The organism is Leeuwenhoekiella obamensis, assembly GCF_055391795.1.
The window spans coordinates 7501-122843 of record NZ_AP029251.1 but is presented as its reverse complement, the minus strand read 5'-3'; the positions used below and the strand labels follow the sequence as shown (position 1 = coordinate 122843).

The window sequence follows — 115343 nt, the reverse complement described above, 5'->3', positions numbered from 1 at the left end:
CAAAAACTGAAACAGCCGGAGCCGTTGTATAAAGAATCGCGATAAGCAACAAAGCATAACCGGCAGATTTACGCGCGGCTTTTACATTCTTAACCGTAAAAAACCTTACGATCACATGTGGAAGTCCAGCAGTTCCCGCCATAAGCGCAAGAGTTATCGCAAAAATATCTGTAATGCTTTTGGTTCCATCGGTATATTCAGCGAAGCCCAATTCTGTTGAAAGTCCGTTGAGTTTGTCTAACAAATACGTACCTGAGCCATCACTTAACGTAGAGCCCATACCGATCTGCGGAACAGGATTACCCGTCATTTGAATAGAAATGAATATCGCCGGAACCATAAATGCAAAGATCAAAACACAATATTGCGCGACCTGCGTATATGTAATTCCTTTCATACCGCCCAGAACCGCGTAAAACAAAACGATCACCATCCCGATGATCACACCGGTATTAATATCTACTTCAAGAAATCTAGAGAATACCACTCCCACTCCGCGCATTTGTCCCGCAACGTAAGTAAACGAAACTAGCAAAGCACAAAACACAGCAACGATACGCGCGGTCTTAGAATAATAACGTTCACCTATAAAATCTGGCACAGTAAACTTCCCGAATTTCCGCAAATACGGCGCAAGCAACAAAGCTAATAATACATAGCCGCCCGTCCAGCCCATGAGATAAACAGAGCCGTCGTAACCAGCGAAAGCTATAATACCAGCCATACTTATAAAAGAAGCCGCAGACATCCAGTCTGCTGCCGTTGCCATACCGTTGGCAAGCGGTGAAACGCCGCCCCCAGCCACATAAAAATCTTTAGTAGAAGACGCTCTAGACCAGATCGCAATACCTATGTAAAGCGCAAATGTCACACCCACTAAAACGTAAGTCCATATTTGTACACTCATAATGTTTTAGTTTTATTTATCGTAACCGTATTTCTTATCCAACTTGTTCATTAACCGGACGTAGATAAAAATGAGAATCACAAAGACGTAGATCGATCCTTGCTGCGCAAACCAAAATCCTAATTGAAATCCGCCCAACTTGATTTCATTCAAAGCGTCTTTAAATAGAATTCCGCATCCGTAGCTCACCAAAAACCAGATCGAGAGCAGTATGACCAAATATTTTAAATTCTCTTTCCAGTAGGCTTTTGCCTTAGATTTTGGCTTCATAGATGGTTGTTTTTATTTGGCTGCAGCCAAATAATTAAAAAAGAAATCGTTTTCGCTGCAATGAAGATAAATAAAAAATCAACGCAACAAAGTGCTCCTCTACTCTTCTACCGTCAAAAACCTGAAGCTATCCATCTCAAAAACAAGCTTGTCAGGACTATTGTTCTTTTGAGTTTCAAAATGAACTTTGATCAAAGCCGTTTTTCTAGGACTCACCTTTTCTGAAGAATTGTGGGTATGAAGAACATAATAAAGTTGGCCATCTTCTCCTGTAAAAAGATCTCCATGACCAGTGCCATCTTCACCCAGCATATCTCGAACAAGCACCGGATTAAAAGCTACCTTTTCCCATGGCCCGGTTAAACTTTTTGAAGTTGCATAGCCCACAGCGTAGTCTTTATTTCTAAAGTCATTTGCACTGTAAAGCATGTAGTAAAGTCCGTTGCGCTTTACGATCGTTGGCCCTTCTGTAACAGTCCAGCCGCTATTTTCGGTATTTTCCCACTTGTCTGTAGCTTCTATACATTGTGTGAGCGTCTCATCTTTTATCTCCGAAAGATCATCGTTTAACTCAGCTACAAAAATTCGATTTCCACCGTTTGCCACGCGCACATGATAAAGATAAATTTTGCCATCTTCTGCGAAGTAAACAAATGGATCGATCATCCTTTCTTCTGATGGTATTGCGATTTTATTTTTCTGTGTAAACGGTCCTGCAGGACTATCGCTACTCGCGATGGCTATCTGCTCATTCGCAGTGTACGCCATGTAGAATTTACCATTGTACTCAAAAATCTGTGGCGCCCAGAATCCCTTATCGCCATATGCATCGCCCTTTTGCAAAGCCAAACCAGATGCATTTTCTAACTTTTGCCAATGTTCAAGATCTTGAGAGGTATATGCTCTAAAACCATTTGGCGCGCCAGTGCCATATAGATAATACGTGCCGTCGTTTAAAAATATCGTGGGATCTGCAAGTGTTATAGTTTTTGTTTTTTGGCTGTAGCCAAAAAATGAAAAACACAATAAAACAGATAGAGAATAAAAAGTGAAGGTTGATTTCATGAGATTGTTTTTACAACCCACAAAATAATAAAAGCCCTTGATTTCTCAAGGGCTTTTCTTGTAGCGGGAACAGGACTCGAACCTGTGACCTTCGGGTTATGAGCCCGACGAGCTACCTACTGCTCTATCCCGCGATTTATTGGACGGCAAATATACAACCCTTTTAGACTTCTCACAAGAAAAATGAAAATATTTTTTATCGCAGATGCAACATTATGCTTTTAATAACACAAAACGGATTTCTAGTCACTATTTTTAGGTATATGAAAAAAATTCTCATCGCTGGCTTAACCCTTGTCATTGTTGTCGTTGCAGCTGGCATAGGATTTAATATTTATATAAAGAGTAAGATTGAAGATGCTCTTAAAAATAAATTGCCAGATGAGATAAAATTGCAATACTCCTCGCTTGATATTAATTCTTGGCTAGGAAATATTAGCCTAGACGATGTAATTATTGATCATCAAGCACACGACAGTCTTCCAAAAAACAGATATTCTACTCAAAATATCGCTTTAAAAGGCCTAAGCTATTCTGAATTTTTAAAAGAAGATGTCATTCACTTTAGTGAAATAGAGATCTCGCAAAGTGATTTTGTACTGCATAAACCCGCAAAAAAGAGTCAAGATACTTCGAGCAAAAAGAACAACAACAAAGATCAAAAAACCATTCTCATAGACGCGTTTATCATCCAGCCCTCTACAATTTCGGTTTATGATGATCACAAAGATTCTACCTATATCACGGTAAAAGATTTTTCGCTTAAAGCGAAAAACATACACACTGTAAATGACAAGAACAAAGGTTTACCTGTGCGCTATGAGATAGAAAAAATACAGACAGACTCGGTGTTTTTAAGGATGAACGATTTTGATGATCTGAGGATAGGCAATCTTGTTTTTGAAGATCATGATCTATCTCTGAAAGATCTTCAGATCAAAACAAAATATTCACGAGAGACTTTGTCTAAAATCATTTCTAAAGAGCGCGATCACTACAATATCATCATGCCGCAGGTTGATTTTAAAAATCTAGATTGGAATATTGAGAATGACCGAAGCAATATCACAGCAAATGATCTAGAATTACAAAATGTAAGAGCTGCTATTTATAGAGACAAGCGCGTGGCAGACGACTTTTCGCGCAAAGCATTATACAGCGAAGCTTTAAGAAAGTTGCCGTTTAACCTAATGATCAACACTATGAAGATCAAAAATGCGTCTCTCACCTATTTTGAGAAGGTAAAAACAAGCGAAAATGCTGGCGAACTGGCTTTCACAAATATGTATGTCACTGCTACTGATGTGGGAAATATGTATGCTAAAGGCGAAAAAAGAACGGCTTTGACGATCAGTTCTACTTTTATGGGACATGGCAAGGTTGATGCCAAGTGGGCGTTTGACATTAATAACACTGCCGAGGTTTTTAATTTTGACGGAAGCGTCACAAACCTGCCCGCTGATCAATTAAATAGTTTTATCACTCCTAACTCAAACGTTGAGCTAGAAGGTACGCTTAACGAGGCTTATTTTACCATTAGCGGCAACGATAACACCGGGCATATTAACATGAAAATGAAATATGACGATTTTAAGGTGAGCGTACTTAATGAGAAGAAAAAGAAAAAATGGTTGATCTCCACCATTGCAAATCTCTTTATCAAGAAAGATAGTGAAGAAGCTGGCGATATGGGTTATCGCTTAGGCGAAAGCGACGTAAGCAGAAACAAAAGTAAGTCTGTTTTTAACTTCTTATGGCTGTGTTTAAAACAAGGACTATTAAACACAATGACCAGCAGCGGTAAGACTAAAGCTTAAACTAAACTCACCCAAGACAAAGCTGTAGCTCTTTGTTTTCTATCAAAGGTTTTAGTCTTCGCTTTAATTAAAAACCAAGTTTCAATCTTAACAAGCAATTTTAAAACCGAATTATTAGAGACAAATGCGATTCTATCAAAACTATTTTTATGTTTCAACTTCCACTTAAAGTGCTGTATTAAGGTCGAATAAGCTACATCTCCTTGTTCTCCTTCTTCTATGTAAATACTTATTTTTTTAGGTAAATTTAAAACCTCATCTATCTTAAATTCTAGCTCTCCTAAATTTCTAGAATCAATTGAAGAATTTATTATAAAACCAAAAACACTATCAGAGAATTTAAAGGTATCGATTAACATAGCGAGAGATTTTTTATGCCTTACTTAAGGCTCTCTCTAAAGTAGAAAAGTATTTAATCGAGTTTTAAAACGTGATTCTTAAAAAAATGTTAATTGACTGTTTTTCAATAATTTATACAAGTTAATCTTACATTTACTGTTCAATACTGTTTGCCTGAAAAGTTTCAAGTTCGCCATCTGAAAAAGAATATGAAACTTCAATAGGATTACAGCATATCTCACAATCTTCAATGTACGTTGTAGATACTGATGGATCAAGTAACATACTGATCTCTTCCCAGCAATACGGACATTGAAAATAGTGTTCTATCATTAAAATTCTACATTAAGCAGTTGACCAACTAATTGCAACAATTGAAGCTCGGCTAGTTTAGCATCATACTTCGCTAGATTTTTATTCGTCTTTGCGTTAATGAGATTAATTTGAGCTTGTCTGTACTCAATAGAAGTGATCTGGCCTATTTTAAAACGCTCTTCAGAACGCTCAAAATTATTTTGATTCGTGATCACATTTTGCTCTTGGATCTCATAAACCTCAAGCGAGTTCTGATAATTACCCCAAGCATTTGCAATATCTCTTTGAATATTAAGCTTCACCTGCTCCTTTGCAAGAAGACTACTTTCTTTATTGATCTTAGCGTTGCGAACGGAGTTTATCGTTCCACCACCGTCAAAGAGATTCCAACGCAGGTTAACACCTGCAGACAAGCCTGTAACTCGCGATGTACTTCCTGGAGCATTAAAAATAGGGTTAGGCGGACTAATATTCTTATTCCAGCCGTAAGAACCTATCAAGCCCACAGTAGGTAAATAGCCGCTTTTTGAGACTTTAATGTCAAATTCACTAAGTTGGATATTAGATTCGCTTTGCAATATATTCACGTTGTTCTGCAATGACTCGTCGAGGTAAGTTTTTAGCGTAAGCGCAGGAATAAATGAAACCAGCGTATCAACACTAAAACCAGTTTCCATATCTCTACCCATCACAACATTAAGATCACGCTTTGTGTTTTTTAATTGTTGTCTTGCATTAAGCAGCGCAATACTATCATTCGTAACATCTACACGTGCATTAAGCACCTCAAGACCGGTAGCTTGACCAAAGTCAAAAGCATACTCTGAACGCGTAACTCTGTTGCGCGAAGTTTCAATTGTTTCTTCAAGAATTTGTACGTTTTCTGTTAAACGCGCCACTTCAAAATAGACTGAGAATAATTGCAAAACCGTATTCTCAATGGTTTCACGAACCTGCAAACCGGTGAGGTTATACGATTCTTGCAGACGCTTGTAATTATACAATCTGCCCAAACCATCAAACAATGTATATTCTAAATTCAATGAAGCGTTGTAGGCCTTAGACTCGGCATCTTTAAGCTCTGTAGCCTCCTGACCGTTTCTTTGCTGCAATCTATTCTGGATATCATAATTTGCTCCAGCTGATCCATAAACCTGCGGCAAATAACCAGAATTCAAAACACTGGCATTATTCTCTGCAACTTCAAGATCGTTAGTTGCTATCTCAATATCATAATTCTCTTCAAGCGTGATCGCGATCGCTTCTTCTTTAGTAAGCTTTTCTTGCGCTTGCGCGAAAAAGACTACTACAAAACATAAAAAGAAGAACAAGCTATTTTGTTTCATCGTAAGACTATTTTTCATGCTCTTCATTTTTTTGCTCTTTGATCGCACGTTCAACATCTTCTCTTTCTATCTTATTTCCTGTTTTAAGCCAATGCACTTTAGTCTTGATCGTATTACTTACCGAAAGCAATAACGGCAACATCAATAAAGTAAGAATAGTTGCTACAGCTATACCGTAAGAAATAGAGATCGCCATAGGTTTTAAGAATTGTGCTTGTCTACTCTTTTCCATCAATAAAGGAGCAAGACCAGCGATAGTTGTTAACGAAGTCAAGAAAATCGCTCTAAAACGCGCTCTTCCTGCTTCGTAAAGCGCATCCTGAAACTTAACACCTTCCCGCAAATAACTATTGAATTTACCAATAAGCACAAGTCCATCATTTACCATGATCCCTATCAAAGCGATAATACCAAGCGCAGAAAGAACGTTGATCGGGAAGCCATGAATGTAATGACCCCACGCCACACCAATTACACTAAAAGGTATCATCAAGATCAACATTAATGGTTGGCTATAGGATCTAAATGTAAATGCGATCGTTGCATAGATCAAGAATAAAACCACCCAGATCACCTCGTTTGCAGAGCGCTCTAACTTTTCGGCTTCGCGGTTTTGACCTTCATAAGAAACGGTAAGTGTTGGGTATTTTGACAATAGATCTGGCATCACATTTAAGCGAATATCTTCAAGAATTTCAGTAGAACTTCCATTAGGATCTTCCATATCTGCGTTTACCTGTATCTCGCGTTTACCATCAAGGTGACTAATAGATTCGTCGCCACGCTCAATGCTGTAAGAGGCTATTTCGCCGAAAGGCACACGATTACCATCTGGAGTAATAATACGCATCTCATCAAGATCATTTATCGAGCTACGATCCTTCCTGTCATAACGCACCCACACACGAATCTCATCCTGCCCACGCTGAAAACGCTGCGCTTGCAAACCGAAGAATCCTGCGCGAACTTGGCTCATCACCGCATTAAGATTAAGACCCAAAGCGTAAGCATAATCTTTAAGTTCAATACGAATTTCTTTTATCCCAAGCGGATCTGTATCTGTCACATCCTTAAGAACAGGATTTGCCTCAAAAATGGCTTTAAGTTCTTCTTTAGCAGCCTCAAGTTCCTCTGTATTGTTACCTAGCAGAGCTACAGATATTGGGCTTCCGCCAAAATTACCACCAGACCCAAACGTAAGACGCTCAACCCCAAAGACTGGCCCTACCTCGTCACGAATGCTGTTTGTAATATCTGGCGAACTAAAATCTCGCGACTCACCTGGAAGCAGGTTTACTCTAAGCGAAGCTTTGTTATTACCAGGGCCTACACGTTTTATAATATTTTCTACCACCTGAAGATTGCCGGTTTGCTTTGCTGTGTACTCATCATTCACTCGCCATGCAGCATCTTCTACCATGCTGATAATGCTATCAGTAATTTCTGGGTTTGTACCCTCTGGCATTAAAAGATCAATACTCACCTGATCACTGGCAATTGCAGGGAATAATGTAACTCTTACAACATTACCGTTAATAGATGCGATCGTGATCATTAAAAGTCCTAGCAGAACTGAGAATGAAAGAAATCTATTATTCAGCGTAAAACGCAACATAGGGCTGTAAATATTATCACGCAGCCACTGCATGATACGGTCTCCCACCTCGTTAATTCTACGCATGTTGTAGAAAAACTTATTGAGACCTTTTTTCTTTGCGATGTCTTCTTTAGACTCAACCATTAATGCTTTAGAATGCGCAATGTGAGCAGGAAGAATTATCAATGCTTCTACTAGCGAAACTACAAGTGTGAGAATCACCACGACAGAGACTTCACTAAAGAATTTACCTATCCTACTATCCAGAAATAAGAAAGTAGAGAATGCAAGAACCGTTGTAATAATTGCCGAAACAATAGGCGGGATCACCTCTAGTGTCCCATCAATTGCAGCTCGTATGGGACTTTTACCCATCTCGTAATGCTGATAGATATTTTCTGATATTACAATACCGTCATCCACCAGAATACCTATCACAATGATCATCCCGAAGAGTGAAAGTACATTTATCGTAACATCAAATCCGCTTGCAAAAATGAACATTCCTAAAAATGCTACAGGAATACCTGCGGCAACCCAAAATGCTAAACGCGTATTTAAGAATAACGACAGGAAGAACAGTACCAAAAGAATCCCTTGAATACCGTTTACAACAAGCAAATTCGTTCTTTGGTGTAATCGTATTGAAGAATCAAAAACTACATCGAGATGTACTCCTGTGTGTCTTTCATTAAAATCTTCAATATATTCATTTACCTTTTCGGCGGAAGCCAAAAGATCTTCACTATTTGTATTACTTATCTCAACATTTACAGCAAGATTACCATTAAAGTAAGACGCATTGGGATTCTCAGAAAAACGATCTCTGATCTCTGCAACATCTTCTAGACGCACGGTTGTACCATCAGGATTTGCACGAACCACAAGATAATTGAGTTCGTTACCGTAATACGACCTGTTGTTTGCTCGTATTAAATAATCTTCGGCTTCTGTTTTGATGTTTCCACCGGTGGTAAGAATATTTGCTCTCGAGACGGCGTTTGCCACATCGCTGAAGGTAAGCCCGTATGCAAGCAAGTCGTTTTCGCGTACAGCGATCTCGATCTCCTCATCAGGATAACCAGAGATCTCAATTTGAGAAATCCCGTCCATCGCACGAAGATCAAACTCTATCTGACGAGCGATCTGCTTTAAACTTGATAGACTCACGCCTTTACCGCTCACGGCGAAACCAATGGTAGGACGTGTTGCTTCTTGCTTAGCCACAACCAGCGGCTCCATCCCAGAAGGAAAACTAGGAACACGGTCTACCGCATTCTTAATTTCGCTAAGCATTACATCAATATCTTCGTCATCATCAACCTCTACAGTAACACTACCGCCATTTTCACGCGAAGTAGAAGTTACACGCTCAATACCTACAAGGCCTTTAAGGTTATCTTCTATTTTAAGAATAATACCTTCTTCTATCTCTTGAGGAGCAGCACCAGGATAAGTAACACTAATGTTAATGATCTCTGATTCTTGCAGCGGGAAAAATGAAGATTGCATCCTGAAGATCCCCACAACACCAAAACAAAGAAAAGCTAAGATCACGATGTTTACCGCAACCTCATAACGTATAAAATACTCAATAATCTTGCGCATTCGTTATGATTTTTGCTGTGATTGTGACTGCGACTTCTCTTCATAAACCTTTACAGGCATGCCTGCAAAAGATCCAGGAACAGATCTTGAAAGTAGTTGTGTACCATCAGGCACACCTTTTACCACAACATCTTTATCAGAAAAATAAACAGTGTTTACATCAATAAGATCAAGAATACTGTCTTTAACAATGTATACTTTAGAATTATCCACAAGTAGCTTACGCGGAATTCTTATTGCATTTTCTTCGTTTTTAGCTTCAAGCTGTGCTTCAAGATACATGCCTTCTTTAAGGTCGTCATAGCCCTTAACCTCGATAAAAACTTGAATGGTTTGAGTACTTTGATTAACTCTTGCGTTTACACGCGAAACCACTCCTTGGTAATTACGAATACCATCAAGGTCTGAAAGCATTACCTTCTCTCCTACTTTAAGAAGATCACTGAAACTTTTGCTAATCGCCACTTCCAGTTCAAAAACCGAAGTATCGATGAATTCCCCTAGCTTTTGCCCAGAGCGAACTAAAGTTCCTCTAGTAACAAGCGCTTCTGTTAGCACTCCGCTAAAAGGTGCGGTGATGCGATATTTACCTAAACGCTGTTCTAGGTTTTTAATATTGTAATATGAACTATAAATCCCACGACCAGTAATGAAGTATTTCTCCTTCTCTGTAGAAGCTTCTGGAAGTGCAGGTGTTCCTTTATTTATATCAAAATTATTAAGATACGCTTGCCATTTTGGGTAGATCTCAGGATAATCTAATCTAAGATCTGGCATGATAGAAGTCACAAGATTATACAACTCACTTTTAGCAGATTGTACGCTTGCATAATATTCTGAAGCGTCAAGATTTAAAAGCGTCTCGCCTCTATTGTATTGTTGACCTGGTTTAAATGCATGAGCACTGTTTCTAAAAACTCCCTGAACTTCAGCATAAAGTTCTAATCTGTTTTTTGCAACAAGGTTACCGTTTGCAGGAATAATGATAGGAACGCTACCGTTTTGAACATTTTCAACAAAAACAGTTTTAACGACTTTGTTTAATTGTTGAGGTTTTTCTTCAACTCTGTTCCAGATAAAATAAGTAGCTACCGCTGCAGCTAGAATAAACACAACAGCGATAATGTAAAGAATAGTTTTGCGCATTGATATTGATTGGTTAATGCAAAAATTGTAAAAATATCTACAAGATTGCGCGCAACTGATGATTAAAAACTAAAGAATTAAAGAGACTCTAATGATTCTGATATCTCTTCCCATTCATGCATTAATTTCTCCAGGCGCTTTTTCTTAGACTGGTATTTATCAAAGAAGTTTAATTGCGCGACAGTTTCTTCATAATTCACTTGCAGCTGCACATCTATTTCTTTGATCTCTTTTTCAAGCTTTTGTATCTCAGACTCCACTTTACTTAACTTGTTAGAAAGTGATTTTTGCTTGCGCTGATCTTCGTAAGAAGCCTTTGGTTTTTCTTTCTCAACAACCTTCTCGACCTTTTTTTCAACCTTCTCAACATCTCTAAGGTTTGTGATCGCGCGCTGCTCAAGATAAAAATCTATATCGCCCAGATATTCTTTGATCTTATGATCTTTAAACTCATAAACCACATTTGTAAGTCCTTGAAGAAAATCTCTATCGTGAGAAACTAATATTAAAGTTCCCTCAAAACGATTCAGAGCGTCTTTTAAAACGTTCTTAGACTTTATATCAAGGTGGTTTGTAGGCTCATCCATTACAAGCACGTTGAAGGGTTGTAGCATCATTTTGGCTAAAGCCAACCTATTACGCTCACCACCAGAGAGCACTCGCACGTATTTATCTACTTCCTCGCCTCTAAACAAGAATGCACCAAGAATATCACGCACTTTACTGCGGTTTTTCTCATTTGCCGCATCGATCATGGTGTCAAGAACGGTTTTACTACCATCCAGATATTCGGCTTGATTTTGCGCGAAATACCCTATTTGCACATTATGACCAAGCTTAAGTTCACCTTGATATTTTATCTCACCTACGATGATCTTAGCCAGTGTACTTTTTCCTTGACCATTTTGACCTACAAATGCTGTTTTACTATCGCGCTCAATAAGAAGATCAATGTTATTAAGCACTTGCTTATCGCCATAATTCTTTGTGATATCATCTGCTTCAACCACAACTTTACCCGGCACCACAGAAACCGGAAAGTTTAAAGTCATCACACTATTATCATCTTCATCTACCTCAATAAGCTCCATTTTATCAAGCTTCTTGATCAGCGATTGCGCCATACTGGCTTTTGAGGCTTTCGCCCTAAATTTCTCAACCAGCTTTTCTGTGCGCTCTATTTCCTTCTGCTGATTCTTATGAGCAGCAAGTTGTTTTTCTTTAATGTCTTTGCGCAACACAAGATATTCTGAATACGGCTTAGCATAATCGTAAGCTTTACCCAAGGAGATCTCAATAGTGCGATTCGTAACGTTATCTAGAAACATCTTATCGTGAGATACAATCATTACCGCGCCGCGATAATTGCGCAAGAAGCTTTCTAACCAAATGATAGATTCAATATCAAGGTGATTTGTAGGCTCGTCCAGAAGTAGAATATCATTATCCTGAAGTAGCAGTTTTGCAAGTTCAATACGCATACGCCAACCTCCAGAAAAAGTATCTGTCAACTTATCAAAATCTTCACGCTTAAAACCCAGACCTAACAGAATACGCTCTGTGTCTCCTTGATAATTATAACCGCCGTGAATTTCATATTGATGTTGCACATCGTTAAGCGAGATCATCAAGTCATTATAACCCTCACTTTCATAGTCTGTGCGCGTTGCCAGCTGAGTATTAATTTCCTCTAACTGCGCTTCAAGATGCTTGATCTGCTCAAAGGCTTGATAAGATTCTTCAAGAACGGTGCGCCCTTCTACAAAATCAATATCCTGCTTCAAGAAACCTATAGTCGTCTCTTTATCTGTCGCGATCTGGCCTGTATCATATTCTTGCTCTTTAGAAAGAATACGCAACATTGTAGATTTTCCGGCACCATTTTTACCTATAAGTCCTACGCGATCACCATCGCCCAGTCTAAAGGTTACTCCATCAAACAAATATTCTCCCTGAAATGAAACAGAAAGATCATGAACATTAAGCATTGCTACTGATTTTTGGCAAAGGTATTATTCTGGGCAGATATTTTTTGGCTGCAGCCAAATATTAAAAGAAAAAATCCAAATGTGTTACTTAAGTTACCGTCTTACGATTCAAAATATCGATATTTTTGTAGTATGATGAAGTTTATGAAAGGTACTAAATTATATAGCATTCTCACCGGGAAATGCCCGGTTTGCCAAGAGGCTAACATGTATGTTGAAAGTAATCCATACAAAGTTTCAACCACCTTGAAAATGCATGAACATTGCCCGCATTGTCACACAAAATTTAAGATCGAACCTTCATTTTTTTATGGCGCGATGTACGTAAGTTATGCTGTGGGTATCGCATTTGCAGTGGCAGCTTTTGTGATCACACACGTATTTTTAGGTGGAAATTTGTTGGTTTCTTTTCTTGCGATCGTGGGTACTTTGATCTTTTTCTTACCTATCATCAGCAGATTGAGTCGCAACATCTGGATCAACTTCTTTATGAGTTATGACCCAGAAAAAGCCAAAGCCACTAGCTAAACTTAGACGCAAAACGTATCAAATCTACATCAGGATCTAGCTCCTCACCGGCTTCTAGATAGTTATAAAGCATATCTGCCAGATAAACCGACATCATGATGCCACGCGTTCCTAAACCGTTAAGCAGCGCTAGATTTTTATAGTGCGGATGCTTACCTAGCAGCGCCCTGCGGTCGCCTGTTGTGGGTCGCATACCTGCAATTTGATCTACCAAGGTGTATTCGCAATTTATTACAGATTCAAGCTTTTGCTGTAATTCTTCTTTCGCTTCCGCGGAAGGGAGCCAATCTTTATCCTGCCAATTGTAGGTAGCCCCTACTTTGTACAGATCTTCTCCCAGCGGAATAATAAATATGGATGTCTTTACAGCCGCATCAATATCTAATTCTGGAGCTTTAATGATCATGTATTCTCCTTTATTCCCCACTAATGGAAGCTTCCCAAAAAATGGATTCTGCTTAACGCCAAAACCTTCAGCAAACACTATCCTACTTGCTTTTATGTTTTTGTAAATCACATGATTCTCTTCGTGTGTTACTGCGTCATGTTGAAATTCTTCATTGTAAAAACTAGCTTCTGCATGAAGTTTTTTCGCGTAAGCGTTAAGAAGCTCATTGATCTGCAGTCTACCGGTTTCTTTAACATGACCTAGATGATGCGGCGCGTTAAACGAAGTATTTTTATTCTTGACAAGAACTGGATCTAGAAAGCGCTTAAGATCTTTTTTGTCTGTTGCTTCATACCAGTTGTTCTGATCTTCAATTGAAGCAAGCACGCGATGCACAGGAAGCTCAACAAACGATTCAACATCACATTGCTCGCCAATTTCTTTGAAGAAAGGCAAAGCCATATCAAATTGCTCTTCGGCCTTCCATGGTAAGGTATATCTCTTTAAGATCACAGGGTTATATAAACCAGCGGCAACTCGGCTAGCTGACCTTCCTTCTGCATCATAAACAACAAAGGTCTTACCGTTATCCTGAAGTATTTTGGCGAAAGCCATACCCGCAAGACCAAATCCTACAATTATATAATCTACCTGTTTCATCACCTCAAATGTACGGCATAAAAAAGCGCCTTTAAAAAAGGCGCTTTTGATAATTTATATGATCGTGCGGACTAGTAGTTCCACATATCCATCTCAAAGTTTCTGATTTGCTCTTTAAGTCTTTGTGACTCTAGAAGCTGCATCATAGAATTCTGGTTGATGTAATCTTGAACTGCTCTGTCTCCCTGAATATTATCTACTTGATAGATCATCCCGTTAAATCTACGTGAGTTTAACAAGTGATCAAAAGATAATGGTTGTGCAGAGTTCTGCGGATTGAAGACCTTCGCTTCATGCAAAACATCACGCGCTCCCGGGAACCAAACCCAAAATAAAGGAACGAACACCTGCTCAGTTTCGTCATCAATAAAGTTAACGTCTGGAGCAACTGGAGCGATAGCGATCATTCTGTATTTTAACTCGCCTTGACGTTTATCAAAATACCAGTAACCACGAATCCAATATTGCTCAATATCTGCAGCAGATAGATCACGACGATCTATATACTGTGCATCTACACGCCCCTCTGCATTGAACTGACGACGACCTGCATCTGTAGTATCAACTTTAGAAAGTGCTGTCTTGATATCCTCTAGTTCGATCTTCTTATTAAAATAAGAATCTGAATAGATGTCTATCTTTTGTGCTGTAGCAGCAGATTTTAATACATCATAAAGTGATCTACGATCAGAACCGATATTGTTTGTATCTATAGGATAGTATAGCGGAAAATTCACTCTTTCATCAAGATCAACAACTTCCCAAACGTTCTTGCCCCACAAGACATCACGACTATCAACATATCCATACTCCAATGGTCTATCGTTATCTGCCTTTTTTTGCGCTTCGGTTTTATCAAACATCTCACCAGGAGTTTTTGCATTCAAGATATTTTCTTGAGCAACTACTGATGCGCCACACAAAAGCGAAAACAAAGCACCATACACAAACGACTTAGGGCTCATAGCTTTTTAATTTTAATTAGTTAATTCAATCAACACAGGAGAAACCTTAGGAAGCATATAGCCTGAGTTCCCTCTAATTTGTGCATTGATATCAAATATCTGAACTGTAGATCCGCGTGGTGCTCTATTAAGAACATCAGCCGCACGACCATCTAGCTTACTACCATTTACCTGAACAGAAGGCTGACCTGGAACGCTGAATTTAAATCCTGTAACAACAATATCAAGATCAAAATCAAAGTCTGGCAACTCAGCACTTACCGTTGAAATTGCAAGTTGGTTTTTTTGCATTTTTGCCATACCAGTCTCACCACGAATTGCTCCAACAGGACTAGGTATATCTTTAATTCTAAAAGTTTTGCTATCGGTAGCATTTCCGCCATCAGGCAAAACTGCTGATACGTTTATCTTAACTTCATATCCACTTCCTGGACGCATTACATAGCTACTACCATTAACTTTAGAAAGACCTGTTGCATTAGCAGTAACGTTATTATCAGACACACCTGCAAAACCAATTGTCATTGGATTCTCTACACCACGATATACAACGTTCATTTTATCTGCTGAAATCGTAGCAGAGTTAGGACGATTGATAACTGCGTAAGAATCTTTGAATGGAAGTGTAACAACCTCGTCACCTTCTTTAAATTGCAGTTCACCAACGATCTCCTGAGTTCCTACATTTCCTGCTGGGAAATCTAACAAGATCTCACCATTAGTAGCTTGCATTTCCTTACCTCTTACTATGATCTTATCAAAGGATGTTGAGTTGTCATAACGACCTAAAACAACTTTACCTTTAAAATTCTCACCAGAATAGAAAGCTGATTTCTCAGGCAAAACAATAGCTTGGTAGTTATTCATAGATAACTGTGCCGCTTGCTCACCTTGAAGCATTGCAGAAAGCAATTCATTTTGAATCGCCTTGATGTCTGCTTGCATTTGCGTCATCTTAGTACGAGAAGCAATAGAAGGATAACCTTCATAATGGTAGTGCATCCATTCTATTTTAACTCCATCTCTATTCTCCTCAACACCAGTATAGAACTTCTTCTCTAGTTCTTCAGCGATCTGTGGATAAGATTCACCCACGATCTCGATCATACCATCACGATACTTCTCGATATTATCTTTAAAAGCTTGCCCTTCCGGAGAAAGGTTATCACCGTTAAAAAACTTCTGATTAAGATAGTCTCCTTTATCCTGAACCTCATAGTCAGTAGGATCCTCGAATTCTTTGATCATGTCAGCTTTTACACCAGCTATATAATCATCTAATCCACTAGAAAGAGTTTCAACTTCCTGTGCTTCTTTAATTAGATCACCATATTGCTCTGGTTGCTCTGAAGCTTTGCCTTGTAATGAGGCTAAGAAAGCTTCGTTTCTATTATCAGCTGCAATGTTCGCATCTGATATTTTTTCGTTAAGGATACCAAAAGCAGAAAGTACTTCTTTAGACATATTTAATGCAAGCATCGCGATAAACACGAGATACATCAAATTAATCATCCGCTGCCTTGGTCCCATTTTTCCACCTGCCATATTATGTAGTTTGTAGGTTTATATGATAAGTGTAAAATTATTTTCTGTTCATTGCAGATAGCATACCACCATAAACTCCATTTAATGAAGAAAGGTTTGTGGTAAGACTTTCCATTTGCTCTTTAAGTCTACCTGCGTTAGCAGCAACTTCGCTATTGATCTCCGCTTGACGACCTGCAGTTTCAACTTGCACTTTATAAAGACTGTTTAAAGATTCAAGTTGGACAGCCGCAAGAGACATCTCTTCGCTGTATTTCTTAGTAGAGTTCATCGCTTCAGCAGTAGGAGCCATTGAAGATGCAGCACCTTCAAAGCTTTTAATGCTTGTACTAAGACTATTCATTAGTTCTGCATCGATGCGAGCGTCCTTAAGCATTGCATCAAGCTTTTTGCTTAAAAGACCATCTGCTTCAGTAGCTTCTTCTTTAGCGATCGCTCTTTGTTTTGGCGTTCCACCAGCAAGCTCTGGATAAACAAGAGACCAATCTACTTCTTCTTCCACTGGTTCAAATGCCGCTATTGCGAAAATTACCGCCTCAGTAATTAGACCAAGTGCAAGAAGAACTGTACCATTAAGTGGGCCTATCTCCCAGTGCGTAAGTTTAAAGAGGGCTCCAATAATTACTACAGACGCTCCAAGGCCGTAGGCCATATTAAAGATCTTCTTCGTTCTTTTAGACTGTGCCATTTTGTTTTTTAATAGATTAAGTTAGAAATTAGGTTAGATATTTGGGGTTAAAAAAATTCTAGTTAGTCGCCTTTTTAGTGTTCACTTCTCCATCAGTTCCTAAGAAATCCTGCACTGTTCTAAAGCCAATGTAGCTTCTTGCTGAGTCAGCATACTCATAATCACGTGTACTTACCTGTAGGAAGTAAGCAACGTCTTTCCATGAACCACCTCTTACTACCTTACGCATATTCTTATCATCTTTCACGTTAGGGTTCATTGTAGAAATATATTCATATGCATTAGGATCGTAGGCAGTCTCTACCCATTCTGAAACGTTACCTGCCATGTTATAAAGATCATAATCATTAGGCTCATAACTATCTGCCTCTACGGTGTACAGCGCTTGATCTGCTGCATAATCACCTCGCAATGGCTTAAAGTTTGCTAAGAAACAACCTCTGTCATTTTTAGCATAAGGACCACCCCATGGGAAGGTAGCACTCTCTAGACCTCCACGAGCAGCATATTCCCACTCTGCTTCGCTAGGTAATCTAAATTTATTTACAAGCTCTTTATTGCTTCTTCTTCTTACTGCATTTTTATAATCTGTTCGCCACTGGCAAAAAGCTTTTGCTTGATCCCAACTAATTCCTACTACTGGATAATCATCATAAGCACTATGCCAGAAGTAATCATTATGCATAGGCTCATTATAAGAATAAGTAAAGTCTCTTATCCAAACTGTAGTATCTGGATAAATAGGCACTTCTTCAGTCTTGATATATTCTCTACGTTTACCTTTTTGGCGCGCAGCAGCCTCAACATCTAAATATTTATACTTATAGATAAGTTTTTCTACATCTATTGTGCGCTCACCATTATATGCTTCCTCAAGTGGAATATACATTGTATCCATTACCTCAACATAGTACTCATCTGGATAATCCATAGGATCATCAATAAGATCTATATCCCAGTTAAGTTTACGTTGACTATAATCATCCGTAAAGCTGTAGTAATTGTCATACATGTACTGCTCATAAGGAGTAAGCTCTGCTTCTGGATCTGTATCCTTGAAAGCATATTCACCTATACCTCCATTACCAGGAGTTTCACCAACAAGTTCTGCAGTAATAGCCAGCTTTGCACGGGTAACAGAGTCTCTTACCCATTTAACAAATTGTCTGTATTCTGAGTTTGTGATTTCGGTTTCATCCATGTAGAATGAACGAACGGTAACGGTCTTAGTAGGCGCATCTTTAACGGCAGCGATATCATCATCACTTTTACCCATTATAAAAGCTCCCCCAGAAACCAGGGTCATCCCATAAGGTTTCTCAGGGTTCCATTTTTTACCCTCGGCGCCCACAAGTTCACCCCTATCATTGCGACCACAACTTGTCAATAAGCTCACAATCGCAATCACTGCAACAAACTTCTTCATAGGTAGTATTAGGTTAATTCTGAATTTGGAGGCGTAAACCTATTTATAAAATCTTAAAAAAGCAATTTTTTAAGATTAAAAAGAATTTGAAAAAAGCCCTCTAATTCAGCGTGTTTTAGTATATCTTATTAATAATTATTTCTCTCTAAATCTCGTTTTTACGTCTTGCCTTATACCAGCGTTCTGGTATTTCTTGATTACAAGCGTTTAAATAATCCTGATGCGTGCATGGTAATAACGTGTGTCTTTTTAATTTATTATTAACACCTTGCACAAACGGTATTTCTATCCACCAGCGATCTGTATTCTCACTCTTGTAAAAACTAAGCACCTCATCATCAACAGGAACCGAGTAATGTAAGAACTCATTCAGGCGATCTGCAAGTCTTTCATTTACTCTATAATTCACTCCTTCTACAAAATACCACATCATCTGTGCGACTAGTGAAGCGGGTATGATCGGTTTTGGCGTAAGCCTATATTCAAAAATCCCAAATGCACTCACTCTGTCACTTATACCTGCATATCTCGCGATCGCACAAGCCTCTCTACCATTTAATCCATTAGGCGAATCTTCAAACATATGCCCAAGATCTGCCCCTTGTATCGCAGCAAGATCAAAAGTCACAATATCTGCATCGCGCACTACCGGCTCTACAACCTTAACATCCTGCGTTACCGTGCCTAATCTATAAGAATCAAAATAAAGACGCTCCATAAGATCGATCTCATCCTGACTATTTAAAAATGTCTGATAACCCAGACTTGAGTAATTAAACAAATTATATGGTTGATCAACAATAACTTTACCAACAAAGGATTTATTGTTCATCGGCAGACTGCTATCTCCTAGATCAAAACGACTATCCACATTTACCAGATTCACCATCTGATCTAGCTTGTCATACGCTCTATAAATAGGATATGTAAGATCATGCGAACCACCTAAGAACACAGGAATTATATCTTTCTTAAAAAGAAATTCCATGAGTTGCCTTACGGCGAAAAACGTATCCTGAAGACTATCTCCAGCATCAATATCTCCCAGATCTGCGATCACTTTATCCCAGTTACCTGGAAAAAGCTGATAAAAAGCCCTACGAATACTTGAAAAATCTGGTTTTTCATCAAGAAGATCAATACCTCCTCTATTCTCTCTAATACCAACAATTGCAATTCGTACACCATCAAGATCCGGCATTCCATCCTGCGCGCTGTGCAAAAGCATATTCTGCCCTAGACATTGATTATGAAAAAGCTGTGCGTGTGCGATTACCGCATCACTTATAGGTAAAAGAGTTTCTAGAGGCATTAAACCTTACTTTTTTGCTGTACTTTTTTTCTTTCTAGTTGTTTTCTTTTTGGCGCCAGCCTGCTTCTCTATAATATCTTTTACTTCTTCTAGAGTAAGTTTTGCTGCGTCAACGGTTTTAGGAAGTTCGATCTTAGTTTTACCTTTTATGATATTTGATCTTCCCCAACGTGCTTTTTCTACACGTATTCCTTCTTCTTCAAAATTATGAATGATCTTCTCGCGCTCCTTCTTCTTCTTATCCTCGATCAATTCTTCGATATCGTCACCGCTTAAATTATCAAAGTCATATTTCTTATTGACGTTGATAAAAATGCTATTCCATTTTATAAAAGGACCAAAACGACCTACACCTTTTTGAACCGGCATGCCTTCATATTCATAAATAGGTGCATCTGCTTTTTGCTTCTCCTTAATATATTCTACTGCCTCATCAAACTCCACATCTAGCGGATCGCGACCTTTCGGCAAAGAAATATATTTTTTTCCAAATCTCACATACGGTCCATAACGACCATTATTCACCTCTACTTTTTCTCCTTCATACTCTCCTAGATCCTTAGGAAGTTTAAAAAGATCCATCGCTTCTTCAAAGGTGATCGTCTCAAGATTTTGATCAGGACTTAAACTTGCAAATTGTGGTTTTTCTTCATCTTCCACAGTACCTATCTGCACCATTGCACCATAACGGCCCAATCTTACGCTTACAGGTTTTCCTGTTTTTGGGTCGGTGCCCAAAACTCTTTCTCCAACTTCGCGCTCTGCATTTTCAGCAACATCCTTTACATGTGGATGAAAGTCTTTATAGAAATCTTTCATCATATGCGTCCAGTCTTCTTTACCGTCTGCGATATCATCAAAGTTCTCTTCTACCCTTGCTGTGAAGTTATAATCCAGAATGTTTTCAAAATGATTCACAAGGAAGTCATTCACCACCATTCCTGTATCAGTAGGCACGATCTTACCTTTATCACTACCCACTTTTTCAGTAAGCACTTCTGCTTTCACTTTTCCGCTTTTCAGCGTAAGCTTATCATAATTGCGCTCGCTACCTTCCACATTACCCTTCTCAACATATTTTCTGTTTTGAATTGTGGTAATAGTTGGCGCATACGTAGATGGACGACCAATGCCCAACTCTTCTAATTTCTTAACTAAAGAAGCTTCTGTATAACGATATGGTGGTCGTGTAAAACGCTCTGTTGCTGTGATGAAAATATTATCAAGCTGCTCGCCTTCTTTTAATGGAGGCAGGATTCCGCTTTCTTCTAGATCTTCGTCATCTGTACCCTCAAGATACACATGCAAGAAACCATCAAATTTCAACACCTCACCATTTGCAGTAAAATGATCTGAGTGATTTGAAGATTCGATATGCACATTTGTGCGCTCTAGCTCTGCTTCACTCATTTGAGATGCGATCGCACGCTTCCAGATCAACTCATATAATCTAGCCTGATCACGATCTATATTTACAGAATGACGACTAAAGTCTGTAGGGCGAATCGCTTCGTGAGCTTCCTGCGCACCTTTAGTCTTTCCTTTATAATCGCGTGCTTTATGGTACTTTTCACCATAAGCGTGAACGATCTCTGCCTGCGCTGCATTCTTAGCATCACCTGAAAGATTCACACTATCTGTTCTCATATAAGTAATAAGACCGGCTTCATACAAACGTTGCGCCAGTGTCATGGTTTTACTCACTGAGAAATACAACTTTCTTGAAGCTTCCTGTTGCAGCGTAGATGTTGTAAATGGTGGAGCCGGAGATTTTTTTGCCGGCTTTGTTGAAAGCGAAGCAACTCTAAAAGTCGCATTTGCGTTAGCCTGCAAGAAATCTTCTGCAGCTTTCTTATTATCTAAATTCTTAGGAAGTTTTGCCTTAAGCGTTTTGCCATCTTTATTAGCAAACTCAGCATCTACTCTAAAATAATCTTGTGGCTCAAAGGCCAAAATCTCTCTCTCGCGCTCTACAATTAATCGCACGGCAACACTTTGCACGCGACCAGCCGAAAGACCGCCTTTTACCTTTCTCCAAAGAACCGGAGAAATTTCGTAACCCACCAATCTATCAAGAACACGACGCGCTTGCTGAGCATTTACAAGATTGTAATCTATGGTTCTGGGATTTTCTATCGCCTTAAGAATGGCTTTTTTAGTAATCTCAGAGAAAACAATACGTTTTGTTTTGTCTTTATCTAGTTTAAGCTCCTCTGCCAGGTGCCATGCAATCGCCTCTCCTTCACGGTCCTCATCACTTGCTAGCCATACAATCTCTGCTTTACTCGCTAGATCCTTTAGCTTTTTCACAACCGACTTCTTATCGCTTGACACTTTGTATTTCGGAGTAAAATCGCCTTCTACATCTACCCCTAATTCCTTAGTAGGCAAATCTGCAATATGACCAAAACTACTTTCTACCTTATAATCCTTACCCAGATACTTCTCAATAGTTTTTGCCTTTGCCGGCGACTCTACGATGACTAGATTTTTTGCCATAAGTTTTTGTTTTCTGAGAAGAAAACTGCGATTATTCCTGCTAATACAGCTGTAAAATCAGCTTTCCCCTTTCGGCAAAAGTATGGTAAAAAAATTTGTGTCACCTAATAAAGCATAATAGACTGCACATAAATTAGTGGTAAAACATGCACTTAAACCGAAAAAGAACCTATTTCAAAGTATAAGAACTGATATCTTCCAGGCCATCATCTTTGTATGAATATTGACGAAGTGTATTATCTCCTATCATCAATAATTTATCATTAAGCGGGATGACGTCATATATATTAATGTCTATAATTACGTTCTTAGCGCTGCGCACACAGCTATACTTTTTTCGCTTAAAGCGAAAAAACCTCAAAAACAATTTCTGCCACTTTGTCACTATTTGCATTCGTTGTATCTTTGCGCACTCTTTTTAGCACAGACAGGAATTTATGGAGAAGGTAATTGATGAAAAAATCCAAGGGCAAGCACTTGTTCTGGATGGTGACAATGCAAATAGCAAGAAGCTTTTTATAGAAAGTTATGGCTGCCAGATGAATTTTAGCGACAGCGAGATCGTTGCTTCTATACTTGCAAAACAAGGTTATAATACCACACAAAGTCTAGAAGAAGCAGATCTTGTGCTTGTAAACACATGTAGCATTCGCGAGAAAGCTGAGCAAACCGTGCGCAAACGCCTGGAAAAATACAACGCTGTTAAAAAGATAAATCCTTCTATGAAGGTGGGCGTTTTAGGCTGTATGGCAGAGCGTCTTAAAAGTAAATTTCTTGAAGAAGAAAAGATCGTTGATCTTGTTGTAGGCCCTGATGCTTACAAAGATCTACCTAATTTAATAAGTGAAGTTGAAGAAGGTCGCAATGCAGTGAACGTCATCCTTTCTAAAGAAGAAACGTATGGTGATATCTCGCCAGTGCGTTTGCAAAGTAACGGCGTATCTGCTTTTGTGAGTATCACACGTGGTTGCGATAATATGTGTACGTTTTGTGTAGTGCCTTTTACTCGTGGTCGTGAGCGCAGTCGTGATCCTCAAAGTATCATTGAAGAAATTAATGACCTTGCGGCAAAAGGTTTTAAAGAAGTAACACTTCTTGGCCAGAACGTAGATAGCTATTTATGGTATGGCGGCGGACTCAAAAAAGATTTTGAAAAAGCCAGCGAAATGCAAAAAGCCACGTCTGTGAATTTTGCTAAACTACTAGAACTTGTAGCCATTGCACAACCTAAAATACGTATTCGTTTTTCAACGTCAAACCCACAGGATATGACGCTTGATGTGATCGAGAGCATGGCAAAATATCCTAACATTTGTAAATACATTCACCTGCCGGTGCAAAGCGGTAGCGACAGGATTCTTAAGGCGATGAATCGCTTGCATACACGCGAGGAATATTTTGAACTTATTGACAACATTCGCAAGATCATACCAGATTGTGCGATCTCTCAAGATATGATCACAGGTTTCCCTACAGAAACAGAGGAAGATCATCAAGACACCATCAGCTTGATGGAGTATGTAAAATATGATTTCGGTTTTATGTTCGCTTATAGCGAAAGACCAGGCACAATGGCCGCTCGTAAGCTAGAAGATGATGTCCCTGAAGAAACAAAAAAACGTCGCTTGCGCGAAATAATCGCACTTCAGCAAGAGCATTCTCATTACAATACTCAGAAGCAAGTAGGTCAAACTGTAGAGATCCTTATTGAAAAATCTTCTAAAAAAAGTGACGCACACTGGAGCGGAAGAAACTCGCAAAACACCGTTGCGGTTTTCCCAAAAAAGCATTACAAACCAGGAGATTTTGTAATGGTAAAGATCACTGATTGTACAAGCACTACTTTATTAGGAGAAGCGGTAGGATATTCAGAAAACAACTAAACAATGGAATCAGTTCATGCGATAAAACAGCGCTTTGGCATCATAGGAGATGATCCCAAGCTTAACCGTTCCATTGAGAAAGCGATACAAGTTGCACCCACAGATATTTCTGTACTTGTAACTGGCGAAAGTGGTGTGGGAAAAGAAAGTATTCCACGTATTATTCACTCGCTTTCACATAGAAAGCATAATAAATATATTGCCGTAAACTGCGGTGCGATCCCAGAAGGAACGATAGATAGTGAACTTTTTGGTCACGAAAAAGGCGCCTTTACAGGAGCTACGCAAACCCGCAGCGGATATTTTGAAGAAGCAGACGGCGGAACGATCTTTCTTGACGAAGTGGGAGAATTACCGCTTCCCACGCAAGTGCGATTATTGCGCGTTTTAGAGAATGGCGAATTTTTAAAAGTAGGTTCGTCAAAAACTCAAAAAACTGATGTTCGCATTGTGGCAGCTACAAACGTCAACATGTTTGAAGCTATCAAGAATGAAAAATTCAGAGAAGATCTTTATTACCGTCTTAGCACGGTAGAGATCCATTTACCACCGCTTCGCGATCGTAAGAATGACATTCATTTACTGTTCAGGAAGTTTGCCTCAGATTTTGCAAATAAGTATAAAATGCCCACCATTCGTCTTGAGGACGATGCGGTAAATATGCTTTTAAAATACCGCTGGAGCGGAAATATTCGTCAGTTGAGAAATATTGCCGAGCAAGTTTCAGTCTTAGAGCAAAACAGAAACATTTCTGCTGACAAGCTAAGATCATATCTTCCAGATGTGGGAAGCAATTTACCTGCCGTTGTAAAGCCAAAGAACAGCGAAAGCGACTTTAGCAGCGAGCGAGAGATTTTGTACAAAGTGCTTTTTGACATGAAAAGCGACCTCAACGATCTTAAGAAACTCACGCTAGAACTCATGGAAAAAGGCAATAGCGCAGAGACTCAAGAAGAGAATAGATCACTTATCAAGAAGATCTACAGCTCAAGCCCAGAGGAGGAAGCCTTTGACGCAAGCGAAGACATCACAGAGGTTTTGCATATTCCGCAAGAAGCCTCTAACGCAAACATTGAGGATATAGGCGACAAATATCACTTTGCCGAGGATGTTGAGGAAGAAGAAACGCTTTCTTTACAAGAAAAAGAATTAGAGCTTATCCAGAAATCGCTAGATCGTCATAACGGTAAGCGTAAGGCTGCCGCCAAAGAACTTGGCATCAGCGAACGCACACTTTACCGCAAGATCAAGCAATACGACCTCTAGGACACTTTAAAAAATTTACCTACGTTTAGGTTTCAATAGAAGTTACTTTCATGAAAAATAGAATAAAGACAATTCTTTTTGGCGTAAGCCTACTCACCTTAACCAGCTGTGGCTATTATGGCTTTACTGGCGTTTCTATTGAACCTGGCACTGAGACTTTTCAGGTAAATAATTTCACAAATGACGCTCCACTTATTGAACCCGGACTAGATCGCGATTTTAGATTTGCACTCCAGGATCTGATACAGAATCAAACTAGCCTTAGCCTTGTTCCTAGTGGTGGTGACCTTATTTATGAAGGTGAGATCGTAGATTATTATATCGCTCCACAAACCGCAACATCAGATAATCTTGCGGCACAAAACAGACTTACTATAAGTGTAAATATTAGGTTTATCAACACTAAAAAAGAAGACGGTAGTGACGACTTTGAACAGCGTTTTTCTTTCTACGTAGATAGACCAGGAACACAACAACTTGTGGGTGCAGCGCTAGATGACGCTGTTGCAGAGATCTTTGAAAGATTAACTCAAGATATTTTTAACGCCTCACTTGCAAAGTGGTAAATGAATACACAAACCTTTACATATCTTCTAGAACATCCTGAGCGCCTTACTGCAGAGCAAACTAAGCAACTGCAAGACGTTCTGGATAAATTTCCGTTTTTTCAAGCGGCAAGAAGTGTATATCTCAAAGGTTTAAAAAACGCTGATAGCTTTTTGTATAATAACCAACTTAAAGTCACCGCAGCACACACGCAAGACCGCGCGATACTTTTTGATTTCATCACATCAGAGGCTTTTCAGCAAAATGATATTAGCGAGCAGATCAAGGAGCAAGAATCTAAGCTAAGAGACATTTATGTTCACGAGGCGCATGACGTTTCTTTACAAGTTGAACAAGAAGAATTAAAGAAGGCAAACGATGTTCTTGATCCAGATTTCTTTGTAAGAAAAGAACCAGAACAAGAAATTCCTGCACCTGGTAGCCCTATAGATTTTACTCAAGATGACACGCATTCCTTTGGCGAATGGTTAAAACTCACAGCGCTTAAACCTATAGATCGCTCTAGCGAAAAGGAATCTGACACAGAAGAAGAGGTAGATCCTGAAAGAGAAAAGAAATTTCTCATCATTGATAAGTTCATCAAAAACGCGCCGAAAATCAAGGTGAAGCCGCCAGAAGAAACTATAAAAAGAAATCTGGCAAGCGAACAAGAGCTACCACCCGAAACCCTCATGACCGAAACACTGGCAAGGGTTTACACAGAACAGAAGAATTACAAAAAGGCCAAAATGGCTTACAAGATTTTATGTTTGAAATATCCCGAAAAAAGTGGTTTCTTTGCAGACCAAATTCGGGCAATAGAAAGATTGCAGGACAATAAATAATAAAAATTATGTTTTTAATATTCTTAGGGCTTATCGTAGTTGTAGCATTTTTGCTAATCGTTGTGATCATGGTACAAAACCCTAAAGGTGGAGGTTTATCATCTAGCTTTGGCGGTGGTGGAACAAAACAAATGGGTGGTGTAAAGAAAACCACAGACTTTCTTGACAAAAGTACATGGGTACTAGCAACATTGCTACTAGTACTTATCCTTATAAGTAACGTTACCATCTTTGGTGGTGTAGATGCAGAGTCTAAGCTAATACAAGGTGAAGATCAAGAGCAAACTATCTCTCCTGCGCAAGAAGCGCCTGCCACTACTCCTGCCACATCAGCGGATAGCACGTCAAACTAATGACACTTTATACCATATAAAATTATTAAGACCGCAATTATGCGGTCTTTTTTTTGCCTTTTTGTCAGCCATACGTAGCTGGCATAATTTCTGTCCAAAAGCACATGGACATTTAAAAAATTAGTTAAACATAAAATCAATAAAACAATGGGAGTAAATTTTAAACCTCATGGTGACAGGGTTCTTGTTGAGCCTATGGCTGCTGAGACCAAAACCGCTTCTGGAATCTATATACCAGACACTGCAAAAGAAAAACCACAACAAGGTAAAGTTGTAGCTGTAGGAGATGGTAAAGAAGATCAAAAAGTTTCTTTCAAAGAAGGTGACAACGTTCTTTATGGGAAGTATTCTGGTAGCGAAATCAACATTGAGGGCAACACTTATCTCATCATGAGAGAAGATGACATTTTGGGAACCCTATTGTAATCTCATAAATTAACCAATTCATTTTTTCGCTATAGCGAAAACAATAAAATCTTAAACAATGGCAAAAGATATAAAATTTGATATTGAAGCAAGAGACGGCATTAAGCGTGGCGTTGATGCTTTAGCAAATGCTGTGAAAGTAACTTTAGGGCCTAAAGGTCGTAACGTTATTATCAGCAAATCATTTGGCGCACCAGTAGTAACAAAAGATGGTGTGTCTGTAGCAAAAGAAATTGAACTTGAAGACGCTCTTGAAAACATGGGCGCTCAGATGGTAAAAGAAGTTGCTTCTAAAACTAACGATCTTGCAGGTGACGGTACAACTACCGCAACTGTACTTGCTCAAGCTATCGTAGCAGAAGGTCTTAAGAACGTAGCTGCTGGTGCAAACCCAATGGATCTTAAACGTGGTATTGACAAAGCAGTAGAAGCGATCACAAAAAATCTTGCAGAGCAAACTACTGAAGTAGGTGACTCATCTGAAAAGATCAAGCAAGTTGCATCTATCTCTGCAAACAATGATGAAGTTATCGGTGAGCTTATCGCTGAGGCTTTTGGTAAAGTAGGTAAAGAAGGTGTTATCACTGTAGAAGAAGCAAAAGGAACGGATACTTATGTAGACGTTGTAGAAGGTATGCAGTTTGACCGCGGTTACCTTTCTCCATATTTCGTTACAAACAGCGAAAAAATGCAAACTGAGCTAGAGAATCCTTACATCTTGCTTTTTGACAAGAAGATCTCTTCTATGAAAGATCTTCTTCCTGTACTTGAGCCAGTAGCTCAATCTGGTAAGCCTTTGCTTATCATCGCAGAAGATGTAGATGGTGAAGCTCTTGCAACTCTTGTTGTAAATAAACTACGTGGTGCACTTAAGATCGCAGCTGTAAAAGCTCCAGGTTTTGGTGACCGTCGTAAGGCAATGCTAGAAGATATTGCAATTCTTACTGGTGGTACTGTAATTAGCGAAGAGCGTGGTTACACTTTAGAGAACACTACTGTAGATATGCTAGGAACTGCAGAGAATGTAACTATTGATAAAGACAACACTACTATCGTAAACGGTGCTGGTGTAAAAGAAAATATCGAAGCTCGTGTAGGTCAGATCAAATCTCAGATCGAAACTACAACTAGTGAGTATGATAAAGAAAAACTACAGGAGCGTCTAGCTAAATTAGCTGGTGGTGTAGCTGTACTTTATGTAGGTGCTGCTTCTGAAGTTGAAATGAAAGAGAAAAAAGACCGTGTAGATGATGCACTTCACGCAACTCGTGCTGCTGTAGAAGAAGGTATCGTTGCTGGTGGTGGTGTAGCACTTGTGCGCGCTAAGACAACTCTAGAGAGCATCGAGACTGAAAACCTTGACGAAACTACAGGTGTACAGATCGTGAACAAAGCAATCGAAGCGCCGCTTAGAACTATCGTTTCTAACGCTGGTGGAGAAGGTTCTGTTGTGATCGCTAAAGTTATGGAAGGTAAAGATAACTTTGGTTACGACGCAAAATCAGAAACGTATGTAGATATGCTAGAGCAAGGTATTATAGACCCTAAGAAGGTAACTCGTATCGCTCTAGAAAATGCAGCATCTGTATCTGGTATGATCCTTACTACAGAGTGTGCATTGATCGACATCCCAGAAGAAGCTCCAGCTGGTGGCGGTATGCCAGGCGGAATGGGTGGCGGTATGCCAGGAATGATGTAATCATCACCTTATATAAATTTAAAAAGGCCATTTGCAAATCGCAGATGGCCTTTTTTATTTTGTATTTATAGAATCAAACACCACATAGCCACTCTTCTATTTTTTAATTTTCTTTTGATAATAAAACGCCGGCAGAAGAATGATCAAAAGCAAAGGCTGTATTAAAAATCGGCGTACATAAAACAACGCCATATAATTACCATCATGATAATTGCAAACTAAATACGAGAACAGCGCGATAAGAATTACAAATGCGATAACATAAAGCAAAGCAGCAAATTTAATTGTTGCGCTTTCGCGGAAGCAAAACCAGAGGATCAAAAGAGAAATTCCTGTATTCATTAAAAATCTCAGACTCGTAAATAATAAAATCTTCAAAAAGTCAAGATCTGGTAACGCCGCCTCGCTGGTATAATCATGCTTAAAAAAGTCAAGCAATGGATCGTAAAAAAGAACATTCTCAAAAGCTCTGATCGCTGCCAAAACACAAAAAAGCAACAACACTATAATGATGGTTATCGCTCTTTTCATTTTTTAGAAGTTGCGCGATTAACCCAATAGATCCACAGCAAGAATACAAAACCATAGATCACCGCTGGGAATACAATATCATGCAAAACATCTCTATATTCGGGATATTCATAAAGTGCAATGGTTAGTAAAGCGATCCTAAAAATATTCAGAACATAAATAGCTACAAGACCTAGCAAAATGAACAAAATGGTCTTACGCCAACCATTAAAAAAAGCCAGAACGAACGCCACGAACAAGATCATCACACTCACAGCATTACAACCTTCCACAACTCTAGAGAGATAAGCATCATTGATAAGCAACTTCATGCAAGCATCTGTAGGATGTGGCTCTGTGTATGATTCATAACCAAAAATCTCTATCGCCCACGAACTTTGCTCTGCCACAACATGCGTGATATATTCAGGATAATATTGCTGAGACTCGGCATGATTTAAGTAATAATTATAGCAAAAAGAAAGCACAAGATAAGTGCCCAGAAATGTAAGGATAAATCGAAGTACCGACTTATATTTGCGAACTATTTGCAGCATGAGCACGTTTTGCTAATGCGCCAAAAATACAAGAAAAATGAGTTTTGAAGCCCTGAAACCTGAAATTTCAAAGACCTTAAACAGCAAAGAACTTTCTGTAGAACACAGACTTGAAGAAGTGTGTACCATTCTTAAAAAGAACGTTGAATACTATAATTGGGTTGGTTTTTATTTTAAGAACGGTGATAAACCAGAGCTTAAACTCAGTGCTTTTGCTGGCGAGCCCACGGATCACACGATCATTCCCTTTGGTAAGGGGATTTGCGGTCAGGTAGCCGTAAGCAACCAGAATTTTGTTGTTCCAGATGTTTCTGCGCAAGACAACTACATCGCTTGTAGCATCACCGTAAAAAGCGAGATCGTGATTCCACTTTTTGTAAATGGCGAAAACATTGGTCAGATCGACATCGATTCACACACGCCAGATCCTTTTACAAAGGCTGACGAGGATTTCCTAGAATGGGTAAATGCTCAAGTAGCAGAGATTCTTGATGTTTAATTTTTTGGCTGCAGCCAAAAAACCACTCACTACATACCGGTTCTTATAGCTTCTACAGGATCTAATCTTGCAGCCATGAATGCTGGCACAACTCCAGCGCCTAGCCCGATCAAGAGCGAAACTATCAAGCCTATAAAGATATTTGCAAAAGATAGCACAAACTCAAAACTGCCTGTTAAGGTTGATGCGAGCATGCTTATTAACCAGACAAATATTATCCCGATAATTCCACCTAGTACGGCAAGAAACAACGCTTCAAACAAGAACTGAAGTAAGATAAATTTGTTTTGAGCACCTAGCGCTTTTTGAATCCCGATCAAGTTGGTTCTTTCTTTAACGCTCACAAACATGATGTTTGCGATACCAAAACCTCCCACGAGTAAAGAGAAACCGCCTATCGCCCACCCTATGAGCGACATTGTGCTTGTGATACCTTCTATCATATCTGCAAATCCAGATAGCTGATTGATAAAAAAGTTATTATCATCAGTAGGCGCAAGACCTCGATACTGTCTTAATTTTTGAGCAAGGATCGCATTAAACTCCGCATCCTCAACATCGTTAGAAGGTTTTACCACAACCATGGGGAAAGTCGCTTTGTTATTGCTACCATAAATACGACGCACAACATTAACCGGAATAATGATCGAAGTATCTTTTGACTCGCCAAAAGGATTAGAACCTTCTTTCTCCAGAACACCAATTACTGTAAATCGCTGTCCATACATTCTTAATTCTCTACCTACAGGATCTGAAGACCCAAACAATCCCTGCGCGATCTCATCTCCTATTATGGCAACATTTGCCCCGCGCACAGATTCAGATTCATTAAAGAAACGACCATTGGGAATTTTAAGCGCTTCAATATCATAATAACCTTCTGTTACCGCAGCGACATTCACACCGGTCACTACTTTATCTTCAAACTTCACAGATTCTCTATTTACATTAAGAGTATATGATGCAGCCTCAAGATCTGGCACATTGCGCAGCATAAAATTATACTCATCATAAGTAACATCTGGAAACTGCTCTCGCTTCCATTGCGGAATATCTGTAGGGCCAAAGGAAAACCTTGACACAAAAATTGTACTGTTGTCTAGTGTAGAAAGTGATCCTTCTATATTTCGCTTAAGCGAATCAACCGCAGCAAGAACCCCGATTATAGAAAAAATACCAATAGTAACTCCCAGCAGCGAGAGAAACGTTCGCAACTTGTTATTTCGCAGCGCATTAGCTGCAAAAGTCAAGCTCTCTTTTAAAACCCTTAAGTAGATTAGCATACGCCTAAATTATCCAAGCTGCCTGTATGACGCAAGTAGACCTATAACGTTACAAATTTTTCTTTGGAAATTACATATTATACATCCAAAATTTAGGTGTTTAATTCATACTTTTGCAGCCTAATTTACAAATCTTATGAGCACCACTATCCGTGCAAAAAGCGCGCTCGTATCCGTTTTTAGCAAAGAAGGTCTAGAACCTTTAATAAAAAAGTTCAACGAACTAGGCATCACCATTTATTCAACTGGTGGTACTGAAAAATTTATAAAAGACCTGGGCGTACCGGTTGAAAAAGTAGAAGATGTAACAAGTTACCCTTCTATTTTAGGCGGTCGTGTAAAGACACTTCACCCTAAGATCTTTGGAGGTATTCTTAACCGTCAGGATCACGATGGTGATATTAAAGAGATGGCAGAATATGAGATCCCACAACTAGATATCGTTGTTGTAGATCTTTATCCTTTTGAGAAAACGGTTGCTTCTGGTGCATCAGAACAAGATATTGTAGAGAAGATAGATATAGGTGGTATTTCTTTGATTCGCGCTGCCGCGAAAAACTTTAAAGACACTCTTTGCGTTTCTTCAGTTGAAGATTATGCAGAGGTTCTTGACCTTATCACAGAAGGTGAAGGAAGCACTAGCTTAAGCGACAGAAAACGTTTTGCTGCAAAAGCATTTAATGTTTCTTCTCACTACGACACTGCGATCTTCAATTATTTTAATGAAGAAGAAGTAGTTTACAAAAACAGCATTCAGCAAGGTAAATCATTGCGTTACGGTGAAAACCCACATCAAGAAGGAACTTTCTTTGGTGATTTTGACGCAATGTTTGAGCAACTGCACGGTAAAGAGCTTTCTTACAACAACCTTCTGGATATTGATGCTGCTGTAAACTTAATGAATGAGTTTCAAGGTGAAGATCCCACTTTTGCGATCTTAAAGCATAACAACGCTTGTGGTCTTGCTCAACGCAGCACATTGCATCAGGCTTATGTTGATGCGCTTGCGGGAGATCCTGTTTCAGCTTTTGGAGGAATCCTTATTGCAAACCAAGAGATTGATGAGGCTACAGCCAAAGAAATTCACCAACTGTTTTGCGAGGTTGTGATCGCTCCATCTTTTTCCGCGGAAGCGTTAGAGATCCTTAAAGGAAAAAAGAACCGCGTATTATTAATTCAAAAAACTACTGAACTTCCAGAAAAGCAGGTAAGAACTTGTCTTAATGGAGTTTTAGTTCAAGATAAAGACAATAAAACTGACGCGCTAGAAGACTTAAAAACGGTTACAAACAATAAACCTACAGATAGCGAGTTAAAGGACTTAATCTTTGCTTCTAAGATCTGTAAGCACACAAAATCTAACACCATCGTTCTTGCAAAAGACGGACAGTTAAGTGCTAGCGGAACCGGTCAAACTTCTAGAGTTGACGCTCTGCGCCAAGCGATAGAAAAAGCAAAATCATTTGGCTTTGACCTTAATGGTGCTGTGATGGCTAGTGATGCATTCTTCCCATTCCCTGATTGTGTAGAAATTGCAGGAAATGAAGGAATATCTGCTGTGATACAGCCAGGTGGATCTATTAAAGATCAGCTAAGCATTGATTATTGTAACGAGCATGACATCGCAATGGTGATGACAGGCACAAGACATTTTAAACATTGATAAAAGAATAAATTTAGCTTACATTTAGTAACTAAGTTTTACACACTATTATAAACCGCATATGGGCTTTTTTGACTTTCTTACCGAAGAAATTGCAATAGACCTGGGTACTGCAAACACGCTTATCATTCATAATGACAAGGTGGTTGTAGATAGCCCGTCGATAGTAGCGCGTGATCGCTCTACAAACAAGATTATTAAAGCAGGTAAGGAAGCCGCACTCATGCAAGGTAAAACGCATGAGAATATCAAGACCATTCGCCCACTTAAGGATGGTGTGATCGCAGATTTTGATGCTAGTGAACAAATGATAAGCATGTTTATCAAAGAAATTCCTGCATTAAAAAAGAAGCTCTTTACTCCTGCCCTTCGCATGGTGATCTGTATCCCTAGCGGTATTACAGAGGTAGAGATGCGCGCGGTAAAAGAAAGTGCTGAGCGTGTTAACGGTAAAGAAGTTTACCTGATTCACGAACCTATGGCAGCGGCAATAGGTATAGGCGTTGATATCATGCAGCCTAAGGGTAACATGATCGTAGATATAGGTGGTGGTACAACAGAGATCGCTGTTATCGCTCTAGGCGGAATTGTCTGCGACAAGTCGGTTAAAATTGCGGGTGATGTTTTTACTAACGACATCATCTACTACATGCGCACACAGCACAACCTTTATGTAGGTGAGCGTAGCGCTGAAAAAATTAAGATCCAGATAGGAGCGGCAACAGAAGACCTTGAAAACCCACCAGAAGAAATGAGCGTTCAAGGGCGTGACTTACTTACTGGTAAACCTAAGCAGGTACAAATTAGCTTCCGCGAAATAGCAAAAGCACTAGATAAATCTATCTTACGCATAGAAGACGCAGTGATGGAAACGTTATCTCAAACACCTCCAGAACTAGCTGCTGATATTTACAACACAGGTATTTACCTTGCCGGTGGTGGTAGTATGTTAAGAGGTTTAGACAAACGTCTTTCTCAAAAAACAGACTTACCTGTTTATATCGCAGAAGATCCTTTGCGTGCCGTAGTACGTGGTACAGGTATTTGCCTTAAAAACTTACAGAAATACAAGAGTGTTCTAATCAAGTAGAAGGCCGTGATTCATGCAGCAAATTGTAAATTTTCTAATAAAATATAGAAACGGGCTGCTGTTTATCTTCCTTTTGTTTCTTGCGCTTTTTTTTACCATTCAATCGCATACTTACCATCGTAGCAAGTTTGTAAACTCTGCAAATTTTCTCACCGGCGGTATTTATGACGGTTTGAGCAATATTGATAATTACTTCAATCTTAAAGTTCATAATGAGCAATTGTTGCAAGAAAACAACAACCTCAGGAATGATCTGTATGCAAAAAATGATAGCCTTTACAGAGAAAAGGACTCAACCGTACTAGGCGGAAGATTTCATTTTGTCACTGCAAAAGTCATTAACAACAACTACAATCTTAAAGACAATTTTCTCACCCTGCGTGGCGGAAGAAAATCTGGTGTAGCACAAGACCAAGGTGTGATCACTAGCAAAGGTATTGTAGGTATCATTGATCAAGTATCTTCTAGATATTCTACCGTTGTAAGCATTCTTAACAGTACTTCGCAAATTAATGCAAAACTGAAAAAGAGTGGACATTTTGGGATTTTGGTTTGGGATGGCGGCGACCCTAATAAAGTAAAATTAATTGACGTGCAGCAAAAAGCTCCCGTAGCAAATGGCGACACCATAGTTACAGGAGGAAAGTCTACCATTTTCCCTGAAGGGATTGGCATAGGCACGATCAGTGATTTTTCGCTTGACGCAAGTGAAAATTTCTATACCATCACTATTGATCTTTTTAATGACATGACAAATATTGGTCACGTTTATGTCATTGAAAATCTAGACAAAAATGAAATTCAAGAATTAGAAGCGATCACTACAGATGAGCAATAGTTTAGTAAATAACATATTGCGCTTTGTTGTTTTGATCCTTGCACAGGTTGCGATATTCAATCATATCAATTTTGGTGAATACATAAACCCGTATCCTTACATTCTGTTTATTCTGCTTTATCCTATTACAGAAAATAAAGCTGCGTATCTATTTTTCTCATTTCTTTTGGGCTTGACCCTAGACATGTTTATGAATACTGGCGGGATGCATGCTGCGGCTTGCCTTATCATCGCTCACTTGAGACATTGGGTTTTGGGTTGGGTTTTTGGCGTAGCTTATGAATATAATGCGGTGAATGTTTTGCACACTACGCTGGTGCAACGATTGATCTACTTTTCGATATTAGTTTTAACACATCACTTAATATTATTTGCGCTCGAAACTTTTAACGTTACTGATATAATCTATATATTAAAAAAGACGTTGTTCTGTGGGGTATTCACCTTGATCATGTGTTTAATTCTTACCTCTCTTTTTAGCTTTAAGCGTAGATGAGAAAATTGCTTCTTTTTTCGGTTGTTGTGCTCTCTGGTTTTTTGTTGACCGGCAGACTTTTCTATCTTCAAGTGGTAGACACTTCCGCCGTAAGGCTTAGTGAAAATAACGCCATTAAGCGTGTTTACGATTATCCACAGCGCGGACATATTTATGATAGAAATGGCACTTTGCTAGTAAGCAATCAGCCGTCTTATGATGTGATGGTGATACCGCGTGAGGTTAAAGAATTTGATACTTTAGAATTCTGCGGACTTCTAGGTATGACTAGAGAAAAGCTTGAAACTAGACTTGCAAAAGCAAAGGTGTATTCTCCTCGACTTCCATCTGTCGTTATACCTCAGCTTACTAAAGATGAGTATGCTTATCTTCAAGAAAAGATCAGAAAGTATGATGGTTTTTATATCCAGAAAAGATCGCTGAGAGATTATCAGATCGACTTTGGCGCAAACTTTCTTGGCTACATCGCAGAGGTTAACCAAAGAGATATAAAACGCAATTCATATTACCAATCTGGTGAGTTGATAGGTCGCCAAGGTGTAGAAGAGCAATATGAAGCAGAACTTAGAGGGAAAAAAGGAGTTCAGTATTTTCAAAAGGATAAATTTAACCGTGTTATTGGTTCGTATAAAGAAGGCAAATTAGATTCTTTACCAGAAGCCGGCAAAGATCTAAAGCTTACAATTGATAGCGAATTACAACGCTATGGCGAAAAGTTGATGACAAACAAACGCGGAGGTATTGTTGTGATTCAACCGCAAACGGGCGAGATCTTAAGTCTTGTAGCTGCTCCTAATTATGATCCTGCATTGCTTGTAGGTAGAGAGCGATCTCCCAATTTCACAAACTTGTATTACGATTCTATTGCTAAGCCTTTATTCGATCGTGGGTTAAAAGCCGAATATCCTCCTGGCTCTCCTTTTAAAACTCTTAATGCACTCATTGCACTGCAGGAAGATGTGGTTAACACCAAAGAAAGCTTCGCATGTCATGGCGGTTACTTCTATGGTTCTCGCGGAAGAAAATTGGGTTGCCACCACCACTCTAGTCCGCTTAGTATGATACCCGGTATTGCGAATAGCTGTAACGCCTATTTTGCAAATGTTTACCGTCGTGTGATCGAAAAATACGACAGACCACAAGAAGGTATAGAAGTTTGGCGTAAGCATTTAGAAAGTTTTGGTCTTGGCGATTACCTTGGCTATGATCTACCTAACGGTCGACCTGGTTTTATACCAGATAGCACATACTATAACAGAGCCTATCAATACCCAAAATACAAATGGTACAGCACAGCCACCATTTCTAATTCAATAGGTCAAGGCGAAGTGATGACAACGCCCATTCAACTTGCTAATGTTGCTGCTGCAATTGCAAACCGCGGTTGGTTTTACACGCCACATATTGTAAAGGGAATTGAAGGTCAGGATGAAATTGGCGAGGCGTTTAGAACCAAGCATCACACAACTATAGATCCAGAACACTTTGAACCCGTAGTTCAGGGCATGAACGACGTTTATAATTACGGTACAGCTTCAACGCTTCAAATTCCCGGCATTGAGATCTGTGGTAAGACTGGAACAGCCGAGAACTATACAAAAATTGATGGCCACAGAACACAGCTTACAGATCACTCTATTTTTGTTGCGTTTGCACCAAAAGAAAACCCGCAAATCGCTTTGGCAGTTTTTGTAGAGAATGGTTACTGGGGAGCTCGCTATGCAGGTCGCATCGCCAGTCTAATGATCGAAAAATACATGAAAGGTGAGATCACTCGTACAGATCTTGAAGATTGGGTGATGAATAATTCACTAGAAGATGAATATCAAAAACCATTAAGCGGTAAGCCCTTCCCAATCAATGATGGCAAAAAAATAAGCGGACAGTTCTTACTTGAAAAAAAGGAGATCGCAGATAAAGATATTTCTCAAAACTCTGAAAACACAATAACTTCAGATGGCGAGTAGAAGCACTACAGCAAGTTTTGATTGGATCACGATTGTTTTATTTCTTGTTCTCGCCGGCATAGGCTGGCTGAACATTTACTCAGCGTCGCTCGAGGCAGATGCTGTAAGCGGAACTTTTGATCTTTCAAATCTTTATACTAAGCAGTTCATTTTTATACTATTCAGCTTAGTACTCATAGTCGTCATGCTATCTACTGATGCTAAGTTCTTTGAGCGCTTTGCCAGTATATTTTACATTGGCGCACTTGTATTACTCCTAGGACTTTTCGTTTTAGGTAAAAATGTAAATGGAGCTACCAGTTGGTATGCCATTGGATCATTCACATTACAACCCAGTGAGTTCGCAAAAACTGCAACCGCTTTGGCTTTAGCCAAATATCTAAGCGATATTCAAACTGATGTAAAGTCATTTCAGCATCAGCTTAGGGCTTTTGTGATCATTGCATTACCTGCAATTTTTATTGTACCTCAACCAGACCCTGGAAGTGCGATGGTTTACGCCGCATTTTTCTTCCCATTATATAGAGAAGGACTTTCAGGAATTTACTTGATCATCGGGCTTATAAGCGTTTCCTTATTCATACTTGCACTCGTAGTTGGGCCGCTATGGATGACAGCTGCGATCGTTGCTATTGCAATAATTCTCCTTATAAAAAACCGTAAAAAACGAACTGGAAAACGGTATTATTTCCTACTTCCTATTGTGTGTATCGCATTTACTTTCTCTGTGAATTATATCTTCAATAACGTGTTTGAGCAGAGACACAGAGATAGATTTAATGTTTTTCTAGGTAATGAAGTAGATCAGCAAAGTGTGGGCTACAACACATATCAAAGTGAGATCGCAATTGGTAATGGCGGTTTAACCGGGCGTGGTTTTTTACAAGGAACTCAGACGCAAGGAGATTTTGTACCTGAACAATCTACAGATTACATTTTCAGTACTGTGGGAGAAGAATGGGGATTTCTAGGTTCAACGCTAGTAATTGCACTCTTCCTCGGGCTCATACTAAGAGTTATCTTTTTGACCGAAAGGCAGAAAAACCAATTTAGCAGAATATACGGTTACAGCGTTGCCGGCATCCTCTTTATACACTTCTTTGTAAATATCGGGATGGTGACAGGTATTTTACCTACGGTAGGAATTCCGCTTCCATTTTTCAGCTACGGAGGATCTGGATTATGGGGATTCACGATATTACTTTTCATCTTCGTGAAGCTTGACGCAAACCGCGTGAACGAATGGTAACTAAGCGCTACCTTTTACATCTGTAGCGTCGCGCACGGCATTTCCTAAAAGCATAAATGCCATCACAAGACTCATGATCGCAAGCCCTGGAATTATCGCCAGATAAGGCTTCCCAAGAATGATATACGAATAGTGATCCTTGATCATCGCTCCCCAACTAGGTGTGGGCGGCTGCGCTCCTATTCCTAGAAAACTCAGGCCACTTTCTATCAATATCGCTGAAGCGAAATTTGCTGCGGCAATTACAATAACAGGCGCCATGATATTGGGCAAAATGTGTCTAGAAACTATGCGCCAATCGCCAAAACCCAGCGCTCTAGCCGCAGTAACATATTGCATCTGCTTAGCGCTAATTACCTGCCCTCTTACCACACGAGCGACCTCAACCCACATTGTGAGTCCAACGGCTATAAAAACCTGCCAAAATCCTTTACCAAGCGCTAATGTGATCGCGATCACAAGAAGAAGCGTTGGGATGCTCCAAGTCACATTTATCAACCACATGATGGCAGCGTCAATTTTACCTCCATAATAGCCAGCGACTGCCCCTAAAGTGACACCAATGATCAACGAAATTATAACAGCAACAAACCCAATACTAAAAGAAATTCTTGCTCCCACTAGCATTCGGCTTAGGAGGTCTCTACCGTATTTGTCAGTTCCTAGAATGAATTTTTTTTCTGTGATATACGCTTTCGCGAAAGCGTCTCTGCCTGCAAGACTTTGATCACTAAAGAATTCTGATTTTACTGGTTTTGAAAGGCTCGTGTCCCCTTCTTCATTGTAGGGAACATAAGTTACCTCACCATTATCAATAGCAAAGGAAAGAATTGGAATTTCAGTATCCGCATTTTTCTCACCCAGAAAAGCCGACTCAAAAAATCCTTGTTCAAGATCTTTGTCTCCTGGAACGGTGAGCATCTTAACAGTAAAACCGGGCTTTTTAGAATGAATTGACAAATGCATTTGATTTGCATTTTGAGAATCATCTGGTGCAAAAACGTATGCAAAAAGCGCAACAATACCGCAAAGGACGATAAACGTCAAACTTAAAACGCCCCAAAAGTTCTTTTTAAACCTTTGGAGCGCTAATTGTGTTAATGACTTTTCAGTTGCAGACATTAGTCGCGAATATCTGCTACTTTACCTCTTTTAATATTATTTACCTTAAGGTCTTCAAGCACGTTGATAGCCTCTTCCATGTAAACGTCTTTTGCAAGACTTTCATGCCAGCGCTCTCTTTTTTCTTTTAAAACGGTGTCTTGAGCAAAAAGTTCTTTTTCATAAGGAAGCGATTTAAAGTCAAGACCATTGCTATACTTTCCTAAGCCATCAAATTGCTTTGCCTCAGCTTCGTTTTGAGCCATTTTTTGGGCGTAAGCCTGATAATTTAAAGGCCAAGTTGTATCGTCTTGCTTAGACTTGATCCATTTTGCATTTTGCTCAATAAGCTGCAATTGATCATTCTTTGCCATGCGCGCCTTACTGTTATTTATGGTCTGATCATAATCTATATAACCATCCCAAATATCATAATCTGCCGCATCGATCTTATCCCAAGGTAGTGGATTATCAAGATCTTTCTCACCTATGTCAATATAGCTATACTTATCTGGAACAACTACATCACTCTTCACACCTTCTAGCTGCGTGCTACCACCGTTAATTCTGTAGAATTTTTGAGTAGTGATCTTTAACGCTCCCATGTCGCCTAGATCATTTTGACGTAACCAGCGGTTAAGGTCGTATACGTTTTGTACAGTTCCCTTACCGTAGGTTTGCTTGCTACCTATGATCACAGCTCTTTTGTAATCTTGCATGGCTGCAGCCAAAATCTCACTCGCAGAAGCAGAGATCTCATTTACTAAAATCACTAGCGGACCATCCCAAAGAATTTCTTTATCGCGGTCTTTAAGGATCTCACTGTCTTCTCCATTAGATTTTACCTGAACAACAGGACCTTCTTTGATGAATAATCCTGCGATATCAACCACAGTTGAAAGTGAACCACCACCATTGTTACGAAGATCTATGATCAATCCTTGAACATCTTGTTCTTTAAGGCGGATGATCTCTTTTTTCATATCGCTCGCAGCATTACGCTGATCAAAATCCTGCATATCAAAGTAGAACTTAGGCAAGTTGATCACACCGTATGTTCTTTCATCTTTCTCTACTGTGCTAGATTTTGCATAGGTTTCTTCTATCTCAACAACGTCACGAGTAATTGTAATGTTCTGGATAGAACCATCTGTCTTCTTCTTAACACTAAGAGTTACTTTAGTTCCCTTTGGGCCTTTTATCAATTCTACCGCATCATCAATTCGCATCCCAACGATACTTGTAGGAGCTTCTTCATCTTCTTGTTTTACTTTAAGAATTATATCTCCTTCTTCAAGTTCTTGATTTCTCCATGCTGGTCCACCGCTAATTATTTCAGAAACCGAAATATTACTATCTTTCTTCAATAAGCGCGCTCCAATACCTTGAAACTGTCCGCTCATTTGCATGTCAAATCTGTCTTTATCTACAGGCGCTAAATAATACGTATGCGGATCAAATTCTTCTACAATTGAATTAATGTAAACCGAGAAATAATCCTTTCTTTCAAGTTCTGCTGCGAACTCAAAGTATTCCTTCAATGAAGTTTTTGTGATGTCGCGTGCTTCTGCCTCTAATGCTTCATCTGTCTTAGCTAAGATCTCATCTGCATTCTCAGGAATTTTGGCGGAAGCCTCCTTATCATCTCTCATCTCTGCTATTTTCTTTTGCTCATCTTTCTTGTCGAAAAATGTACCAATAGCCGAGAATTTAAGCTGCTGTGCCCAACGCTCTCTTAGTTCTTTTTTGTTCTTCGCGTAGCCTAACTCGTCATAATCTGTATTGATAGACTCGTCTTTTGTATAGTCAAAAGGCTTCGCAAGAATATCTTCATAAAAGTCTTTAGACTCTGCCATTCTTTGACGTAGACGCTCATAAGTAAGATCAAAGAACGCTATGTCTTCATTTCTTATTTGATCATCTAGCTGATCTTTAAAAGCATCAAACTCATTGATATCGCTTTGCAAGAAATATCTCTTTAATGGATCTAAAGCGTTGATATAATCATCATAAACTTTCTCTGAAAAATCATCATCAAAATCCTTAGGATCATAATGACCACGCTCCAGAACGAAGCTTATTAAACTTATAAGTAATTTATCTTTTCCTGGATCATCAAGATCATTTGTTGTAAAACCACATGAAGCCGCAGATAGTAATAGTGCAAGCACTACTACTTTAAAATTCTTTATCATAATAGTATGGAGTTTCATCTTCTCTAGCAATCTACATTAAAAATCATGCCAATGCCCGAAATTGGCGATAATAATTTGTTAAACGGGCGGCGAACTTTAGCTGTACAATTTAGTATTTTTAAGCCAAAGAAACCAATTCTATTATGGCAAACCGTAAACCGCTAATTTTGATCACTAACGATGATGGGATCACTGCTCCTGGCATAAGAACGCTCATTGAAGTTATGCTTACCATAGGTGAAGTAGTTGTTGTTGCTCCTGATAGTCCGCAGAGCGGAATGGGCCATGCAATAACGGTAAACGACACGATTTATTGCGATCCTGTGAAGCTTCCTGAAAATACAGATCATGAAGAATATAGCTGTAGCGGAACTCCTGCTGATTGTGTAAAAATCGCAACCAAAGAGATCTTGAAACGTAAACCAGATATTTGTGTAAGCGGAATTAATCATGGTTCTAATTCTTCGATCAACGTGATCTATAGCGGTACGATGAGCGCGGCGGTTGAAGCCGGTGTTGAAGGTATTCCGGCGATAGGTTTCTCTTTGCTAGATTATTCGCTTGAGGCAGATTTTGGCGCAAGCCGAAAATATGTAGAGCAAATCACGAGAAATGTTCTTGAAAATGGTTTGCCTAATGGCGTTGTTCTCAATGTAAATCTCCCAAAACTTCCAGCAGAGGAAATCAAAGGAATTAAGATCTGCAGACAAGCTAAAGCACAATGGATCGAGGATTTTGACAAAAGAACAAACCCAATGGGTAGAGATTATTACTGGCTTGCGGGTAAATTTGTAAACGAAGACAAAGGCGAAGATACAGATGAGTGGGCGCTGGCAAATGGTTATGTTTCGGTAGTGCCGGTGCAGTTTGACCTCACGGCACATCACTACATTAAAGAATTGAACACCTGGGAATTTTAAGTAACTTCACCACCAGAAAAAATTAGCTAAGAAAACTCGTGAAATATTACATCATAGCAGGAGAAGCAAGCGGCGATCTACACGCCTCTAATCTAATGAAAGCCATTCTTCAAGAAGATGAAGATGCGCAATTTAGATTTTGGGGAGGTGATCTCATGCAAGCCGTGGGCGGCACACTTGTGAAGCATTATCGTGACCTTGCGTTTATGGGTTTCTTAGAGGTTGTGATGAACTTGCGCACCATCACTCGCAATCTTAAATTCTGTAAAAAAGACATAGAAGAATACGCTCCTGATGCTATCATCTATGTAGATTATCCTGGTTTTAATCTGCGTATCGCTAAGTGGGCTAAAGCCAAAGGCTATCAAAATCACTTTTATATCTCTCCACAGATCTGGGCTTGGAAGGAAGGCCGGATCAAAGACATTAAACGAGACATTGATCATATGTATGTGATCTTACCGTTTGAAAAAGATTTTTACGAGAAGAAGCACAACTTCCCTGTACACTTTGTGGGGCATCCACTTATTGACGCTATAAGCGAAAGAAACCAAGTTGTCCCAGAGGATTTTAAAAAAGAGTTTGATCTTGACGAGCGCAAAATAATCGCATTGCTACCAGGAAGCCGAAAACAGGAAATACAAAAAATGCTTGATGTGATGTTAAGTATTACAGAAGATTTCCCTGATTATCAATTTGTGGTAGCCGGCGCTCCTAGTCAAGATAAAGAGTTTTATGCTCCTTATCTTGGCAATAAGCAAGTACATCTTGTGATGAATAGAACGTATGATTTGCTTAGTTTATCATCTGCGGCGCTGGTAACTTCTGGCACGGCTACGCTAGAAACTGCACTTTTTAAAGTTCCTGAAGTGGTTTGCTATAAAGGTGGAAGAATAAGCTACGAGATCGCAAAACGCGTTATCAATCTTGATTTCATTTCGCTTGTTAACCTTATCATGGAGAAAGAAGTTGTAAAAGAACTTATTCAGCATAATTTTAATAAAAAAAGCCTCAAAGCCGCTTTAAAGAATGTTCTTAAAGAATATCCTAGAGCTAAGCTGTTTATTGACTATTGGGATCTTGAGAAAAAGCTTGGCGGCCGCGGCGCAAGCACTAAAACTGCCCAACTTATCGTTGAATCTATAAAAAGCCAAGAGAAGAATGCATAGAGCGATCGCGATCATCTTTTTATCACTTTTTATAATCTCATGCGGAGCTAAGAAAAAAGCTTCAAAATACAGCTCATCTACCACAACTAAGGAAACTACATTTGATCCCCCCAAGGATGACCGACTCATAAAAGTTGCCGAGAATGCCCTGAAATTTCAAGGCACGAAATACAAATACGGCGGCACCACAAAAAAGGGCATGGATTGCAGCGGCCTTGTGTACACATCTTTCTTAGAAGAAGATATCGCATTGCCTAGAGTTAGTCGAGATATGGCGAGAGAAGGGAAAGAGATAAAACCAAATGATGTAAACATCGGCGATCTGCTATTCTTTAAAACCGGCAAAAGTGCCCGAAACATCAATCACGTAGGCCTTGTGGTTGACATCATGCCGGGCCAAATTCTTTTCATCCATAGCACCACTTCCCGCGGTGTTATCGTCTCGTCGCTTAATGAAGGTTATTGGAACAACGCCTTTGTAGAAGCGCGACGCATTTTATAAAAATTTCACTACATTTAACTGATTCACAAAACGTTAATCAGTGAAGGGGCTCAACTATATTTTTCTGATCCTCACCCCATCGCTCATCGCAGGAATTGTTTCTTCTTCTCTTTTGCCCCAAGATCTAGGAGTCAGTTTTATTGCTTTAGGGATAATTCTTCTTGGGGTTTTGATCATGCATTTTACGCTTTCGCGAAAGCTACGCTGGCTTTTTTCCGCGGCAGCGATACTATTATTCTTCTCGCTAGGCCACTGCCTTATGCAACTGCATAACCCGCAGAATATCAAAGATCACTACTTAAATCTTGAGCAAACGTTTGACGTTCACAAAATCACTTTCACGATAGACGAGGTTCTTAAACCCAACTCATACGCCAAGAAGTATATCGCAAAGGTCAACACTGTGGACAATCGCAATAGCTCAGGGAGAATTCTTGTTTCCTTACCTGTAGATTCGTTAAATGAAAATATCTCCCTAAACATAGACGACCAAGCAACGATTATCACCGCAATACGTGAAATCACACCTCCTAAAAATCCATATCAGTTTAGTTACAAAGAGTATTTAGCAAAGCAAGATGTCTATGCACAGATCACTTTAGATCAATCTTTAGAACTGCTTCCCAGCACTCATAATTCGATCAAAGGTTTAGCTTCAAAAACCAGACAGCACATTCTCGACAAATTGTCAAAATACAACTGGCAACCCGATGAATGGGCAGTGATCAATGCATTGCTTTTGGGCCAAAAGCAAGAACTCACACAAGAGCTTCGTGATGAATATGCAGCTGCAGGTATGATTCATATTTTAGCGATTTCTGGACTTCACGTAGGGATATTGTTGCTGCTACTTCAAGGCCTTTTTAAAATCCTTGGGAATTATAAATATATAAGGGTTTTTCGCTCCATTCTCATCATCACGATCATCTGGGGTTTTGCATTCATTGCAGGATTATCGCCAAGTATTCAGCGGGCAGCGTTGATGTTTACTTTGGTAGAAATTGGTTTACTATTTAATCGCAAGAATTCTGGTATTAATGCGCTGCTGATCTCCGCTTTTATTCTTCTTGTCTTCAATCCAAAATTGATCTATCAAGTCGGTTTTCAGCTGAGTTATCTTGCCGTTTTATTCATTTTATTACTGCAGCCCTGTGTAAGGTCTTTGATTTCAAAAGAGCGTTATTCTAAGAATCCATTATATCATTTAAAGCACTTGCTGATCGATATCCTTGCGGTGACGATCTCTGCTCAACTTGGCGTTTTGCCGTTGAGTTTGTTTTATTTTCATCAATTTCCTGCGCTATTTATTGTAGCAAATCTGGTGATCATTCCGTTTCTTGGCATCATTCTTTGTCTCGGGATGCTTCTGCTTTTGTTAAGTGTTGCAGATATTGATTTTCCCGCTTTCGCGGAAAGCTATGCGTTCATCATCCGATCGATGAACAATTTTGTAAAATGGATCTCTGGTTTTGACGACATGTTACTGAAGAATATTTACATGTCTCCGTCTTTAGTTGTCGCAGCATATTTCGGTTTATTTACACTTGTGGTTTTTCTTCATAAACGCACGGCCAGAAATTTACAGATCTTCCAAATCGGGATACTTGTATTTCTCGCTACGCTGTACTTTGAAAAAAGCTCAATTAAAGAAAGAGGATTTTACGTATTACAGCAAAACACACAAACCTTACTCGCTGAAAAAAGAAATAAAACGCTCAGTGTCTTTTCCGAAGACTCGATCTCAGAGAAGAATTATACAATAAATGGTTTTCTAGAAGCTACGGATATTAACTTTATTCAACAGGAAAATGTATCGAGTTATTATCATTTTGGCGAAAGCCAAATACTAATTATAGACAGCGCTGGCGTTTATAAAATCGAAGATCTTAAACCTGATTATGTCATCCTGACAAACTCGCCTAAGATCAATTTAAATAGACTGATAGATCATTATCCCGAGGCCATGATCATTGCAGACGGCAGCAATTACCGCTCGTACATCAACCGTTGGAAAACGACTTGTTTAAAAAGAAAAATCCCTTTTCATAGCACGTATGAAAAGGGATTTTATAAGATTGAGTAAAGAATTATTCTGCCTTGAAAGTTGGCTCAAAATTCTCTTGATATTCTTCCCAAGCTTCCTTAGAAGTGATGTCTTTATAGTCGTCAGAGCTTATGAGTTTAAGATAAAGCTCTAACTGATTAGGCTGTAAATACCCAGGGATTGCCTCGATATATTGACCAGCTTCATCAAAATAAACTAACGATGGATACGCCTTAACTCCCAGCGCATAAGTAAACATATGTGGAGCGCTTCGCGTGTTTGCCTTTTTAGGATCGTAATTAGGATTTTTAAAGGTTTTATCCATGTATTTTACCTCCTCATTTCCTTCTGCATTAAACTTCACCGGATAAAAATTCTCGTTTACGTAAGCCGCAACATCCGCATTAGAAAATGTATTCTTGTCCATCATTTTACATGGCCCACACCAGTTTGTGTACACATCCATCACGATCTTCTTAGGGTTTTTCTTTTGCGCCGCTAGAGCCTCGTTGATGCTCATCCATTTTATTTCTTGGCCTTGCGCCAAAGTTGTTCCTACAAGAGCAATCAGTAAAACTAGAAGTTTTTTCATCATAATATTTTTATTCGATTATGGCAAACTTTGTGCCTTAATGAATTCCGTGCATCTTCTTAACAAGAAGCTTGTTGATTGCTATCATAATCAAACCAACGGTAGCAGTAATTCCTGCAAAGATCAGGAAGAATGTTGCCATACCATATTCTTCGTTAATTCTATCTATATAGCTACCAGTAAATCCTGCTAGAGCGTTTGCAATAGCCGTACAAGTAAACCAGATACCAAACATAAAACCTACTAGTTTTTTTGGCGAAAGTTTACTTACATATGATAAACCTACGGGAGATATACAAAGTTCTCCTGATGTATGTAAGAAATATGCCAAGATCATCCAGAAGATACTTACGCTTGCCGTTGAAGCTCCTAGCTCTATACCGCTTGCTCCATAAGCTAAACCTGCAAATCCTAAACCTACTAAAATAAGACCAATTCCAAATTTCACTGGGCCTGAAGGATTAAACTTTGTTTCCCAAACCTTAGAGAATAAAGGAGCTAATAGAATGATAAATAAAGAATTTAAACTACTGAACCAAGAAGCATTGATCTCTGAAGTATCTTTTGATAATTCTTGAATTAGCATCCATATAACTATACCCCAAATAATCACAAAACTTGATCCGAGGAAAATATTTGACAGTGGATAATGTTTAAAGATCCTTTTGAACATACTTAGTAAAACGTAGGTGACAATTGCCAACGGCACAACCACGATTAAAGCGTTTGCAATATTAAAAATCGTAACTCCACTACCAGTTAAAGTTCTATCTGTATAATCTCTAGCAAAAATTGTCATAGAACCTCCTTGCTGTTCAAATGCCCACCAGAAAAATATTGTAGATATCGAAAAAACAAAAATCACAAAGATTCTATCCCAGCGAACTTTAGCAGGAACTTCCTCCTCTTTAATAACCTCTGTATCATCTGGGTTTTCCTTTTCAAAAGCTATAAGTTGCTTTTTACTCAATCCTATTTTACCAAAGATTTTTTGCGCAAACTGAAATTGTAATAGCCCTAAGAACATAAAAATTCCCGCAAGACCAAAACCTAAACTCCAGCTAACCTGCTCACCTATATAACCACAAAGCACAATTCCTAAGAAGGCTCCTGCATTGATACCCATATAAAATATAGTATATCCCGCATCTTTCTCTTTACCTTCATCTTTATACAATTGTCCAACAATTGAAGAAATATTCGGCTTAAACAAACCATTACCCAGAATCAACAAGCTAAGTCCTAGATAGAACGTAGATTCTGTTTCAAGAGCCATTGAAGCATGTCCTAAAGTCATCACAAGAGCTCCTATAAGTACTGCACGTCTATATCCTAATAACTTATCTGCTATAATACCTCCTAAGATAGGAGTGATATAAACTAAACCAGTGTATAAACCATACAATTCTAAGGCATCTTCACTGGTCCATTCCCAACCGCCATCCATAATAGAGGCCGTAAGAAAAAGAACTAAAATTGCTCGCATCCCATAGTAAGAGAAACGTTCCCACATTTCTGTGAAAAACAATACAAATAGACCTACTGGATGGCCAAGAACTGTTTTTTGATTTACCGCTGAACCGCCGTACTTAAATTCCATATAAGTGAGTTTTGGTTTTTATAAATTTTCCTTGATGAAGTTTGTCATCTTAGTGTACAAATGAAGTCTTGTGTTTCCACCGTAGATACCGTGATTTTTATCTGGATAGATCGCCCAGTCAAATTGCTTATTTGCCTGAACTAATGCTTCTACTAAGCGCATTGTATTTTGAAAATGCACGTTATCATCTGCGCTACCATGCACTAATAAAAATTTACCTTCTAAACCGTTTACATGACTTAATGGCGAATTGTTATCATAACCGCCAGCATTTTCTTGTGGAGTTGTCATGTAACGCTCTGTGTAGATCGAGTCATAAAATCTCCAACTTGTAACTGGTGCAACTGCGATAGCCATTGCAAAAGTATCTGGTGACTGGAAAAGACAGTTACTACTCATAAAACCTCCGTAGCTCCATCCCCAGATACCTATACGATCTGCATCAATATAAGAACGCTCTCCTAGTAATTTTGCAGCAGCGGTCTGATCTTGCACTTCATATTTACCTAGTTCTAGCTGAGTCACTTTCTTAAAGTCACGGCCTTTAAGACCTGTACCGCGTGGATCTACACAAACAATGATATATCCATCTTGTGCTAACATCTGGAACCAATAATCATTAGAGCCACCCCAACTGTTTGCTACACTCTGAGAACCTGGTCCTGAATACTGAGTCATAAATACAGGATACTCTTTACTTTCGTCAAAATCTGCAGGCTTGATCATCCATGCATTTAATTCTTCTCCTGCGATAGGCAAAGTGAAGAATTCCTTTTCTGAAGTTTTGTACTCAGCAAGTTGATCTTTTAAACCTTGATTGTCTTTTATCTTTCTTACTAGCTTACCATCTTTTGCCGTGTGCAAGGTGAAAACATAAGGAGTTTCTGCACTAGAGTAGCTATTGATGTAATAAGTGAAATCTGCGCTGAAGTCGGCATCATTTGTACCTTCTTCTACAGATAGTTCTTTTTTACTTTTTCCGTTAAGTTTGATAGAATAAACTCCTCTGTTTATTGAACCATTCTCAGAACTCTGATAGATAATTCTTCCAGATTTATCATCGTAACCGTAGTATTGAGTTACTTCCCAATCTCCAGATGTTACTTGATCTTTTAATTTACCATCTTCATCATAGTGATAAATATGATTCCAACCGTCTTTTTCACTTGTCCAGATAAAGCTGTTATCTTCTAAAAATGTGAGGTTAAATGTTACATCTACATACGCATCGTCTGTATCTGTCAGTACGGTTTTCGCTTCAAGCGAATCACCATCTACAAAAACAAGATTAAGCTTATTCTGCTTACGGTTTGTGGTTTGAATACTTAAAACATCTGCATCTTTAGTCCACTCTATTCTTGGGATGTAGTAATTCTCGATTCCTGATAGATCAACTTCTTTCGCAGAAGCGTTATCAAGATCATATACAAAAAGGCTAACCTTTGAATTGTTCTCGCCAGCCTTAGGATATTTAAAAACATCTTCTGAAGGGTAAAGATCTGAACCAAAAACATCCATAGAAAATTCTGGAACTTCTGTTTCATCAAAACGAATGTAAGCGATCTTGTCGCCATCTGCATTCCAATCAAAAGCTCTTACAAATGCAAATTCTTCTTCATAAACCCAGTCTGTGATACCGTTTATGATCTTGTTCTTTTCGCCGTCATTGGTGATCTGAGTTGTTTCACCGGTCATAAGATCTTTCACAAAAATATTGTTATCAAGACCGTAAGCCATTTTTGAAGCATCCGGAGAAAAGGTAGGTTCCTGGATCATCTCGTCAGCAACCTTTGTAAGTTCTTTTGACTTTAAGTCAAAAACATAATACTCTCCTAACGAAGATCTACGGTAAATAGATCTAAGTTTTGTACTCAATAAAATTTTGTCTTCATTAGGGCTAAAGCTATAGCTCAAAAAGTTGCTGATACCGTCAAGGTCTGCGCTGTTAAGCAGCGTTCTCACCTTCTCACCGGTTTTGTAGCTGTACACGTCTATAGAACGTGTGCGTGTATTTCTATCTGTATTGAGCACGCTGTACTCTTTACCATTAGACAGCGAATGCAATCTGTCAAGATATTCCATACGGAAAGTCCCGCCCCAGATTTCTTCTAATGTGATTTTTTTATCTTGTGCTGTAACGCTAAGAGTTGCTGCAAGAAAGGCAACAACAAGAAAAGTCTTTATTTTCATAAAATTTCAACGCTTGTGAAGTGTCCGCCAATTTTACTAAAATTTAACTGAAAAATAGGCGGATTTGCTGTTAAATAGCGTAACATCCTCAATGATAGTGCCATTTTTCAGCATTTTTTATCAGCTTAGGCTTTTCACCGCAAGGAAACCTAAAATAAGTATCTTTACCCCTTGTAATTTTTTACACATACAATGCAAAAAATCGTACAGGGATTCTCAAAATTATCCAAGCAAGAAAAAATAAATTGGCTTACCGCAAACTATCTGGATGATAGCAAAGAAGCCGAAAAAATCCTTACTCAGTATTGGAACGACAATTCGCAATTGCAGCAATTGCATGACGAATTTATTGAGAATACGATCTCTAATTTTTACTTACCGCTAGGCATTGCGCCAAACTTTGTCATTAATGACACACCTTACGCCATCCCAATGGTAATTGAAGAAAGTAGTGTGGTCGCAGCTGCGAGCAAGGCTGCAAAATTCTGGATGGAGCGTGGTGGCTTTAAAGCCAAAGTAATAAGCACAGAAAAAATAGGTCATGTTCACTTTGAGTTTTCTGGAGCTTATGAGAAACTTGAAAGATTTTTTGAAAAAATAAAACCAGTTCTTCTAGCTGATGCATCCTCGTTAACCGAAAAAATGCAAGCGCGCGGCGGCGGAATTCTTGATATTCAGCTTAGAGACAAGACTGATAAACTGCCTAATTATTATCAACTGCATTGCACCTTTGAAACGCTAGATGCAATGGGCGCTAACTTCATAAACTCTTGTTTAGAACAATTTGCAAGCACGCTTGAGAGAGAGTTTAACGCTCATTTTAATGGCGAAGAAACGCTTATGGTGATCATGAGTATTCTTTCAAACTACGTTCCTAATTGTCGCGTGAGAGCAAGCGTTAGTTGCCCTGTTGAAGCACTTAAAGAAGGTACAGATATCGCTCCAGAACTTTTTGCAAAGAAATTTACAGAAGCGGTTAAGATCGCAAAAGTTGAACCTTATCGTGCCGTAACGCACAATAAAGGCGTGATGAATGGCATTGACGCCGTGATTCTCGCTACTGGCAATGACTTTAGAGCCATCGAGGCTGTCGTGCATGCTTATGCCGCAAAAGACGGTCATTACAGCAGCCTTACCGATGCAAAAATAGAAGATGGTGTTTTTCATTTTTGGATCGAGATTCCTTTAGCGCTGGGCACCGTGGGCGGACTTACAAAATTGCATCCGCTGGTTAAAGTGAATATGCAAATGCTAGGCAATCCATCTGCTAAAGAATTGATGCAGATTGTTGCCGTTGCAGGTTTGGCACAGAATTTTGCCGCGGTAAAATCACTCACCACTACCGGAATTCAAAAAGGTCACATGAAAATGCACCTTATGAATATCTTGAATCAACTAGGCGCAACAAATGAGGAAAAAGCCAATGCAGTTGAGCATTTTAAAACAAACAAAGTAAGCTTCAGCAGTGTTGAAAATTTACTTAACACCTTGAGAAATTAAGGATGAAAAAGCATTTTCGCAGCAATGGCAAACTCCTTATAAGCGGTGAATATGTTGTTCTTGATGGCGCAGATGCACTCGCGATCCCAACAAAAAAAGGACAATCACTCACTGTAGAAAACGCAGAAAAAGACACTATTTCTTGGAAGAGTTTTAAAGATTCAGGTGAATTATGGTTGGATTTTGATCTGGCTTTCGCCGAAATAAAAAACTGGGATATTGACCAGAAACCGCAGGATGCGAGAGAGCGCTTGATTCAGATTTTGGCTGCAGCCAAAAAATTAAACCCTCAATTTCTTACCGAAGAAAAAGGGATAAACATTAAAACAAAACTAGAGTTCCCGCAATTCTGGGGGCTAGGTTCTTCTTCTACCTTGATCAATAATATCGCAAGTTGGGCTGAAGTAAATGCCTTCCAGCTTCTTGATCTCACCTTTGGCGGAAGCGGTTATGATATTGCTTGCGCAGGTAATGACAATGCCATTTTCTACACTAAAGTTAATGGCGAGCCAATCGTTAAGGAAACTACTTTCTTTCCATCGTTTGCTGACGAATTATATTTTATTCATCTTAATCAAAAGATGAACAGCCGCGAGGGAATCGCTTATTATCGCCAGCAACCCAAGGAACGTCTAATTACTGCAATTGAGCAAATCTCTGCAATAGGTCGCAAAATGCAAGCCTGCGATACTTTATCAGACTTTGAGAATTTAATCGTAGAGCACGAAATGATAACTTCTACCCTCCTGAATATTCAACCGATCAAAGAACGCCTTTTTAAGGATTATAACGGCGCTATTAAAAGTTTAGGAGCTTGGGGTGGTGATTTCATCCTTGCCACAAGACACGACGCTCTGGAGTATTTTAAAAGACATGGGTATCAAACCATAGTCCCTTTCATGGAAATGAAGAAATAAAAAAAATCCCATCCGCTAAGCGAATGGGATTTTTTATGCTTTAAAGCGTTTTCTATTAATAGAAAGTCGCTCTGTTATCTTCTATCTCTGCAGCGTCTTTAAGCGCAACAACAATGCGGTTGTTTGCTAAAGCTCTATCTGCATTAGATTTTTGTAATGAGAAGCTAGCGTAGCTCTCCATCTCTTGAGCTGCACTTACCTTAGTAACTTTGACTAGATAAACACCTTTATCTCCTTTGATAGGTTGGCTTACAGTTCCTTCTTCAAGACCAAAAACTTTACCCATTACCTTAGGCTCTCTACCAGCACCAGCGATAGTAGGAGTTGCAAGGTTAAGCGCACTTGCAGTTTGCACTGAAGTATTATTTGCGCTAGCTATTGCATTAAGGTCAGAACCAGAGATTTTATCCATGATCATTTTTGCTTTCTTGTCCTTACGCACAAGCGGCGTTACAGAAGCAGCAACATCATCTACAGATTGAGTTCCTTTTTCAACCTTCTCAGTAAGTTGAACTACTAGGAAACCGTTTTCAACTGGGAATCTCTTGATCGTACCTACTTTAGTATCTTCTTCAAAGGCCCAACGGATCAAATCACGCTGCGCACCTTGACCTGGCAAAGTTTCGTCCATCGCACCGATGTTGTTCACAGGACGCACAGTATACGAGCTATCTTTTGCGATAGCACCAAAGTTCTCTTTGTCTTTGTTTACAGCCATCTCAAACTTAGTAGCTTTTGTAAACGTAGCATCAATTGTGTTTTGTGAAGGCTCAATAGCTTTTGCCACAGTTGCAACTTTAACCGCACGCTGAGGGTTCTTTTGATCTTCAATTCTGATCACGTGGTAACCGTAGTTAGATTCCACAACACCTACTTCACCAGTTTTGTTTTCAAAAACAAAATCAGAGAATGGCTTCACATATGTATTCTTTGTAGCGTAACCTAGCTCACCACCTTTTTCACGGCTTCCACCATCTGCAGAATATTCTGGAGCTAGCTCAGCTAATTTGGAAGGATTGCTCTTGATCACACCTGCAAGACTATCAGCAAGTTTTTTGGCGTCAGCCTTAGAACGAGTTTCAGCACCTGCATTAGGAAGACCACTATAAACTAGCAAAATGTGAGAAGCTTTAACGCTATCTGGCAATTGCTTTACAGAAACCATTTTTGATAGCTTCCAGTAACCATTATCCTTATAAGGACCATAAACATCACCTTCGTTCATCGCATACAAACTATCTCTAGTAGCTGCAGGTAATTCATCTTTAAAGAAATAACGATCTACATAATTGATATCACTATTTTCAGCTACAAAAGCTGGGATGTCTTTCGCTTCTGCGAAAGAAGGTAGCGTATCTTGAAATCTCTCATCTACTCTCTCTGATAGCAATGACTCAACTTGAGCTTTGATCTCGTTCTCGTCATTTTGAGTAGGAGTTTCTTCAAACTGAACAAAACGAAGACTACGCTTAGCATCAGTTTTAAAATCTTCTTTATGCTCGTTGATGTATTTTTTGATATCTTCTTTAGACACATTTACATCTTCGTCGCTAATGCTAGTATAAGGAATTTGAACATACTCTATATCACGAGTGTTGTTCTCATAACCATAAGCCATTTCTCCTTCTTGATACGTAGAGTTAAGACCAGCTTTTATCAAGTTAAAGTAAATGTTTTGCATCTCATTTTTAGCAAGAGTATTCTCATAATCTACCCAGCTATTGTAAGCAGATTGATCTGGATTACTTCTAATAGACGCGATATACTCATTAACCTTTGCCTGGCTGTAGTTACCATCTGCGTCCTGAAAGTTAGGATTATCCTGAAGAGCATCTTGAATGATAGAACCTACACGGTCACCTTCTATAGTGATCCCAAGTTCATCATACTGATCTTCAAGTACGATTCTGCGCACTTCCTGCTCCCACACTTGATTTACAGCCTGCGTAGTTGTAAAACCACGACCATAGCGATTTCTTGCTACCTCAACCTTTTCAGCAAACTCTTGCTGAGAAAGATCATCATCATTTACCGTACCTACGATACGCTGAGATTTACCCGTTGATAAACCACCATTTTTGATCACATCTGTCAATACAAAGGCAAAAAGTGCCAATGCGATGATCGCGATCAGAAAAATAGAACGTTGTCTAATCTTACTTAAAATTGCCATCTTACTTCTTAAAAATAATTATATTAAAACGCCACAAAGGCTGTTTTTAAAGGCTCAAGGCCAAAACTACTATGACCCTCTAAAATAAATCCTAAAATTTAGAATTGGAGGGCGAAAATACCATTTTAAAGCGAAAAACAAAATCTGAAAAAGCCAAAAAACCAGGAAAGTGCAAAATAGCTAGTCTTCTTTTGTGACACGCACCTGCACAAGGTCGATCTTAGTATTTGAAACCTGTAGAATATGAAACTGAAAACCTTCAATTTCTACCATATCATTTTCCTGCGGAATTCCCTCTGTATGATTCACGATGAGTCCGCCTAGGGTTTCAAAATTCTCGCTCTCTGGAAGATCAAGTTTATAATTCTCATTGATATAATCTACCTCAAGTCTCGCCGAAAATTTAAAAGTACCTTCTCCTAGATCTTCTTCAATAAGCTCAATGCTATCGTGCTCATCCTCAATTTCACCAAAAAGCTCTTCAACAATATCCTCTACCGTCATCATACCGCTTGTTCCACCGTATTCGTCTATGACGACAGCGATACTTTTACGTTTTTTAATAAGAATATTTAAAACGTCTTTCACCAGCATAGTCTCAGGCACAAAGATCACAGGCATTAGCACCTCTGTTATGTCTTTTGGTTTTTTAAATAACTCAAAAGAATGCACATAACCTATAATATCATCAATAGACTCCTGAAAGATCAAGATCTTAGAAAGACCGGTATCTGTAAAAAGTTTGCTTATTTCAGCGGGTTTTGATTCCTTATCAACAGCGATCATCTCCGTACGCGGTATCATCACCTCTCGTGATTTCACTTCTGAAAATTCTAATGCATTTTGAAAGATCTGTATCTCGGTGTCGAGCTCATCATGTGTCTCCACAGCTTCCATCTGCTCAGAAATATAATTACCAAGTTCTACTTTACTAAAAGCTAGTTGCACTTCATCTCCTTCGGTTTTAAAGAAGCGTTTTAAAACTTTGTCTGAGATCCAAATGATAAAATTTGATATAAAACCAAAGATCACATAAAAGAAATACGCCGGGATCGCAAAAAATTTAAGTAGCGTATTTGCATAGATCTGGAAGAACACCTTGGGAAGAAATTCTGCGGTAAGCAAAATAACTAGTGTAGAAATTATGGTTTGAGTAAGCAAACCAAATTCTTCAAAAAGCGTATTGATCCATTCATATTGAAACTGAGTTCCTTCAACCCATCCTTGCAGAATATCACCCATAAAATAACCATATACTACGAGAGCAAGGTTATTACCCACGAGCATGGTTGCAATAAATCTGGAGGGTTTTCGCGTAAGCAAAGTAAGCACCTTTGCGAGAAGGTCTCCTTGCTTTTTTTCTATCTCAATATGGATCTTGTTTGAGGAAACATAAGCGATCTCCATCCCAGAGAAGAATGCAGAAAGAATAAGAGATATTACAATTATTATGATCTCGGTTTCCACAAATTAGGGATTATTCTGTTGTTCATACTTTTTTCTAAAATGCCTTTTAAAAAAGAACATCCCCAGAGCAAGCGCAACAAAAAACAGAGATAAGTAAGCTCTGCTAGGTTCAGAATTCCAAATTCTGATCGCTTCGCCCACAAAAAGAAGAGCGAATAATAAATATGCGTATTCTATAAATTTTACAAACTTTTTCATTGTATACTGTCTTGTGTTTGCTCAGCTTTTTGCTCAGCTTTTTGCTCAACATACATCCTACTCTGATTATTTAAAGATAGAAAATTTTTAAAGTCTTCACTGCTTTCAAAACCTACACCTTTGTTGAATGAATCATCTTCAGGAAAGTTTACTGTGTATGGTTCGTTCGTGAAAATCCATTTGTTCTTTTGATCCCAGAAGAGCTTGTCTGTCGTGAGCTTTGTAGAATCACTCATGATAACGACTACATTTTTTCTAAGATCGATTAGCCCTGTGGTTTTGTAGTGCTTTGCATAATCTGCTGTAACAAAATTCTCCTTACCATCTGAATCTACAAAAGTCACATCTACACCATCAGGAAATTCTTGATATGGGTAATCTTCTAAACCAAAATCTTCCATGAAAGGCGTTACTAATGTAGCGACCACTTTACCAGAATCTGTATAGCGCAAAACGATGCCTTCACCTTCAGATGAAGGACCATCAGCTTTTTTATTAAAGCGCTGAAGATCGCCTGAAGCATCCTTACACCCTAAAAACAAGGTCACGGCTATTGCCGTGACCCAGTATAAAACTATATGTTTATTCTTTGTTCTCAATTATAGATTAGGCACCATTACGCTACCACCTATCCAACATTTGAACGTTACTTTCTTACCTGCCATGTTCTCGCTAAAGATCATTGACTTGTCTGGAGCATAACCTCTGTAGCTAGCTGCAGTTTGGTTTGCAGTACTAGAAAGAGAAGGATCAATTTGACCAGCTCTCGCCGCAGTCTCGGCAGCTTTCCAATACACAGCACGTTTTTCAAAAACAGTAGTACCACAGTTGTTTGCACTATCAGCATACATTTTTGCGATTTGTAAGTAAACTGCTCCAAAAGATGGTTGAGCTTTCACAGCATCAAGATAGAATTTTCTTGCATTGCTATAGCTTCCTTTATCTTGATAACTTTTACCTATACTATAAAGTACTCTAGCCTTCTTGGTAGGATCTGTTTGACGCTCTGCCGACTCTAGGTAATATTCAAGAGCTTTTGACTTATCACCCTTTTGCTCAGCAAGCTGACCTAAGTAATAAGAAGTTTCAGGTGAAGGCTCAAGTGTATTAAGTTGCTCAACCAACTTCACAAAAAGTTCGCTGCCTTTACAATCTTTTGCAACTAGACGGCCTGCAGCTCCCTTAACCCAAGCTACATCTTCTTTCTTCTCTTCGTATGATTTCTCATAGAAAGGAACTAAACGATCACAGTCAGCAAGATCACCAAGTGCCTTGTTCATACCTGCAACGATCTTAGAATAGTTCTCTAAGTTAGCAGATGCGATCTTTTTTAGTTTAGCTTCGTCAGAAGTAAGTTTTGTTCCGTTTTCTTCTTTTTCAAGAATTGGATCAAGACGCTTTGCATAATTGTTCTGCTCATCAGTTACTTTACCAGTTAATGCATCATATAGATCAAAAACTTCCTGAAGATCAATATTTCCAGATTCCTGCAACTGAACAGCCTCTACAAAATACACATATAGTGCTTTTGCATTGGTAAATGTTTCAGCATCGGCCTCCCATGCTTTTTTGAATTGGTCATACTGCTCTTGAGTCGTACCAATTTTATTCTCATACATTACAAGACCAAGCTCTGCAAGATCATCCCCTGTTTTAGTTTTAGAAGGATAGTTTGCTTTCTTCTCCTCGTACATTTTTGCAAGATCGTCCACAAATGCTTTTTTCTCAGCAGCCGGAGCGTTCTCGATTTTATGTTTTAGTACTCTTTCTCCATACTGAAATAACGCATAAGAAACCTTTGGGCAATCTTTACGCAATTGCATGAATGGCTCGTAAGCTGCATCATAGTTTTTCACTTTAGCATGCTCAGAGAAAATAGACATTTTAGTAACACACTCTTGCGAAGCCTGTGCATTCAGGACAGTCACTCCTGCAAAAAGCGCAACGATCAATAGTGTTAATTTAGCTTTCATCATCATTTTATGGGTTTATAGGCAATATTAGCAATTTTAATTAAATTTAAATGGTTCAAACCATTTCGCGTTAAGCGAAAGACTAAGTCCTACCCTAAAAAAGTTTTCTTCAATAAGATTAGACTCTGTCGTACCGCGCTTTCCATATTCAAACATCAAGTTTGCATTACTGAAAGTTCTTGGTAGTGGTAAACCTAATCCAAAAGATATGCCAAACTCTGAAATACCTGTATTATTAACCATCAAACCGGTATCTTCATATCTAAATCCCGCTCTATAGGTCACTCTTTCCCAATAACTTGAAATAGAATTGAATTTTGGCACAAAATAACCGCCTGCTCTATATGACAATGATTCTTGGTAGCTTACATTTTCATCAGAATACACAAATTCTGATGAATTTTTAGCATCCTGATACCCATAAGCACCACCTAAAAACCATTTATTTTTCTTCCCAAAACCTAAACTCACGTCGTAAGCCATAGGCAAAGTAAAGTCACTTTCTGGCAATTGAACATCAATATGCTCATCTACCGAAAGCACTGAATTATCTGTTCTTGAAACCACAACAGTCTCAAGATCTCTTTCATTTTCTGAATTTAAAGTAGCTGCTGGAGTATAGCTTGCGCTTCCATAAAGCAAAAGATTATTACCTATATTCTGCTCAAGCTGAAATCCTAGATCGTATGAAAAACCCATCAAGTCTGAACGGTTGATCTCTCTCACACCATAAGTCACCGCATTATCATCGCGCACAGCTTCTTGTCTCACATTCCCGAAGTTATAGTTTGCAGAAGCTCCAATTCTAACACCTTTAAAGATCTCATACCCTGCAGACAAAAATGCTCTATTCAATCCACCTCTACCAGTAAACATGGTGTAAGCGTCGTCAGTCTCATTTGCTACTTTATAATCTGTAGATGTATAAGGCACAAGACCAAAACCAGCACCAACTTTATCAGATAGCGGAAAACCTAATGCTAAATAATCAAATGTTGTTGAAGCTGCATCCCCATTATCTGTAGAACTTTTAAGAGATGCTTCTTTATGGCTTACCGCCAAAGCAAAGTTTGTAAGCTTCAAAGCGCCATAACCAGCTGGGTTATTAAGATTAAGGTGAATACTATCTCCCAATGTACTTAAACCACCCATTGACTGATTTTCAATAGTTCCTTTAAAACTTTGAAGACCTATGCCATAATATGAATACGGAGAAGAGTTTCCTTCTTGTGCTAAACCTACGGCTGCCACAAAGAAAACCAGCACCGTTACAATTTTTTTTATCATTGATGTGTATTGAATAATAATATGTAATTCAATCCTTGCAGGAGAAAATTTGAGTCCGCAAAGATGTCATTTTTTAGGGAGTTGGACAAAAATTGAACATCCCCACCTGTTAAAACTATTTTCAGCCTTTCATAATTGCTCTTATACCAGTCCATTTGCGCATCTATCTCTGCAATAAGACCAGTAAAAACTCCGGCGTGCATCGCTTGTTGCGTATTTGCACCATAGGGTTTTTCGCTCTTAGTGAAAGACAATAAAGGCAGCGCATGCGTAAACTCGTGCATCGCTTTGTAACGCATACTCACTCCCGGCGCGATCGCTCCACCCAGATATTCATTTTGCTTATTTAAAAAATCATACGTTATACACGTGCCTGCATCGATCACAAGAACGTTACTTCCAGCAAATTTATGCGCCGCGCCAGCCATTAAAGCTATCCTGTCAACGCCTAGGGTTTGCGGAGTTTCGTATAAATTTTTAAAAGGAACAGGAGTTTTCTGATCCAGAACGCTAACTGAAAGACCTCTATCTTTTATCGATGTGGCAATTTTTTCAGAATTTCCTGTGGCACAAATTATGGTTTGTCTGATATTGTGCGTTTTAAGAATAAGATCTAACGCTTCATCAAATTCATTTGCATGCACCGGACGCTGCAAGATCATCTCCTCACCGTCAAAAACGCCAAGTTTTACTTGAGTATTGCCTATGTCAACAGCTAGATTCATCAGGTTTTTTAAAATGGATGGCAAAAATACAAATTGATAAGCGTGTAGAATCAACGATTTAGAAAAAAGGATTAAAAATAAATTGAACATTTTTCAATTTGTGTTGTGCAGTTTGAAATAAGCTTTTATATTTGCAGCCGCTTTAGCGAGGTACCTTAGCTCAGTTGGTAGAGCAACGGACTGAAAATCCGTGTGTCCCTGGTTCGATTCCTGGAGGTACCACTTTAAAAACCCGAGATTTTTTCTCGGGTTTTTTGTTTTTAAACCACTCACAATTAACCTGTTTTGGCTTTCGCCAAAAGTTCTCAAGTCATCCTCTTATCGGTCTGAGATTTTATAAACAGCCAACTTTACTTCACCCAAAGCAGCGTTTCAGCAGCAATACATCATTTTATAATCTTGCCATTTCTGAGCTTTTTTCAGTTCCAAACCTCATTTGCTCCTGAAAATTTATTCCTGTATCTTCATAAAATCACTAGTCGATATCTTTCATGAAGCGCTTAAAATTTTTATTTCTTCTAATTTCCATTCCCGTTTTTGCTCAAGTTCCAGAAGGTAAAACGGTAATTAGTTCATTACATATTTATGATCTGGAGTCTAAAACCTCAACAAAAATCCTAGAAGAAGAACGACACTTTGAAGCGCCAAACTGGTCTCCAGACGGAAAATTTCTTTTGATTAACAGCAATGGCGAGTTAGAGAAAATTTCGCCGCAAGGCAAAAAACTAGGAAAATTCAACACAGGAAAATTGAACAAAGCCAATAACGATCACGGCTTCTCCTTTGATGGCAGAACACTCTTTATCTCAAGCGGCACAGCAGAGAACGGCGGCTCGTATATTTTTAAAGTTCCGGGCAATGGCGGTAAGCCGCAATTGATCACACCAGCTTCTCCATCTTATTGGCACGGTGTCTCACCAGACGGTAAATTCATTGTGTATTGCGCTCCCCGAAATGAAAATTATGACGTTTACAAAATGAGCGTGAACGGCGGTGAAGAAATACGCTTAACCACCGCAGAAGGTCTGGATGATGGGCCAGAATATTCGCCAGACGGTAAGTTTATTTACTTCAATTCTTACCGCAGCGGGATGATGCAAATTTGGCGAATGAAATCAGACGGCACGGCAAAAGAGCAAATGACTTTTGACGCGCATTCTAACTGGTTTGCACACATAAATCCTAACAATAAAGTTGCCGTAATCATCACATATATTGAAGATCAGGAGCAGCAACATCCCTTTGGCAGGCAAGTAAAACTGCGCCTTCTAGACCTTCAAACTAAGAAAATCACTGATCTCACAGAAGAGTTTTTTGGTGGTCAAGGGACGATCAATGTACCTTCTTGGAATCCTGACGGCACAAAATTCTCTTACGTCACCTACGAACTTCAAGATCAGTAAAAACGCTTTATTTATCTGGCTTTCGACAAAAATCTTACTCCAAGTTTAACACCCTTTTAGCGGCAGCATTTTCGCCGTAAGGCATCAAAACCGTAATTTAACATCATTGAATTTTTGTTAGATTATGAGCACTCCCTTTAAACGCAACGTTTCGCGCACCGGTAAAATTGAATTTAATCCAGACATGCGCATTGATAAACCCGTGCGCACCGCCGCCGGATTTAAAGCGATCAACCAGACGTTGCAACATACTTTTAAAGAAATGGGCGTTTTTAGATCTACAAAAGCGCTTTTTAAAATGAATCAGGAAGATGGTTTTCGCTGCCCTAGTTGTGCGTGGCCGGTTCCCGAAAATCCTTCAAAAATTGCCGAATACTGTGAGAATGGTGCAAAAGCGCTGGCCGATGAAGCGACTACAAAACATATAGATGGCGAGTTTTTCAGCAAACATTCGGTGGAGGAATTGTCGCAGCTTTCTGATTTTGAATTGAACAAATTCGGGAGGATCACAGAGCCACTGGTGTTGCGCGAGGGAAAATTGCACTATGAAAAAATAGCATGGGAGGAGGCATTTTCGCTTATAGCGAAAAACTTAAAAGCAATGTCTAGCCCAGACGAAGCCACGTTTTATACTTCAGGAAGATCAAGCAACGAGGCCGCATTTTTATACGGTATGTTTGCGCGAGCGGTGGGCACAAACAACATGCCCGACTGTTCAAACATGTGTCACGAATCTAGCGGAACGGCGCTCTCTGAAACCTTAGGAATAGGAAAAGGATCTGCAAAAATGGAAGATCTTTATGAAGCCGAAGTCGTGATCGTCGCAGGGCAAAACCCCGGAACGAATCATCCTCGCATGCTTACCGCACTTGAAAAATGCAAGAGAAATGGCGGGACAATTATAAGCATCAATCCGCTTGCAGAAACCGGACTTATTAATTTTAAGAATCCACAAAAAGTGGGCGACATGCTGGGCAGTGGCACAAATATCGCCGACATCCATTTACCTGTAAAGGTGAATGAAGACATCGCCTTGATGAAACTCATTTTAAAGAAACTGGCGCTGCTTGATGAAGGTTCGGGTAAAGTTTTTGATCATGAGTTTATTGCTAAATACACCCACGGTTATGATGAATTTATCGCTGACTTGGAAAATTACAGTAGCGAGGATCTACTGAGCAGGACAGGAGTTTCTGAGTCTGACATTAATAAAGTTGTCGCTTTACTTTCAAAGAAATCTAAGATCGTTGTATGCTGGGCCATGGGACTCACGCAACATAAAAATGGCGTAGAAACCATTCAAGAATATGTAAATCTAATTTTGCTTAAAGGTGCGATAGGCAAACCATTTACGGGAACTTTCCCAGTGCGCGGCCATAGCAACGTGCAAGGCGATCGCACGGTGGGAATCATGCATTTTGTAAAAGAAGATTTTAACGCGCGTATCAAAGAACATTTGGGCTTTGACCCACCTACAAAACCCGGTTATGATGTGATGGAAGCTATCCCAGCGATGCATCAAGGAAAAACTAAAGTCTTTATGTGCCTAGGAGGAAATTTTGTGATGGCTGCCGCCGATACAGAATATACCGCCGAAGCCATAGAGAATTGTGATCTCACCGTCCAGATCAGCACAAAATTAAATCGTGGACATCTTATTACTGGAAAAACAGCATTGATCCTGCCTACGTTTGGCCGCTCTGAAAAAGACAATCAAAACGGGAAATTGCAATATCTTACCATGGAGAGCAGCACGGGAAAAGTGCGTCAAAGTCACGGACTTTTAAAACCTGCTTCTGGCAAGATCAAAAGCGAACCCGATATTATCGGCATGATGGCAGATGCTTATTTTAATGGTTCTCATCCGGTGCCTTGGAAAATTCTAGCGCATGATTATGACCTCATTCGCGATTATATAGACAAGACGGTAAAGGGCTTTGAAAACACAAATGAACGCTCTAAAGGTTTTGGCTATTATTTACCCAATAGCGCTCGCGAGTTAGACTTTAGCATGTTGCCGCACGGCAAAGCGCAGTTCACGGTTACCAAACCGGCTGAACACAATCTTAAGCCAGACGAATTCTTGCTGTTCACATTCCGGTCGCATGATCAATTTAACACCACGATCTATGGTCTTGACGATCGTTATCGCGGGATTTACAATGAACGCCGCGTGATATTTATGAATGAAAAAGACATGCATGATCACGATTTACAAAAATTAGATACAGTAGATCTTTTTAGCAATTATGACGGCAAGATCCGCACGGCAAAAAAGTTTCTTGTGATTCCGTATGAGCTGCCCCAGGGGAATATTGGCGCGTATTTTCCTGAGACAAATTCGCTCATTCCATACAATCATATCGACCCAAAAAGTCATCAACCTATGAGCAAAAGCACAAAGATCACATTGCAAAAAGTCCTCACCACGGTTGAATAAAGAACAACTCACAGGCATCATTCTCGCGGGTGGCGAAAGTTCGCGTATGCAGGAGGACAAGGCGTTGATGCAATTCAACGGAAAGACTTTTACTAAACTTGTAGCCAATGCGATGAATCCGCTTGTCAGCGGAATGCTTCTGTTGAGCAACAATCCTGCGCATAAGATTTTGGGCTTGACCCAAATCTCAGATGCATTTGAAGATGCAGGACCGTTAGCAGGAATTTATTCTGGCTTACGCCAAAGCAAAACCGACCTAAACCTTGTTCTGAGTTGCGATGTCCCGCTGATTAAAACTCATATTTTGCAATCGCTTTTACAACATGCAAATAAATTTGATGTGGTTCAACTTTCTGCCGAAAATAGAGCTATGCCACTAATCGCATTGTATAACAAGTCTTGCCTTCCTCATTTTGAAAAATGCTTGAAAAACGGCGAATACAAGCTGCAGTTGGCACTGGCAGATTTGAATGTAAAAACCGTTTTGCTCCCTCCCGAAGATGCTATATTTGTATCAAACGTGAACACGCCCGCAGATTTTGAGCGTATTCAAAAACTGTAAAATAGTTTAAAAATTAAATATTTACTTCATAAATTTGTATCCAAGTAGATACACTTAAATGTTCTTCATTGAGAAAACAACAGAATTTGATAAGTGGCTCAAAAAGTTGAAAGACTTAAGAGCTAAAGCAAAAATTTTGTTTAGAATTCAGAAACTAGAAAGTGATGAGCATTTTGGTGATTGTAAAAATGTAGAAAAGGGGATTCTTGAGCTTCGTATAAATTTCGCAAAAGGATATCGAGTTTATTTCACAGAAAAAGACGGTAAAGTAATCTTATTACTTCTAGGTGGCGATAAATCTTCACAGCAGCGAGACATCAAAAAAGCACAAGAGATTTGGAACAAATTAAAAGACAAAAAATGAGCACTTCAAAATTTGACATAGCAGATTACCTCGACAGCAAAGAAATGATCGCTGAATATCTAAATACAGTTCTTGAAGACGGCGACAGCAAAGATATTATCAACGCGATAGGTCATGTTGCAAAAGCCATTGGCATGACCAAAATTTCTGAAGAAACAGGCCTTAGCAGACCAAGTTTGTACAAAGCTTTATCCGACGGTGCAAAACCACAGTTTGCTACAATAATGAAAGTTCTTAAGGCTATAGGCGGCCAAATTCAGGTTAATCCTGTAACACATTAAAATAAAATGGTAGACATCACCCACAAGATAAATACACTGCGCATCGCGACGGCACAAGCCATCGTAAAAGTGAGCAAACCCGAAACGATTGAAGCGATTAAAAACGGTACGGTGCCCAAGGGTGACGTGTTTGCGATGAGTAAGGCTGCCGGATTGCTGGGCGTTAAAAAAACCCCTGAACTCCTCCCCGATTGTCACCCCATGCCCATTGAATTTACCAGCGTCGAATATGAAATCAACGGGCAGGAAATCACGATTCTTGTCACGGTAAAAACCATTTACAAAACCGGTGTGGAGGTCGAGGCCATGCACGGCGCCAGCATCGTTGCGCTCAACATGTACGATATGCTAAAACCCATAGACAAAGGCGTGGAAATTCATCAGGTGAAGTTGGTGAGTAAAAAAGGCGGCAAGAGCGATTATACTGATAAATTCAGGAAGGATTTACAAGCAGCCGTGATTGTGTGTAGTGATTCTATCGCTCAAGGCGAAAAGGAAGACCGTGCAGGAAAGGCGATTATCGCAAAACTTGAACAGTGCAATGTTTCGATTTTAGAGTACACAATTATTCCTGACGAACAAGAAGAAATCGTGGCAAAGACCAAAGCCAATCAAGAAAATGGAGCCGACCTGATTATTTTCACAGGAGGCACCGGACTTTCTCCTCGCGATGTCACTCCGGAAGCTCTGTCACCCATTCTTGACCGTCGCATTCCCGGGATTGAGGAAGCCATACGAAGTTATGGTCAAGAAAGAATGCCGTATGCCATGCTTTCGCGCAGCGTCGCCGGAACGTATAAAAATAGTTTGGTTTTAGCCCTACCAGGTTCAACAAACGGCGCAAAAGAATCTATGGATGCTGTTTTTCCTTTTGTGCTGCACTTGTTTAGGATTTTTAAAGGGGAAAGGCATGACAACTAGTTTAATAAAAAGCTCATAATGAAAATAGAAAAATACAACCAACGTTTACTTGCCGTTCTAGGAACAGTAGGGGTTATATTCCTAATAGTTGCATTATTTGCTTTTATCACAGTTACAATTCTTGAGCACCGCAGATTTGATAATTATGATGATGACGGTATTCTATCTGATGAGAAAATCGAAGAGTTGCAGAAAGAAAACAAAAGAGAACAGGTAATTTCTTACGAAGCACCTAGACTGGTTGACACACTAAATTCTATATATATTATTCCAGTATCTCATAAAACCTTAGATGAAAAGGAAGATATTGATGATGTGGAAGGAGTACTCAATTTAAAATCGAGAGCTTCGTCTTCAAGAGGCTACAAATCAGACTCAAGATATTCATCTCGTCATTATGGCGAATTCAATAATCTAATAGTTTATAATCCAACAAATAAGTCAACACAACAGCTTTTTGACAAAAGAATCAACTTCAATCAAATCGATGTAGAATACTTTGCAGATGATATTTTGCTTTTGATGCAGGTTGCTGAAAGTGATACACATCGAGACGGAGTTATCAATTTATCAGATTTTAAAAATCTATACATTTACTCACTGAAGGAGAAGAAAATGAACAAAATATCTATTGAAGGAATGGATATGTTCAAATACAGATTTTTAAATGATTCAAAAGACCTAATTGTGCTATTTGGAATTGACAAAAATGATGATGGCCAGTATGAGAATAATATCGAGCCAACAGTCATTAAAATGTACGAATATGATAATAGAAAACTTGTGGATATTATTAGCGATGAGATGAATGATAAACTTCAAAAAAGACTTGAAGGAACTATTGAATAATCAAATCTTTATCCCAAACCCATTCAACAATACCAGTCGCAATCCTACATAAAACACTAAAACAGCTGTCAGGATTCCCAGGAATTTAAGATTGAATTTTTTATTTGAGAGGTAAGAACCCAGGCTTCCGCCGAGAACTACCGCGATTACCAGTTTTACTAGCAACGCCGCATCAACACGAAATGTTCCAGCGACATTAAGACCTATCAAGCCGGCGATTGAATTCACTAAAATAAAGAAAGATGCCAGCGCAGCCACGGTTCTGGGATTTGCCCATTTTAATAAGTTAAGCACGGGTGACAAGAAGATTCCACCGCCAATACCCGAAACTCCCGAAAGCAACCCTATAAAACCACCAAGACCTATTTTTCGCGGAAGCGAAAACTCGCGCTCATCTAATTGTTTTTGTACGTATTTAAGCAGTAAGAATACACCTGCCAAAATCAAAGCGCCACCTAAAATGAGGAAGAAAACTTTTTGCGAAAGCTTGACCTGCGCGCCTAAATATGCCAGCGGAATGCTGAGCACAAAAAATGGCCAGAATTTCTTAAAATCGAATACTTTGTTCTTCATAAAAACAAAAGTCCCGATGCTTACCACAAAAATATTTAGCACCAATGCCGTGGAGCGTATTTCGTAAAAATCAGTAAAAAACAGGCTTAAAATCGCGAGGTAACTCGACCCGCCACCGAAGCCGACAGAGCTGTAAAACAGGGCGATTAAAAAGAAAATGATGGGTAAATATTCTACGGGCATATTTTTATTTTGACATCATACTGAAACTGTTTTATGGTCGCATGAGATGCTGAATCAAGTTCAAGGTGACGGTAGATTTAATTAATCTGCAAACATTCAATGGGCTCGCCTTTCTTAACAACGGTTTCAGCATTTACAAAAGCGAGCGCATTCCCCAGCGCCATACTTTGAATCATCGATGAACCCTGACCATCCAGAATTTCGATTTTACCATCTGTGTATTTTGCTTTTAAGAAAACCGGGCGGTTGCCTTTGTTCTCATAATCATGATTCAAAGGAAAATAATAACGCGTCAAACCATACTTTTCTGCACCGCTTATTTTTTGCAACAGCGGCAAAACATAAACATAAAAACAAGTCAATGAAGAAGCGGGGTTGCCCGGAAGGGCAAAAATAAATTTGTCTGCCTTTCGGCCAAAAAACAAAGGTTTCCCTGGTTTTTGCATCACTTTATAAAACTGCTCCTCTACTCCATTTTCTTCGAGCGCCTGCTTTACAAAATCATAATCTCCCACCGAAATTCCGCCAGAAAGCAACAACACATCACAAGAATCTAGCGCCGCTGCGATGCCAGACTTTGTAGCTTCATAATCATCTTTGATTTGGATTTTTTCGCTGCAGCGAAAACCAAACTGCTCCAATGCACCCGAGAGCGCAAAACTGTTTGATTCGTAAATCTGTCCTTCTTCTTTGGGTTGGCCAGGAGTGATGAGTTCGTTTCCCGTGGTGATAAGTTTCACAGTTGGTTTTTGAAAAACCTCAATATTTTCTAATCCCAAACTTCCCAGCAAACCAAGCGTTGCTGCATTAATCACATGACCAACTTTAAAAACGATTTGACCTTCCGCAAGTTCACCGCCGCGTTTTCTAATATTCTGACTTTCGCGTGGCATCTCATCAAGAAAAAGCGTTGTGTTTTCTATATTCGTTTTTTCTTGCATCATCACCGCTGTGGTATTTTCGGGAACTTTTGCTCCAGTGAAAATCCGTGCAGCTTCGCCATCTTTTAAAACCAAATCAGCTGTATCGCCTGCGGCAATTTCGCCCACGAGCGTATATTCTTTTTGCAGCCCACAAAGCGCATAACCATCCATCGCCGAATTGTCAAATGATGGCATATCAAAAGGCGCGAGTACCTTTCGCGAAAGCGTAAATCCAAGAGCTTCTGACAATGAATTGGTCTGTGTTTTTAAAGCAATTTCCTGACTTTTGACAATGCGTAGCGCTTCTTCTATCGTAACCATTTATCCTCCTATTGAAATCATTGAGCGGTTTTGCTCGTAGTGGTCGGCGTCCATTTTTACATCCATACCGTCTCGTGAATATTTTTTGGTTTTAATCGCATTGACGATGATGTTGTCAAGTGCTTGACCAGCGCGCATGGGCGTTAGCAAATCAGTCTCAGAATTTGCAAAAAGGCAATTTTTCATCTTCCCATCTGCCGTGACGCGGATGCGGTTGCAATCATCACAAAACGGCTTGGTAATCGTGCTCACAATCCCAAAACTTCCCTCGTGACCTTTCACTTTAAAATTCTGTGAAGTGCTGTGCGCAGGATTTTTCAGGGTTTGGATTTCTCCAAATTTACCCTCAATGGTCTTCAAGATTTCTTCTTGGCTCACGCCTTTGCTCCAGTCCCATTTATTGCCTTTGAACGGCATAAATTCAATGAATTTAACCGCTAGGTTTTTATTTCGCGTAAGCGCTATAAAATCATTGATTTCGTTATCATTCACGCCTTTTATCAAAACCACATTAAGCTTGATTTGCATGTTTAGCTGTAGCGCTTTCTCTAGATTTTGCATGATGCGGTCGTAGTAATCGCGCTTGGTAATAAACACCGATTTTGCCTTATCTAGCGTATCCAGACTCAAGTTGATTTTACGCAAACCTATTTTATCAAAAAGCTCCAGATATTTATCCAGCACGATACCGTTTGTCGTCAATTTCAAGGTCACGCCAAGCTTTGCCAACTCCTCCACGAGATAGCCAAAATTCTTTCGCACAAGCGGTTCTCCGCCAGTCAACCGAACGGTATCCACACCTAAATCCCTAAACGTGCGCGTCAAGGAAATTATCTCCTCAAGCGTCATCACGTTTTCCTTTTCGGTGAGTTCAATTCCTTCTTCTGGCATGCAATAAAAACAACGCAGGTTGCACCTATCTGTCAGGGAAATCCTGAGATATGTATGCGGCCGCCCAAAGTTGTCTATGATTTTTTTCTCTGCCATTATTGATTCACCTTCCATTGATGCGAGTCATCCTCAAAAATCTCTTTCCCAAAAATGGGCACCTTCGCTTTGATTTCTTCCACAAAATAATTAGTGGCCTCAATCGCGATTTTTCTATGCGCCGATGACGTAAAAACAAACAGGCAAAGTTCACCGGTTTTCACCGTACCAAGACTGTGATAAATATGCGCACAAGTGATGTCAAATTTGGCAAAAGCCGCCTCTCTAATCTCATGAAAAACCTGCTCTGCCATTTCCTCATACGCTGTGTATTCTATCGCAGAAACCGTCTTGCCATCCACTTCATCCGCACGTATTTGCCCTAAGAAAATACTATGTGCGCCAATGTTTGTTTTGCTCTGGTGGTTTGCCACCGAAGCCGCTATTTTCTCTGCCGGGATTGCGCCCTGCACAAATACTTTTTTTGGTTTTTTCTTATCCATCAATAATCGTTTCAATTCCTCCTTCTACATTTTTTATGTTGCTAAAACCGTATTTTGATTTCAGCAATTCTACCGCTATGGCACTGCGTTTCCCTGATTGACAAAACACAAAAACGGCATCATTTTTAGGGATTTCTGCATAGCGCTCTGTCAATTCACCCAGCGGAATATTTAAAATATTTCCTTGTGGTTTGGGCTGCTCAAAAACCTCCCGCACATCCACATAAAACCTAGATTTATCATTCAGCGCACAATCAATGCGCACCGGGATTATACCCTCACGTTTTACTTTTTCTATTTCTTCTGGCTTGCGCCAAATATTTATCAACTGCTCTGAGGCTTGCATCATGTTGATGAGCTTTAACTTTCCTGAAAGCACATCGCCCTGACCAAGAATTATTTTTAAAACCTCTGCCGCTTGGAGCGTTCCTAGAATTCCCGGCAAAACTCCCAAAACTCCTGTCGCTTCACAGCTCACATTTTGACGGGTTGTTTTAGGAAACACGCAGCGATAACTTGGCCCATCCTGATAATTAAACACCGAAAGTTGCCCTTCATTCTTATAAATCGAAGCGTATACCCAAGGTTTGCTGGATAAAATAGCGGCATCATTTATCAGGTATTTGGTTTCAAAATTATCTGTACCGTCAAGGATGATATCATAGTTTTTAAAAATCTCTTCAGCATTATCGATTGTAAGCGGCTCCGTAAAAACTTCAAAATTCACCTCGCTATTGCGCTGCTGTAAACTAGCTTTTGCCGCTTCGGCTTTGAGTTTACCCAAATCTTGCTCGGTGTACAAAACTTGTCTGTGCAAATTGGTAATATCCACTTTATCATGGTCCATCAAACCAATTTTACCAACACCAGCGCCCGCAAGATACATAGCCGCAGGACAGCCCAAACCGCCAACGCCCACGATTAGCACGCTTGCATTTTGCAGCTTTTGCTGACCTTCAGCGCCAACGCCATCCAACTTTATTTGTCTATCATACCTACTCATCCTCCCGCAAACGGCGGCAACAACGCCACCTCATCTCCATCCTTTAAAACTGCATTTGTATCCAAGTTTTGGTTTACTGCCACCTGCACAGATTCCGCATCTGGAATGTTGTATTTTTCTACCAATTGGGTCAATAATTCAGTCGCAGAAATCCCTTCTGAAAACTCAAGAACTTCCTCCTGCTTTCCTGCTGCTTCGGCAACTAATCCAAAATATTTTACGTTCAATTTCATCATTCTAACTCCTTCAATTTTTCAACGTCCTCCTCGGTATCCACATCAAAATCGCCTTTTTCAAAGTTCACGGTTTCATATTGAAAACCGGGTAAAAACGTTAGTTTTTTCGCGCCTTCATCTCCTTTTAAATTTCGCAAAAGCGAAAAGGACTCTTGTGCAAAAATCGCCGGCACCCCAATGTTCTCTCCGTATTTTGAGAATGTCGCCATGGGCGCATTTTGTAATTGATTTTCTATCAATTTCTCCAGATTGGCTTTCGCCAAAAAGGGTTGGTCACAAAGCAAGAACACTATATTTTCTGTGTCAGCTTTTCGCGAAAGCGTAGCTTCTAAACCCATTTTTATGCTGGATGAAATTCCTTCATTCCAATTATTATTCTTCACTAAGTCAAAACCGCTCAAGTTAATCTCCTGCTGAATTTCCTCAGCATTAGCGCCAAGAACAAGTATTTTTTCTGCAAAATTAAAATCCTTTACAACATCAATCGCATGCTGCAAAAGTGATTTTCCTTTATAGTTAACTAACTGTTTTGGTCGGCCTAAACGGTTGGATTGCCCAGCCGCAAGAATCACAACAGCTATGTTTTTAAAATTGCTCAAACGCTGACCTTTTGAAACTTGCTTTGCTTATGCTCGTGAATAGGCGTTTCTTTTTCTTTTAAAGAATTCCCGCTGTTTTTTGTCAATACTTTCTGGATTTCCGCTAGGATTGACAAACCGATTTCTGCTGGGGTTTCTGCTCCTATTTCTAATCCTACCGGCGCATGAATTTTTTTGAGGTTTTCATCACTTACTTCTATTCCTTCCTGCTGCAAGTCTTCCTGCATTCTTTGCCATTTTTTCAACGGCCCTAAAATCCCGATATAAGGAATTTGAGCTTCATGCAGCAACAGTTTTAAAACCGCCAAATCGTAATTATAATTATGACTGATGAGCACAAAACATGTGCGTTCATCAATCTTGATATTTTGTAGCGTTTGCTCTGGTTTTGACACTATGATTTGACACGAAGGCGCAAAACGCTGCGCATTGGCATGTGTTGGTCTTCCATCTGTAACGATAACCTTCCAACCCAGAAGTTCAGCTTGATTTGCTAAAATCTGTGCATCATTTCCTGCGCCAACCAAAACCAATTTTACCGGCGGTTGATACGCTTGTATAAAAACATGACTTTTTTCTTCGCCATCATAAACCTCACCAAAATAAGATTGTTTGAGTGCTGTAACTTCCTTGCTTTTCTCCAAAATCCATTGAGAAACTGATTCATGAATTGGCTTTCCGGTTACATTTCCTTCTTCATTCACGAGAAGAAAAGTTCCAAGTTGACTTTTGGATTTATCCAAATTAAAACCCACAACAATCGCCAATGGTCTATCCTGCGTAATCACCACTTTCAGCGTCTCGCAAGCATTATATTTATCCTGAAAATCCAAAGGTTCAAACACAACTTGAATGATTCCGTTGCAACCCAATTGCGCACCAATCACCGCATCATCTTCATCGCTGGTGTCGTAAGTAACCAACTTATTTTCCTGCCGTTCCATAGCCAACAAAGCTTTGCGCAAAGCATCGCCTTCTAGGCAACCGCCACTTATCGCGCCAGTAATATTCCCAAACTCATCCACCAGCATGCGCGCGCCTGCCCTGCGATATGAAGAACCCGCTACATGAACCACCGTCGCTAAAATACAGTGCGTTCCGGCAGCTTTCAACTGCTCATACTCCGCGATGATTGTCTCAATTTCCTTCATGCGGTTACGGATCTTAATTCGTTGACTACGCGTTTTATTTCTGCGGCGGCAAAGGCGACATCTTCTTGAGTTGTTTTATGCCCTACGCTTATCCTCAAACTCGCAAAAGCCACTTCTTCGCTGTGTCCCATCGCGAGCAAAACATGTGACGGCAACACCAAGTTTGCCGTGCAAGCCGAACCGCGCGAAACGGCTAATTTGTTCAATTTCAAAAGTAACTTTGAGCCGTCTACATTTTCAAAAGATACGTTTGTTGTGTTTGGCAAACGCTTGGTTTTTGCTCCGTTTATGATGGCTCCTTCAATAGTTGCCAACTCAGATTCTAGTTGATTTCTTAGTGCTAGTAATCTTGATTTTTCATTTTCCGCTTCCGCGAAAGCTAGTGCGCAGGCTTTACCAAAACCAACTATCGCAGGATGATTTAACGTTCCCGGACGCAGGCCTTTTTCATGGCTTCCGCCAAAGAAATATGCGTCTAATTCAATCTTGTTTTTCTTGTTTATAAAAAGTGCACCAACGCCTTTTGGCCCGTAAATCTTATGGGAAGAAAAAACAGCCAAATCCACATCAAGTTCCCTAAAGTCCACTGGGATTTTCCCGACCGCTTGCGTTGCATCAGTCATGACGGCGACATTTTTTGCATGCGCTAAATCCACGATTTCCTTCAACGGATGAATCACTCCGGTTTCATTATTTGCAAGCATGATACAGAACAAAATCGTTTGGTCTGTAATGGCATTTTTTAGAGCATCCAAATCTATTTCGCCTTGAGAGTTAACATCAAGATACGTGATTTCAAAACCTTGAGCTTTGAGCGCCTTCATGTTTTCTAGAACGGCTTTATGCTCAGTTTTACAGGTAATGATATGATTACCTTTGTTTTTACTTTTTTGGCAAAAGCCAAATAAAGCCAGATTCGCAGCCTCTGTCGCCCCTGAAGTAAAAGTGATTTCGGCTGGGCGGCAATTGACCAAATTCGCAACCTGATCACGCGCATTATCAACCGCATCTTGCGCATGCCAGCCGTAAGAATGGTCGCTACTCGCATTACCAAAAACCTCAGAAAAATAAGGCAACATCTCATCCAGCACCCGTGGATCAACCGGAGTGGTGGCATTATAATCGAGATATATTTTAGAATTAGCGTTCAATGGCAATCGTTATGTTTAAGCTTGCATATCGCAATTTACTAAGTTTTAGGCTGGAAAAAGTATAATATTCAAACAAGAATTTGTTTTAAAGCTGCTCTAAAATGGATTTGTGTTTTAAAAGCGTATTCTCTAAATCCTCCTGCAATGCTTCGTACTTTTTTATGAGCTTAATGCCGGTTTCAGTGATTTCTGCGCCGCCACCTTTTTCACCACCTTTATGCAAAATGACAATGGTTTGTGAAGCATTCTCATTGAGCCTTTTAATTAAATCCCAAGCCTTGCGATAGGAAATCTGTATAGCTTCAGCGGCTTTTGACAGTGAACCTTCCTGCTCAATTTGCTTAAGCAATTGATACGGTCCTGGGCCAAAATATTTTTCGCCATCAGCTTCAACCCAACACCTAACTCGAATGTTTTTACCCAAACTCATGCTATAAAAAAGGCTGCTCAAAATTAAGCAGCCTTTGTGTTTTTAATTTATCAGCTAGACTGCCAGTTCATCATTTTTCATGAATGGCTGTGCATAGTGACGCTTGCCGGTTGCTTTGTATAAGGCATTCGCCAAAGCTCCTTGCACAGGAGGAAACGGCGGCTCACCAAGTCCGGTAGGTGCTACATCGCTTTCTACAAAATCCACCTGAATATTCTTAGGTGCTTCGTTATGACGGATCAAACGGTAAGTGTCAAAATTCTTCTGCTCAGGAACTCCATCTTTAAAGCTCATCGCGCTGTACATCGCATGACCTATACCGTCAATACTACCACCTTCGGCCATATTTACAGCAGCATCAGGATTTACCACAATACCACAATCTAGAGTGCAATATACATTCTCGATCTTTGGTTTTCCATCTTCCATGGTGAGATCAAGTACATGTGCAACGTATGAATTATGACAATAATATGCCGCCACGCCACGGTGTAGATTTGAAGATCTTTGGCCCCAGCCAGATTTCTCTTTTACTAGTTCTAAAACGCCAGCGTAACGCTCAGCGTCGTAGTCGTTATTTTCACCTACAGGATTTTCTTTTGCCTTCTTAAATAGGTCAAGCCTAAATTGAATAGGATCCTTTCCTGCAGCTTCAGCAACCTCATCAAGAAAAGCTTGCTCTGCACCTGCGATAAAATTAGAGCGCGGCGCACGGAAAGCTCCCACAGAAATATTAGAAGGAATCGTCCATTCTTCAGCAAGGTAATGCTCTACCGCTCCTGCCGGAAAACGGTTTGCAAACAAAGGACTCTCAGGAATACCACCAGCTCTTACGTGAAAAGCAATAAGTTCATTATTCTCATCAAGTGCAGCACGGTATTTAGCATGATATGCTGGTCTATATGTACCAAAGGTCATATCATCTTCTCGTGTATAAACTAGCTTCACTGGAGCTTCCATTTTTTGAGAGATCGCAGCAGCTTCTGTCACAAAATGACCATATAAACGGCGGCCAAAACCACCACCCATTCTGGTCATCTGAATGTCAATTTTTTCAAGAGGCATCCCTAATTTATCAGAGACACTTTTCTCAATAAATTCTGGTGTTTGTATGGGCCCCAGAAGTGTTGCCTTATCCGCAGTTACATCTGCAAAAAAGTTCATGGGTTCCATGGTGTTGTGCGCTAAAAATGGTGCTGTGTAATCACTCTCTATAATCTTAGCCGCTTTTGCAAACATCGCTTCTGGATCACCATCTTTTCTTGACACATTGAGATTCTCAAATTTGCCATTTACAGCAGCCATCTCAAACGTATGGTTCTCTGTATTCTCTAGACCAGCTGGGGTCTTCACTTTCATTTCTCCGCCAAAGAAATCCATAGTTTTCTCAGCTTCAGCTGAAGTTTCCCATTCTGCTTTAATGGCTTTCTTGGCTTGCATTACTTGCCAAGTAGATTCTCCTACCACCACAATAAGCTTTGGAAATGCGTCAACATCTACCCAACTCATTTTGTAGTCGCCAGGATAGGTTTCCATCTCATAAACATCTTTAATACCTGGCATCTTCTTTGCCTCTTCAGCATCAAAAGACTTAAGCTGCATCCCGAAGGCTGGCGCGTGAATAATTCCCGCGATCAGCATTCCATCTACTTGCGTGTCGATACCATAAAGCGGCTTACCGGTCACTATCTTTTCACCGTCAACATTTTTCTTTGATTTACCTATGATGGCAAAATCCTTACTGTCTTTTAATTCTACAGTTTCCGGAACTTCAAATTGTGCCGCCGCAGAAGCCATTTCTCCATAGTGTGCTTCTTTGCCGCTTTCATGTTTTAGAACTCCGTTTTCAGTAGTTATCTCTTCTGCTGGCACTTGCCACTCTTTGGCTGCAGCCATAATAAGCATCTGGCGTGCTGTTGCACCCGCGCGACGCAAAGGCTCCCAAGCTAAGCGAATAGACTGACTACCGCCCGCAAGTTGACGTTGATACAGATCTGTATTTAATGGAGCTTGCTCTACGATGACGTTGCTCCAATCTGTATCTAGCTCCTCTGCCACAAGCATAGGCATTGAGGTTTTTACATTTTGACCTATTTCTGGGTTAGGCGACATAATAGTCACCATACCATTGTCTCCTATTTTAAGATAGCCGTTAATTTCAAACCACTCTTTGGGCAATTGTTTTACTTCCTTTTCTGCGGTATCGCAAGAAACTAACCAGTTAAAACCTATTACAAGTCCACCGCCAGCAACTGCAACGTTGCGCAAAAATGACCTTCTTCCTATCGTTGTTTTTACTACACTCATTTTCTTAGTTTTTAGGAATTAGCAGCCGTTTTAATCGCTTTCTTTATACGTGTATATGTCCCGCAGCGGCAAATATTACCACTCATTACATTATCAATATCTTCATCACTAGGACTAGGATTTTCTTTAAGCAAGGCAGAAGCTGTCATGATCTGACCTGCTTGGCAATATCCACATTGTGGAACATCATGCTCTATCCAAGCTTTTTGCACAGGATGATCTCCATTTTCAGAAAGACCTTCTATTGTTGTGATCTCATTATCGCCCACCGTTGAAACCGGCAATTGACATGAGCGCACAGCCGTACCGTTAAAATGCACAGTACACGCACCGCATTGCGCGATACCACAACCATATTTTGTTCCTACTAATTTGAGATGATCCCTAAGCACCCAAAGCATTGGTGTATTAGGATCTACGTCAACCTGCATTTGCTTACCGTTGACCTTAAGAGTGAAATTTGCCATCGTATTCTAGTTTTGCTTAAAGTTAACAAATTGAGCCTTTAGTTACACAATATTGCTAACACCATTAACACAAAGATAAAGAACAAAGCAATGCGCCGGCTTACCAGTATTACAGGTAGGTTTACCAAAATCACTTTAATTATGCTGTATTTTATTTGGCTACAGCCAAATAAATCCTGCTCGCATCACGTTGTAACCTTTACGCATTTGCAAATTTGTAACTTTGATACTCGAAAAAAATCCGATGGAATATCCACTAACCAAAACGCCTACGATCGCTGACGATGATGCGATGATCATTGCAAAAGCAAAGCATGATCTAGAAAATGTCTCTTTCATCATGAAGGTCTTTAATACCGTAGGAACTCCTATAGATGCTGGGCTTGTGCTTCTGCCGAAGAAAATACAATCTAAGGTGAATCTTACCGCACAAAAAGCTTTGCAAGTATCGATACGCGCGAATCTTGCAACCATGCAGAGAGATGGCGCACCACGGCCTGCGATAAAAAATGCGTATAAAATCGTTACAGGAATTTCGGGAGCGGCTGGAGGATTTTTTGGTGCGGCGGGTTTTACTGCAGATCTTGTGGTTTCAACTAAATTCATGATGCGCTCCATTCTGGATATTGCGAGAAGTCATGGCGAAGACATTAACACCATAGAAACTCAACTTGCCTGCATGCAGGTTTTCGCTCTAGGCGGAACCACTAAAGACGACGACGATCTTGATATAGGATATTATGCCGTGCGTAGCGCATTACAGTCTGCTACAAATCAAGCAAAAGCTTATATCGCTGAACAAGGAACTAAAAACATTATCAAAAATATCGCCTCACAAAGCACATCGCCAGTCGCAAAATTTGTAAGTCAGATCGCATCAAGGTACAGCATACAAGTAGGCGAAAAGTTTGCTGCACAAGCGATACCTGTAATAGGTGCCGTTGCTGGCGCATCCATAAATGTCACTTTTATAAGTCACTTTCAAAAAATGGCAAGTGCCCATTTTGCCATGCGTCAACTAGAGCGTAAGTACGGCAAAGAAAATCTGCAGAGTTTCTATCAACAGATCTCTTTATGAGAAGAATGACAATGTAGACTTTACTCGATCAAAATACTGTGATCAATCACTGGTGAATTGTGTATTAAATAAATAAAATAAAGATTGAGAAGAATCACAAGTATAAGAAAAACAGCAAAATACATCATCTTACGACGATATCTATTATTTAGTTCTTCATCGTTCATTTTAAGTCAGTTGGTGGGTTAGTCAACTTAAAATTCTTTCAAAAAAGACAAACTTTTGTGGAATGTTTTTTAAAAATCGTTAAACAGCATGTTTTTAACATTCTTCACTTTTTAAAATTGACGTGCGTCAATTTTAGTGATTTCTACAAATAATAAAGCCCATCAATTGATGGGCTTTGATTCGTGACTGCGGAGGGATTCAAACCCCCGACCGCTGGAGCCGAAATCCAGTGCTCTATTCAGCTGAGCTACGCAGCCGTTCTTTTCGCTTTAAGCGAAAAAAATATCTTACATAAGTTTAGACTTAACAATGCTTGAGATGGTCTTGCCATCTGCTTTGCCGGCCATTTTTTGAGAAGCTAGGCCCATTACTTTGCCCATGTCTTTCATACCTTCTGCGCCGGTTTGTGCGATAACTTCCTCAACAATAGCACTAATCTCTTCTTCACTAAGCTGCGCAGGTAAAAACTTCTGGATCACTGCTGCTTGCTCTAGCTCTTCTTGCGCCATATCTTCACGGCCTTGCTCTTGATAGATCGCAGCGCTATCCTTGCGTTGTTTTACAAGTTTTTGAAGCATTTGTATCTCTTGTTCTTCAGTAAGATCTTTGCCCGCACCACTCTCTGTTTGTGCATTAAGAATCGCAGACTTTATAGCTCTTAAAGAAGTTAAAGCCACTTGATCTTTTGCCTTCATAGCTTCCTTCATCGCGGTCATTACTTCTGCTTGTAAACTCATATTGCTTTAATTTTTAGGATAGCGAAGATAAGTATTATTGCCTACTTAGGGCATAAAAAAATCCCGGCAGTTGGGGAACTTACCGGGATGCATAACCATAGGTTTTAGGTCAAGTTAAACTAGTCTACATTGTCATGCAAAAATGAGTTATTGCTGCGCAATTGTATCTCATCATTATCTGTATTAAGCGTGGTTCTTGAGATCTTGCCATCTGTTGCAGATCGCTCATTAAGATCAACGCCCATGCGCTTGTATGCTGGTTGTTTTTCAATCTCGTCTATACGAGCATGACTGTGATTGAATTTGTAATTAAACTCCTTCATCATACGTCTGCGCTCTGCAGCACGCTCTGTAAGTAATTTTGAGATCGGGCTGTTCATAGGATCGCCAGCAGCATCTTCTTGGTCTTCCTTAGGCTCTTCCTTTTGAACCGTTTTTTTCTCCATCCCAGCAAACTCATCCACTTCTTCTTTTTGTGGGGCTTGCGCCGAAACAAGACTTTCTTCAACATCCATGTAATCATCCAAGCTGTAACGCTTTTCACCGTTCTGGTTAATCTCTGTTACAGGAACAACTTCAATAGCATTATTTACGTGAATGTCATTTACATCTTCTTCCTCCTCTTCAAGTTCATAAACTATAGTTGAAGGTTTTTCTTCAATTTCCTGAGGCTTCTCAACTTGAACGGGCTTCTCATCGTTTACCGGAAGATCAAAAGACAGCGTGAATTGCTCTTCTTCTTTTTCTTCTTTAACCGGCAAAGCTGACTGATTAAGATCTACGATCTCAAACTCTACGTCCTTTGCGTTGTAATCTAGAACTTCTTCATAGTTCACGACCATATTGCGAATAAACTCAGTAGTAGGAATAAGATCCATTTGAGTTTGTGCTTGCACAGGCTCTTTCTTAACCTCTGGCTCAGGCTGCTGCACTGGCTTCTTCTCTCTTTCTCCTAAGATCACATCTATAGGTTCTGGAGTATCATCAAGCGTATGCACAACAATCTTAGGCTCTTCTGGCTCAATTGCTTTAGCTTCTGGAAACTCAGGTTTATCTGCTTCTTCAACCTCTGTTGTTGACGCAGGAATATTAATTTGCCCGTTGCTTTTTGGCGAAAGCTCATGCTGCGCACGCTGCTCGTCCTCTAGCGTATGGATTATTTTTTTAGTCTCTGTATTAGCGATCTCATTTTGCTGTTCTACATTAAAACCAGTAGCGATGATCGTTACAGAAACTGCATCACCAAGACCTTCATCTTCACCCACACCCATAATGATGTTAGCGCTATGACCAGCCTCAGACTGAATATGATCGTTGATCTCACCTATCTCGTCAATAGTGATCTCTTCTGTACCAGAAACGATGAGCAACAATACGTTCTGAGCACCTGTGATCTTATTGTCATTAAGCAATGGTGAGTCTAATGCTTTTTGAATTGCTTCGGTTGCACGGTGGCTTCCGCTTGCATGCGCACTACCCATTATTGCCGTACCGCTATTGCTAAGCACGGTCTTAGCATCACGAAGGTCAATGTTTTGTGTATAGTGGTGAGTTATAACTTCGGCAATTCCGCGAGAAGCGGTAGCAAGAACCTCATCTGCTTTACTAAAGCCAGCTTTAAATCCTAGATTACCATAAACTTCTCTTAGTTTGTTGTTATTGATAACAATAAGCGAATCTACATGAGAACGTAAGCGCTCAACACCTAGCTGTGCTTGCTCGTTACGCATTTTCCCTTCAAATTGAAAAGGAATAGTAACAATACCCACAGTAAGAATATCAAGTTCCTTTGCCATTTTTGCGATAACTGGCGCAGCTCCTGTACCAGTACCTCCACCCATACCAGCGGTGATAAATATCATCTTGGTATTTGTGTTTAGCATGCCTTTAATTTCCTCTGTACTCTCTAGCGCTGCTTGCTCACCTATATCTGGATTAGCACCAGCTCCCAGACCTTCAGTAAGGCTTACACCCAGTTGAATTTTGATAGGTACAGGACTGTTTTCTAAGGCTTGTGAATCTGTATTACAGATCACAAAATCTACGCCTTTAATTCCCAATTGAAACATGTGATTAATGGCATTGCTACCACCACCACCTACACCAATCACCTTAATGACGTTGCTCTGGTTTTTGGGAAGGTCAAAAGAAATGTTCTCAAACTCCGTGTTGCTCATAATATTCAGTTTTACTCTTTTTCGTCAGTTAGTCAATTTTTCTTATTCTGCATTATCCAAGAAATCCTTGAATTTATCTATCCATTTATCAAAAATAGATTTGCGCTCCTTTTGCGATGCTGTAGCGCTTACATCTTCATGTGTTTCTTGCGGCTCTTCTGCTTCATAAGCAGGTTCTTCCATTAATGTTTCTGGCTCCTCAATAACCTCTTCTTTCTTAAGACGATTATTTCTATGTTCCAGACTGTTCATCACAAGTCCCACAGCAGTAGCATAAACCGGGCTGGTAGTCTCACTATCACTATCGCCGGCAAGATGCTCGTTAGGATATCCTATTCTGGTATCCATACCTGTAATATATTCTACAAGCTGCTTTAAATGTTTTAATTGAGATCCACCACCGGTAAGAACGATACCCGCGATAAGCTTCTTCTTTTGCTCCTCGTGACCATAGTTCTTGATCTCTAGATATACTTGCTCAATAATTTCAACTACACGAGCGTGTATGATCTTAGAAAGGTTTTTTAAGGTGATCTCCTTAGGTTCTCTACCTCGCAAACCTGGTATGCTTACGATCTCGTTATCTTTATTTTCACCTGGCCATGCTGAGCCAAATTTTATCTTAAGCAATTCTGCTTGCTTCTCGATAATGCTACAACCTTCTTTGATATCCTCAGTTATCACATTTCCACCGAAAGGGATAACAGCTGTATGCCTAATGATACCATCTTTAAAAATGGCAAGATCTGTTGTACCACCACCTATGTCAATAAGCGCTACACCAGCTTCTTTTTCTTCTTGGCTTAATACAGCATTGGCTGATGCCAAAGGTTCTAATGTGATATCGTCAAGGCTTAACCCAGAACTTTTCACACATCTTCCTATATTTCTAATACTCGAAACCTGCCCTACAACCACATGAAAGTTAGCTTCCAGTCTACCGCCATACATCCCGATAGGCTCTTTTATTTCAGCCTGACCGTCAACCTTAAATTCCTGCGGAAGCACGTGAATTATCTCTTCTCCTGGTAACATAACCAGTTTATGCACTTGCCCGCATAATTTCTCAATATCATCTGCGCTGATCACCTCATCTGCATCAGGTCTTGTGATATAATCGCTGTGTTGTAAACTGCGAATATGTTGCCCAGCAATACCCACAACCACATCTTCAATCTTTCTTCCAGAAGCGCTCTCTGCCTCTTGTATCGCCTGCTGTATGGATTGAATGGTCTGGGTAATATTATTAACCACACCACGGTGTACACCAAGGCTTTTGGATTTTCCAATTCCTAGGATCTCCAGCTTGTTGTAGTCGTTATAGCGCCCTACCATGGCAACGATCTTCGTTGTACCAATATCCAGCCCTACTGCGATGTTGTTATCTTCCATACACTTACTTTTTTGTACCCACAACTTGTCCCCTGAACCTCAGGTCCACAATTTTGTAGGTTTCCAAACTTTTATCTTTGCTTGCCTTTTGAAAAAAGGCTTTGTAATTGTTGAATTTTGATTCCAGATCCTGCACTTTCCCAACGTCTATACCATAATCCAGAACTCTGGTGTGTAATCTGTAGTTTCCTTTAGGCGTTCGCTCTATTCCCACAATTTGTTCACTCAACATCGCATCCTCCTTGATAAATTGCAGTAATGGAAGCACCTCCAGAACTTTATCTTTTTTGAGCCCTTCAACTATGGGCACTCTTGCCGAATAATTAGAAGACAGCGGCATCGCCACTCCCAACTCATCGATATAATATGCAGACTCCCCATTAACGCGCGCGAGGGGCTTGCGCTGTTTAACATTTGCTCCTATAAAACCGTCTATCGTGCGATAAACATCTGCCTCCGCGATCATTGCATTGGCATCAAGCCGAGCCTCTAATTCACTCAAAGCTAAAATTTCTTTGCCTTGAACCGTATCTGCCACATTTTTTTGTATCAACAATTTATCAACGGAATCTGCCGTGATAAAAAGGTTCGTGTCGCCTTCAAAATTGATGCGAGTATCCACGATCTCACGCGCTTCATTTCGGTTTTTTGCAAAGCCAAAAAGAAACAGCACAACAACCGCTAACGCAAAAATCTTTATGTAGAACCAGTTGATCTTCATTAACCTAATTCTTCAGCTACTTTTAAAATTTCTTCTCCTATATCTCCTGCGCCCAGCATCACCACCACGCGCTTATTTGATCCTTTTATGGCTTGCGCCAAATTGCTCTTCTCCACTAGACCTTTTCGCGAAAGCGTGATATCTTCTAACAATGCCGCAGAAGTCACGCCTGCGATAGGTTCTTCTCTTGCAGGATAAATATCAAGCAGCATAACCTCGTCAAAACGCGATAGACTTGTGGCAAAATCATCTATAAAATCTCTTGTGCGACTGTACAAATGCGGCTGAAAAACAACCAAGATCTCATCATCTGGATACATCTCTCTCACCGCCTGATGCACAGCATCGATCTCTGCAGGATGATGCGCGTAATCATCGATCAGAACAAGATCATCTGTTTTAATTCGGTATGAGAATCTGCGATTCACTCCCTTAAAACTTGCAAGCGCCGCAGGAAGTTTATGAACGTTTACGCCCAACTTTAATGCCATTGCTAGCGCCATGCTCGCATTAAAAATATTGTGTTTGCCTGGCAAATGAAATTCTAGATTATCAAGACTTCCGGCCTCATGATGCAGGTCAAAAATGTAATGACCATCTCTCACTTGTATATTGCTCGCATTATAATTTGCCGAAGGATCTTCAACACCCACAGTTAAACCTTCTAAAGGCAAACCACTTTTTATAAACAGACTCCCGCCCATTTTAATTTGCTCTGTAAAAAGTTTGAAAGTTCTTGTAAGATCATCCGCAGTACCATAAATATCCAAGTGATCTGCATCCATAGAATTTATGCACGCTAAGTCTGGCTCAAGCTGCAAAAATGATCTATCAAATTCATCTGCTTCTACCACGATCACATCTTCACCAGTATGCACGATATTAGAACTGTAATTCTCTGCAATACCGCCTAAAAAGCCTATCATAGGCACGCCGGTTACAGCTAATAAATGTGCTAAGATCGTCGTTGTTGTTGTCTTACCATGTGTACCCGCAACTGCTAAACAAAACTTGTTTTGGGTTAACCAACCAAGAACTTCTGCGCGCTTATGCAGATCAAAACCATTCTCTCTAAAGTACGTTAACGCTTTATGCGATGCCGGCACAGCTGGCGTATACACCACTAGTGTTTCTGCCGCATTCATGAAAGTCGCAGGAACATCATCAACACCATCTGTAAACACCACAGGAATCTCAAGAACTTCTAACGCTTTAGTTACCGCACTAGGCGTTTTATCATAGCCAGCCACATGCTTCCCCGCGCTTTTAAAATAGCGCGCAAGTCCGCTCATCCCGATCCCGCCGATGCCTATGAAATAAATGTTCTGTATGTTATCTAGTGTCTTCAGATATTATTTTTTATTTGGCTGCAGCCAAAAGTTTTTCTACCTCATCTACAATATCGCTTGTAGCTTGCGGCAAGGCCAGTTGCTTTATCTGTAAAGCCAACTGATCTTGCAGTTCTTTATTATTCAAAAGCTCAGAAAACTTCGTCGTAAACTCGGCGTCCATCTCTGATTCTTTAACCATCAAAGCCGCATTGTGCGCCACAACTGACTCAGCATTTTTGGTTTGATGATCTTCAGCAACGTTAGGCGACGGGATGAAGATCGTAGGTTTACCCACAATACATAACTCAGATACTGATCCCGCTCCTGCTCTACTGATTATAAGATCTGCTGCTGCATACGCCGCATCCATATTGTCTATAAACGGAGTGACTTTTACTTCATCAAGATCTTCAAACTTCTTATACTGCTCATGGTAAAGTTTGCCGCATTGCCAAAGAATCTGCACATCATGATCTAAGATAAATTGAAGATTATCTGCGATCAATTTGTTAATCGCTCTCGCCCCTAAACTTCCACCCATTACAAAGAGTACGGGTTTATTTGGCGTAAGCCCAAGCATTTTTATTGCGCTTTCTTTATCAATTCTCACCTCAACCAGATCCTTACGCACAGGATTTCCGGTTTTTATGATCTTGTCTGCCGGGAAGAATTTCTCCATCCCATCGTACGCCACACAAATTTTCTGAACCTTTTTTGCCAGCAATTTATTTGTGATACCCGCAAAGCTATTTTGCTCTTGTACCAATGCCGGCACGTTGTATCTCGTTGCCATTTCTAACAGCGGACCACTAGCAAAACCGCCAGTTCCCACAACGGCATCAGGTTTAAATTTGCGAATGATCTTTGCGCTTTTAAAAAGGCTACTCATCAACTTAAAAGGAAAAGCAAGATTCGTAAGAGTCAACTTGCGTTGAAAACCTGCGATCCACAATCCTTCAATTTTATAACCTGCCTTAGGCACTTTTTCCATTTCCATGCGATCTTTAGACCCCACAAACAGAAATTGCGCATCAGGATAGCGAGCTCTTAGCTCATCTGCAATAGCAATCGCCGGGTAGATATGTCCACCGGTTCCTCCGCCTGATATGATGAATTTATAACTCACTTTTTTATATTGTTTCACTCAAGACTTCTAGAGGATTCATCTCTTCTTCCTCTTTATCCTCCATTGCTTTAATTTCTTCTCTTTTTGCGCTTACGCTAAGAATAATACCTATCGCAAGACACGTCATCCAGATAGATGTACCACCACTACTTACAAGCGGTAATGTTTGTCCCGTTACCGGGAAAAGTTCTACCGCAACCGCCATATTGATCAACGCCTGAAAAATGATAGGCAGACCAACACCCACAGTGACGAGTTTACCAAAAATGCTTGACGACTTATGCGCCACGATCACGATCCTGAAGAGCAACAACAAATACAGCAGCATCAGAAAAAAACCTCCTAATAAACCGTACTCCTCAATAATGATCGCAAAAATGAAATCTGATGAAGATTGCGGAAGCACATACTTCTGCACGCTTTCACCAGGACCTTTACCAAAAACTCCACCGGTTGCGATGGCGATCTTTGCTTTTTCTATTTGATAGCCTTCTTCCGTAGGCTCGTTATTCCAATAACTTTCTATTCTACTCTTCCAGGTGTCGATACGGTTTGGCATCATCTTAGGAAAAGCTAACGCTAGCAAAATAAACAGACCAAAAGCCGCAACACCAGTTCCCACAACAACCCCGATATACTTAAGCGGATAACCGCCCAGAAACACAAGCGTAAGTATCATCGCAAACATGATCGCTGTGGTAGAAAAGTTTGCTGGCAAGATCAATGCAAGCACAAGCCCCACAGGAGCCCACAAAGGCAATAAAGTTTCTTTAAATGTGATCTCTTTATCTTTAATTCTACTTAAATATCTCGCCACATACACCATCAAAACAACAGAGGCCAGCGTAGATGTTTGAAACGTTAATCCCACAAACGGGATCTTGATCCATCTACTTGCATTCGCCCCGTCTATCGTGCTTCCCTGAGCCATAGTAACAACAAGCAAAACAACAATAATGGGCAACAGGATAATTGACAGTCCTTTGAAATATTTAAAAGGCACTTTATGCACACCATAAATGATCGCAAACCCAAGCACAAGGTGCATTAGATGCCTTACTAAAAACTTAAGCGTATTACCGTCGCTATATAAATAAGCGAGGTTACTACTAGCGCTATACACTGGTAAAAAAGAAAATACAGCCAGCAGACCAATAATGGCCCAAATAGACTTATCTCCTTTTAAATTCTTGAATATGTTACCAGTTTGCGCCATGTATCCTTACAGGTTTCTTACCGCTTCTTTAAATTGTCTCCCTCTGTCTTCGTAATTCTCAAAAAGATCAAAACTTGCACATGCTGGTGACAACAACACATTATCACCTTTTTCAGCAAGCTTGTAAGAGATCTTTACAGCTTCAGTGATAGACTGTGTTTCTATGATCACATCTACCATTCCTGTAAAATGCTCTAGTAATTTTTTATTATCAACACCTAGACAGATGATGGCCTTCACCTTTTCGTTGACTAACGGATAAAGATCTCTATAATCGTTACCCTTGTCTATACCACCCACGATCCAAACGGTTGGCGAACTCATGCTATCTAGCGCATAAAAAGTTGCGTTAACATTCGTAGCCTTGCTGTCGTTAATGTAATTCACATTATTGATCTTCAAGAAATTCTCAAGCCTGTGCTCTACACCTTGAAAACCTTCAAGACTCTCACGAATTGTCGCCTTGCGAATGTTTAATAAACGCGCTACAGTGGCTGCCGCCATTGCGTTTTTTTGATTGTGCGCCCCTTTAATTGATAGGTCTGCTGTCTTCATTAAAAATGTGTTGTTACCTGTTATAATTTTAATATTGTTGTCTTCTATAAACGCTCCTTGATCCAGCTTTTTCTCAATGGAAAATGGTATTAATTGAGCCTTTGTAGGATGATCTTTTAACCAATCTGTTATCACCACATCATCTGCATCATAGATCAAAAAATCATTCTCTGTTTGATTCATCGTAATGCGAAACTTTGAGGCGATATAATTCTCAAATTTGTACTCATAGCGATCCAGATGGTCTGGTGTGATATTCGTTAACACCGCAATGTGCGGAGCAAAATTTACCACGCCATCTAACTGAAAACTGCTAATCTCAAGCACAAAATGATCATGCTCTCCTTTCGCCACTTGCTCAGCAAAACTGTCGCCTATATTCCCTGCTGCTACACTGTTTATATTTGCTTGACGCAAAATGTAATCTGTCAAGGTTGTTGTAGTCGTCTTGCCGTTGCTTCCTGTAATGCCTATGATCGTCGCATGTGTATACTTTGCTGCGAATTCAATCTCTGAGATCACGGGAGTCCCTTTCGCTTTAAGCGCTTTAATAATTGGCGCCTTATCAGGAATTCCTGGACTCTTCATCACAAGATCTGCATTGAGAATTTCAACCTCTGTGTGGCCGCCTTCTTCCCATTTTAAATCAAGATTTTTAAGAACGTCTTTATATTTCTCTTTTATTTTTCCGAAGTCAGAGAGAAAAACTTCGTATCCTTTTTGCAATCCTAAAATCGCAGTTCCCACGCCACTTTCTCCACCACCAAGCACCACCAATCGCTTCATCTATCGCACTTTTAAGGTTACAATTGTGATGATAGCAAGAAGAATTCCCACGATCCAGAATCGGGTTACGATCTTGCTTTCGTGTATTCCTTTCTTTTGATAATGATGGTGTAAAGGCGACATCAAGAAAATGCGTTTTCCTTCGCCCGTTTTTTTCTTAGTGTATTTAAAATAGCTCACCTGAAGCATCACACTTAAGGTTTCCATAAAGAAGATTCCGCATAAAAGTGGGATCATTAATTCTTTACGAATCGCAATAGCGATCACGGCGATAATTCCACCAATGGTCAAACTTCCTGTATCGCCCATAAAAACCTGTGCAGGATAAGTGTTATACCACAAGAATCCCACGAGCGATCCTACAAATGCTGATATGTAAATCACCATTTCACCCGTGCGCGGTATGTACATCACATTGAGATAATCACTAAAAATGATGTTACCAGAAACCCAGGCAAAAATCCCGAGTGTCAATACTATTATCGCAGATGAACCTGCCGCGAGACCGTCAATTCCATCCGTAAGATTTGCACCGTTAGAAACTGCTGTTACAATGAAGATCACGATAGGGATAAAAATCAACCAAGCGTATTTTACATAGTCTTCGCCTAACCAGCTAACGATCTTAGAATAGTCAAATTCGTTGTCCTTTGTAAAAGGGATTGTAGTGGTTAAAAGCTTCTTTTCTTCCTTAAATTCTTCAGGTGAACTTTGTGTGATCTCTTCTGTAGAATTTTTAGGATTTACAATTTCTTCCTGCACGGTAATTCCTGGATGAAAGAACATCGTTGCACCAATGATCACACCTAGACCAACTTGTCCTACGATCTTAAATTTACCAGCAAGACCTTCTTTGTTTTGCTGTTTCATTTTAAGGTAGTCATCCAAGAATCCTATAGCTCCCATCCATAAGGTCGTAACGATCAATAGCAAAACATAAATGTTATCGAGCCTTGCGAATAAGAGCACAGGAATCAAGGTTGCCAGAATGATGATGATCCCACCCATTGTTGGGGTTCCGGCTTTTTCTACCTGACCTTCAAGACCTAGATCTCTAATGGTCTCTCCCATCTGCTTACGCTGCAGATAAAGGATTATTTTTTTACCCCAAATCGTAGAAATAGCAAGCGAAGTAATGATCGCCATTGCCGCTCTAAAGGAGATAAACCCAAAAAGGCTCGCTCCAGTGAGGTTGTATTCTTTCTCTAAAAATTCAAAAAGATAATAAAGCATATCTCTGGTTTTCCGCTTTCGCGGAATGGTTACTTATTCAATTCTTTGAGCAATTCGCTCACGGTTTCAAAATCATCAAAATGTGATCGCTCGCCATTAACCTCTTGATAGGTTTCATGCCCTTTACCGGCGATCAAAATGATATCATTTGTATTTGCCATCTGGCAAGCGGTCTTTATCGCCTGCTTCCTATTTGTGATCGATAGCGTTTTATTAAAATTTTGTGGCTCCACTCCCTTTTCCATCTCCTCAATGATCACATCAGGATCTTCCGTTCTAGGATTGTCGCTAGTAAAAATGGCCTTTGTACTTAATGCCGAAGCTAAGTGCGCCATTTTTGGACGCTTAGTTTTATCACGATCTCCGCCACAGCCCACAACAGTGATCAGCTCTTCATTTTTCGTTCTGATATCGTTGATGGTTCCCAGCACATTTTTCAATGCATCTGGCGTGTGTGCATAATCTACAATTGCTGTTATGCCTTTCGGCGAAATAAAATACTGGAACCTCCCGCTTACACTTTGCAATTCGCTAAGAAGCTTTAAAGCCTCCATTTGTTCAAGGCCTAGCAATTCCGCGGAAGCGTAAATAGCGATAAGATTATAGGCATTAAAAGAACCTATCAACTTTGTCCAAACAGAATTATCACCGATCTTAAGCAACAGTCCGCTAAACTGATTCTCTAGCACCTGCGCTTTATAATCTGCATAGCTTTTTATAGCATAGCTGTATGTTTTTGCCTTAGTATTCTGTATCATCACCTGCCCGTTCTTATCATCTACATTTACCAATGCAAAAGCATCTGCAGGCAATTCATCAAAAAATCGCTTCTTCACATCACGATACTCTGCGAATGTGTTGTGATAATCCAGGTGATCATGCGTGAGATTTGTAAAAATCCCGCCAGCAAACTTTAATCCTTTAGTACGCTGCTGATGAATACCATGCGAACTCACCTCCATAAAGCAATATTCAACACCAGCATCGCTCATTTGTGCGAGATAGCTATTGATCGCAAGCGGATCTGGAGTTGTATGCGTAGCGGCAAATTCTTGATCTGCCACCATAACTTTTACTGTAGAGAGTAATCCAGAAGCAAAACCAGCCTTGGTGAACAATTGATATAAAAGCGTTGCAATTGTGGTTTTACCGTTTGTACCAGTAACACCCACAAGCTTTAAATTCTCAGAAGGATTCCCGTAAAAATTAGAAGCCATAATAGCAAGCGCACTAGCAGAATCTGTTGTTTCTACATAGGTCACGCCATTGATCAATTCTTCTGGCAACGCCTCACATACGATGGCGATCGCTCCTTGATCTACAGCTTTTTTAATATAATCATGACCATCAACCTGCGTACCGCGCACAGCGATAAACACATCATTAAGCTGCACTTTGCGCGAGTCAAAATGCAGTTCATTAACGGAAATATTCGTGTTCCCCGAAACAGACTCGAGTGAAACACCATACAATATGTCCTTTAATATGATCATGAAAGTTGTAATGTTATTACCTGATTTTTATTGATCGCCGAACCTGCGTTAACTGATTGTGATCTAACTTTTCCAGTTCCTTTGAACTTTACTTTAAGTCCTAAGTTCTCTAAAAGCGACACCGCATCCATACCGCTCATACCGCGTACATCTGGAATGGTTTTGTGTGATTTTTGAGATTTTGAGTAGTACGATCTATAATCTTCTTCTACTCTTTTTTCATTGGCTTGCGCCAAAATAACTTCGTCAACAATAGGAGTATCGCTGTAAATTTTATGAGCGATCTTTTTAAAGACTGGCGCCGCAACTATATTTCCATAATACCCTATGCTTTTCTTAGGCTTATTCACCACCACGATGCAAGAATATTTGGGATCATCTGCCGGAAAATATCCTGCAAATGATGAGATATATCTTCCTGGCTCGATCCAGTATTCTGTTTGACAGGTTCCTGTTTTACCTGCCATAGAAAATTGAGGCGAATAGATATTATCTGCCGTACCACGTTTTACCACATTTTCCATCAATTTCTTCACCTTATCAATGGTTTCTTGTGAACAGATCTTTGGGTTGATCACTTCTTTATCAAACTTCTCAATGGACTCATCCCATTTTTTCACCTCACGGATAAATCTTGGTTTTACCATTTCGCCATCATTAGCGATCGCGTTATAAAAAGAAAGCGTTTGCAATGGCGTCATAGAAACTCCGTACCCAAAAGCCATCCACGGCAATGTTGTACCATACCAGTTTGCATCACCCGGATAAGGGATCTTTGGCAAACCTTCTCCTTTAATACTTAAACCCAATTTATTGTTGAGCCCCATGTTATAAAGACGCTTCACAAAACGCTTAGGATCGTCTTTGTAATTCTCGGTTATCATTTTGGCGAAAGCCGTATTAGAAGAAAGCTCAAAAGCCGTCCCCGCCGAAATTTTACCATAACCACCCCAGTGCGAATCGTACACCGTGCGGTTGTAAAATTTCACTCGGCCATTCTCTGTATCTACGATGTCACTTGTATCTATCACTTTATCCTCTAGCGCAGCCGTTAAGGCCATAAGTTTAAAGGTAGAACCTGGCTCATGCGACTCGTAAACCGCATAGTTTCTCGCCTCATAATAATTACCATCTTCTGTGCGACCAAGGTTTGATATTGCTTTGATCTCGCCGGTTTTGGTTTCCATAACCACAACACAACCGTGATCTGCTTCAAATTTTTCTAACGACTCAAGCAAAGCATGATGTGCGATATCTTGAATATTCACATCAATTGTAGAAACCACATCAAAGCCGTCTTGCGGCTCTACGATATTGTCAATTCCTATTGGTTTCCATTGGCCTTTTGCGATGCGCTGCTTTAACCTACGACCTTCTTTACCGCGCAAATAATTACTGAAAGCACCTTCAAGACCTACACGAGTGTAGTATCCATTCTCATCACGACGTTCATAACCCACGGTTCTTTCAGCCATTTTATCTAATGGATGCTCGCGCACCGTTTTACTTTCAGCAATAAAGCCGCCACGATAAGGACCTTTATTAAACAAAGGCAAGCCTTTTACAGCCATGTATTTTGAATACCCTAAGTTTCGGGTGATGAATAAGTATCGGTTTTTGTTTGCTCGAGCCTTACGCAGTCGATCTTCATAATAAGCCGCCGGGTGATCACCCAATTGCTTCGCAAGCCCTTTCGCTAAAGCGGAAACATTTTCTTCAAAATCATCATCGTTAGGCGCTAAAGCATCAAATCGCACTTCATATTTAGGAACAGAAGTAGCCAGCAGACTGCCGTCGCCAGCGTAAAGATTACCGCGATTAGCCGGAATGGTGAATAAGCGTTCAGTGCGCGCCTCTGCGAGCTCCTTATACTTTTCTCCTTCTGAAAACTGAATGTTCAATAGCTTAAATGCGACGAAGATGGCGAAGATGAACATACCACCTGCCACAAAATACATTCGGTTCAATATGTTCTTTTCGCTCACTGCCATAAGAACATTTTACTGTGTTTTAACCTTAATTTTCTTAGGCGGCTCTGCTGAAGGCTTCAATCCTTGTGAAGCGATCCTCTTTGCCACCGTACTTTCCATTTTCAATCTTCTAACCTCAAGGCGCGTGTCAACAAACTCACTCCTCAGTTCTTTTACCTCTTCATTAAGCCGGGCAATTTCATGCACTTTTTTATCGGCTATATGCGAACTGGCGATCATCACAATTGCCAGCGCAGAAAGAAATATGATCATACGCCAGTTTTTCATCGCATCATCGCTGATGAGAAACTTTCCTTTTAATATGTCATATATTCCTTTTTTCACTTTAAATGCGTTCTGCTATTCTAAGTTTTGCGCTGCGCGCTCTATTATTTTCTGCTATTTCTTCCTTAGTAGGAACTATCAAGCCTCCCACCTTTTTAAAAGGAACAGACACATTACCAAACATGTCTTTTTCTGGCTCACCTTCAAACATCCCACTCCTTATATAGCGCTTCACCAATCTATCTTCTAAAGAATGGTAAGAGATCAAACTCAATCTTCCACCCTGCTTTAAGATCTCTTCTGTTTGAAGCAAAAACTCCTTTAAAACCTCAAGCTCTTGATTTACCTCAATACGAATCGCCTGATACACCTGAGCTAAAATTTTATGCTCGCGATGCTTTGGCAAAAACGGAGCTAAAATCTCTTTGAACGCTTCTGTGGTTTTGATCTCGCCATCACGTCTCGCCCCAACAATTGTTCGTGCTATTTTTGGTGCATTTCTCAACTCACCATACTGCAACAAAACTCTTCGCAGGTCAACCTCATCATATTCATTAACTACTTGATGTGCCGAGAGCGCACTGGTTTGATCCATTCGCATATCTAACTCCGACTCAAAACGAGTTGAAAAACCACGTTCTGCCACGTCAAACTGATGCGATGAAACACCAAAATCACCTAAAACGCCATCTACCTTCTTCACACCATAAAACCTTAAAAAGCGTTTTATAAATCTGAAGTTTTCGCTGATAAGCATAAAGCGATCATCATCTATAATATTAGAAAGAGCGTCGCGGTCCTGATCAAAAGCAAACAGCTTTCCCTTAGAACCTAATCTTTTCATTATCTCTCTTGAATGACCACCGCCTCCAAAAGTCACATCCACATAAACACCATCAGGATCGATATTCAATCCATCAACTGTTTCTTTAAGCAATACCGGGTTATGATAATCCATCAGGAACATCGTTTAATCCACCCATCACCTCTTCTGCCAGATCTGCAAAATCACCATCATCAGCCACAGCTTCTTCATACCCTTGCGTATCCCAGATCTCGAGAATATTTACTGCTCCATTCAACACCACTCCTTTTTCTATTGATGCAAATGCTTTAAGATCCTTTGGCAACAAAATACGCCCGGTAGCATCCACTTCAATCATTTTTACACCCGCAGTAAACTTCCTAATGAAGTCGTTATTCTTTTTTACAAAACGGTTCAACTTGTTCACCTTTTGCATCATCAAATCCCACTCTGGCATAGGCCAAAGTTCTAAGCAAGGCTGAAAAACAGAGCGCTTAAGCACAAAACCTTCTGCAAGGCTGGACGCCAAAGTCTTTTTTAATGCAGTAGGCAACATAATGCGCCCTTTTGCATCTACTTTACACTCATATGTTTCGGTCAAATTCAGCAAGAAATCCGGATGTTTTGCTTAGATAACTTCAAAGATATATATTTTATTACCACATTTTACCATATTTTACCACATTGTTGATAAATCATACCACTTCGTTGATTTCTGTGTATGTTATTAACAATAGCCTGAAACCTTGAACGATATAATTTAATACCTGCATTATCCTACGATAACCGTTGAGATTTTGCCTAAATGCCTATATTTGCCTTTAAGGCTTTTGCTGAACCCGCTATATGGTACATACATTAAAAACCGAAGATAAATTCACATATCTAGAAGCTGGAGAAGGCACTCCCATCATAATTCTACATGGATTAATGGGAGGGTTGAGCAATTTTGACGCAGTCACAAATTTTTTTCCTCAGCACGGATATAAGATCGTTATCCCAGAACTTCCCGTTTACACAACTCCGCTTATTAAGACCGGAGTAAAAACTTTTGCCGCTTACCTCAATGACTTTATCAAGCATAAAGGCTTTGACAAAGTGATCCTTTTAGGAAACTCCCTAGGCGGTCACATTGGGCTATACCATACTAAAGTGTATCCTGAAGTAATGAAGGCTTTGATCATCACCGGCAGCAGCGGACTTTATGAAAGCGCAATGGGAGAAAGCTACCCTAAACGCGGTGATTATGAGTACATCAAGAAAAAGGCTCAGGATGTTTTTTATGATCCTGAGGTAGCAACAAAAGAAATTGTTGACGATGTTTATGAAACGGTAAACGATAGAAATAAACTCGTTAAGACTTTGGCTATAGCCAAAAGCGCTATCAGACATAACATGGCAAAAGATCTACCAGAGATGCATACTCCTACATGCATTATCTGGGGACGTCAGGACAATGTTACTCCGCCAGAAGTGGCTGAAGATTTCAACAAACTTTTACCTGACAGCGATCTATACTGGATAGACAAATGTGGCCACGCCGCAATGATGGAAAAGCCAGAGGAATTTAACCAGATCCTTCACAGCTGGCTGAAGGAGCGCAACCTTTAATCCTTATAAATATGCATATTAAACAAGCTGAGTTTTTAGTAAGCAACAGCAAGGTATCACAATGCCCTAAAGACAGATTACCAGAGTATGCATTTATAGGAAGAAGTAACGTAGGCAAGTCTTCTTTAATAAATATGCTTACTGAGCGAAAGAGCCTTGCAAAAACCTCTTCAACTCCAGGAAAAACACAATTGATCAACCATTTTGTGATCAATAAGAACTGGTATCTAGTCGATCTTCCTGGTTATGGTTATGCGCGAGTTTCAAAAAAGGCGAAGAAAGAATTTCAAAAATTCATTACAGATTATTTTGAGAAGCGTGAGCAATTAGTCTCAGCATTTGTGCTTGTAGATTGTCGCCACGAACCTCAAAAGATCGATATGGAATTCATGGAATATCTAGGCGAGAAGCAAATACCATTTTGCATCATATTTACCAAAGCCGATAAACTGAAGCCGCAAGCGCTAGAAAGAAATATTGAAAATTACAAAGCACAAATGCTAGAAGGCGCATGGATGGAAGTTCCACAATACTTTGTAAGCAGCGCGGCCCATGGAACAGGCCGCGATGATATCTTAGAATTTATAGATAGCGTGAATAAGGAAATAGGTGCAAACTAGTTTTCTGTAGCTACAACCTCACCATCCCACTCATTCATACCGCCTAGTAAATTGTATGAATTCTCAAAACCCAATTGATCCATCAATTGAGCTGCCTGACCGCTACGATTTCCTGAGCGACAGTACACATAATAATTCTTTGACTTATCAAGCTCATTAAGCTTGTTTATAAAACCCTGACCTTCATAAAAGTCTAAGTCTGTAACAGCCCCAGGAATGATCCCTTCATCAACTTCAGCTGCAGTTCGCACATCTAGCACAACCGCATTTTCATCATTTGCTAGTTGCTCTCTCCACTCTTCTTGAGTCATTTGTACCATAATCTGATTTTTTGATATTCAAAAATACTAAATAAAAAAATCCGGAACCTTTAAATGACTCCGGATTAGTATGTTTATTTTTTTGGCTTTAAGCCTTAATAGCACAACCTATGGCTTTTGTATTGTTTGTCTTAATGGTTTTACCGGCTAGCAAAGCCTCTACCGCGTCTTCTACAAATCGCTTATCTACCGCAGATTCATCTCTTGCGCTGTCGTCAATCGCACCTTTGTACTTCACGATCAACTCGTCATTTTGCTTTTGCAAAACAAAAACTGTAGGTGTCTTTTTTGCTCCAAATTCAGGAAAAACCTCTTGATGATCATCTGCTAAATATGGAAATGTGTATCCGTGCTCTTTAGCAATTGCCTGCATCGCCGCTAAACTTTCGCCGGCTTTAACTTCTGGATCGTTAGGGTTTATTGCAATTACGGGGTATCCTTTAGTATCAAATTTAGCATCTAGCGCAAGAATTCTTTTTTCGTTCGCTTGCGCGAAAGGGCATGTGTTGCAAGTGAAGACAACTATAAAACCTTTTGCGTCTGTGCGGTCAGCTAGCGACACCATCTCGCCATCAATATTCTTTAAACTAAAATCTGCCGCAACATCGCCTACTTGATACTCATCTTGAAACAGATGAAAATTTATTGCCGCAAATGCTGAAATTATAATTAAAAAGGCCAAAACGGCCAGTATCTTCAACGTCTTCATATACAATTACAAACTCATAAAATATTCTACCTCTTCTTTTAATTTTTCATAAGAAAAGGCCTCTTCATAAAATCGCCTGCTATCACCTCTATATATCAAAGTGGCAGGCAGCGCACCACTCCAGTTTTTATCAACTTTAGGTATCCACTCGTTTTCTTTAGGATCGTCGAGCCAAATAACCAAATCTTCAATATTACGGCTTTCAACAAAGGGCTTCAACCGTGAATTCACCTGATTTCTTAGATCTAGACTCACCAGTGTTAGATCCCAGTCGTCTTGGTAAATTTCGTTAAGCTTTAAAAAATTAGGCATCTCATCTAAACAAGGTTCACACCACGTTGCCCAGAAGTTGATCACATGAACTTTATCATCATCTTGATCAAACAGCGGAGCCAAATGATCAAAGTCGTAAGTAGGCACACTATCTTTAAAACTATAAACCTCTTGTCTGAATTTCGCTTCTTCCTTTAAAATAACAATATCATCCTTAGACTCTTGCCTCGCATTTTTGCAGGATATAGCAAAAGCTAAAACGGGCATGATAAAAATCCATTTGATCAAAAGATGCTCTTTTTAAAAAGTCAACAGGCAAAATTATTTAAGTTGCTTGATCTTCAAGCAATAATTAAGAATAGAATAACATACTCTCGTTTATAGCGGCAATATAGGATTGCAGATTGAACTTTAAATGCTAATTTTATCTTAAACGAATTCAAATTCTAAAAAATATTTATACATTTGTCGATACAATAGTTGTTTATACATGAGTATAGAAGAAGATTTAAAATTAACCGATAAAACTTCCTTAGAATCTAAGGCGCTTATCAATTTGTCTTACACGAGTAGACAACTTGAAGAGTCGCTTAGTGCTTTACTTAAGGAGTATGATCTTACGGTACAGCAATTTAATGTTCTTCGCATACTTAGAGGCCAGCAAGGTAAACCTGCAAGCTTAAGCTGTGTACAAGAACGCATGGTAGATAGAAGCAGCAACACTACTCGTCTAGTAGACAAACTGATAAAAAAAGGTTTAACTGAAAGACGTGTTTGCCCTAGCAACCGTCGTAAAGTAGAGATCGAGATAACTAAAAAAGGTCTTGATGTTTTAAGCGAACTAGATCCTAGAACTAACGCTTTAAATGAAAGTCATGTAAAGAATTTCTCAAAGGAGGAACTGAAATTATTCAACACTCTTCTTGACAAACTAAGACAATAAAAAAATTTAATCAAACATTTGTACATACAAATATTATACATACAACAATGAATACTAAATCTAAATCCGTATTAATTCTTGCAGTAGCATTTAGCGCTGCGTCATTTACAAACATTATGAAAAAAGAGATCAAAACAAGCGAAAGTAAAATTGAGTGGACTGGTAAAAAAGTTCTTGGTAAACACAACGGCACAATAGACTTTAAAGAAGGTCACCTAGAATTTGATGGTGAAACTCTTGTAGGAGGTGAGTTTGTTGTAGATATGACTACAATAGCAGTTACAGATCTAGAAGGAGAATCTAAAGGTCAATTAGAAGGACACTTAAACAGTGACGATTTCTTCGGGATCGCAAATTACAAGACCGCTACTCTTAAAATAACTAATGCTGAAAAAACTGCTGCTGGTTATAGCGTTGTTGCAGATCTTACCATTAAAGAAGAAACACATCCAGTAGAATTTGATCTAGCGATCGATGGTGACACAGCTACAACTAGCTTCCAAGTAAACCGTACAAAATATGGTGTACGTTATGGTTCTGGTAGTTTCTTTGATAATTTAGGAGACAATACCATCAGCGATAACTTCACGCTTGATGTTACCTTAAAATTTTAAGTAGAAATTATTTGGCTGTTTCAAATCGATGTCTCATCTTTGAAACTCAAATGAAAACAGCAACAGTAAATACTTGGTGGTGGGCTTCGCAACAGTAATGTCGTGAGCACTCCCCTGTATTCTATAATATACACAAGGCCAGTCTCACGACTGGCCTTTTTTATTGTGCAATTATCGCTTTCGCAATAGCGAAACAAAACGTCAACCAAAGACAATGAAATACATCTTACAAACCAAAAGCAAAAAGCTGCTCGCAGACACCATCACGCCAGTGTCTGTCTATCTTAGGCTGCGCGACCATTATCCCAATAGCCTGCTGCTAGAGAGTAGTGATTATCACGCAAACAATAACAGTTTTAGTTACATCTGCTCTAATCCTATCGCTTCAATCGAGGTGAAAAATGAGCAAATCATCCAGAAATTTCCTGATGGCGATGTAACTACAACAACTATTGAAAAAGATACTGATGTTGTTGAGATTCTTGAGGCTTTCGCTAAAGCGTTTCACACAGAAGCCAGTGACTATAAGTTCATAAATAATGGACTTTTTGGCTACATGAGTTACGACGCTGTGCGCTATTTTGAAGATGTGGCTATTGCCAAAAAAGATGGCGATCTCGACATTCCGGATATGTATTATGCGGTTTATCAAAACATCATCGCCATCAATCATTTTAATAATGAGGCGTACATTTTTTGCCATTCGGTTGATGGTAGCGACAACATTGCACAAATAGAGCAACAACTGAAAATCAAAAGTTTTGCTGAGTATTCCTTTTCGCGAGAAGCAGAACCTGTTTCAAACATGAGCGATGCAGATTATAAGGAACTGGTTAAAACTTGCAAGAAGCATTGTCAGCGTGGAGACGTGTTTCAAATTGTGCCTTCTAAACGTTTTTCTCAAGCGTTTAAAGGTGACGAATTTAACGTGTATCGTGCCTTGCGTAGCGTGAATCCTTCTCCGTATTTGTTCTTCTTTGATTATGGAAATTTCAAGATTTTCGGTAGTTCGCCAGAAGCACAACTTATCGTAAAAGAAGGCAAAGCAGAGATTCACCCTATCGCTGGTACATTTAAAAGAACCGGGAGTGATGAAAAAGATGCCGAACTCGCAAAAAAACTAAGCGAAGATTCTAAAGAAAATAGTGAGCACGTGATGCTGGTTGACCTCGCGCGCAACGATTTGAGCCGCAATGGTAGTGATGTAAAGGTTGAAACCTATCGCGAAGTGCAATTCTTCTCGCACGTGATTCACCTTGTGAGTAAAGTTACCGGGCAAAAAGACCCCGAAACTTCTACCATGCAAGTGGTGGCAGATACCTTCCCGGCAGGAACATTGAGCGGCGCGCCAAAACACATGGCGATGCAATTGCTTGAAAAGTATGAACCCTCAAACCGCACATTTTATGGCGGCGCAATAGGGTTTATGGATTTTAGCGGGAATTTTAACCATGCAATTATCATTCGCTCATTTTTGAGTAAAAATCACCAATTGCATTATCAGGCTGGCGCCGGAATCGTAAGCGACAGCGTCCCTGAAAACGAACTACAAGAAGTGTATAACAAACTTGGCGCACTCACAAAAGCGCTTGAACTTGCAGAAGAAATATAGCCCTTGAAAAACGGAAAGAATTTAGAAATGAGCAACACAGGTATTGAAAATCAAAATCCCTCCACCTCTGGGGGAGGGTCTGGGAGGGGGCCAAAAATTCTTGTAATCGATAATTACGACAGTTTTGTTTACAACCTCGTGCACTATCTCGAGGAACTAGATTGCGAAGTCATTGTAAAACGCAATGACCAACTTACCCTTGACGAGGTGAAGGATTATGATAAGATACTCCTCTCTCCTGGCCCGGGAATTCCGGATGAGGCGGGTTTATTAAAGCCTATCATTAAGGAATATGCAGCGACAAAAAGTATTTTTGGCGTTTGTCTGGGGCAGCAAGCCATCGGTGAGGTTTTTGGCGGAAGCCTAACCAATCTGGATAAAGTTTTTCACGGCGTTGCCACGAAAGCTACGCAGACCGTTGATAACGAAACCCTTTTTAAAGACATCGCTAAAGATTTTGAAATAGGCCGCTACCACAGTTGGGTAATCAATGAAAGCGATTTCCCGGAAGCACTTGAAATTACTGCCGTTGACGAACTTGGTCAAATCATGGCCGTGCGCCATAAAGATTACGACGTGCGCGGTGTACAATTTCATCCTGAAAGTGTGCTGACTCCAGAAGGAAAGAAGATGATAAAGAACTGGGTGGAAAGCTAGATTTAGTATTGAGAAGTGAGATATTAGAACTTAGATGTTAGAATAAAGATATAATTTCGGCACCGCCGAAAGGTCCTTTTCTACCAGAATAATTTGGAAAAAATGGGAAGGACAGCGAAGCGCCCATTTTTTCTAAAAGGTTTTCAATACGGTAAAGCCGTATTGAAAAATTCCTTAGAAAAGGCGTCTTTTTCTTTGGTTCGTTTCTTTTGGACGAGCAAAAGAAATGAACAGCAATTTTAAAACCATGAAACAAATTTTAAATAGACTAATCAATCACGAGCAGCTTTCTAAAGAAGAAGCTCGCGAGGTTTTGGTCAATATTTCTGAAGGAAAATACAATCAAAGTCAGATTTCTGCCTTTCTTACTGTGTATATGATGCGCAGCATTACCACAGATGAGTTAGAGGGTTTTCGTGAGGCTTTGCTTGACCTTTGTGTTGCGGTAGATTTTAGCGATTACAACAGCATTGATTTGTGCGGTACTGGCGGCGATGGCAAGAACACTTTTAATATTTCTACGCTGTCATCTTTTGTGGCGGCTGGCGCCGGAATTAACATTACCAAACACGGTAACTACGGAGTTTCTTCGGTTTCTGGGAGCAGCAACGTGATGGAAAGTCTGGGTGTGAAATTTAGCAACGATAAAGACTTTTTACAAAAGTGTCTTGACGAAGCAGGTATTTGCATTTTGCACGCGCCTTTGTTTCACCCGGCCATGAAAAACGTTGGCCCCATTCGTCGAGAGCTGGGTGTAAAAACATTTTTCAATATGTTGGGACCGCTGGTGAATCCGGCATTTCCTAAAAACCAACTCGTAGGTGTTTTTGACCTTGAGCTGGCCAGGATTTACGGTTACCTTTTTCAAAAAACCGATAAGAATTTTGCCATTCTCCACGCGCTAGATGGTTATGATGAGATTTCCCTTACGGGGAAAACAAAAATCATTCGCAACAGTAGCGAGCAGATGTTAGCTCCAGAAGATTTTGGCGTAAGCCAGATAAAACCAGAGCAGATTTTTGGCGGCGATACTGTAGAAAAAGCAGCTGAGATTTTCATAGAAGTTATTAGCGGTAAAGGCACCGACGCACAAAATAATGTGGTGTGTGCAAATGCCGGGATGGCGATTGCCACGGTAGATGGCCTTACGGCGAAAGAAGGTTTTGAGCGTGCAAAAGAGTCGCTTTTAAGCGGAAAAGGCCACGCCCGCCTGAAGAAATTGATTGAATTGAGTAAGTAAGATGAACATCCTAGATAAAATAGTCGCAGATAAACGCAAGGAAGTTGAACTCCGTAAAAGCTTGATTCCGGTGTCGCAGCTGGAAGCTTCGGTGCTGTTTGACCGCCCAGGAAATTCTTTGGCGCAAGCCTTACGCGACAGCGAAAGCGGCATCATCGCAGAGCATAAACGCCGCAGCCCCAGCAAAGCAGTGATCAACCATACGTTGAGCGTTCAGGACGTGGCAACAGGTTATGAAACAGCCGGCGTAAGCGGTATGAGCGTACTGACAGACGGGAAATATTTTGGCGGTTCACTAGACGATTTATTACTCGCGAGGGCAAGCACAAAGTTTCCGCTGTTGCGAAAAGAATTCATCATTGACCCTTACCAACTCCTGGAAGCAAAAGCCTACGGAGCAGACGTGATCTTATTGATTGCGGCAGTGTTGACACGCCATGAAATAAAACGACTTTCGGAAACGGCAAAAAACCTTGAACTTGATGTTTTGCTAGAAGTTCATAACGAAGAAGAATTGCAAAAATCTATCATGCCGTCGCTGGATATGCTAGGCGTGAACAACCGCAACCTGAAAACTTTTGAGGTTAGTCTTGAAACGAGCAAAGCACTTTCAACGCAAATCCCGGATGAATTTGTAAAAGTGAGCGAAAGCGGAATCAGCAATGTTGAAGCGATTAAAGAGCTCAAGGAATTTGGCTTTGAAGGATTTTTAATCGGGGAGAATTTCATGAAAACAGATAATCCTGGCGCGAGCGCAACAGAGTTTATCAAACAACTAGAAGCATGAAATTAAAAATCTGCGGCATGAACCTTAACCTCGCTGAAGTGGCAAAACTTCAGCCAGATTACCTGGGTTTTATCTTTTATGATAAAAGTCCGCGGGCTTTTAAGGAGCAGGAAATTCCTGATTTGGGTTTAACCCAAAAAGTAGGCGTTTTTGTAAATGCCAGCCTGGAGTTTGTTCTTGAAAAAATTGAAAAGTATCAGCTTGACGTGGTCCAATTGCACGGCGAAGAAACGCCTGAATATTGCATGAAGCTACATTTGGCGCAAGCCAACACAATAGAAAATGCATTGAGCGAAGAAGAAGTGCACGCGCTGAGCGAAGTCGAAGTGTGGAAGGTTTTTAGCATTAAAGATGCATTTGACTTCTCGCAGCTAAAAGCTTACGAGCCGCACGTGGATAAATTTTTATTTGACACAAAAGGCAAAGAAAAAGGTGGTAACGGATACACGTTTGACTGGGAGGTTCTGAAGAATTATGATTCGCAAAAACCGTTTATTTTAAGCGGCGGAATTGGCCTTGAAGAAGTGGAAAAAGTCAAGACGATTTTAAAGACTGATCTGCCCATCCACGCGCTGGATGTAAACAGTAAGTTTGAGGATAAACCCGGACTGAAGAATATTGAGAAATTAGAAGAATTTATAGCACAGTTAAGATGAACTATAACGTAGACGAAAAAGGATATTATGGTGATTTTGGCGGGGCGTACATCCCCGAAATGCTTTATCCCAATGTAGAAGAATTGCGCCAAAATTACCTGCGCATCATGCAGGAGCCAGACTTTCAGAAAGAGTTTCAGGAGTTGTTGCGCGAGTATGTAGGGCGCCCTACTCCGCTGTATTTTGCAAAGCGATTTTCAGAAAAATATGGCACAAAAGTATATCTGAAACGTGAGGACCTTTGTCACACCGGCGCGCACAAAGTTAACAATACCATTGGGCAGATCTTGATGGCGCAGAAGTTGGGCAAAAAACGCATCATCGCCGAAACTGGCGCTGGTCAGCATGGCGTCGCAACGGCTACAGTTTGCGCTTTGATGGGACTGGAATGTATCGTCTACATGGGCGAAATTGACATCGCTCGCCAGGCGCCAAATGTTGCGCGCATGAAAATGCTGGGCGCTACTGTGATTCCCGCAACTTCAGGAAGTAAGACCTTGAAAGACGCAACAAACGAAGCCATTCGCGATTGGATTAATAATCCTACGGATACGCATTACATCATCGGCAGTGTGGTGGGACCGCATCCTTATCCTGATATGGTGGCGCGTTTTCAAAGTGTGATTTCGCAAGAAATTAAACTTCAATTACAGGAAAAAGAAGGTCGTGATTCGCCTGATTATGTTGTGGCTTGTGTGGGCGGCGGCAGTAACGCGGCTGGTGCATTTTTTCATTATTTAAATGATGAAAAAGTAGGCATCATTGCAGTTGAAGCGGCTGGTAAAGGTATTGACACTGGTGAGAGCGCGGCGACTTCGGCTCTGGGTCGTGAAGGAATTATTCACGGAAGTAAAACCCTACTGATGCAAACAGATGATGGTCAAATCACTGAGCCGTATTCTATTTCTGCAGGGCTGGATTATCCCGGCGTTGGGCCAATGCATGCGCATTTGTTCCGAAGTGGACGCGGTGAGTTTATCTCAATCACTGATGACGACGCAATGAAGGCCGGACTGCAATTATGCGAGTTAGAAGGTATCATTCCGGCAATCGAGAGTTCACACGCTTTAGCGATTTTTGAAGACCGCAAGTTCAAAGAAGATGATGTTGTGGTGGTGAATTTAAGTGGTCGTGGAGACAAGGATTTGAACACGTATATAAAGTACTTTGATTTGGCTTAAAGCCAAATAAAAACAAACGCAATGAACAGAATTCAAAGCAAATTACAGGAAGACAAGAAACTCCTTTCGATATATTTTACAGCGGGTTATCCTAAACTTGACGACACCGTTTCTATCATTGAATCGCTTGAAAAAAGCGGTGTGGATATGATTGAAATAGGATTACCATTTAGTGACCCACTTGCTGATGGACCTACGATTCAAGAGAGTTCTACGGCAGCTCTTAAAAATGGGATGACCACTGCCAAGCTTTTTGAGCAGATCAAAGACATTCGCAAATCGGTTGAAATTCCTTTGATAATCATGGGATATTTTAATCCTGTGTTGCAATATGGCGTGGAAGATTTTTGCGCAAAATGTGAAGAAATCGGTATCGATGGATTAATCCTGCCAGACCTGCCACTTGCGGAATACGAGGAGCATTACAAAGCTATTTTTGAGAAGCACAATCTGGTGAATGTTTTTCTTATCACTCCGCAAACCAGCGACGCGAGAATCAAGCAAATTGATGAGGCTTCAAATGGATTTATCTATATGGTAAGTAGCGCCAGCACGACGGGTAAAACTTCTGGTTTTGGTGAAGAGCAACTCAACTATTTTGAACGCATAGGCAGTATGAATCTTAAAAATCCGCAAATCGTAGGTTTTGGGATCAAGGATGAAGAAACCTTTGATCAAGCGACTTCTAAAGCAAAAGGAGCTATCATAGGCTCTGCTTTCATCAAGCATCTTACCGAAGAAGGAACCGGAAATATTGATGGGTTTGTGAACAGGATAATCTAATGACTTCACAAAATGAATTGCAAAGTAATTTAATCGCTCTAAATAAGCAGCTCCAATCTCTTTCAGCTCTGCTAATTCAGAGAGGTCAAGAGTTAAATAAAGCTCTGCAAAACTTACCTTTTGATGAGCTTGCTAAAGGTATTAAGTCATGTTTTGAAAATCTTCCTAACGATATTAAAATTATTTCGAGTCAGAACTGGTTCATTAACTTTGATACGTTACCATGGGAATTAAGAAAAGCTTCTGATTTAATATTATCAGGAAAAATTTTAGAAGCTGACGAAATTTTTTGTGATTCTATTTCAAAAAGTCTCCACGAAATCGAAGCTAGATTAATCCGAAAATACCCAGAAAGATCATCTATATTTCAAGAGTGTTTTAGACTATATTATAACACAAATTACTTTGGAGCAATCACTTTAATACACTCCCAAGTTGATGGTATTTGTTATGATAGCTTCAACAAATTCTTCTATAGGAATAACCGAAGTTTAACGAGAAAGGGTGTTTATAGACCAGATGTTTTAAGTGAAATTGAAAATTATGATCAATTTTTACAAAAGCATTTTTTAAGTCTCTTTGATAAAACGCCTGTTGTTATTGACAGTATAGAAAATTTACACCCTTCCCAATTTAAATTTAATCGACACGCTATTCTCCATGGTCGTTCTGTTGATTTTGGAACTAAAAAGAATTGTCTAAAAACGATTTCACTTTTAGCTTTTGTCGAATGTATGCTTTCAAACAAAGAATAAGTTTAATTCTTCTTCAACTCTAGCTTTTCAGCAAAATAATCGCAGAAATCCTGCATGGTCGCCGTCATTTTATCATCGTTTGTCGCACGATGAAAAGATTGTGTCATCCCCACTAAAACCTGATGAAAGAACACCTGCATTTCATCCACGGGCATATCTTTTGTCCATAGATCAATGCGGACCGTTTCTTGCTTGTTTGAATCCCACAACGAAAGCAACAACGCCTTCGCAGGTTCATTGTTCACGCCGCCATCTGGCGCTGACCAACTGATTTCTTCTGGAACGCGGTTTTCGTCAAGTTCTACGTTTAAGGTAATCTCTGTCTTTAAATTATCTGCCATTATTTCTTTGGTTTATAACCTGCATTTTTAAATATTTCGTCACTGGATCTTGAGGCTAACATCTGCAGGGAGATGTCATTCTTATCCATATATGATCTCACGATCTGCCAGCCGATGTATCGTCCTAGTCGCGGCGGTGTTTCATTATCAAACTCCATATAGAATTTTGAGAATGGCGCAGGATTCATAAAGCGTTGCAACAACTTAGGATCTGTATCAAACAGCACTTCGTTCTCCACAAAATTCGTCCAGATGTTCACTTCGTTTTTCTCTGCCCACTCCAGTTGATCTGGTGTGTATGCGATAATTTCATTTTTTGCTTTAAGCGGCAACAACCTTTCTATTATGTATAGTCGCTTGCCGTGCTGAATCATTTCATCAATAAACTGCCGGCCGCTGGGTTTTCCCAGTTTTCTTTTCGCGAAAGCGCTAGCAACATCTACATCTATTTGCTCAGGGCGAAAATTCTGCGAGAAATACTTCTGTATCCCTTTGTAAAATTCGTGATCTGCGCCCAGGTAAACATCAAGCGAAATAAGCAGCAAACTATCGTTTAAGATCACTCGGTTTTTATGATCTACAAAAGACGTGACAGTTACAACTTCTGGCACAGAGTAGTTAGGATAATAATATTTTATGTGTTTAAAAAGCAGCTCGAGGTCTTGCGTTTCAGTCTCAAAATCTGAAAAAGCCTCTGCAACCTCACGATCTATATGCTCCTGCAAGGTGTCTGTGATGCGTTCTTGCCAGAAGTTCATATCATATTGATCAGGAAACAAATATGGAAATTGCTGCATCAACTGCGGCAAACTATCAACCGTAGCTTGTGCAAATCGCTCATCAAACCGCTGAATCTTAAGATCTACAGGAATTTTAAGCACATCATCAGAGACGCTTTTTTCCTTTTCGCATGAAGCGAAAACAATAGCGACACAAGCCATGGTAAATACTAAAACCCTACTAAAATAGTGCTGCAAGAGATTTAAATTTTATTTATTTCTTAAATTCACTTCTTATAAAGAAACGTGCGCAAAGGTACTATTTACAACATTAAATTCTTCTCTACATGCAAACCGAAAAAGTGATCGATCACATTGTAAACTGGCTTAAAGATTATGCTACTAACGCAAAAGTAAAAGGCTTTGTTGTAGGTGTGAGCGGCGGTATAGATAGCGCTACAACCTCTACCCTTTGTGCAAAAACAGGTTTACCTACCTTGTGTGTTGAGATGCCTATACATCAACCGCCTAGCCACGTTACTCGTGCTCAGGATCATATCGCCCAACTTAAGGAACGTTTTGAGAATGTAAGCAGCGTGCGCGTTGATCTTACTGAGACTTTTGAAACTATGAAGAAAGCTTTTCCGCAGTTTGACAGCAGCGGTGAGCTAGAGTTGAGTCTTGCAAATACCAGAGCGCGTTTAAGGATGAGTACGCTGTATTTTTTAGCAGGCGTTCACCATTCTCTAGTTGCAGGAACTGGCAATAAGGTTGAGGATTTTGGCGTAGGCTTTTACACAAAATACGGTGATGGCGGCGTAGATCTAAGTCCTATTGCAGACTTGATGAAAAGTGAGGTTTACGCTCTTGCGAAAAGTATGCAGGTACCAGAAAGCATACAAGTGGCAAAACCTACAGATGGCCTTTGGGGAGATGATCGTAGCGACGAAGATCAAATAGGTGCTTCTTATGATGATCTAGAGTGGGCGATGAAAATGGATGAAGCCGGAAAAACAGCAGACGATTTTACTGGAGAGCAGAAGAAAGTCTTTGAGATCTACAAGCGATTCAATACTGCAAACAAGCACAAAATGGTACCAATACCCGTATGTGAGATCCCCGAAGGTTTAAAATAGAAGCATTTTAACCCCCGATTTTTTTCTTACAACGAATTATGTGTACAAAACTCTTATTCTAAGTATCCGCATATTATATTTGGCCGGATACAGCCTCCTATTTATACTATGACACAAGTTTTAATTGCAGACCATCATCCTATAATCCAAGAAGGATTAATGCATGTTTTAGCATTTGATGATTATGAAATCGTAGATACCGTTGCTGATGGCAATGACCTTTTTGAATCTATAGAAGACACATCACCTGCATTGATAATTCTTGAGATCGATCTTCCTAATCTTTCTGGTATTTCTACTATTAAGAAATTAAAGAAAAACTTTCCTGGGTTGCGTATTCTTGTTTTTAGCTGTCATCCTGAAGAAATGTATGCGTTAAGCGCAATTAAAGCAGGTGCTCAAGGTTATGTTGACAAAACATCTGACATTGACACCGTGAGAAATGCAATAGAGCAAGTGCGTCGTGGTGGTATTTACATAAACGAAAAACTTGTAGAAATGCTTAGTCAAGCAGAGAATAGCGGCCGTAATCTAGCCTATAAATACAAAAAACTTTCTGCGCGTGAGATCGAGGTTCTTAATATGCTTTCCGCTGGCAAGCGTAACAAAGACATCGCCGAAAATCTTAGCATCAATGAAAAAACGGTAAGCACGTATAAAACTAGATTGCTTAAAAAGCTAGATGCCGGTAGTCTTGCAGAATTGATACAACAAGCTCGTTTATTACAAACTTCAGATCTTTAAAGAACTCTGTTTAATTTACTGGCAAGAAGTCTGTCTAACAGATTATAATCTTGGATCTCTACAATGATCTCACGATTATTATCACTTCCCTGCTTTACATCTTTGAGTAATTCTTCAACCTTCTGGTTGATGTAATATTTTCTAAGACTTAAGATCGTTTCACTCACCATTTGTGAAATACCAGATTTTTTGAGCTTCACATAAATATCCTTGCTGTCCCAACGATGCAATAAGTAACGCTCTTCATGCATCAGGATATCTACAACTTCTTTAGAAACATCAGCATTTAGAGTATTGATAAATTTATTGATCTCAAAATCCTTCCCTTCTCTATTTAATGCTTCTACAAGCACATAATAAAGCTCCTTAAATTGCGGATTTGCAAATTCTGTTTCATCATCCTGCAATTCTAGGTAGATCTTCTCATACACCAGAAGTTCTTGCTGCACCTTTTGCTCTACCGCATTACCATGCTCATCTTCCACAACAGCAACATCTTCAAAATTCCCCTTCTTGTTGCCATAAAGCAAAAGCAATTGTATAAGCATACGCTCAAGAACATATTGCCTGTCAACCTTTATTGCAGGTTTACGCTCCACTTGCATTTCTGGCTTTTTCTGCTGCGTTGATCTGGTGGTTTCTTTCTTGTCTTTATTTAAGATCTGTGCCAGCGTGCTATAAAGAACTTCTTCATCAATATCCATGATACGCGAACACTCACGCACATACACTTCTCGCTTGATGGCATCCGGTATTTTTGACACACTCTCAACCATATCACGTATCAGCGCCGCCTTTTTCACAGGATCGCCTTGCGCCTCTTCTATTAGTAAAGAAGCTTTGTATTGTATAAAATCCTTAGCATTTTCCTTAAAATATTCTTGCACCTCATTTAAGGTATGCTTTCGCGAAAAGGAGTCTGGATCTTCTCCTTCAGGAAAAGTACACACCTTCACATTCATACCTTGTTCAAGAATCAGATCGATACCGCGCAAAGAAGCACGTTGCCCCGCAGCATCGCCATCAAATAGCACAGTGATATTTGGCGTAAGCCTATTAATTAATCGTATTTGATCTGGAGTAAGCGCCGTTCCTGAAGATGAAACTACATTTTCTATCCCCAACTGATGCATCTGGATCACATCTGTATATCCTTCTACAAGGAAGCAATTATCTTCTTTTGCGATAGTTTGCTTTGCATGATAAATGCCATACAAGACTTTACTCTTGTTGTAAATATCACTTTCTGGACTGTTGAGATATTTTGCCGCTTTTTTATCATTGGTTAGAATACGACCACCGAAGCCCAACACACGACCAGATAACGACTGTATGGGGAAGATCACTCTTCCGCGAAAGCGATCAAACTGCTTATCATCTTTTACAATGGTAAGTCCGGTTTTTTCTAGAAACTCTAGTTTATAGCCTTCTCCCAACGCTTCTTTAGAAAAAGCTTCCCAAGCATTAGGACTGTAACCCAGCTGAAATTTCTCTATCGTCTCTGCAGTAAAACCACGTTCTTTAAAATAAGTAAGACCTATCGCTTTGCCTTCTTCACTTCTAAGCAATGTTCTGTGAAAATATTTCGCAGCATATTCACTTACCAGAAACAGACTTTCCTTCTCATTAGCGAGCTGTTTTTGCTCATCTGTTTGCTCTGTTTCTTCAATCTCGATCTGGTATTTTTTTGCGAGATATTTTATCGCCTCTGGATATGTAAAATGCTCGTGCTCCATAATAAAAGCCACGGCATTGCCACCTTTTCCGCTAGAAAAATCCTTCCAGATCTGTTTTACGGGAGACACCATAAAACTAGGCGTGCGCTCATCTGTAAACGGACTCAACCCTTTAAAATTAGATCCTGATTTTTTAAGATTAACAAAATCACCTATAACCTCTTCTACTCGGGTGGCTTCGTAAACTTGGTCTATAGTCTGTTTTGAGATCAATCTTTGGTGTTTTAAAAAAGTCTGAGCGCTGTGTTTCTTTGGCTTTAAGCCAAATCAAATTAAGCGTAAAATAAAAAACCTGCAAGCTTGCGCTGGCAGGTTTCAAAGATATGAGTTTTAATCAGGCTAGTCCATATCAAAACGAAGACCTACTGAAAGATTATGCTCTTCTATAGGATTATTCTTGAAGATGGGGTTTAGATCATATTTCACGTAAACCGCAACATCGCCAAAGGCTAAATAACCGCTCAAACCGTAAATAAAATTGTTTGTATTGTAGCTAGATTTTATTCTCTCTTTCTGCTCATTGCCGTCCATTTCATACTTTAATTTCTGAATAGTGAGCAAATTAAAACCTGCATAACCACCCACACCAACTTTAAAATGCCCTGAAGAATTGTAGCGTATATAATCTTCCGTTTCTTTCTTTGTAGAAGTTCCAAACTCAAAATGAACTGGTAATACCAAATTGTCCATTCTAAACTTAGATTTATCAAGATTTACAGGATATTCTTCTAATATCGTTTGCTGACCATCAGTAACAAAATATTGATTATCCACCGGCTTCAAACCGTTAAATTGAAAAGAGAATCCGTACTTAATACGCATGAAGTTTGTGTTCTCAAAAACACGCGTTTTCCAAGCGATACCAAGTTCAAGAAATCTACTTCCTCCTATCTTGTATGGAGAATTATCCAAACTCTGCCCATCGCCTATTGCGTTGTTAAAACCTACGGCAAGCACAAGATCTGAATATGTTCTACGATCATAAACGCGCTCCTTATCGCCGCCTATGCTTATAGATTTTGTGATCCAGCCGTCGTTATACGCCTCGTCATTACGCTCTTCAAAAGAAGCTTTTCGCTCAATGATCGCCACACGATCTTCAATGTT

Annotated in this window: 109 protein-coding genes and 3 tRNA genes (2 of these 112 only partly in view); 45 read left to right on the top strand and 67 right to left on the bottom strand. The window is 39.8% G+C overall.

The features are described 5' to 3' along the window. The 4 genes from ACZ5L8_RS00595 to ACZ5L8_RS00580 all read right to left on the bottom strand — a co-directional run. A protein-coding gene (locus ACZ5L8_RS00595; protein WP_464438992.1) for a sodium:solute symporter family protein crosses the window boundary here: on the bottom strand, nucleotides 1–907 show its 5' portion. 806 nt of this gene lie to the left of the window's left edge; the window shows 907 of its 1713 coding nt (coding positions 1–907); the start codon lies at nucleotides 905–907; its stop codon lies off the left edge, out of view. 12 nt (nucleotides 908–919) lie between these two features. Beyond that, nucleotides 920–1177, bottom strand: a complete 258-nt coding sequence (locus ACZ5L8_RS00590) for a DUF4212 domain-containing protein (RefSeq protein WP_464438991.1) — start codon at nucleotides 1175–1177, stop codon at nucleotides 920–922. A gap of 99 nt (nucleotides 1178–1276) precedes the next feature. Beyond that, entirely contained in the window at nucleotides 1277–2242 is a 966-nt protein-coding gene (locus ACZ5L8_RS00585; RefSeq protein ID WP_464438990.1) for a glycoside hydrolase family 43 protein, read from the bottom strand. 61 nt (nucleotides 2243–2303) lie between these two features. After that, nucleotides 2304–2376: transfer RNA gene (locus ACZ5L8_RS00580), tRNA-Met, on the bottom strand. A 129-nt stretch (nucleotides 2377–2505) separates the two neighbouring features. Here ACZ5L8_RS00580 and ACZ5L8_RS00575 point away from each other — a divergent pair. Beyond that, nucleotides 2506–4059 carry an AsmA family protein gene (locus ACZ5L8_RS00575; protein ID WP_464438989.1) on the top strand — a complete coding sequence of 518 codons (1554 nt, stop codon included), beginning with the start codon at nucleotides 2506–2508 and terminating at the stop codon, nucleotides 4057–4059. Here ACZ5L8_RS00575 and ACZ5L8_RS00570 read toward each other — a convergent pair. The 6 genes from ACZ5L8_RS00570 to ACZ5L8_RS00545 form a co-directional block, all read right to left on the bottom strand. Next, nucleotides 4056–4418, bottom strand: a complete 363-nt coding sequence (locus ACZ5L8_RS00570) for a SpoIIAA family protein (protein ID WP_464438988.1) — start codon at nucleotides 4416–4418, stop codon at nucleotides 4056–4058. The genes ACZ5L8_RS00575 and ACZ5L8_RS00570 overlap by 4 nt on opposite strands. Nucleotides 4419–4551: 133 nt before the next feature. Continuing rightward, the gene (locus ACZ5L8_RS00565; RefSeq protein WP_462599421.1) at nucleotides 4552–4731 is read right to left on the bottom strand and encodes a zinc ribbon domain-containing protein; all 180 of its coding nucleotides are present in this window, start codon (nucleotides 4729–4731) and stop codon (nucleotides 4552–4554) included. Beyond that, nucleotides 4731–6077: a TolC family protein gene (locus tag ACZ5L8_RS00560; RefSeq protein WP_464438986.1), complete on the bottom strand. Its 1347-nt coding sequence runs from the start codon at nucleotides 6075–6077 to the stop codon at nucleotides 4731–4733. The genes ACZ5L8_RS00565 and ACZ5L8_RS00560 overlap by 1 nt, the downstream gene beginning before the upstream one ends. Continuing rightward, a complete protein-coding gene (locus tag ACZ5L8_RS00555; protein WP_464438984.1) occupies nucleotides 6067–9264 on the bottom strand; it encodes an efflux RND transporter permease subunit in 3198 nt (1065 codons plus the stop codon). The genes ACZ5L8_RS00560 and ACZ5L8_RS00555 overlap by 11 nt, the downstream gene beginning before the upstream one ends. Nucleotides 9265–9267: 3 nt before the next feature. Beyond that, nucleotides 9268–10410 (bottom strand): efflux RND transporter periplasmic adaptor subunit, encoded by a 1143-nt coding sequence (locus tag ACZ5L8_RS00550; protein ID WP_464438982.1) that lies wholly within the window; start codon nucleotides 10408–10410, stop codon nucleotides 9268–9270. A 77-nt stretch (nucleotides 10411–10487) separates the two neighbouring features. After that, complete coding sequence (locus ACZ5L8_RS00545; RefSeq protein ID WP_462599424.1) at nucleotides 10488–12398, bottom strand: ABC-F family ATP-binding cassette domain-containing protein; 1911 nt, start codon at nucleotides 12396–12398, stop codon at nucleotides 10488–10490. A 135-nt stretch (nucleotides 12399–12533) separates the two neighbouring features. On the opposite strand from ACZ5L8_RS00545, the gene ACZ5L8_RS00540 reads away from it, so the two are divergent. Next, nucleotides 12534–12926, top strand: a complete 393-nt coding sequence (locus ACZ5L8_RS00540; RefSeq protein WP_462600460.1) for a DUF983 domain-containing protein — start codon at nucleotides 12534–12536, stop codon at nucleotides 12924–12926. On the opposite strand, the gene ACZ5L8_RS00535 is transcribed toward ACZ5L8_RS00540, so the two are convergent. From ACZ5L8_RS00535 to ACZ5L8_RS00500, 8 genes are all read right to left on the bottom strand, one after another. Further along, complete coding sequence (locus tag ACZ5L8_RS00535; protein ID WP_464438981.1) at nucleotides 12919–13974, bottom strand: NAD(P)/FAD-dependent oxidoreductase; 1056 nt, start codon at nucleotides 13972–13974, stop codon at nucleotides 12919–12921. The genes ACZ5L8_RS00540 and ACZ5L8_RS00535 overlap by 8 nt on opposite strands. A gap of 71 nt (nucleotides 13975–14045) precedes the next feature. After that, nucleotides 14046–14939 (bottom strand): type IX secretion system ring subunit PorN/GldN, encoded by an 894-nt coding sequence (porN, locus tag ACZ5L8_RS00530; protein WP_464438979.1) that lies wholly within the window; start codon nucleotides 14937–14939, stop codon nucleotides 14046–14048. A 12-nt stretch (nucleotides 14940–14951) separates the two neighbouring features. Then, nucleotides 14952–16484 carry a type IX secretion system motor protein PorM/GldM gene (gene porM / locus ACZ5L8_RS00525; RefSeq protein WP_464438977.1) on the bottom strand — a complete coding sequence of 511 codons (1533 nt, stop codon included), beginning with the start codon at nucleotides 16482–16484 and terminating at the stop codon, nucleotides 14952–14954. Nucleotides 16485–16521: 37 nt separating this feature from the next. Next, nucleotides 16522–17172 carry a type IX secretion system motor protein PorL/GldL gene (gene porL, locus ACZ5L8_RS00520; RefSeq protein ID WP_464438975.1) on the bottom strand — a complete coding sequence of 217 codons (651 nt, stop codon included), beginning with the start codon at nucleotides 17170–17172 and terminating at the stop codon, nucleotides 16522–16524. Nucleotides 17173–17230: 58 nt separating this feature from the next. Beyond that, nucleotides 17231–18598, bottom strand: coding sequence for a T9SS ring complex lipoprotein PorK/GldK (gene porK, locus ACZ5L8_RS00515; RefSeq protein ID WP_464438974.1), 1368 nt, complete (start codon nucleotides 18596–18598; stop codon nucleotides 17231–17233). Between the two features lie 145 nt (nucleotides 18599–18743). Beyond that, a complete protein-coding gene (locus tag ACZ5L8_RS00510; protein WP_464438973.1) occupies nucleotides 18744–19910 on the bottom strand; it encodes a formimidoylglutamase in 1167 nt (388 codons plus the stop codon). 6 nt (nucleotides 19911–19916) lie between these two features. Next, the gene (gene topA, locus ACZ5L8_RS00505; protein ID WP_464438971.1) at nucleotides 19917–22409 is read right to left on the bottom strand and encodes a type I DNA topoisomerase; all 2493 of its coding nucleotides are present in this window, start codon (nucleotides 22407–22409) and stop codon (nucleotides 19917–19919) included. A 169-nt stretch (nucleotides 22410–22578) separates the two neighbouring features. After that, nucleotides 22579–22731, bottom strand: coding sequence for a hypothetical protein (locus tag ACZ5L8_RS00500; protein ID WP_464438970.1), 153 nt, complete (start codon nucleotides 22729–22731; stop codon nucleotides 22579–22581). Between the two features lie 115 nt (nucleotides 22732–22846). Between ACZ5L8_RS00500 and miaB the strand changes: the two genes are divergently transcribed. From miaB to groL, 7 genes are all read left to right on the top strand, one after another. Beyond that, a complete protein-coding gene (gene miaB, locus ACZ5L8_RS00495; protein WP_464438968.1) occupies nucleotides 22847–24292 on the top strand; it encodes a tRNA (N6-isopentenyl adenosine(37)-C2)-methylthiotransferase MiaB in 1446 nt (481 codons plus the stop codon). A 3-nt stretch (nucleotides 24293–24295) separates the two neighbouring features. Beyond that, a complete protein-coding gene (locus ACZ5L8_RS00490) occupies nucleotides 24296–25558 on the top strand; it encodes a sigma-54 interaction domain-containing protein (protein ID WP_464438967.1) in 1263 nt (420 codons plus the stop codon). Between the two features lie 50 nt (nucleotides 25559–25608). Beyond that, nucleotides 25609–26124 (top strand): LptE family protein, encoded by a 516-nt coding sequence (locus tag ACZ5L8_RS00485; RefSeq protein ID WP_462599435.1) that lies wholly within the window; start codon nucleotides 25609–25611, stop codon nucleotides 26122–26124. Beyond that, nucleotides 26125–26949 carry a hypothetical protein gene (locus tag ACZ5L8_RS00480; RefSeq protein WP_464438965.1) on the top strand — a complete coding sequence of 275 codons (825 nt, stop codon included), beginning with the start codon at nucleotides 26125–26127 and terminating at the stop codon, nucleotides 26947–26949. Between the two features lie 8 nt (nucleotides 26950–26957). After that, a complete protein-coding gene (gene secG / locus ACZ5L8_RS00475; protein WP_464438964.1) occupies nucleotides 26958–27302 on the top strand; it encodes a preprotein translocase subunit SecG in 345 nt (114 codons plus the stop codon). Nucleotides 27303–27449: 147 nt separating this feature from the next. Next, nucleotides 27450–27728, top strand: coding sequence for a co-chaperone GroES (locus tag ACZ5L8_RS00470; RefSeq protein ID WP_464438963.1), 279 nt, complete (start codon nucleotides 27450–27452; stop codon nucleotides 27726–27728). Nucleotides 27729–27786: 58 nt separating this feature from the next. Then, nucleotides 27787–29427 carry a chaperonin GroEL gene (gene groL, locus ACZ5L8_RS00465; RefSeq protein ID WP_464438962.1) on the top strand — a complete coding sequence of 547 codons (1641 nt, stop codon included), beginning with the start codon at nucleotides 27787–27789 and terminating at the stop codon, nucleotides 29425–29427. Nucleotides 29428–29523: 96 nt separating this feature from the next. On the opposite strand, the gene ACZ5L8_RS00460 is transcribed toward groL, so the two are convergent. Beyond that, nucleotides 29524–29958 carry an exosortase F system-associated membrane protein gene (locus tag ACZ5L8_RS00460; protein WP_464438961.1) on the bottom strand — a complete coding sequence of 145 codons (435 nt, stop codon included), beginning with the start codon at nucleotides 29956–29958 and terminating at the stop codon, nucleotides 29524–29526. Then, complete coding sequence (xrtF, locus tag ACZ5L8_RS00455; protein ID WP_464438959.1) at nucleotides 29955–30494, bottom strand: exosortase family protein XrtF; 540 nt, start codon at nucleotides 30492–30494, stop codon at nucleotides 29955–29957. The genes ACZ5L8_RS00460 and xrtF overlap by 4 nt, the downstream gene beginning before the upstream one ends. 37 nt (nucleotides 30495–30531) lie before the next feature. Between xrtF and ACZ5L8_RS00450 the strand changes: the two genes are divergently transcribed. Next, on the top strand, nucleotides 30532–30993 hold the full coding sequence (locus ACZ5L8_RS00450) for a GAF domain-containing protein (protein ID WP_464438957.1): 462 nt from the start codon (nucleotides 30532–30534) through the stop codon (nucleotides 30991–30993). A 29-nt stretch (nucleotides 30994–31022) separates the two neighbouring features. On the opposite strand, the gene ACZ5L8_RS00445 is transcribed toward ACZ5L8_RS00450, so the two are convergent. Beyond that, on the bottom strand, nucleotides 31023–32276 hold the full coding sequence (locus ACZ5L8_RS00445) for an ABC transporter permease (RefSeq protein ID WP_464438956.1): 1254 nt from the start codon (nucleotides 32274–32276) through the stop codon (nucleotides 31023–31025). 136 nt (nucleotides 32277–32412) lie between these two features. On the opposite strand from ACZ5L8_RS00445, the gene purH reads away from it, so the two are divergent. From purH to rodA, 6 genes are all read left to right on the top strand, one after another. After that, on the top strand, nucleotides 32413–33939 hold the full coding sequence (gene purH, locus ACZ5L8_RS00440; RefSeq protein ID WP_464438954.1) for a bifunctional phosphoribosylaminoimidazolecarboxamide formyltransferase/IMP cyclohydrolase: 1527 nt from the start codon (nucleotides 32413–32415) through the stop codon (nucleotides 33937–33939). Nucleotides 33940–34000: 61 nt separating this feature from the next. Next, the gene (locus ACZ5L8_RS00435; protein ID WP_462599445.1) at nucleotides 34001–35029 is read left to right on the top strand and encodes a rod shape-determining protein; all 1029 of its coding nucleotides are present in this window, start codon (nucleotides 34001–34003) and stop codon (nucleotides 35027–35029) included. Nucleotides 35030–35042: 13 nt separating this feature from the next. Continuing rightward, a complete protein-coding gene (gene mreC, locus ACZ5L8_RS00430) occupies nucleotides 35043–35867 on the top strand; it encodes a rod shape-determining protein MreC (protein WP_464438952.1) in 825 nt (274 codons plus the stop codon). After that, the gene (locus ACZ5L8_RS00425) at nucleotides 35857–36363 is read left to right on the top strand and encodes a rod shape-determining protein MreD (RefSeq protein WP_464438950.1); all 507 of its coding nucleotides are present in this window, start codon (nucleotides 35857–35859) and stop codon (nucleotides 36361–36363) included. The genes mreC and ACZ5L8_RS00425 overlap by 11 nt, the downstream gene beginning before the upstream one ends. After that, nucleotides 36360–38330, top strand: a complete 1971-nt coding sequence (mrdA, locus tag ACZ5L8_RS00420) for a penicillin-binding protein 2 (RefSeq protein WP_464438948.1) — start codon at nucleotides 36360–36362, stop codon at nucleotides 38328–38330. The genes ACZ5L8_RS00425 and mrdA overlap by 4 nt, the downstream gene beginning before the upstream one ends. After that, on the top strand, nucleotides 38320–39579 hold the full coding sequence (gene rodA, locus ACZ5L8_RS00415) for a rod shape-determining protein RodA (protein ID WP_464438946.1): 1260 nt from the start codon (nucleotides 38320–38322) through the stop codon (nucleotides 39577–39579). The genes mrdA and rodA overlap by 11 nt, the downstream gene beginning before the upstream one ends. On the opposite strand, the gene ACZ5L8_RS00410 is transcribed toward rodA, so the two are convergent. After that, the gene (locus tag ACZ5L8_RS00410) at nucleotides 39580–40701 is read right to left on the bottom strand and encodes an ABC transporter permease (RefSeq protein ID WP_464438945.1); all 1122 of its coding nucleotides are present in this window, start codon (nucleotides 40699–40701) and stop codon (nucleotides 39580–39582) included. Next, nucleotides 40701–42875 (bottom strand): carboxy terminal-processing peptidase, encoded by a 2175-nt coding sequence (locus tag ACZ5L8_RS00405; protein WP_464438943.1) that lies wholly within the window; start codon nucleotides 42873–42875, stop codon nucleotides 40701–40703. The genes ACZ5L8_RS00410 and ACZ5L8_RS00405 overlap by 1 nt, the downstream gene beginning before the upstream one ends. Nucleotides 42876–43018: 143 nt before the next feature. Here ACZ5L8_RS00405 and surE point away from each other — a divergent pair, with 143 nt between their 5' ends. The 4 genes from surE to ACZ5L8_RS00385 are packed head-to-tail and all read left to right on the top strand — an operon-like array spanning nucleotide 43019 to nucleotide 47549. After that, nucleotides 43019–43795, top strand: coding sequence for a 5'/3'-nucleotidase SurE (gene surE / locus ACZ5L8_RS00400; RefSeq protein WP_462599452.1), 777 nt, complete (start codon nucleotides 43019–43021; stop codon nucleotides 43793–43795). Nucleotides 43796–43833: 38 nt separating this feature from the next. After that, on the top strand, nucleotides 43834–44964 hold the full coding sequence (gene lpxB, locus ACZ5L8_RS00395) for a lipid-A-disaccharide synthase (RefSeq protein WP_464438941.1): 1131 nt from the start codon (nucleotides 43834–43836) through the stop codon (nucleotides 44962–44964). After that, a complete protein-coding gene (locus ACZ5L8_RS00390; protein ID WP_462599454.1) occupies nucleotides 44957–45466 on the top strand; it encodes a C40 family peptidase in 510 nt (169 codons plus the stop codon). The genes lpxB and ACZ5L8_RS00390 overlap by 8 nt, the downstream gene beginning before the upstream one ends. Nucleotides 45467–45506: 40 nt before the next feature. Then, a complete protein-coding gene (locus tag ACZ5L8_RS00385) occupies nucleotides 45507–47549 on the top strand; it encodes a ComEC/Rec2 family competence protein (RefSeq protein WP_464438939.1) in 2043 nt (680 codons plus the stop codon). 4 nt (nucleotides 47550–47553) lie between these two features. Here ACZ5L8_RS00385 and ACZ5L8_RS00380 read toward each other — a convergent pair whose 3' ends face one another. From ACZ5L8_RS00380 to ACZ5L8_RS00370, 3 genes are read right to left on the bottom strand one after another with little or no spacing between them, the layout of a single operon-like run. Further along, nucleotides 47554–48102, bottom strand: a complete 549-nt coding sequence (locus ACZ5L8_RS00380) for a thioredoxin family protein (protein WP_464438937.1) — start codon at nucleotides 48100–48102, stop codon at nucleotides 47554–47556. A 37-nt stretch (nucleotides 48103–48139) separates the two neighbouring features. Further along, nucleotides 48140–49702: a peptide MFS transporter gene (locus tag ACZ5L8_RS00375; protein ID WP_464438935.1), complete on the bottom strand. Its 1563-nt coding sequence runs from the start codon at nucleotides 49700–49702 to the stop codon at nucleotides 48140–48142. Between the two features lie 18 nt (nucleotides 49703–49720). Further along, entirely contained in the window at nucleotides 49721–51892 is a 2172-nt protein-coding gene (locus tag ACZ5L8_RS00370) for a S9 family peptidase (RefSeq protein ID WP_464438934.1), read from the bottom strand. Nucleotides 51893–52084: 192 nt separating this feature from the next. Between ACZ5L8_RS00370 and ACZ5L8_RS00365 the strand changes: the two genes are divergently transcribed. Both ACZ5L8_RS00365 and ACZ5L8_RS00360 read left to right on the top strand, forming a co-directional pair. After that, a complete protein-coding gene (locus ACZ5L8_RS00365; protein ID WP_464438932.1) occupies nucleotides 52085–53392 on the top strand; it encodes a hydroxymethylglutaryl-CoA reductase, degradative in 1308 nt (435 codons plus the stop codon). Nucleotides 53393–53394: 2 nt separating this feature from the next. Next, nucleotides 53395–54309: a GYDIA family GHMP kinase gene (locus tag ACZ5L8_RS00360; RefSeq protein ID WP_464438930.1), complete on the top strand. Its 915-nt coding sequence runs from the start codon at nucleotides 53395–53397 to the stop codon at nucleotides 54307–54309. A 55-nt stretch (nucleotides 54310–54364) separates the two neighbouring features. On the opposite strand, the gene ACZ5L8_RS00355 is transcribed toward ACZ5L8_RS00360, so the two are convergent. The 7 genes from ACZ5L8_RS00355 to ACZ5L8_RS00325 all read right to left on the bottom strand — a co-directional run bounded on the left by ACZ5L8_RS00355 (nucleotide 54365) and on the right by ACZ5L8_RS00325 (nucleotide 62132). Next, nucleotides 54365–56482: a peptidylprolyl isomerase gene (locus tag ACZ5L8_RS00355; RefSeq protein ID WP_464438929.1), complete on the bottom strand. Its 2118-nt coding sequence runs from the start codon at nucleotides 56480–56482 to the stop codon at nucleotides 54365–54367. 180 nt (nucleotides 56483–56662) lie between these two features. Then, nucleotides 56663–57949 (bottom strand): hemolysin family protein, encoded by a 1287-nt coding sequence (locus tag ACZ5L8_RS00350; RefSeq protein ID WP_464438927.1) that lies wholly within the window; start codon nucleotides 57947–57949, stop codon nucleotides 56663–56665. Nucleotides 57950–57952: 3 nt separating this feature from the next. Beyond that, a complete protein-coding gene (locus ACZ5L8_RS00345; RefSeq protein ID WP_464438926.1) occupies nucleotides 57953–58147 on the bottom strand; it encodes a hypothetical protein in 195 nt (64 codons plus the stop codon). After that, the gene (gene lptC, locus ACZ5L8_RS00340; protein WP_464438925.1) at nucleotides 58144–58746 is read right to left on the bottom strand and encodes an LPS export ABC transporter periplasmic protein LptC; all 603 of its coding nucleotides are present in this window, start codon (nucleotides 58744–58746) and stop codon (nucleotides 58144–58146) included. The genes ACZ5L8_RS00345 and lptC overlap by 4 nt, the downstream gene beginning before the upstream one ends. Continuing rightward, the gene (locus tag ACZ5L8_RS00335; protein WP_464438924.1) at nucleotides 58747–60126 is read right to left on the bottom strand and encodes a hypothetical protein; all 1380 of its coding nucleotides are present in this window, start codon (nucleotides 60124–60126) and stop codon (nucleotides 58747–58749) included. It lies immediately after the preceding gene. Nucleotides 60127–60156: 30 nt separating this feature from the next. Beyond that, the gene (locus ACZ5L8_RS00330; RefSeq protein WP_464438923.1) at nucleotides 60157–61407 is read right to left on the bottom strand and encodes a hypothetical protein; all 1251 of its coding nucleotides are present in this window, start codon (nucleotides 61405–61407) and stop codon (nucleotides 60157–60159) included. Beyond that, entirely contained in the window at nucleotides 61404–62132 is a 729-nt protein-coding gene (locus tag ACZ5L8_RS00325) for a type III pantothenate kinase (protein WP_464438921.1), read from the bottom strand. Before ACZ5L8_RS00325 ends, ACZ5L8_RS00330 begins: the two co-directional genes overlap by 4 nt. 149 nt (nucleotides 62133–62281) lie before the next feature. On the opposite strand from ACZ5L8_RS00325, the gene ACZ5L8_RS00320 reads away from it, so the two are divergent. The 8 genes from ACZ5L8_RS00320 (at nucleotide 62282) to ACZ5L8_RS00285 (ending at nucleotide 68952) form a co-directional block, all read left to right on the top strand. Next, nucleotides 62282–62354 (top strand) — tRNA-Phe (locus ACZ5L8_RS00320). Nucleotides 62355–62623: 269 nt separating this feature from the next. Further along, a complete protein-coding gene (locus tag ACZ5L8_RS00315) occupies nucleotides 62624–63535 on the top strand; it encodes a TolB family protein (protein ID WP_464438920.1) in 912 nt (303 codons plus the stop codon). Nucleotides 63536–63659: 124 nt separating this feature from the next. Continuing rightward, on the top strand, nucleotides 63660–65975 hold the full coding sequence (locus ACZ5L8_RS00310; protein WP_464438918.1) for an FdhF/YdeP family oxidoreductase: 2316 nt from the start codon (nucleotides 63660–63662) through the stop codon (nucleotides 65973–65975). Further along, a complete protein-coding gene (gene mobA / locus ACZ5L8_RS00305) occupies nucleotides 65968–66537 on the top strand; it encodes a molybdenum cofactor guanylyltransferase (protein WP_464438917.1) in 570 nt (189 codons plus the stop codon). Before ACZ5L8_RS00310 ends, mobA begins: the two co-directional genes overlap by 8 nt. 58 nt (nucleotides 66538–66595) lie before the next feature. Further along, nucleotides 66596–66901 carry a type II toxin-antitoxin system RelE/ParE family toxin gene (locus ACZ5L8_RS00300; RefSeq protein ID WP_464438915.1) on the top strand — a complete coding sequence of 102 codons (306 nt, stop codon included), beginning with the start codon at nucleotides 66596–66598 and terminating at the stop codon, nucleotides 66899–66901. Then, nucleotides 66898–67182 carry an addiction module antidote protein gene (locus ACZ5L8_RS00295; protein ID WP_464438914.1) on the top strand — a complete coding sequence of 95 codons (285 nt, stop codon included), beginning with the start codon at nucleotides 66898–66900 and terminating at the stop codon, nucleotides 67180–67182. The genes ACZ5L8_RS00300 and ACZ5L8_RS00295 overlap by 4 nt, the downstream gene beginning before the upstream one ends. A 6-nt stretch (nucleotides 67183–67188) precedes the next feature. Next, a complete protein-coding gene (moaCB, locus tag ACZ5L8_RS00290) occupies nucleotides 67189–68103 on the top strand; it encodes a bifunctional molybdenum cofactor biosynthesis protein MoaC/MoaB (RefSeq protein WP_464438913.1) in 915 nt (304 codons plus the stop codon). Nucleotides 68104–68121: 18 nt separating this feature from the next. Then, nucleotides 68122–68952, top strand: a complete 831-nt coding sequence (locus ACZ5L8_RS00285) for a hypothetical protein (protein WP_464438912.1) — start codon at nucleotides 68122–68124, stop codon at nucleotides 68950–68952. Here ACZ5L8_RS00285 and ACZ5L8_RS00280 read toward each other — a convergent pair whose 3' ends face one another. The 12 genes from ACZ5L8_RS00280 to ACZ5L8_RS00225 form a co-directional block, all read right to left on the bottom strand. Further along, nucleotides 68953–69708, bottom strand: coding sequence for a sulfite exporter TauE/SafE family protein (locus tag ACZ5L8_RS00280; protein WP_464438910.1), 756 nt, complete (start codon nucleotides 69706–69708; stop codon nucleotides 68953–68955). A gap of 77 nt (nucleotides 69709–69785) precedes the next feature. Further along, a complete protein-coding gene (locus tag ACZ5L8_RS00275; protein WP_464438908.1) occupies nucleotides 69786–70952 on the bottom strand; it encodes a molybdopterin molybdotransferase MoeA in 1167 nt (388 codons plus the stop codon). Next, nucleotides 70953–71939 (bottom strand): GTP 3',8-cyclase MoaA, encoded by a 987-nt coding sequence (moaA, locus tag ACZ5L8_RS00270; RefSeq protein ID WP_464438906.1) that lies wholly within the window; start codon nucleotides 71937–71939, stop codon nucleotides 70953–70955. Then, on the bottom strand, nucleotides 71939–72382 hold the full coding sequence (locus tag ACZ5L8_RS00265) for a molybdenum cofactor biosynthesis protein MoaE (protein ID WP_464438904.1): 444 nt from the start codon (nucleotides 72380–72382) through the stop codon (nucleotides 71939–71941). The genes moaA and ACZ5L8_RS00265 overlap by 1 nt, the downstream gene beginning before the upstream one ends. Beyond that, entirely contained in the window at nucleotides 72375–73385 is a 1011-nt protein-coding gene (locus tag ACZ5L8_RS00260; protein WP_464438902.1) for a ThiF family adenylyltransferase, read from the bottom strand. Before ACZ5L8_RS00260 ends, ACZ5L8_RS00265 begins: the two co-directional genes overlap by 8 nt. Next, entirely contained in the window at nucleotides 73382–73621 is a 240-nt protein-coding gene (locus ACZ5L8_RS00255; protein WP_464438900.1) for a MoaD/ThiS family protein, read from the bottom strand. Before ACZ5L8_RS00255 ends, ACZ5L8_RS00260 begins: the two co-directional genes overlap by 4 nt. Next, the gene (locus ACZ5L8_RS00250; protein ID WP_464438898.1) at nucleotides 73618–74220 is read right to left on the bottom strand and encodes a nucleotidyltransferase family protein; all 603 of its coding nucleotides are present in this window, start codon (nucleotides 74218–74220) and stop codon (nucleotides 73618–73620) included. Before ACZ5L8_RS00250 ends, ACZ5L8_RS00255 begins: the two co-directional genes overlap by 4 nt. After that, entirely contained in the window at nucleotides 74217–75371 is a 1155-nt protein-coding gene (locus ACZ5L8_RS00245; RefSeq protein ID WP_464438896.1) for an XdhC family protein, read from the bottom strand. Before ACZ5L8_RS00245 ends, ACZ5L8_RS00250 begins: the two co-directional genes overlap by 4 nt. Continuing rightward, complete coding sequence (locus tag ACZ5L8_RS00240; RefSeq protein WP_464438894.1) at nucleotides 75368–76522, bottom strand: cysteine desulfurase family protein; 1155 nt, start codon at nucleotides 76520–76522, stop codon at nucleotides 75368–75370. Before ACZ5L8_RS00240 ends, ACZ5L8_RS00245 begins: the two co-directional genes overlap by 4 nt. A gap of 85 nt (nucleotides 76523–76607) precedes the next feature. Further along, nucleotides 76608–76973: a winged helix-turn-helix domain-containing protein gene (locus ACZ5L8_RS00235; RefSeq protein ID WP_464438892.1), complete on the bottom strand. Its 366-nt coding sequence runs from the start codon at nucleotides 76971–76973 to the stop codon at nucleotides 76608–76610. Between the two features lie 33 nt (nucleotides 76974–77006). Next, nucleotides 77007–79259 carry a xanthine dehydrogenase family protein molybdopterin-binding subunit gene (locus ACZ5L8_RS00230; protein ID WP_464438890.1) on the bottom strand — a complete coding sequence of 751 codons (2253 nt, stop codon included), beginning with the start codon at nucleotides 79257–79259 and terminating at the stop codon, nucleotides 77007–77009. An 11-nt stretch (nucleotides 79260–79270) separates the two neighbouring features. Then, nucleotides 79271–79726, bottom strand: a complete 456-nt coding sequence (locus ACZ5L8_RS00225; RefSeq protein ID WP_464438889.1) for a (2Fe-2S)-binding protein — start codon at nucleotides 79724–79726, stop codon at nucleotides 79271–79273. A gap of 244 nt (nucleotides 79727–79970) precedes the next feature. Here ACZ5L8_RS00225 and ACZ5L8_RS00220 point away from each other — a divergent pair, with 244 nt between their 5' ends. Next, nucleotides 79971–80804, top strand: coding sequence for an EcsC family protein (locus tag ACZ5L8_RS00220; RefSeq protein WP_464438887.1), 834 nt, complete (start codon nucleotides 79971–79973; stop codon nucleotides 80802–80804). Between the two features lie 351 nt (nucleotides 80805–81155). Here ACZ5L8_RS00220 and ACZ5L8_RS00215 read toward each other — a convergent pair. The 15 genes from ACZ5L8_RS00215 to mraZ form a co-directional block, all read right to left on the bottom strand. Then, nucleotides 81156–81229 (bottom strand) — tRNA-Arg (locus tag ACZ5L8_RS00215). Nucleotides 81230–81259: 30 nt separating this feature from the next. Then, nucleotides 81260–81709, bottom strand: a complete 450-nt coding sequence (locus ACZ5L8_RS00210; protein ID WP_462599490.1) for a GatB/YqeY domain-containing protein — start codon at nucleotides 81707–81709, stop codon at nucleotides 81260–81262. A 119-nt stretch (nucleotides 81710–81828) separates the two neighbouring features. After that, nucleotides 81829–83886: a cell division protein FtsZ gene (gene ftsZ, locus ACZ5L8_RS00205; protein WP_464438885.1), complete on the bottom strand. Its 2058-nt coding sequence runs from the start codon at nucleotides 83884–83886 to the stop codon at nucleotides 81829–81831. 42 nt (nucleotides 83887–83928) lie between these two features. Further along, nucleotides 83929–85278: a cell division protein FtsA gene (gene ftsA, locus ACZ5L8_RS00200; protein WP_464438883.1), complete on the bottom strand. Its 1350-nt coding sequence runs from the start codon at nucleotides 85276–85278 to the stop codon at nucleotides 83929–83931. A 4-nt stretch (nucleotides 85279–85282) separates the two neighbouring features. Then, nucleotides 85283–85999 (bottom strand): cell division protein FtsQ/DivIB, encoded by a 717-nt coding sequence (locus ACZ5L8_RS00195; RefSeq protein WP_462599493.1) that lies wholly within the window; start codon nucleotides 85997–85999, stop codon nucleotides 85283–85285. Continuing rightward, nucleotides 85999–87312, bottom strand: coding sequence for a UDP-N-acetylmuramate--L-alanine ligase (murC, locus tag ACZ5L8_RS00190; protein ID WP_464440890.1), 1314 nt, complete (start codon nucleotides 87310–87312; stop codon nucleotides 85999–86001). The genes ACZ5L8_RS00195 and murC overlap by 1 nt, the downstream gene beginning before the upstream one ends. 46 nt (nucleotides 87313–87358) lie before the next feature. Continuing rightward, nucleotides 87359–88456 (bottom strand): undecaprenyldiphospho-muramoylpentapeptide beta-N-acetylglucosaminyltransferase, encoded by a 1098-nt coding sequence (gene murG / locus ACZ5L8_RS00185; RefSeq protein ID WP_464438881.1) that lies wholly within the window; start codon nucleotides 88454–88456, stop codon nucleotides 87359–87361. Between the two features lie 4 nt (nucleotides 88457–88460). After that, a complete protein-coding gene (locus tag ACZ5L8_RS00180) occupies nucleotides 88461–89672 on the bottom strand; it encodes an FtsW/RodA/SpoVE family cell cycle protein (RefSeq protein ID WP_464438879.1) in 1212 nt (403 codons plus the stop codon). A gap of 6 nt (nucleotides 89673–89678) precedes the next feature. After that, nucleotides 89679–91013 (bottom strand): UDP-N-acetylmuramoyl-L-alanine--D-glutamate ligase, encoded by a 1335-nt coding sequence (gene murD / locus ACZ5L8_RS00175; protein WP_464438877.1) that lies wholly within the window; start codon nucleotides 91011–91013, stop codon nucleotides 89679–89681. Beyond that, nucleotides 91014–92246: a phospho-N-acetylmuramoyl-pentapeptide-transferase gene (mraY, locus tag ACZ5L8_RS00170; RefSeq protein ID WP_464438876.1), complete on the bottom strand. Its 1233-nt coding sequence runs from the start codon at nucleotides 92244–92246 to the stop codon at nucleotides 91014–91016. It abuts the gene before it with no gap. Between the two features lie 29 nt (nucleotides 92247–92275). Next, nucleotides 92276–93739 (bottom strand): UDP-N-acetylmuramoyl-L-alanyl-D-glutamate--2,6-diaminopimelate ligase, encoded by a 1464-nt coding sequence (locus ACZ5L8_RS00165; protein ID WP_464438874.1) that lies wholly within the window; start codon nucleotides 93737–93739, stop codon nucleotides 92276–92278. Then, entirely contained in the window at nucleotides 93736–95730 is a 1995-nt protein-coding gene (locus ACZ5L8_RS00160; protein ID WP_464438873.1) for a penicillin-binding protein, read from the bottom strand. Before ACZ5L8_RS00160 ends, ACZ5L8_RS00165 begins: the two co-directional genes overlap by 4 nt. A 9-nt stretch (nucleotides 95731–95739) precedes the next feature. After that, the gene (locus ACZ5L8_RS00155; RefSeq protein WP_462599500.1) at nucleotides 95740–96054 is read right to left on the bottom strand and encodes an FtsL-like putative cell division protein; all 315 of its coding nucleotides are present in this window, start codon (nucleotides 96052–96054) and stop codon (nucleotides 95740–95742) included. Nucleotide 96055: 1 nt separating this feature from the next. Then, entirely contained in the window at nucleotides 96056–96952 is an 897-nt protein-coding gene (gene rsmH / locus ACZ5L8_RS00150) for a 16S rRNA (cytosine(1402)-N(4))-methyltransferase RsmH (RefSeq protein WP_464438872.1), read from the bottom strand. Beyond that, the gene (gene mraZ, locus ACZ5L8_RS00145; RefSeq protein ID WP_464438870.1) at nucleotides 96939–97409 is read right to left on the bottom strand and encodes a division/cell wall cluster transcriptional repressor MraZ; all 471 of its coding nucleotides are present in this window, start codon (nucleotides 97407–97409) and stop codon (nucleotides 96939–96941) included. The genes rsmH and mraZ overlap by 14 nt, the downstream gene beginning before the upstream one ends. Before the next feature lie 236 nt (nucleotides 97410–97645). Here mraZ and ACZ5L8_RS00140 point away from each other — a divergent pair, with 236 nt between their 5' ends. Together ACZ5L8_RS00140 and yihA are read left to right on the top strand one after the other, a co-directional pair. Beyond that, nucleotides 97646–98410, top strand: a complete 765-nt coding sequence (locus ACZ5L8_RS00140) for an alpha/beta fold hydrolase (RefSeq protein ID WP_464438869.1) — start codon at nucleotides 97646–97648, stop codon at nucleotides 98408–98410. A gap of 11 nt (nucleotides 98411–98421) precedes the next feature. Then, nucleotides 98422–99030, top strand: coding sequence for a ribosome biogenesis GTP-binding protein YihA/YsxC (yihA, locus tag ACZ5L8_RS00135; protein ID WP_462599504.1), 609 nt, complete (start codon nucleotides 98422–98424; stop codon nucleotides 99028–99030). Here yihA and ACZ5L8_RS00130 read toward each other — a convergent pair. The 3 genes from ACZ5L8_RS00130 to ACZ5L8_RS00120 form a co-directional block, all read right to left on the bottom strand. Beyond that, nucleotides 99027–99350, bottom strand: coding sequence for a rhodanese-like domain-containing protein (locus ACZ5L8_RS00130; protein WP_464438867.1), 324 nt, complete (start codon nucleotides 99348–99350; stop codon nucleotides 99027–99029). The two genes, yihA and ACZ5L8_RS00130, sit on opposite strands and share 4 nt — an antisense overlap. A gap of 88 nt (nucleotides 99351–99438) precedes the next feature. After that, nucleotides 99439–100059 carry a thioredoxin family protein gene (locus ACZ5L8_RS00125; RefSeq protein ID WP_464438865.1) on the bottom strand — a complete coding sequence of 207 codons (621 nt, stop codon included), beginning with the start codon at nucleotides 100057–100059 and terminating at the stop codon, nucleotides 99439–99441. Between the two features lie 6 nt (nucleotides 100060–100065). Further along, entirely contained in the window at nucleotides 100066–100620 is a 555-nt protein-coding gene (locus tag ACZ5L8_RS00120; RefSeq protein WP_464438863.1) for a TlpA disulfide reductase family protein, read from the bottom strand. Between the two features lie 202 nt (nucleotides 100621–100822). Between ACZ5L8_RS00120 and ACZ5L8_RS00115 the strand changes: the two genes are divergently transcribed. From ACZ5L8_RS00115 to ACZ5L8_RS00070, 10 genes are all read left to right on the top strand, one after another. Beyond that, nucleotides 100823–101275 (top strand): MarR family winged helix-turn-helix transcriptional regulator, encoded by a 453-nt coding sequence (locus ACZ5L8_RS00115; RefSeq protein WP_464438861.1) that lies wholly within the window; start codon nucleotides 100823–100825, stop codon nucleotides 101273–101275. A gap of 47 nt (nucleotides 101276–101322) precedes the next feature. Continuing rightward, nucleotides 101323–101889: a YceI family protein gene (locus ACZ5L8_RS00110; RefSeq protein WP_464438859.1), complete on the top strand. Its 567-nt coding sequence runs from the start codon at nucleotides 101323–101325 to the stop codon at nucleotides 101887–101889. A 214-nt stretch (nucleotides 101890–102103) separates the two neighbouring features. Then, the gene (locus ACZ5L8_RS00105; RefSeq protein ID WP_464438857.1) at nucleotides 102104–103501 is read left to right on the top strand and encodes an anthranilate synthase component I family protein; all 1398 of its coding nucleotides are present in this window, start codon (nucleotides 102104–102106) and stop codon (nucleotides 103499–103501) included. A gap of 3 nt (nucleotides 103502–103504) precedes the next feature. Next, entirely contained in the window at nucleotides 103505–104158 is a 654-nt protein-coding gene (locus ACZ5L8_RS00100) for an anthranilate synthase component II (RefSeq protein ID WP_464438856.1), read from the top strand. 247 nt (nucleotides 104159–104405) lie between these two features. Continuing rightward, nucleotides 104406–105398, top strand: coding sequence for an anthranilate phosphoribosyltransferase (gene trpD / locus ACZ5L8_RS00095; protein ID WP_464438855.1), 993 nt, complete (start codon nucleotides 104406–104408; stop codon nucleotides 105396–105398). 1 nt (nucleotide 105399) lies between these two features. Beyond that, nucleotides 105400–106185 (top strand): indole-3-glycerol phosphate synthase TrpC, encoded by a 786-nt coding sequence (gene trpC, locus ACZ5L8_RS00090; RefSeq protein ID WP_464438853.1) that lies wholly within the window; start codon nucleotides 105400–105402, stop codon nucleotides 106183–106185. Further along, nucleotides 106182–106841 (top strand): phosphoribosylanthranilate isomerase, encoded by a 660-nt coding sequence (locus ACZ5L8_RS00085; RefSeq protein ID WP_464438852.1) that lies wholly within the window; start codon nucleotides 106182–106184, stop codon nucleotides 106839–106841. Before trpC ends, ACZ5L8_RS00085 begins: the two co-directional genes overlap by 4 nt. After that, on the top strand, nucleotides 106838–108022 hold the full coding sequence (trpB, locus tag ACZ5L8_RS00080; protein WP_464438851.1) for a tryptophan synthase subunit beta: 1185 nt from the start codon (nucleotides 106838–106840) through the stop codon (nucleotides 108020–108022). Before ACZ5L8_RS00085 ends, trpB begins: the two co-directional genes overlap by 4 nt. Before the next feature lie 21 nt (nucleotides 108023–108043). After that, entirely contained in the window at nucleotides 108044–108805 is a 762-nt protein-coding gene (trpA, locus tag ACZ5L8_RS00075; RefSeq protein ID WP_464438850.1) for a tryptophan synthase subunit alpha, read from the top strand. Further along, the gene (locus tag ACZ5L8_RS00070; protein WP_464438849.1) at nucleotides 108805–109560 is read left to right on the top strand and encodes a hypothetical protein; all 756 of its coding nucleotides are present in this window, start codon (nucleotides 108805–108807) and stop codon (nucleotides 109558–109560) included. Before trpA ends, ACZ5L8_RS00070 begins: the two co-directional genes overlap by 1 nt. A gap of 2 nt (nucleotides 109561–109562) precedes the next feature. Here ACZ5L8_RS00070 and gldC read toward each other — a convergent pair whose 3' ends face one another. Together gldC and gldB are read right to left on the bottom strand one after the other, a co-directional pair. Next, the gene (gene gldC / locus ACZ5L8_RS00065; RefSeq protein ID WP_464438847.1) at nucleotides 109563–109901 is read right to left on the bottom strand and encodes a gliding motility protein GldC; all 339 of its coding nucleotides are present in this window, start codon (nucleotides 109899–109901) and stop codon (nucleotides 109563–109565) included. Continuing rightward, nucleotides 109901–110878 (bottom strand): gliding motility lipoprotein GldB, encoded by a 978-nt coding sequence (gene gldB / locus ACZ5L8_RS00060; RefSeq protein WP_464438846.1) that lies wholly within the window; start codon nucleotides 110876–110878, stop codon nucleotides 109901–109903. The genes gldC and gldB overlap by 1 nt, the downstream gene beginning before the upstream one ends. 89 nt (nucleotides 110879–110967) lie before the next feature. On the opposite strand from gldB, the gene nadE reads away from it, so the two are divergent. Continuing rightward, entirely contained in the window at nucleotides 110968–111756 is a 789-nt protein-coding gene (gene nadE / locus ACZ5L8_RS00055) for an NAD(+) synthase (RefSeq protein WP_464438844.1), read from the top strand. 108 nt (nucleotides 111757–111864) lie between these two features. Further along, nucleotides 111865–112500: a response regulator gene (locus ACZ5L8_RS00050; protein WP_462599522.1), complete on the top strand. Its 636-nt coding sequence runs from the start codon at nucleotides 111865–111867 to the stop codon at nucleotides 112498–112500. On the opposite strand, the gene dnaG is transcribed toward ACZ5L8_RS00050, so the two are convergent. Together dnaG and ACZ5L8_RS00040 are read right to left on the bottom strand one after the other, a co-directional pair. Further along, a complete protein-coding gene (gene dnaG, locus ACZ5L8_RS00045) occupies nucleotides 112497–114449 on the bottom strand; it encodes a DNA primase (RefSeq protein WP_464438843.1) in 1953 nt (650 codons plus the stop codon). The two genes, ACZ5L8_RS00050 and dnaG, sit on opposite strands and share 4 nt — an antisense overlap. Before the next feature lie 126 nt (nucleotides 114450–114575). Further along, nucleotides 114576–115343 carry the 3' portion of a hypothetical protein gene (locus tag ACZ5L8_RS00040; RefSeq protein WP_464438842.1) on the bottom strand. Its footprint extends 249 nt past the window's final position, so only the last 768 of its 1017 coding nucleotides appear in the window; the start codon falls outside the window, past its right edge — the gene reads right to left on this strand; the stop codon is at nucleotides 114576–114578.

Bases quoted from the DNA above. Each gene is read 5' to 3' on its own strand.
- moaCB (WP_464438913.1), top strand. From the start codon at position 67,189: ATGGTAGACATCACCCACAAGATAAATACACTGCGCATCGCGACGGCA.
- ACZ5L8_RS00275 (WP_464438908.1), bottom strand. From the start codon at position 70,952: ATGGTTACGATAGAAGAAGCGCTACGCATTGTCAAAAGTCAGGAAATT.
- ACZ5L8_RS00470 (WP_464438963.1), top strand. From the start codon at position 27,450: ATGGGAGTAAATTTTAAACCTCATGGTGACAGGGTTCTTGTTGAGCCT.
- ACZ5L8_RS00590 (WP_464438991.1), bottom strand. From the start codon at position 1,177: ATGAAGCCAAAATCTAAGGCAAAAGCCTACTGGAAAGAGAATTTAAAA.
- ACZ5L8_RS00310 (WP_464438918.1), top strand. From the start codon at position 63,660: ATGAGCACTCCCTTTAAACGCAACGTTTCGCGCACCGGTAAAATTGAA.
- ACZ5L8_RS00230 (WP_464438890.1), bottom strand. From the start codon at position 79,259: ATGAGTGTAGTAAAAACAACGATAGGAAGAAGGTCATTTTTGCGCAAC.
- ACZ5L8_RS00480 (WP_464438965.1), top strand. From the start codon at position 26,125: ATGAATACACAAACCTTTACATATCTTCTAGAACATCCTGAGCGCCTT.
- ACZ5L8_RS00050 (WP_462599522.1), top strand. From the start codon at position 111,865: ATGACACAAGTTTTAATTGCAGACCATCATCCTATAATCCAAGAAGGA.
- ACZ5L8_RS00070 (WP_464438849.1), top strand. From the start codon at position 108,805: ATGACTTCACAAAATGAATTGCAAAGTAATTTAATCGCTCTAAATAAG.
- ACZ5L8_RS00140 (WP_464438869.1), top strand. From the start codon at position 97,646: ATGGTACATACATTAAAAACCGAAGATAAATTCACATATCTAGAAGCT.
- ACZ5L8_RS00585 (WP_464438990.1), bottom strand. From the start codon at position 2,242: ATGAAATCAACCTTCACTTTTTATTCTCTATCTGTTTTATTGTGTTTT.
- ACZ5L8_RS00345 (WP_464438926.1), bottom strand. From the start codon at position 58,147: ATGAAAAAGTTTGTAAAATTTATAGAATACGCATATTTATTATTCGCT.
- ACZ5L8_RS00255 (WP_464438900.1), bottom strand. From the start codon at position 73,621: ATGATGAAATTGAACGTAAAATATTTTGGATTAGTTGCCGAAGCAGCA.
- ACZ5L8_RS00535 (WP_464438981.1), bottom strand. From the start codon at position 13,974: ATGAAACAGGTAGATTATATAATTGTAGGATTTGGTCTTGCGGGTATG.
- ACZ5L8_RS00085 (WP_464438852.1), top strand. From the start codon at position 106,182: ATGAAATTAAAAATCTGCGGCATGAACCTTAACCTCGCTGAAGTGGCA.
- ACZ5L8_RS00265 (WP_464438904.1), bottom strand. From the start codon at position 72,382: ATGGATAAGAAAAAACCAAAAAAAGTATTTGTGCAGGGCGCAATCCCG.
- ACZ5L8_RS00445 (WP_464438956.1), bottom strand. From the start codon at position 32,276: ATGCTAATCTACTTAAGGGTTTTAAAAGAGAGCTTGACTTTTGCAGCT.
- ACZ5L8_RS00410 (WP_464438945.1), bottom strand. From the start codon at position 40,701: ATGTCTGCAACTGAAAAGTCATTAACACAATTAGCGCTCCAAAGGTTT.
- ACZ5L8_RS00485 (WP_462599435.1), top strand. From the start codon at position 25,609: ATGAAAAATAGAATAAAGACAATTCTTTTTGGCGTAAGCCTACTCACC.
- mreC (WP_464438952.1), top strand. From the start codon at position 35,043: ATGCAGCAAATTGTAAATTTTCTAATAAAATATAGAAACGGGCTGCTG.
- ACZ5L8_RS00160 (WP_464438873.1), bottom strand. From the start codon at position 95,730: ATGGCAGTGAGCGAAAAGAACATATTGAACCGAATGTATTTTGTGGCA.
- ACZ5L8_RS00490 (WP_464438967.1), top strand. From the start codon at position 24,296: ATGGAATCAGTTCATGCGATAAAACAGCGCTTTGGCATCATAGGAGAT.
- miaB (WP_464438968.1), top strand. From the start codon at position 22,847: ATGGAGAAGGTAATTGATGAAAAAATCCAAGGGCAAGCACTTGTTCTG.
- ACZ5L8_RS00460 (WP_464438961.1), bottom strand. From the start codon at position 29,958: ATGAAAAGAGCGATAACCATCATTATAGTGTTGTTGCTTTTTTGTGTT.
- ACZ5L8_RS00390 (WP_462599454.1), top strand. From the start codon at position 44,957: ATGCATAGAGCGATCGCGATCATCTTTTTATCACTTTTTATAATCTCA.
- murD (WP_464438877.1), bottom strand. From the start codon at position 91,013: ATGAAGCGATTGGTGGTGCTTGGTGGTGGAGAAAGTGGCGTGGGAACT.
- ftsZ (WP_464438885.1), bottom strand. From the start codon at position 83,886: ATGAGCAACACGGAGTTTGAGAACATTTCTTTTGACCTTCCCAAAAAC.
- ACZ5L8_RS00575 (WP_464438989.1), top strand. From the start codon at position 2,506: ATGAAAAAAATTCTCATCGCTGGCTTAACCCTTGTCATTGTTGTCGTT.
- ACZ5L8_RS00510 (WP_464438973.1), bottom strand. From the start codon at position 19,910: ATGCCTCTAGAAACTCTTTTACCTATAAGTGATGCGGTAATCGCACAC.
- ftsA (WP_464438883.1), bottom strand. From the start codon at position 85,278: ATGGAAGATAACAACATCGCAGTAGGGCTGGATATTGGTACAACGAAG.
- porN (WP_464438979.1), bottom strand. From the start codon at position 14,939: ATGAGCCCTAAGTCGTTTGTGTATGGTGCTTTGTTTTCGCTTTTGTGT.
- ACZ5L8_RS00550 (WP_464438982.1), bottom strand. From the start codon at position 10,410: ATGCGCAAAACTATTCTTTACATTATCGCTGTTGTGTTTATTCTAGCT.
- surE (WP_462599452.1), top strand. From the start codon at position 43,019: ATGGCAAACCGTAAACCGCTAATTTTGATCACTAACGATGATGGGATC.
- ACZ5L8_RS00405 (WP_464438943.1), bottom strand. From the start codon at position 42,875: ATGATAAAGAATTTTAAAGTAGTAGTGCTTGCACTATTACTATCTGCG.
- ACZ5L8_RS00425 (WP_464438950.1), top strand. From the start codon at position 35,857: ATGAGCAATAGTTTAGTAAATAACATATTGCGCTTTGTTGTTTTGATC.
- ACZ5L8_RS00435 (WP_462599445.1), top strand. From the start codon at position 34,001: ATGGGCTTTTTTGACTTTCTTACCGAAGAAATTGCAATAGACCTGGGT.
- ACZ5L8_RS00450 (WP_464438957.1), top strand. From the start codon at position 30,532: ATGAGTTTTGAAGCCCTGAAACCTGAAATTTCAAAGACCTTAAACAGC.
- porK (WP_464438974.1), bottom strand. From the start codon at position 18,598: ATGAAGAAGTTTGTTGCAGTGATTGCGATTGTGAGCTTATTGACAAGT.
- ACZ5L8_RS00355 (WP_464438929.1), bottom strand. From the start codon at position 56,482: ATGGCAATTTTAAGTAAGATTAGACAACGTTCTATTTTTCTGATCGCG.
- ACZ5L8_RS00325 (WP_464438921.1), bottom strand. From the start codon at position 62,132: ATGAATCTAGCTGTTGACATAGGCAATACTCAAGTAAAACTTGGCGTT.
- porM (WP_464438977.1), bottom strand. From the start codon at position 16,484: ATGGCAGGTGGAAAAATGGGACCAAGGCAGCGGATGATTAATTTGATG.
- trpD (WP_464438855.1), top strand. From the start codon at position 104,406: ATGAAACAAATTTTAAATAGACTAATCAATCACGAGCAGCTTTCTAAA.
- ACZ5L8_RS00365 (WP_464438932.1), top strand. From the start codon at position 52,085: ATGCAAAAAATCGTACAGGGATTCTCAAAATTATCCAAGCAAGAAAAA.
- nadE (WP_464438844.1), top strand. From the start codon at position 110,968: ATGCAAACCGAAAAAGTGATCGATCACATTGTAAACTGGCTTAAAGAT.
- xrtF (WP_464438959.1), bottom strand. From the start codon at position 30,494: ATGCTGCAAATAGTTCGCAAATATAAGTCGGTACTTCGATTTATCCTT.
- ACZ5L8_RS00285 (WP_464438912.1), top strand. From the start codon at position 68,122: ATGAAAATAGAAAAATACAACCAACGTTTACTTGCCGTTCTAGGAACA.
- mraY (WP_464438876.1), bottom strand. From the start codon at position 92,246: ATGCTTTATTATCTTTTTGAATTTTTAGAGAAAGAATACAACCTCACT.
- porL (WP_464438975.1), bottom strand. From the start codon at position 17,172: ATGGCACAGTCTAAAAGAACGAAGAAGATCTTTAATATGGCCTACGGC.
- gldC (WP_464438847.1), bottom strand. From the start codon at position 109,901: ATGGCAGATAATTTAAAGACAGAGATTACCTTAAACGTAGAACTTGAC.
- ACZ5L8_RS00165 (WP_464438874.1), bottom strand. From the start codon at position 93,739: ATGATCATATTAAAGGACATATTGTATGGTGTTTCACTCGAGTCTGTT.
- ACZ5L8_RS00335 (WP_464438924.1), bottom strand. From the start codon at position 60,126: ATGATGATGAAAGCTAAATTAACACTATTGATCGTTGCGCTTTTTGCA.
- ACZ5L8_RS00300 (WP_464438915.1), top strand. From the start codon at position 66,596: ATGTTCTTCATTGAGAAAACAACAGAATTTGATAAGTGGCTCAAAAAG.
- ACZ5L8_RS00260 (WP_464438902.1), bottom strand. From the start codon at position 73,385: ATGAGTAGGTATGATAGACAAATAAAGTTGGATGGCGTTGGCGCTGAA.
- ACZ5L8_RS00245 (WP_464438896.1), bottom strand. From the start codon at position 75,371: ATGAAGGAAATTGAGACAATCATCGCGGAGTATGAGCAGTTGAAAGCT.
- ACZ5L8_RS00545 (WP_462599424.1), bottom strand. From the start codon at position 12,398: ATGCTTAATGTTCATGATCTTTCTGTTTCATTTCAGGGAGAATATTTG.
- rodA (WP_464438946.1), top strand. From the start codon at position 38,320: ATGGCGAGTAGAAGCACTACAGCAAGTTTTGATTGGATCACGATTGTT.
- yihA (WP_462599504.1), top strand. From the start codon at position 98,422: ATGCATATTAAACAAGCTGAGTTTTTAGTAAGCAACAGCAAGGTATCA.
- ACZ5L8_RS00330 (WP_464438923.1), bottom strand. From the start codon at position 61,407: ATGATAAAAAAAATTGTAACGGTGCTGGTTTTCTTTGTGGCAGCCGTA.
- secG (WP_464438964.1), top strand. From the start codon at position 26,958: ATGTTTTTAATATTCTTAGGGCTTATCGTAGTTGTAGCATTTTTGCTA.
- ACZ5L8_RS00315 (WP_464438920.1), top strand. From the start codon at position 62,624: ATGAAGCGCTTAAAATTTTTATTTCTTCTAATTTCCATTCCCGTTTTT.
- ACZ5L8_RS00360 (WP_464438930.1), top strand. From the start codon at position 53,395: ATGAAAAAGCATTTTCGCAGCAATGGCAAACTCCTTATAAGCGGTGAA.
- ACZ5L8_RS00210 (WP_462599490.1), bottom strand. From the start codon at position 81,709: ATGAGTTTACAAGCAGAAGTAATGACCGCGATGAAGGAAGCTATGAAG.
- ACZ5L8_RS00375 (WP_464438935.1), bottom strand. From the start codon at position 49,702: ATGGAATTTAAGTACGGCGGTTCAGCGGTAAATCAAAAAACAGTTCTT.
- ACZ5L8_RS00295 (WP_464438914.1), top strand. From the start codon at position 66,898: ATGAGCACTTCAAAATTTGACATAGCAGATTACCTCGACAGCAAAGAA.
- trpC (WP_464438853.1), top strand. From the start codon at position 105,400: ATGAACATCCTAGATAAAATAGTCGCAGATAAACGCAAGGAAGTTGAA.
- purH (WP_464438954.1), top strand. From the start codon at position 32,413: ATGAGCACCACTATCCGTGCAAAAAGCGCGCTCGTATCCGTTTTTAGC.
- ACZ5L8_RS00370 (WP_464438934.1), bottom strand. From the start codon at position 51,892: ATGAAAATAAAGACTTTTCTTGTTGTTGCCTTTCTTGCAGCAACTCTT.
- ACZ5L8_RS00220 (WP_464438887.1), top strand. From the start codon at position 79,971: ATGGAATATCCACTAACCAAAACGCCTACGATCGCTGACGATGATGCG.
- ACZ5L8_RS00130 (WP_464438867.1), bottom strand. From the start codon at position 99,350: ATGGTACAAATGACTCAAGAAGAGTGGAGAGAGCAACTAGCAAATGAT.
- ACZ5L8_RS00560 (WP_464438986.1), bottom strand. From the start codon at position 6,077: ATGAAAAATAGTCTTACGATGAAACAAAATAGCTTGTTCTTCTTTTTA.
- mrdA (WP_464438948.1), top strand. From the start codon at position 36,360: ATGAGAAAATTGCTTCTTTTTTCGGTTGTTGTGCTCTCTGGTTTTTTG.
- ACZ5L8_RS00555 (WP_464438984.1), bottom strand. From the start codon at position 9,264: ATGCGCAAGATTATTGAGTATTTTATACGTTATGAGGTTGCGGTAAAC.
- ACZ5L8_RS00180 (WP_464438879.1), bottom strand. From the start codon at position 89,672: ATGGCGCAAACTGGTAACATATTCAAGAATTTAAAAGGAGATAAGTCT.
- ACZ5L8_RS00565 (WP_462599421.1), bottom strand. From the start codon at position 4,731: ATGATAGAACACTATTTTCAATGTCCGTATTGCTGGGAAGAGATCAGT.
- topA (WP_464438971.1), bottom strand. From the start codon at position 22,409: ATGGCAAAAAATCTAGTCATCGTAGAGTCGCCGGCAAAGGCAAAAACT.
- ACZ5L8_RS00225 (WP_464438889.1), bottom strand. From the start codon at position 79,726: ATGGCAAATTTCACTCTTAAGGTCAACGGTAAGCAAATGCAGGTTGAC.
- ACZ5L8_RS00570 (WP_464438988.1), bottom strand. From the start codon at position 4,418: ATGTTAATCGATACCTTTAAATTCTCTGATAGTGTTTTTGGTTTTATA.
- moaA (WP_464438906.1), bottom strand. From the start codon at position 71,939: ATGGCAGAGAAAAAAATCATAGACAACTTTGGGCGGCCGCATACATAT.
- ACZ5L8_RS00105 (WP_464438857.1), top strand. From the start codon at position 102,104: ATGAAATACATCTTACAAACCAAAAGCAAAAAGCTGCTCGCAGACACC.
- ACZ5L8_RS00540 (WP_462600460.1), top strand. From the start codon at position 12,534: ATGAAGTTTATGAAAGGTACTAAATTATATAGCATTCTCACCGGGAAA.
- ACZ5L8_RS00110 (WP_464438859.1), top strand. From the start codon at position 101,323: ATGAATACTAAATCTAAATCCGTATTAATTCTTGCAGTAGCATTTAGC.
- trpA (WP_464438850.1), top strand. From the start codon at position 108,044: ATGAACAGAATTCAAAGCAAATTACAGGAAGACAAGAAACTCCTTTCG.
- ACZ5L8_RS00380 (WP_464438937.1), bottom strand. From the start codon at position 48,102: ATGAAAAAACTTCTAGTTTTACTGATTGCTCTTGTAGGAACAACTTTG.
- groL (WP_464438962.1), top strand. From the start codon at position 27,787: ATGGCAAAAGATATAAAATTTGATATTGAAGCAAGAGACGGCATTAAG.
- rsmH (WP_464438872.1), bottom strand. From the start codon at position 96,952: ATGGATTATCATAACCCGGTATTGCTTAAAGAAACAGTTGATGGATTG.
- ACZ5L8_RS00195 (WP_462599493.1), bottom strand. From the start codon at position 85,999: ATGAAGATCAACTGGTTCTACATAAAGATTTTTGCGTTAGCGGTTGTT.
- ACZ5L8_RS00115 (WP_464438861.1), top strand. From the start codon at position 100,823: ATGAGTATAGAAGAAGATTTAAAATTAACCGATAAAACTTCCTTAGAA.
- trpB (WP_464438851.1), top strand. From the start codon at position 106,838: ATGAACTATAACGTAGACGAAAAAGGATATTATGGTGATTTTGGCGGG.
- ACZ5L8_RS00280 (WP_464438910.1), bottom strand. From the start codon at position 69,708: ATGCCCGTAGAATATTTACCCATCATTTTCTTTTTAATCGCCCTGTTT.
- ACZ5L8_RS00125 (WP_464438865.1), bottom strand. From the start codon at position 100,059: ATGAAGACGTTGAAGATACTGGCCGTTTTGGCCTTTTTAATTATAATT.